This window comes from Haemophilus sp. SZY H53 (assembly GCF_054332375.1).
The window spans coordinates 1-115,343 of the sequence record NZ_JBTGNV010000003.1 but is presented as its reverse complement, the minus strand read 5'-3'; the positions used below and the strand labels follow the sequence as shown (position 1 = coordinate 115,343).

The following is a 115,343-nucleotide window of genomic DNA, read 5'->3' as shown; positions in this document are numbered from 1 at the left end:
TTCATTTAGAAACGCAGCCAAGTGGGCTCTTAATTCGTTTACGTATTGATGGCGTACTACAACCACAGCCGATTATCAGTAAAGCACTCGCCAATCGTGTGATTTCTCGTTTAAAACTCTTAGCCAAATTGGATATCAGTGAAACTCGATTGCCACAAGATGGCCGCTTTCAATTCAAAACCACGTTCTCCGATATTTTAGATTTCCGCCTTTCTACCTTGCCCACTCATTGGGGAGAAAAAGCGGTATTACGATTACAACAAAATAAACCTGTTCAGTTAAGTTTTGCTGAACTTGGCATGACAAAAAACCAACAACGTCAATTTCAACATGCACTCAGCCAACCACAAGGTTTAATCCTCGTGACTGGACCAACGGGAAGCGGAAAAAGTATCTCGCTTTATACCGCACTTCAATGGCTCAATACGCCAGATAAACATATTATGACGGCAGAGGATCCCGTTGAAATTGAATTAGAAGGCATTATTCAAACTCAAGTGAATCCGCAAATTGGTTTAGATTTTAGCCGATTACTTCGTACATTTTTACGACAAGACCCTGACATTATTATGCTTGGTGAAATTCGAGATGAAGAAAGTGCATTAATGGCATTAAGAGCAGCTCAAACCGGCCATTTAGTGCTTTCGACCTTACATACCAACGATGCCCTCTCAGCCATTTCACGCTTGCAACAATTAGGCATTCAATCTCACGAAATTGAAAATAGCCTCTTATTAGTTATCGCACAGAGATTGGTGCGTAAACGTTGTTTAAAGTGCGGTCAACATTTTAATGATTCTTGCGATTGCCATCAAGGGTATCAAGGGCGTATTGGGGTGTATCAATTTTTACAATGTGAAAATAACTGTTACCAAACTGATTTCGATTCACTTTATCAAAGCGCATTAGAAAAAGTAAAAGATAACATCACCGATCTCGATGAAATTCAACGCGTGTTAGGTAAAAAATAGGAGTCTCTATGGCAAAGCAAAAACTCTTTTATTTCCAAGCCTATGATCAGCGACAACAATGGCAAAAAGGTAGACTTGTTGCTCAATCTAAACAAGCCGCACAATTTCTGTTAATTGCAAAAGGTTTTAGTCACATTCGCTTGCAACAAGATTGGCAACTTAATCAGAAACCGAAAAATGCAGAAATCAGTGCTTTATTGAATCAACTGGCTACATTGCTCAGTTCTGCCATTCCATTAAAAAATGCATTACATATTTTGCAAGACAACTGCACGCAATTGGGATTGCATCAGTGGCTTAGCGCCTTAATTGAGTTAATTGAAAGTGGTCTTCCGTTTTCACAAAGCTTGGAAATACAAGGAAAGTATTTAAACTTTCAAGAGATTCAACTTATTCAAGTGGGAGAAATGACCGGAAAACTGGCAGAGGTATGCACTAAAATTGCAGAACGTCGAACGCAATCATTAACGCTTCAACGCAAATTGCAAAAAATTATGCTTTATCCTGCCATGGTATTAGGTATTTCGCTTTCACTTACGTTGATTTTATTACTCTTCGTTGTACCGCAATTTGCTGAAATGTATGGTGAAAATTCCGCTGAATTGCCTACATTAACTGCCGTATTATTAGCGATGTCTCAATTCCTACAACATCATTTTGTTGCGTTAATGATTGCCTGCTCTTTCGCTATTTTTATGTTGAAGATGGCATTAAAACATTTCCTTTGGCTAAATCAAAAAAAGAATGCACTAATTAGTCGCATGCCAATTTGGGGCAATATCATTTGCCTTTCTCGCCTAATCAGTTTTAGCCATAACCTGCAATTAATGCTTCAATCCGGAGTGGCATTAACGCCAGCCTTAAATAGTTTCCTCCCCAAACAACAAACCTGGCAAACACAACGTACCTTAAAAGGTGATATTCTGCTACAACAAGAAGTGCGGTCAATTTTACAGTGGGTTTCGCAAGGTTATCCATTTTCAGAAAGTGTCAGTAGTCATCTTTTCCCAATGGAAGCACAACAAATGCTACAGATTGGAGAAAAAAGTGGAAAACTTGCGTTGATGTTGCGTCATATTGCTGATAACTATCAAGAAAAGCTCAATCATCAAATTGATTTACTTTCCCAACTTTTAGAGCCTTTAATGATGCTCATCATTGGTAGTTTAATCGGTATTATTATGATGGGCATGTATCTGCCGATTTTTAATATGGGATCCGTAATCCAATGATGATATTAGCCTTTTTCTTATTGGGTGGTTTAGCGGGTATCTTTGTTTGGCTTTATATTGATCGTTTTATCCCCAATCTCCAACAAGAGATTTATCAGAACTATATCGAACTTTATCCTGAAAACAGTCCTATTTGCCATAGCGAAAAAGCAGCGATTCAATCTCAAAAGTGCGGCCATATTTTTCTTTATTTTTTAGGGTTTGGACTCAGTTTTGCTGTACTCTATTATTTTCTTCAGGATGAATTATTTACTTTATGGCTCGCGATTACGCTTAGTCTATTTTTTATTATCAGTTGGCTAGACTGGCATTATCAACTGATTTCACCGACACCTTGCCTGTTTTTATTTTTCCTGGGTTTATTCGGCGCACATCAAGAGTTTTCAATCCTGACACTTTCTCAAAGTTTAGAAAGTGCGGTTAGTTTTTTCAGTGTTTTTTATATTATCTATCATTTGTCTAAATGGTTTTATAAGAAGGAAGCATTAGGCCGTGGTGATTATTGGCTTGCTTTAGGAATAGGTGCTTATCTCACCATCGCACACTTACCACTTTTCTTATTCATCGCCTGTCTATTAGGTATCATAGTCTATTGGATTTCTCGCAAACCTGTTTTACCTTTTGCGCCCTTTCTTTGCTTATCTTTAATCATCACCAGTGCAATAACCCTATAAATGTAATATATTGGCAACATTGAAAAATATTGTGTTTAGGAGATAGATGTAAAACATTCTCCTAAATCAAGTAGCAAGGAATATTATGACTTATATTGTAGGCCTCACTGGCGGCATCGGTAGTGGAAAAAGCACAATTGCAAATCTCTTTGTTGAACTTGATGTACCCATTGTTGATGCCGATATGGTGGCAAGAGAAGTGGTTGAAAAAGGCTCGCCGCTACTTGCTCAAATTGCTGAACACTTTGGTAAATCGATTCTGAATGAAGAAGGAGAATTAAATCGAGCCGAGCTACGAAAAAAAGTATTTGCAGACGAAAATGAGAAAAACTGGCTCAATCATTTATTACATCCAGCTATTCGCGAAAGAATGTTGTCACAGTTAAACAGTCAGACCGCTCCTTATACCTTGTTTGTCGTTCCACTGCTTATTGAAAATAAGCTCACCACGCTTTGCGACCGCATACTTGTTGTCGATGTTAAACCTGAAACTCAGCTGGCTCGTGCGTCATCGAGAGATCATAATAATATTCAGCAAATTCAAGATATTATGAATGCACAAGTCAGCCGTGAAGAACGATTAAAATGGGCGGATGATATTATTTCAAATGATGCAAAATTACCTGAAAACTTACCGCACTTAAAACAAAAAGTGCTAGAATTACACCAATTTTATTTAAGTGAATCGAGAAAGAAAAATGTCTGATGAAATTTTTGAAGTCCCTTGCCCTACGTGCCAAAAGCCTGTACCTTGGACACAGGAAAGCCAATTTCGCCCTTTTTGTAGCAAACGTTGCCAACTCATTGATTTAGGGGAATGGGCTGCAGAAGAAAAAGCTATTCCAAGTGACACAGCAGATTTTGCCATGGACCCCAATCTCAGTGATGAATGGAGTATCAAATGAGTCTTCAGCATCATGATAATGGTGAGCAGGGAGAGTTTTTCTTACTCGATGAGCAAGGGAAGAAAATCGCGAAACTCACCTATTTTTATGAAAAACCCGATACCATTAATGCTAATCATACATTTGTTGATGATTCTCTTCGAGGGCAAGGTATGGCAGACAAACTCTATCAAGCCTTAATTCATTTTATCCAGGCTAAAAAGCTGACATTGCACCCAACTTGTAGCTATATTGCAAGAAAATGGGAACGAACCCAATCTGCTCAATCCCAAGCTTAAACCTATTAATAAGCGTTTTATTTTTAAGGATATTTTTCCAGCTTCGTGCTATCCTTAGCCCCATTTATTTCTGAGAACCTGTTATTTATTATGCAAGAAAATTATTTAAGTCAGCAGCGGTTTGCTGATCTTCCATTACATCCTATCGTACAAAAAGCCCTACAAGACAAGGGATTTGAATATTGCACCCCAATTCAAGCATTATCATTACCTATTACCTTACAAGGAAAAGATGTTGCAGGCCAAGCGCAAACCGGCACAGGTAAAACGATGGCATTTTTAACGGCAACATTTCATCACTTATTGACGCATCAACCTGATTTTGCTACCAATCAACCTCGCGCATTAATTCTTGCACCAACACGTGAACTGGCTGTGCAAATTAATAATGATGCAGAGTTGTTAGCTAAAACAAGTGGATTACGAACCGCACTTGCTTATGGTGGTGATGGCTATGATAAACAGCTCAAAGCTATCGAAGCCGGTGTGGATATTTTAATTGGTACCACTGGTCGTGTGATTGACTATGTGAAACAAGGCATTATTCGTTTAGATGACATTCAAGTTGTGGTACTAGATGAAGCGGATCGCATGTTTGATTTAGGTTTCATTCGTGATATTCGTTATTTATTACGCAAGTGTCCTTCTCCGCAAGAACGCCTCACCATGCTCTTTTCTGCTACGCTCTCTTACAAAGTGCGCGAACTTGCCTTTGAAGATATGAATTCCCCAGAATATATTGAAATTGAACCGGAACAAAAAACGGGCCATCGAATTAAAGAGGAACTTTTCTATCCGTCAAATGAAGACAAAATTCCTCTCTTACTGACATTAATGGAAGAGGAATGGCCGGAGCGTTGTATTGTCTTTGCAAATACTAAACATAAATGTGAAGAAATTTGGGGTTATTTAGCAGCAGATGGTCATCGAGTGGGATTACTCACCGGGGATGTGGCACAGAAAAAACGTCTTTCATTGCTCAAACAATTTACCGATGGTGAGCTCGATATTCTCGTGGCAACTGATGTTGCTGCGCGTGGGTTACATATTTCAGACGTGACTCATGTTTTTAACTTTGATCTACCTGATGACCGAGAAGATTACGTTCACCGTATTGGTCGTACTGGTCGAGCAGGTGAAAGTGGTGTGTCTATCAGCTTTGCTTGTGAAGAATATGCGATGAATTTACCGGCAATTGAAGAATACATTGGTCATTCTATTCCCGTCAGTCAATATGATCCGAATTCATTGATTAGTGATATTCCCAAACCTTATCGTTTAAAACGCAATCTATCCCCTCAAATGCGAAATACTACAGCAAGAAAAACAAACTATCGTCGTAAAAACTAAAAAGAAAAGCTGATGAACTCCCTCATCAGCTTTTTTATGATTAATGCAATCCGACTCGTCGACGTGCAGTACGCATCAATAAGAAAACCCATGGCCATAACACACCTGATGCGATGGCACCAAAGATTTCCTGCCAATTAAAAAATGCCCCATGCAAAGAGAATTCAACCAAGAAAATAGCCACTCGAATCGCAAAAACAAAAAAGAGTACCAATAAACTTTGGAACCAAAGAGAAAGGTTGCGCAACATTAAGTAATATTTGGAAACAAAATAGAAGGCGACAGAAAGTACCAATGCATGAACTCCAAGAATAGAGCCTAGCACGATATCCCATAAAAGCCCGAGTAAAAATGCCCAACCAATACTTACTCTATTGGGCAAAGCAAGCGTCCAATAAAGCAAAACTAAAATTAACCAAGAAGGTTTAAAGGCTTGAAAGCCTGCTGGCCATGGGGCTAATTCCATTACTAATGCGACAATAAAGAAGCACAAAATTGTCGCCCATTGAAAAATAAAACGCCCTTGCATTAATCTTCATCCCTATGTTCTTGCTGCTCCGGAGAAATGGGTTCCTCTTGTTGAGGCATTGTGGTCGGAATGTCAGGATCCACAATTTCTTTTCCTGTATGCGGCTGTACTCCATCCTCTTGATCATCTGTAATTTTGGTTTTACTCACTGAATGAGTTGCTTCATTAGCTTGACTTTCCAAACGTTGCTGCACAAGACGACGCACCTCTTCCGGTGACATGGATTTCACTTTCGACATATCAAGGTTGCTTGGCCAAAGTAAAAGCAAATAACGTAAACGATCTAATTCAGCCAAAGGTTTCGCTTTCACCGTCGCAAAGTAATTTGATCCATCACGAGACACACTTTGTACGACTGCCACCGGATAGCCTTCCACAAAACGCCCCCCCAAACCTGAAGTGACCAATAAATCGCCTTTTTCAATATCCACAGAACGAGGCACGTTATCTAAGGTAAGCTCATCAGAGTGTCCTGTACCACTTGCGATCACGCGCACATCATTACGTAAAACTTGCACTGGAATAGAATGGGTTACATCGGTTAAAAGCAATACTCGACTCGTATTTTCTCCCACTGATATAATCTGCCCAATCATTCCTTTTTCATCAATCACAGGCTGACCAACATAAGCACCATCACGTTCCCCTTGATTGATCACCACTTGCTGACGATAAACGTCAGTTTCAGCTGTAAGCACTTCTGCAATCTTTTTATATTCATCGGTGCGTAAAGGCGAATTAAGCAGTAAACGAAGACGTTGGTTTTCTACCTTGAGTTGATCCAATAATAAAAGATCGGCATTTTTCTCACGCAGCTGCTCACGTAATACCTTATTTTCAATAAGCAGTTTATTGGTGTCCACCAAGTTGCTTGATACACCATCTAGAACCGTTCTTGGCCCATTCGCAAGGTAATACAAGCCCCCTACGGCAGTTTCCATGACACTACGCGCCTTCGTCATTGATGAAGTTTTTCCATCAACTAAAATCAATGTTATCGAAGCAATCACCGCTAATATAAGTCGAATACCTAATGGTGGTGCTTTACCAAAAATGGGTTTCATTCACTATCCTAGGGTTGAAAGGAAAAGTGCGGTCAAAAAATCAGACAAATTAAAAACACCGATTTTTCGAACCGCACTCTTAGAGATTAAATTTCGTCGCTAAAAATATCACCACCATGCATATTAATCATTTCAATTGCTTCACCACCACCTCGGGCCACACAAGTCAATGGTTCTTCAGCGATAATTACTGGTACGCCACATTCTTGTGAAAGCAATACATCAATATTACTTAATAAGGCTCCACCACCTGTTAACACCATACCGCGTTCAAAAATATCTGCTGCGTGTTCTGGTTGGCATTCTTCAAGTGCAGTACGTACTGCCGCAACAATCCCATTTAATGGTTGTTGAAGCGCTTCTTGCACATCACGAGAGGTTAATTTGAATGAGCGAGGTGCACCTTCAGCAAGATTATGTCCGTGCACTTCCATTTCTAAAATTTCATCACCTTCTTGAATATATGCTGTACCAATTTCATGTTTAATACGTTCAGCTGTTGGTTCGCCGATAACAGAACCAAAAGTGCGACGGACATAAGAAATGATCGCTTCATCAAAACGATCTCCACCGATACGGACTGAAGATGAATAAACAATACCATTTAAGGAAATCACGGCCACTTCAGTAGTCCCACCACCAATATCAATCACCATTGAACCAATCGCTGTTGATACGGGTAAGTTTGCACCAATCGCTGCAGCCATAGGTTCTTCAATTAAATAGACTTCTCGAGCACCAGCACCCAATGCGGATTCTTTGATTGCACGACGTTCAACTTGAGTTGCACCAGCCGGTACACAAACGAGCACACGTGGACTAGGACGCATAAAATTGCCTGTATGAACTTGTTTAATAAAGTATTGCAACATTTTTTCAGTAACAGAGAAATCAGCAATCACACCATCTTTCATCGGACGAATAGCCACGATACTTTTTGGTGTACGACCCAGCATTTGTTTTGCTTCTTTACCTACTGCAGCAATACTTTTGTATGCCCCCATACGATCTTGACGGATCGCCACTACTGAAGGTTCATCAAGCACAATACCTTGGCCTTTTACATAAATTAATGTATTTGCTGTACCTAAATCGATAGAAAGATCGTTTGAAAATAAACCACGAATTTTTTTAAATAACATAAGAATTCCGTCATTAGTTTAGTAAAAAATCGCTCATTTCTGAGCATAGAAAAAATTGTGCTAAATGTACCAAAAAATCGAGCTTGATAACAGGATTTTTTAGCTTGCTCATTAAAGCTTATATCGCTATTTTCGAGTAAGATAAATATGGCCGATTTAAAATATACCCTATTTAAGATCTTGGCTAGTGAATTGCCACTTACTATTATCTAAAATAACTAACTGTTGCTGATGGAAAGCTTGTAAGGTTGAACGATGTCCCACACTGATAATCGTTGTATTAGGTAAACGTTCTTTTAATAGACGATACATCGTATCTTCTAGGCCCTCATCCATACTTGCAGTCGCTTCATCTAGGAACGCCACTGTCGGTTTATGCAATAACAAACGAGCAAACGCTAAACGTTGTTGCTCTCCAAGCGAAAGAATACGTGTCCAATCTTGCTCGCGATCTAAACGATCTTGTAAATGCCCTAAAGACACTTGTTTTAATATCTCAATCATCTCATCACGATTAAAGGCCTTTTCTTCATTCGGATAAGCCAATGCAGTCAATAAACTGCCTTGTGGTAAATAAGGTTTTTGCGATAAGAAAAGCTGATGGATTGGACAATATACATCCCCTTCAGAATATGCCCAAAGCCCTGCCACCGTTCTCAACAACGTGGTTTTACCCACGCCCGAATTACCTTGAATTAATACCGTTGAACCTTGTGGCAGTGTCAAATTTAAATTTTCAATTAAGGTTTTTCCAAATGGATTACTAATGGTTAAATTCTTAAAGATCACATCAGTTTCATGTTGGTGTAAATTCGACGTAGATTGACGATTCGCCATATCAATCGCATAATTAAAGCCCGTTAAACGATCTAATGTGGCTTTGTATCCGGCAAAACCATCATAAGAATTACGGAAGAACGAAAGATTTGAATGCAACTTGCCAAATACTTGTAGCGTTTGCATAAGATCGCCAAGTTTAATTTGCTTCCCGAAATAACGTCCCACTTGGATGAGCAAAGGGAACACAACCGAAACTTGGCTAACCACTAGGTTAAAACCAGAGAATTTTAAGGTTCGATAAACAATATCCCACATGTTATTGATCACCGAACCGAATTGTTTATAAAGTTGGCTACTCTCGACTTTCTCACCCGCATAAAATGCCACACTTTCTGCATATTCTTTGATACGAATTAAAGAATAACGATAGTTAGCGTTTAAGCGTTCATTGATGAAATTCAACATAATTAACGGTCGACCTAAACGGAATGCAATCGCAGTAGTGATAATCACATAAGCAAACACCAAAAACACCATCATGCGTGGAATTTCAGTACCAAATACCATCATTGGTCCCGCTAATCCCCACAATAAGATCGTGTAAGAAATCATCGAGGTAACAGCATCAATCACACCAGTGCTTAAGGAAAGCGAGGTTCTCACATAAGATTGCACATCTTGTTGAATACGTTGATCAGGGTTATCTAAGTTAGCGGAAACATACTGGGTTTTATAGTACGCTCGCTTATCCATCCATTTATCCACCAACTGACTATTCAACCATTCAATCCAATTAATAGAAAAACGTTGTTCTAAATAATAACTAAGCAATGCCGTCATGACAGAGCTTGTCGCAATCACACAGAACAGCACCATTTGATCCCAAAATACCGATTCATTAAATTCCTGTAAGGAGGTGTACATATTGTTATACCACTCGGAATGGACCAAGCTAATACGCACACTGACCAATGTCATCGCCACAATTAACAAGAAAAATAGCAAAGGTTTAATACTTCGACGAGGTGAAAGATACCCACCCGCAAATTGCCAAAATTGTTTACCCCAGTGGGTAAAACGGACTAATAAGAAAATACCAAAGCTAAACACAACAGCCGTCATCGCTAGTGTTTTTACTATCCATAAAAGCGAATTAATGGCCTCTTGAGCGTAATCCATAATCAACCTATAAAATCAAAAAAGTGCGGTCATTTTAGGCGGTGTTTATTTTTACGCAAGAAAAAATGTGATGGAAATAACATTTTTTGACTTTGTTACAAGCGGGTAGGAAATCAAATTGTTATAATCCAAAATAGTTAAATCTTAATAAATTTAGAGGTAAATATGAGTGAAACGGCAATAACCATCGGTTTACTCGCCCTCGTAGCCATAATAGGTCTATGGATTGGGCACTTCAAAGTTAAGGGGGTCGGCCTAGGTATTGGCGGCGTATTATTTGGCGGTATTTTAGTGGCGCATTTTACAACACAATATGATATTAAGTTAGATAGCCACACATTACATTTTGTACAAGAATTCGGCTTAATTCTATTTGTTTATACGATTGGCATTCAAGTAGGCCCTGGCTTTTTTGCTTCTTTAAGGAAATCAGGATTAGCCTTAAATGGTCTAGGGATCTTAATCGTTGTACTCGGTGCATTAGTCACCATTCTAATTTACAAACTTGCCGAAATTCCACTTGACGTGGTACTGGGTATTTACTCTGGTGCAGTCACCAATACGCCATCTCTCGGTGCAGGTCAACAAATCCTTTCTGAATTAGGTATGACGCAAACCACATCTACCATGGGGATGGCCTATGCAATGGCCTATCCTTTTGGAATTTGTGGTATTTTGCTTTCTATGTGGCTGATTCGTCTTTTCTTTAAAATTAAATTGGATGACGAAGCTGAAAACTTCGAAAAAGAAAGTGGTCACGATAAAGAAGCGCTCAAAAGCATGTCTCTGAAAGTCACCAATACTAATCTCAATGGTATCCATTTGATTGAGATCCCTGGTTTTGACGATGAAGATGTCGTTTGTTCTCGCTTAAAACGAGGTGAATTAGTCATTGTGCCAAAAGCGGATACCGATGTTCAACTTGGTGACATTTTGCATTTAGTTGGCAATCCTGAAGGCTTAAAAAAAATGCATCTTATTATTGGGGAGGAAGTCGATGTGCCAGTCGCAAGCTTGAGTGGTGAAATTCGTTCTGAACGCGTTGTGGTTACCAATGAAAAAGTATTAGGTAAACAAATTCGCCATCTCGGTATCCATCAAAAATATGGTGTGGTGATTTCACGTTTAAATCGTGCGGGTGTAGAGTTGGTTCCGACTGCCCATACAGCCCTTCAATTCGGCGACGTATTACACATGGTGGGTAAAACCGACATTCTCAACCAAGCCATTTCAGTGATTGGGAACGCGAAACAGAAACTGTTACAAGTACAAATGTTACCCGTATTTATTGGGATTGGCTTAGGGGTGTTACTCGGCTCTATTCCTTTCTATATTCCAGGCTTTCCTGTGGCATTAAAATTAGGGCTAGCGGGAGGACCATTAGTTGTCGCATTAATTCTTGCTCGAATTGGCTCTATCGGTAAACTCTATTGGTTTATGCCACCAAGTGCAAACTTGGCATTGCGCGAAATTGGTATAGTGCTCTTTCTCGCTGTAGTCGGCTTAAAATCTGGCGGTAGTTTTGTGGATACACTCACCAATGGTTCAGGCCTTGAATGGATGGGATATGGTATTTTCATCACACTTATTCCATTAATGATTGTAGGTGTTATTGCTCGTTTATATGCCAAATTAAATTACCTTTCACTTTGTGGTTTATTGGCGGGTTCGATGACAGATCCTCCAGCGCTCGCTTTCGCCAACGAACTTAAAGAGGGAAATGGTGCAGCAGCACTCTCCTATGCGACAGTTTATCCTCTCACTATGTTCTTAAGGATCGTTTCACCACAATTGTTAGCGATTCTTTTATGGGTTTGATATTCTTCTGACTTGGGGCAGAATAACTGCTCCAATATTTATACTAAGTGCTATTTCAAACATAAAACAATTCAAATAAATCGCCCCTAAGTCTACCCCTTTCTCTCATTCAATGATAGAATTCCTCGCTTTACTTCAATAGGAAAAGAAATGTCATTAGTTGAATTTGTAATTGATAAACTCGATGATTTGAAAGGCATGGAAATTGTACATTTTGATGTAAAAGCTAAATCATCGATTACTGAAAATATGATTATTTGTACTGGCGCATCTAGCCGTCAAGTCTCTGCTATGGCCGATAACCTTATTGCGGAATGTAAAAAAGCCGGTTACGAAACCTTTGGTGAAGAAGGGCGCAATACGGCTGATTGGATCGTGGTCGATCTCGGTCAAACTATCGTACATATTATGCAACGTGATGCGCGTGAGATGTATCAGTTAGAAAAACTTTGGGCATAAAGTGCGGTCAATTTTGATTGTGTTTTGAAAGGGAAAAGGATGAAAATCACATTAATCGCTGTGGGCACAAAAATGCCAGCTTGGGTGACAACTGGATTTGAAGAATACCAACGTCGTTTTCCTAAAGATATGCCTTTTGAACTGATTGAAATTCCTGCTGGAAAGCGTAGCAAAAATGCAGATATTAAACGCATCTTAGAACAAGAAGGCAAAGCAATGCTAGCGGCTTGTGGAAAAAGCAAAGTGGTGACATTAGATATTCCAGGCAAACCTTGGACAACGCCACAACTTGCTGAACAATTAGAGAGTTGGAAAAACGATGGTCGTGATGTGTGCTTGCTTATTGGCGGACCTGAAGGCTTATCTTCTGAATGCAAAGCTGCGGCAGAACAAAGCTGGTCACTTTCTCCGCTCACCATGCCCCATCCATTAGTGCGTGTTGTGGTGGCTGAAAGCTTATACCGCGCTTGGTCGCTAACCACAAATCATCCTTATCACAGAGAATAACGTGTTACATTACCGATGAATTTAAAGAAATTCTTTGCTGCCCCAAGCCATGATGCCATCCGTGATAAAAAAGCTGAACGGAATTTATTTGCACGTCGCACATTGGTCGCATTCGTTGGTATTTTAGCGCTAAGCAGTGTGTTATTTGCCAACATTTACCATCTTCAGGTGATAAGTTACGAAACATATCAAACTCGCTCTAACGGCAATCGCATTAAATTACTTCCATTGCCGCCTACTCGCGGATTAATTTATGACCGTTATGGTGAACTACTGGCGGAAAATCTCACCTTTTTCGGCTTATATATCGTGCCAGAAAAAACGGAGAATTTAGACCGCACTTTTGAAGAGTTGCGCTATGTTGTAGGGCTCACAGACAAAGACATTGAGCATTTCAAAAAAGAGCGCCGCCGCGGTACTCGCTATACACCTATTTTACTCAAACAAAACTTAACGGAAGAACAAATTGCTCGTTTTGCTGTGAATCAATATAAATATCCAAGCCTTGATATTCGTCCTTATTTCAAACGAAATTACCTGTACGGCGAAGCGATGACTCATATTTTAGGCTATGTTGGACGCATCAATGACCGAGATGTTGAACGCCTGAAAAAAGAAGAAAAATTCGCCAATTACTCAGGCTCGACAGATATAGGAAAACTGGGTATTGAACGTTATTACGAAGAGCAACTCCATGGCTCGACGGGTTTTGAAGAGGTTGAAATTAATAACCGTGGCAAAGTTATTCGTAAATTGCGAGAACAACCAGCTACTGCGGGTAAAAGTATTCATCTGACTATCGATTTAGCTCTACAACGCTATATTATGGCATTACTGTCAGGGCAAAAAGGCGCGGTTGTCGTACTGGATCCTAAAGATAACAGTGTACTAGCGATGGTTTCTACACCAAGTTACGACAATAATTTATTCGTCGATGGCATTTCTTCTAGTGATTACAAACGTTTACTAGAAGATCCAACTCGACCACTTTACAGTCGTGCAACGCAAGGCGTTTACCCCCCTGCCTCCACAGTAAAACCATTTGTTGCTGTTGCTGCGCTAACAGAAGGCGTAATTACGACCAATACCACTATCTTTGATCCAGGTTATTGGACATTACCCAATTCAACAAAACGTTTCCGAGATTGGAAAAAATCAGGACACGGTTATACGGACTTAAATAAAGCGATTACTGAATCATCAGATACTTTCTTCTATCAAACCGCCTTTAACTTAGGTATTGATCGTTTTTCTATGTGGATGAAACGTTTTGGTTTTGGTATGCCGACAGGTATTGAAATCCAAGAAGAAGCCTCAGCCAACATGCCGAGTAAAGAATGGAAACAAAAACGCTATAAAAAACCTTGGGTACAAGGTGATACAATCTCGGTGGGGATTGGTCAGGGTTATTGGACGGCTACACCATTACAAGTGGCAAAAGCAACCTCTATTGTGGTCAATAACGGCAAAATTCATACACCACATTTAATGAAATCCGTTGAAGGCGCCACCATTGAGCCCTATCAAGATCCACTTTTATATGAAGATATTACCGATCCGAAACAAGCTTATTGGGATGCGGCTAAGCGTGGTATGTTCAATGTGGTGAATTCAGGTGCAGGGACAGGGCGAAAAGCCTTTATCGGCACCAACTACCATGTAGCCGGAAAATCTGGTACGGCACAGGTTTTCAGTTTAAAAGAAAACCAAAAATATGATGCTGCAGGGTTAAAAAAGGAATTGCATGACCATGCTTGGTTCACCGCTTATGCACCCTACGAAGATCCAAAATTGGTTGTTACGATTATTTTAGAAAATGCCGGTGGCGGCTCAAGTAATGCAGCGCCAATTGTGCGTCAAATTATGGATTTCTACTTGAATAAACGCTTGCCACAAATTGAACGTCAAGAAAATGCTGAAAAAGAGAAAAAGACAGCCCAAACTAATTTAGATGCGCTAGCACTAGACCCCTAACCAAGTGAGAATGAATAATGGAAGAAAAAGTACCTTTATGCTTGCGATTATGGCAACGTTTACATATTGATTTCTTATTATTTATTGGGCTCGTTGCTATTACGGCTTACGGTATGCTTGTGCTTTATAGTGCATCAGGTGCCAGCGAAGTGATGTTTCAAAATCGCATTATTCAAGTCATATTAGGCTTTACTGTCATGATCATTATGGCACAGCTGCCCCCAGAATTTTATCAACGTCTGGCACCTTATTTATATTTGATGGGTTTTATTATGCTAATTTTGGTTGATGCTATCGGGACCACAAGTAAAGGCGCTCAACGTTGGTTAGATCTCGGATTTATTCGCTTTCAGCCTTCTGAAATTGTAAAGCTCGCAGTACCATTAATGGTTGCCGTCTATTTGGGTAACCGTCCATTACCCCCTAAAATGAGCGAGACTTTCATCGCTATCGCAATAATTATCATACCTACCTTACTTGTAGCCATTCAACCGGACCTAGGTACATCAATTCTCGTTAGTGCATCAGGCTTATTCGTGGTGTTTTTAGCCGGGATGAGTTGGTGGCTTATTATTTCTGCTATACTTGGTTTAGCAGCCTTTATTCCTATCATGTGGATGTATTTAATGCATGACTACCAACGCATGCGTGTATTAACTTTGCTTGACCCCGAAAAAGATCCTTTGGGGGCAGGTTATCACATTTTGCAATCTAAAATTGCCATCGGTTCAGGCGGTATATCTGGAAAGGGATGGATGCAAGGAACACAATCCCAATTAGAATTTTTGCCTGAACCGCACACTGATTTTATTTTTGCCGTAATGAGTGAAGAGCATGGAATGATTGGTTTCCTTATTTTGATGGCAATTTATTTATTTATTATTATCCGTGGATTAATGATTGCAGTTAATGCAGAAACTTCTTTCGGGCGTATTCTTGCTGGAGCAACCACACTGATTTTCTTTGTTTATATCTTTGTAAATATTGGCATGGTAAGCGGCATTTTACCTGTTGTAGGAGTACCTTTACCACTCTTTAGCTACGGCGGAACTTCATATGTCGCTATCATGGCAAGCTTCGGTTTGGTGATGTCTATCCATACGCACAAGCCTCGTTTTATGAAAGGGAACTAATTTCTCTTTTAGCTTTCTTATAAAGAATACGGATAATATTGAAAGTAATAAGTATGATATTTAAAAACTTCTTAAAAACGACCGCTCTTTTCACTATGATCATTAGCTCAAGCCTCTCAGCTTTTGCCGATACTAAAAAAATGTATGGTATCCAAGGCGATTCATTATCAATTGCCACAACCATTCAAACACCCCAAAGCTACCAAGTGAATGGTAAAACCTACACCACACAAGGTGATGAAGCAAAATCTTACTCCAAAGAAGGAATGGCAAGTTACTACCATCATAAATTTAATGGGCAGAAAACAGCGAATGGTGAACACTATGATTCGACACGTTATACTGCTGCCCATAAAACCTTACCATTAAATTCATATGCAGTTGTCACAAACTTGCATAACAATCGTAAAGTGATTGTACGAATTAATGATCGTGGTCCGTTTAGTGAGAAACGTATCATTGACTTATCTCATTCGGCTGCGAAAGAATTAGGTCTTATTGCTCGTGGTACAGGGCAAGTAAGAATTGAAGCATTACATGTGAATCATAAAGGTCAAATTTCAGGTGTTGGGGCAAAAACACTTGCTAAACATGCGAAAACAAAAGAAGCAATTCGTCGCTTGGTATCAAATAAACATAAAAAGGAAAAAAAATCACAACTCAAACATCACAAAGAATGTAAAAATTGCCTCAAAACTAAAACGACTTATTCTATCGCACAAAAAACAAGCAAAAAACACGAACATAAAGCTCGTATTAAACGATAAGGTTTATTTTATTGTATTCACGGAGCAAGCTATAACGCTTAGCAATTAAGCACAAAATGATAAAAACACCTAATAAATTATCATTCATCATTTATACTTATAAACCGAATAGACTATTAAAGGAAAAACTATGTTAAAACAATCTACTAAATTGAAAAAACTCTCCCTACTTACTGCATTCATGGCAACTTCAACATTTGTCACAGCTGAAGATATTCAATACGGTATTGCTATACCCGAAATAAATGCCCAAACCTATATTTTAATGGATTATAATTCTGGAGCCGTATTATCATCACTGAATCCAGATCAACGTCAATATCCAGCCTCATTAACCAAAATGATGACTAGCTATGTGATTGGCGAAGCTTTAAAGCAAGGTAAAATTCATAATGAAGATATGGTCACTATTGGCGAAAGTGCTTGGGGTAGAAACTTCCCTGATTCTTCAAAAATGTTCTTAAATTTAAATCAACAAGTATCCGTCGGTGATTTAAACAAAGGAATTATCATTGTTTCAGGTAATGATGCTTGTGTAGCGGTGGCAGAACATATTTCTGGTACCGTTGCGAACTTCGTTGATACCATGAATAAATATGTGCAACAATTTGGCTTAAAAAATACCCATTTCACTACACCACACGGTTTAGATGATCCAAACCAATATTCAACTGCTCGTGATATGGCGATTATTGGTGCACATATTATCCGCGATTTACCTGAAGAATATAAAATCTATTCAGAAAAAGAATTTACTTTTAATAAAATTAAACAGCCTAACCGTAATGGTCTATTATGGGATAAAAGCCTTAATGTAGATGGCATGAAAACGGGTCACACAAGCCAAGCTGGCTATAATCTCGTTGCTTCTGCAACAAACGCAAGCAATATGCGTTTGATTTCTGTTGTCATGGGCGTACCAACCTATAAAGGTCGTGAAGTAGAAAGTAAAAAACTCTTACAATGGGGTTTTGCTAACTTTGAAACCTTAAAAACCTACAAAGCCAATGAAGAAATTTCAACACAATCGGTTTACTACGGTGATAAAGGAGAGGTAAAAGTTGGTGTATTACAAGATGGATTTATTACCGTACCCAAAGGCAAACAAGCTGACTTAAAAGCACGTTACGAATTAGATAACAAATACTTACAAGCACCTTTAGCAAAAGGCCAAGTGGTGGGTAAAATCATTTATCAATTAGATGGTAAAGATGTCGCAACCGTGAGTCTTCAAGCATTAGAAGATGTGCAAGAAGGCGGCTTCTTAGGTAAAGGTTGGGACTGGTTAGTGTTAACGGTTAAAGGACTATTTGATTAAACACCTTGAAAACTAACCGCACTTCCCCATTTATATTTCATCAACAAATTCATAAGGTGTGAATTTAACCGATTATCACACCTTATCTTTAAATTAAGGAAACAAAATGGCAAACGAAAATGATTATGAAAAACTGAAAGAATTAATGGAATTTCCTGCTGCAATGACTTTTAAAGTAGCAGGCATTAATCGCGAAAATTTAGCACAAGATCTTATTGCAGTGGTACAAAAATACTTACCGGGTGATTATATTCCAAAAGAAAAACGCAGCAGTAAGGGCACTTATAATTCTGTTTCAATTGATATTGTGGTACAAAACTTTGAGCAAGTAGAAACACTTTATAAAGAGCTTGCTAAAGTTGAAGGCGTCAAAATGGTTATCTAAAATGAATAAAACTGATTTAATTGTCCGTCAATTAGGTTTGCAAGATTATCAGGAAATTTGGCATAAAATGCAGGAATTCACCGATAATCGAAATACAGAAACGACTGATGAAATTTGGTTAGTTGAGCATCATCCTGTTTTCACTCAAGGCCAAGCTGGCAAACCAGAACACTTATTACAACGTAGTAATATTCCTGTTGTTCAATCCGATCGCGGCGGTCAAATTACTTATCACGGTCCAGGCCAGCAGGTGATGTATGTGCTCATTGATATTAAACGTCATGAACATTTAAATGTCCGTCAATTAGTGACCGCACTTGAACAATCTGTCGTGAAAACCCTCGCAGACTATGGTATTAAAGGTTATCCAAAATCCGACGCACCAGGCGTATATATTGACGGCAAAAAAATCTGTTCATTAGGTTTACGCATTCGCAAAGGCTGTTCTTTTCACGGTTTAGCATTTAATATCAATATGGATCTCAATCCTTTCCATTATATTAATCCTTGTGGCTATGCAGGGCTTGAAATGTGTCAGCTTGCTGACTTTATTGGTAAAGAAGAAGCGACACTTGACAAGGTTTCCCCCAAATTAATTAAACACTTTGCCGAACTTTTGGGCTATAATGTTACAAATTTATAACATTCACTTTTATAACATATAAAAAATGCCTAAATCAGGCATTTTTCTTTAGGAAAGAACAATGTCAACGCCTTTTAAAATGGAACGCGGTGTGAAATACCGCGATGCTGCCAAAACATCAATTATCCCTGTTAAAAATATCGATCCTAATCAAGAATTATTGAAAAAGCCGGAATGGATGAAGATCAAATTACCGTCTAGCTCATTAAAGATCGAAACGATTAAAAACGGGATGCGTCGTCATGGCCTACATTCGGTATGCGAAGAAGCGTCTTGTCCAAATTTACACGAATGCTTTAACCATGGCACAGCAACCTTTATGATTCTAGGCGCAATTTGTACTCGTCGCTGCCCTTTCTGTGACGTTGCACATGGTAAACCCTTACCGCCAGATCCTGATGAACCACGTAAATTAGCTGAAACCATCCAAGATATGAAGTTGAAATATGTGGTGATTACCTCTGTTGACCGCGATGATTTACCTGATCGTGGTGCGGGTCATTTTGCTGAATGCGTAAAAGAAGTACGCGCATTAAACCCTGGTATTAAAATTGAGATTTTAGTGCCTGATTTCCGTGGTCGGATTACGCAAGCCTTAGAAAAATTAAAAGATAATCCACCAGATGTATTCAACCACAACTTGGAAAATGTACCACGCTTGTATAAAGAAATTCGTCCTGGTGCTGATTATCAATGGTCTTTAAAATTACTTCATGATTTCAAAGAAATGTTCCCAAATATCCCAACGAAATCGGGCTTAATGGTTGGGTTGGGCGAAACCAATGAAGAAATCCTTGAAGTGATGGAAGACTTACGCGCAAATGGCGTAACCATGCTTACGCTTGGTCAATATCTCCAACCAAGTCGCCATCACTTACCGGTTGCACGCTATGTGCCACCAGCAGAGTTTGATGAATTCCGTGATAAAGCCAACGCTATGGGCTTTGAACACGCTGCCTGTGGTCCATTTGTTCGCTCTTCCTACCATGCTGATTTACAAGCAAGTGGTGGATTAGTGAAGTAATCAAAACAGCTAAAAAAATGACCGCACATTGAATTTCAAGTCCGGTCATTTTTTATGTCATCCTTTCAACTAGTCAGTTACGGCGGGCTTCCCTTCTTCCCCCTCATCAGTTTCCATCATGCTTTCTTGACGAAGGTCTTCAAGGGTACGACCATTAATTAAGTAGCCATTTTCTGTTTTTTCCACTCTAGAAACGTAATTATCACCTTCTTCTACAAATTCTCGGTGAAGTTTTCCATCATGTTTCACAAAGCTACTTAAATATTGCCAAAAGTATGAATTTTCCTTAATGGCTAAGGCTTTTTCATTTTGATCATCAAACAACATTTTACTTAATGTCAGATTAAATGTGCCTTCAATATTATCTGGAATCATGTCTGATGAATCATCTTCGGGCACTTGAGGCACAATACCACTCACTTCCAATTTAACTGGATAAGCATTGGTCTCTGGATAAGTATTTAGATTTAAATTCAACGTTGCATTATCAACGATTAAATCAAGCTCTTTCCAGGAGTTTTTGATGTATTTATCAAATGTGGCTGACGTTAAATGCGTGCTGCATAAAGCCCCATAAAATGGTGCTGAGCAAAATCTTGCTGATAAATGCGCTTTGCTGTGATTAATTTTAAATGGTGCATCAACTGCTAATTTTTCAAATTGGAACCCTGCACTTGGATAACTGGCTTTATTCGCAGACAATGTGATATGTTCATTATATTGATCATTGTCTAGTGTTTCCGTCTTATCACTGGCTGATACCTCATCAAGCACTAGATCGGCCATATTAAATGATTTTAATGCGGCCTCAATATTGGTTTTGCCACTAAATTCTTTCACCCATTTATCTTTGGCATTCAAGAAGTCTTTATTGTCTTTTGATGGTGCCTCTTTCTCAGCAAAAGTATCTAATAAAAACGGTACAAACGCCAATTCGTTTGCCACGTTGTAATCATCTAACTGAATATTAACTTTACCGCCTTTAGCTTCCCATTTACGCTCTTCATCGGCAGGAGTTTGCTTCACACTATCAACATTCAGTTTAAAATCTACATTAGCCTTGGTTAAATCCGTATTCGCCAACTTAAGTTCAAGACCGGCATTTTGTAAGTTAAAGTAAGGTTGATTATTTTTAGGCACATTGACAGAAAGCACGGATAACGAACCATCAAAACGATCATTTTGTGTAAAAATTTTCGTTAACAAATTGACGCCGTCTTTAATATCTAATGAGCCATCACTTAATTTTTTAAATTCATGATGAAAATTGACCGCACTTGGCACGCCATTTTGTTTAATCAATAAATTCAAACCACCTGCTGTTGCTTGGCTTTCTTCTGTCGTACGGCTTTTATTGGCAATGCGTAAAATATCACTACTGAATTTCGTACTCAGATCACGCTTATCTGCCTCACCTGATTTCACGTCAAAATGATAAGTCGCATTTTTCATATAAACATGGGTGTTTTCCCCATTTAACAACGCCACTTCGGCATTTTTCGCGATTAAGTCAATACTTGATAAGTCGTATTGATTTGCACCAACAGGCACAAGGCGAGCTTCACCCTCAATTTGTTCCAGTTTAGTGTCTTTATCGTAATTAAAGCCACTTAAGGTTGTTTTCAGCTCAACGTCTTTATTTTTTAAGAAATGAAAACCGATAGAAAGGTTTTGGGACTTATTCGCAAAATCTCGGAATTCCGTCGAAATATCAGACTGTAAATAATCCCCTACCGGCGAAAATTTACTATTAATTGTATTTTTATCAATCGTGATATTTAATGTTTTATTTAATTGACGAACTAATTGATCGGATAACTGTGACTCAGCCGTAATAAAGAAAGGCAACGCGGTGAGCTTAGTTGTAATGACATTTGTACTTTTCGCATCACTATTTTTTACACTAAAGATTAACTCTCGAATAAAAAAGTTTTTCGCAGTTTGTGTCACATTTAATGTTGCTTGGTTATCCAAAGAATAAGGGAAATTTTTTAATACCTGATCGATTTTGTGATTAGTATAAAATTGTGCGCCGATCCCAAGTGCCACTGCGATAGCCGAAATCGTCAATGTTATTGTTTTTTTCTTGCTCATAACGTCCCCAAATACGATCTCTATTTACAATCTTGAAATTCTTTTAAAAAATTAACCGCACTTTTCTCTTCAAAGTGCGGTCAGTTTCCTGTCTATTTTAGCCTAAGATTTTATCTAATTCTTGGCTTACAGCTTCCACTTTTTGAGTACCATCTAAACGGAAATATTGCGTATTACCTGCTTTTGCTTCAGCTTGGTAATAATCAATTAATGGGCTGGTTTGTTTGTGGTAAACCGCTAAACGATCTAATACAGTTTCTGGTTTATCATCTGCACGGATAATTAAATCTTCACCCGTTACATCATCTTTACCTTCCACTTTTGGTGGGTTGTAAACGATGTGGTAAGAACGACCCGATGCTTGGTGTACACGACGACCACTCATACGTTCAACGATCACTTCATCCGGTACATCAAACTCTAAAACGTAATCAATTTTCACGCCAGAATCTTTTAATGCATCCGCTTGTGGAATCGTACGTGGGAAACCATCTAATAAGAAACCATTTGCACAATCTGGTTGAGAAATACGATCTTTTACTAACGCCACGGTTAATTCATCCGGTACTAATTTCCCTTCATCCATTAATGCTTTTGCTTGTTTGCCTAATTCAGTCCCTGCTTTAATCGCTGCACGGAACATATCCCCTGTTGAAATTTGTGGGATACCAAACTTGTTCATAATAAATTGCGCTTGTGTGCCTTTTCCTGCACCAGGTGCACCTAAAAGAATAATTTTCATACGAATCTCCAATAAATAATAGACCTGTTTAAAATACCGTTAAAGCCTTGTTTGGTCAAATGATTTTGCTGTTAATTTTGACCGCACTTTATTTTATTTTAAGCTTTTTCATTTCCTTTTTCATTCCATGGCGCCACCCAGAATAAACAAATCATTCCTGGGATAGCGAGAAATAAACAAATCCAGAAAAAATGATAGTAGCCCACTGCTTTAACCAAGTAACCAGATAACATACCAAGTCCTTTACTTGGTAAAGCGGAAAGGCTGGTAAATAAGGCTAATTGAGTGGCTGTATAAAGCGGATTCGTTTCGCGAGCCATAAAGGCGACAAAGGCAGCAGTACCGAGACCAACACCAATATATTCACCGGCAATCACGAAACCTAATTTCCAAAGTTCTGCAGCGCCGATATGGTCAAAATGCCCAAATGCAGCTAACCAAATAAATCCACCAATAGTGATTAATTGAATAAAACCAAATACCCATAATGCGCGATTAATCCCTAAACGCAACATGATCACGCCACCCACGAGACCGGCTGAGATACTTGCCCAAAGTGAAGTGCTTTTTACCACCAACGCAATATGTTCTTTCTCAAAGCCCATATCATAAATAAATTTGGTTTGTAACGTGGTAGCAAACGAATCGCCAAATTTATACAAGAACAAAAAGAGTAAAAAACCGATGGCTTGGGCGACGCCTTTACGTTGGAAGAACTCTTTCAAGGGTATCCAAAACACCCTATAGAAAGGTTGATCACGATCGACCTGTGCAATATTTGGTTCTTTCGCTAAAAAGAGTGTCATAAATATGCCTGCTAGCATACAAAGTGCGGTCAATAAAAAGACGATTTCCCACGGATAAATCGTCGCTAAATAAAGCGACAGCCCCCCAGGAATTAAACCTGCAACACGATAAGCATTAATATGGATGGTGTTCCCCAATCCTAATTCATTATCGGTCAAAATTTCACGACGGTAAGCATCGAGTACAATATCTTGTGTTGCTGAGAAAAAGGCAATAAATGTGGCAATTTTAGCCACTGCACTTAACTCTGTCAGGGGATCAAACTGACTAATCGCATAAAGGGAAATCAGCAAAACAACTTGAGAAATCAATAACCAACTACGACGACGCCCTAAAAAATGCGGGAAATAGCGGTCTAATAATGGTGCCCATAAAAATTTCAAACCATATGGCACCATCACTCCTGTCAAGGCACCGATTAATTCAACAGAAAGCCCTTTATCTGTCAGCCACACTGGCAACATTTGCAATAACACGAAAAGTGGTAAGCCCGAACTAAATCCAGTGAAGACACAGATCAGCATTTTGCGGGTAAATATTTGACTAGAAAGGGATTGTTCTGACATAAAGTGCGGTTATTTTTGAGCGTGTTTTATCTGATTAAAATAGTAAGGGCGGAATGTACTCCACCCAACAAGAGTGAGATTAATCTCTGTATCCTTTCGGATTATTTTTTTGCCAATTCCAAGTGTCTTTCATCATTTGCTCAAGACCACGTTCAGCTGTCCAATTTAACTCTTTTGCTGCAAGACTTGGATCAGAATAACATGTTGCAATATCACCAGGACGACGTGCGACAAGACGATACGGGATTTCAATATTGTTCGCTTGTTCAAACGCTTTCACCATATCAAGCACAGAATAACCCGTACCTGTACCTAAGTTATAAATGTGTAAACCTGCGTCATTTTCATGGCGATTTAATGCTTTTAAGTGACCGATGGCTAAATCCACCACATGGATATAATCACGTACACCTGTGCCGTCATGAGTATCATAATCGCTACCAAACACCGAAAGTTGCGGTAATTTACCAATGGCAACTTGGCTAATGTAAGGTAATAGATTATTTGGAATGCCGTTTGGATCTTCACCAATCAAGCCACTTGCGTGAGCACCCACTGGGTTGAAATAACGTAAGATCGTCATACTAAATTGCGGTTCAGCTTTCGCAACATCGGTCAAAATTTGTTCCACCATGTATTTAGATGTACCGTAAGGGTTGGTTGTACCGCCTACTTTGCAGTCTTCTGTAATTGGAATAATTTCTGGATCACCATAAACCGTTGCAGATGAACTAAATACAAAGTTCCACACGCCTGCTTTTTTCATTTCTTGAATCAAAACAATCGTGCCTGATACGTTATTCATATAGTATTCAGCTGGTTTTTGAACACTTTCACCCACAGCTTTTAAACCCGCAAAATGGATGACCGATTGAATACTGTTTTCAGCAAAGATTTTTTGTAATAAAGCACGATCTAAAATATCGCCTTCATAAAATTTCACGTCTTTACCGGTAATTTCTTTAACTCGTTCTAAAGATTTTGGGGAGGAATTGCATAAATTATCCAATACCACCACTTCTTTATTTGCATTTAATAATTCCACTACGGTATGTGAGCCGATATAACCCGCTCCACCCGTTACTAAAATCGCCATGGGTTGCTCCTTAATCATTTTGTTCGTGAATTATAACATTGATTTCTACGATACATAAATTTATCCCCTTTTTTGACCGCACTTTGGTGTGATCGTTGTCACAGAATAAACATTTTTCTATAAGAATTTGATTTGGGTCATTGAAGCACCTCTCGATGAGACGAATAATAGCCTGCGAAAATCGAAAAGATAAAGGAAGACAACATGAAACCTCAAACACTTCAAAAAACCGCACTCGCACTACTTGTTGGTTGGTATGCCGCCAATGCAGCCGCTTATTCTGAACAGGGGCAAGCTGGTAATACCAAAAGCTGGGAAAGCACCGAATACCTTAAAGACTGGGGCTTGACCTCAATGAATGCTTCCACGGCTTACGCCCTTGGCTTTAATGGTTCAGGCATAAAAATCGGCGTGATGGATTCAGGCGTGCTATTAAACCACCCAGAATTTCAAGATGGTCGAATCCACGTTGTAAAAACGGAAGGGACTTATAGTAAAGATGGCATGCGTTATCCCGATGCATCGGTGGGAAATGGTCCAATTAATAAAAATGAACCAGTAAAAAACGGCAAACGCAATTTCGATAAAACAGATAATAGCATCTTCACTAAAGGTGAAGCCTTCAATATTGACGGGGCATGGCATAAATATACCAATGATGCGCACGGTACGCACGTTGGCGGGACAATGGCGGCAAGCCGCGACGGCAATGAAATGCATGGTGTAGCATTCGGTGCTAACCTCTATTCTGCTAATACTGGTGGTAACGACAACATGACCTATGGCCCAAACCAAGACTATAGTTTCTTCTTACAGGGCTACTCTGCCCTAGCAGATGCCGGTGCCAAAGTAATTAATAACAGTTGGGGTTCAAACCGTCGTGTTAATTCATCCTTTGCTGGTGCACAAGGCTACAAACCAAAATATGATTGGCGTGATGTGCCTGAATATGGCGTGCAATATTATGATGTACCAAAAGCACCTGAGCCAATTTCCAGTCCTGCGGCACATATTTATTTAAGTAACTTAGTCGAGGCTGAAAAAGCTTATTATCAATTTGTCACGAGTGGTGAGAAAAACTTTGTTGATGCGGCTTATGAAGTGGCAAAAAATAAACAAGTAATTCAAGTCTTTACCGCGGGTAACCGCAGTATGATGGCGGAGTCCTTTACGCGTGCGATGTTGCCTTATTTCAGACCTGATGCAGAAAAATACTGGGTAAACGTCACCGGTCAAGTCGGTGGTGAAGGCTATCCAAATGACTCAAATGACGATGTAAGTGATGAAAAAGCAGGCGCAGATATTCAAGAATTTAACCTCGCCGGCCATTCAAAATGGTGGACGATTGCGGCGCCATCTGCCAACATCTATTCCTCCTACATTCAATTACAAGACAACAATACTTATGGTAAGCCTATCTACAAATCGGCTGGTGGTACTTCAATGGCTGCACCTCATGTAAGTGGCGCGTTAGGTGTCATTCTTTCTCGCTATCCATACATGACAACCGATCAAGCGCGTGATGTCATGCTAACCACAGCAAGACAAACCACGCTTCGTAAAGGGTTTGAAGGTAAACCGTTAGAACGTTGGGAAACTGAACAAGGTGTACCGAGTAACGTTTGGGGTTGGGGGATTTTAGATCTTGGCAAAGCCATGTTTGGCCCAGGTCAATTCTTAGGAAACGTGAAAATTAACCTCAATCAAAATGATGTTTGGTCAAATGATATTAGCGATAAAGCCATCAAAGCACGTCAAGTCGAAGATCAAGCTGAAGTGGCAACTTGGACAACGCGCAAAGCTGAATTACAAGCATTAATGCAAAATCGTGCAGGCGCGACAGCTGAAGAAAAAGCAGAATATCAAGTAGGCTTAGCGCGTGAAGCCGCTCGTAATGAACGTGCCGCACAAGGTTATATCGGTGCTTTAACTAAAAATGGTTCTGGCACCTTAACCCTCACGGGTGATAACAGTTTCACAGGTGCAATTACTGTAAATGAAGGTCAGCTTTCAGGGTTAAATCAATCCCTTGGTTCGGCACAACAAGTTATCGTAAAACAAGGTGCAACATTGGAAGTATTACCGAAAGCAGAAATCACTAAACCAAGTGAGAATGGATTTGCCACCGAAACCTTAACCAGCACGGCGAGAACGGTCACTGCAACGGTAGAAAAAGGTGGTCGTCTCTTACTGAATAATGGTATTGCTAACGTCAATGCCACCTTTGCAGACGGTTCTGTTTTAGTGCCAAATAAATTTGATGAAGAAATTCTGCCTCAATTACAACAAGACCCACAAAAAGCGGTATCAGTTCAAGGTACCGGGTCATTTGTGGGAGCTGAAAATACGATAGTTGAAACACCTCACACTTATGATTTCTTTGCGGTTAAAAATGAAAGTAATGCATATACGCTGAAAGTGACCGTTCAGAAAAAAGCCCTTTCATCGGCAGCAACCACTGAAAATGAAGTGGCTATCGCCAATGCCTTAGATGCAGCAACAAACAGTGCAGCGTATCAAAGTCTCATTTGGGGAACAAAAGAGAACGCTCGCCAAGCCTTTGCTCGTTTAAGCTATGATGAAGATCTCGCTGCCGAACAACACAATGTGTTAAATGGCTTATTGCTTCGTCAGCAACTTGCCCAACTGGGCGCAGTAAGAGCTCAACTTAATTCAGGTACACAAATTTGGACAAGTGGCACCTTCACCCACTTTAGCACGGATAGTTTAAGCAGCCATGCGTACAATCAACTTGTGGGTATTGATGCAACCATTGATACAGACAAACATTTAGGTGTATTTGTCGGCTCAACACAAAATAGCCACAAAATTGACCGCACTTCGAAAGATCGTGCCGTACATTTAGGCTTAACAGCTGAACATCGTTTCAACGTATTAACACCGAAAATTGGCTTTATTCAAAGTTGGGGTAAACACGAACAACGTGCAGAATTTGCGCAAGGTGTGAAAACTCATAGCCAAACACAAAATGTCTTTGCTGAGCTTGCCTACACTGGCTTAAAAGGCAAACATTTTGCGATTGAACCTTATGCTAGCGTAAGTTATATGCACATCAAAAATAAAGGTGTGACAAAAGGCGAAGTGCAGTTAAAAGACAACAATCGTGATTTAATCGTCACCTCTGTAGGTTTACGTCCATCCATTCCATTTGCAGTTGGTAGCGTTCAATTAAATCTATTAGGTGATGTGACTTATCATCGTTTCCATAAAGATAAAGCCGCTGAAGGCAGCTTGGTGATCAATAATCAAGGTGTCGCAAATCTTTATGGTAAAGAATTGAAAAATATCGTCACGACAGGTGTCGCATTGCAAGCGCAATTCACGCCGGCATTTAGCGTAAAAGTTGGTTATCAAGGTGCTTACCACCACGATACCAAAGTGAATAATGTGAATGCGGAATTACGTTTCTCGTTTTAACGATATTCAATAAGACAAAAGTGCGGTCAATTTTGACCGCATTTTTTTGGTTACTTCAAAAATGCCGCATGATAGGCAATATGCTCACCAATAAAACTGGCGATGAAGTAATAGCTATGATCGTAGCCTTTGTGGAAACGCACATCGAGCGGTTGATTTGCCGCACGACAGGTTTCGATAAAATCTTCGGTGCGTAATTGTGTTGGCAAAAATTCATCTTCTAAGCCCTGATCAATACGCATACCTTGCACTTTATAGCCTTGTTGAATGAGCGAGCTGGCATCATATTGCTGCCATTTCTCACGATCTTCCCCTAAATAAGCAGTAAAGGCTTTTTCTCCCCAAGGCACTAGGCTTGGCGATAAAATAGGCGAAAAAGCAGAAACACTTTGATAACGTTCTTGGTTTCGTAGTGCCAATACCAATGCACCGTGCCCGCCCATTGAATGTCCCATAATGGAACGTTTGCCGTTGGTAGGGAAATTTGCTTCAATTAAAGTAGGCAATTCATTCAAGATATAATCATACATCTGATAATTCGTCGCCCAAGGCTGCTCGGTCGCATTAAGATAAAAGCCCGCACCTTGCCCTAAATCGTAAGCCGCATCGTTCGGCACTTGCTCTCCACGAGGACTAGTATCAGGGGCAACCACAATCACTTGATGTTCTGCTGCATAACGCTGAAAGCCTGATTTGGTAATGAAATTTTGTTCAGTACAAGTTAAGCCAGAAAGCCAATAAATCACACCAAGCGGTCGATTTTCCGGATTATTTGGCAAATAGACAGCAAATTTCATTTCGCATTGAAGCGTTTGGGCATCATGTGCCCAAACTTGTTGCAAACCGCCAAAAATTTGATGTTGTTCAATCAGTTTCATTGCGTACCTTAGTAATGAATAACCGTGCGGATCGATTTACCTTCGTGCATTAACTCAAAGGCTTCATTGATTTGATCGAGTGTCATTGTGTGAGTCACAAACGGTTCTAACTGGATGTCACCTTTCATTGAATCTTCCACCATTTTCGGCAGTTCAGAGCGACCTTTCACGCCACCAAATGCTGAACCTTTCCAAACACGGCCTGTGACCAACTGGAACGGGCGCGTTGAAATTTCTTGGCCTGCACCTGCTACGCCGATGATAATGGATTGTCCCCAACCACGGTGTGCACTTTCTAATGCTTGACGCATTACGTTTACGTTGCCGATACATTCAAAGGTATGGTCAATGCCCCATTTGTTGATGTCTAACAACACATCTTTGATAGGTTTATCGTAATCATTCGGATTTAAACAATCCGTTGCACCAAACTGTTTTGCCAACTCGAATTTTGCAGGATTGGTATCAATAGCAATAATACGACCCGCTTTAGCTTGACGTGCACCTTGTACCACCGCTAAACCAATCGCTCCCAAGCCAAACACCGCAACAGAGTCGCCTTCTTGCACTTTTGCTGTGTTATGCACCGCACCAATACCTGTGGTAACGCCGCAACCAAGTAAACATACTTGTTCATGATTTGCTTCTGGGTTAATTTTCGCCAGTGACACTTCTGCAACAACAGAATATTCACTAAAGGTCGAACAGCCCATATAGTGATAGATCGGCTGACCTTGATAAGAAAAACGCGTTGTTCCATCTGGCATTAAGCCTTTACCTTGCGTATCACGCACTGAGACGCATAAGTTGGTTTTACCAGAACGACAAAACTCACATTCACCACATTCTGCGGTATAAAGCGGAATGACGTGATCACCTGGTTTTACGCTTAATACACCTTCGCCCACTGCAACGACCACACCTGCACCTTCATGTCCAAGCACTACAGGGAATACGCCTTCAGGATCGCTCCCTGATAACGTAAATGCATCAGTATGGCAAACGCCTGTGTGAGTATTACGGATTAACACTTCGCCTTTGCGTGGCATTTCTACGTCGATTTCTACAATTTGTAAGGGTTGATTTGGGGCGAATGCTACCGCCGCACGAGATTTGATCGTTGAGTTGATTTGTTTAATTTCCATTGTTTTTCCTCTTAATTCATTGACAAAGTTGCCTTGCCTAAGCAAGATAGCAACAGTTTACACTTTAGAGTTCACTCTAAGGCAAGCGTTTTTTGCAACTTTTTATTTGGAAGGAAGGGAAATGACTTACACCACCGCTAAAGCTGCCGAAAAAATCGGTATCTCCGCCCACACTTTACGTTTTTATGACAAAGAAGGCTTATTGCCTAACGTTGGGCGCGATGAACACGGCAATCGCCGTTTTACTGATAACGATTTGCAATGGTTGAGTTTATTACAATGCTTGAAAAATACAGGAATGAGCTTAAAAGACATCAAACGCTTCGCTGAATGTACCACCATTGGCGACGATACCATTGACGAACGCCTTGCATTATTTGAAAGCCAAACGGAAAATGTGAAATGCCAAATTGCTGAATTAAAACGCTATTTAAACCTACTGGAATATAAGTTAGCATTTTATCAAAAAGCCAAAGCGTTAGGCTCAGTGGAAGCCGTGAATTTGCCACAGATTCCTGAAACGACCTAAGTTAAGAGCTTGGTCCAACTTTTTGGGTTAAGTCAAAATTGACCGCACTTTTGCCCATAGATAAATAAAAAGGCATCAATCTGATGCCTTTTCAATTCATTAACATGAAAAATTAACGCTCATTCCAACGTTTGATTGATTCACGAATCACTTCTTTCGCTTCTTCTACATCGCCCCAGTGAGTCACTTTTGTTAAACCTGTTTTTTTCAATGCTTTGTAGTTATTGAAGTGGAATTCAATTTGTTTGATTAATTGCGCTGGCACATCTGCAAGGCTGTTGTATGCATTGCCGGTATCGCGATCATCTGCTGGCACACAAACGATTTTATCGTCCACTTCGCCATCATCAACGAATTTCATCACACCGATAACTTTTGCTTCAAGGAATACACCTGTTGCAAGTGGTTGGCGCGTTAATAATAAAACGTCTAACTCATCGCCATCTTCGTCTAAAGTTTGTGGAATGAAACCATAGTTAGTTGGTTTTGCGAAGATCGCTGGCTCAACACGGTCTAATTGGAACGCTGCAACTTTACGGTTCCATTCGATTTTGTGGCAGCTACCTTCTGGAATTTCATTTACCACATTGATAATGCCGGCATCTACATCGCCTGGCGTTAAAATTTGATTAAAATCAGCCATTGTTTTTCCTTTTTTGATTACGTTAAAAACTCTCAGAGTATAGCAGTTTTTAGCCGATAAAAAAATATGTGAAAAACATCCTCAAAACTGACCGCACTTTCCCGCCAGCCTAGCAAAAAAACGATTGCGCAAACGTTTACTTTTGAGTGATTTACTATAAAATAGCACGTCCTTTTTTTTGATTATTAACCTAGGGTAGGGGACTTTATGTCAAGTTTAGAAAAAACCTTTGAACTCAACAAACGCGGTTCAACGGTTCGTCAAGAAATCATTGCGGGTTTAACCACCTTCTTAGCCATGGTGTATTCCGTAATTGTTGTGCCTAAAATGCTTGGTGATGCAGGCTTTCCCGCTGAATCCGTGTTTATCGCAACCTGTTTAGTGGCGGGTCTTGGTTCGATTTTAATTGGCTTTTGGGCAAATGCGCCAATGGCGATCGGCTGTGCTATTTCATTAACCGCTTTCACCGCATTTAGCTTAGTGATTGGTCAACATGTTTCTATTCCTGTGGCATTAGGTGCCGTATTCCTCATGGGTTTGGTGTTCACCTTAATTTCGGCAACAGGTATTCGTTCATGGATTTTACGTAACCTGCCATCAAGTATCGCGCACGGTGCAGGGATCGGGATCGGCTTATTCTTACTTTTAATCGCCGCAAACGGCGTAGGCTTAGTGGTCAGCAACCAAGCGGGTTTACCGGTTAAATTAGGTGATTTCACCTCGTTCCCTGTGATGATGTCCTTAATCGGCCTTGCATTCATTATCGGCTTAGAAAAAATGAAAGTGAAAGGCGGGATTTTATGGGTCATCATTGCCATTACTATCGTAGGTTTAATCTTCGATTCAAACGTAACATTCAATGGACAGATCTTCAAAATGCCAACCTTTGGTGAAAACTCACTTTTCTTACAATTAGATTTGCAAGGTGCATTACAACCAGCCATTTTACCAATTGTTTTTGCTTTAGTGATGACTGCCGTATTTGATGCAACTGGTACTATTCGTGCCGTTGCAGGTCAAGCTGACTTATTAGATAAAGACGGACAAATCATCAACGGTGGCAAAGCCTTAACCTCTGACTCTGTAAGTAGCTTATTCTCAGGTTTATTCGGTACTGCGCCAGCAGCCGTTTATATCGAATCAACAGCAGGTACAGCCGCAGGCGGTAAAACGGGTATCACCGCTATCGTCGTCGGTGTATTGTTCTTATTAATGTTATTCTTCCAACCACTTGCATTCTTAGTGCCTGGTTATGCAACTGCACCGGCGTTAATGTATGTGGGCTTATTAATGCTAAGCAATGTGAGCAAATTAGACTTTGATGATTTCGTCGGCGCAATGAGCGGCTTAGTTTGTGCGGTATTCATCGTACTCACCGCAAACATCGTAACCGGTATCATGCTTGGCTTTGCGGCATTAGTGATTGGTCGTATCGTGAGTGGTGATGTGAAAAAACTCAACATCGGCACGATTATCATCGCCATTGTACTTGTCGCATTCTATGCTGGCGGCTGGGCGATTTAATTAAATGTATCTTGATAAGGCGAACGAATGGTTCGCCTTTTTTATTTCTAGCCTTAAAAAACAATCGAAAAACCAACCGCACTTTTACTTTACAAATCCCTAAATCCGCCTAAAATACAGGCCTTTAATACGGCTTGCCAAAAGCAAGCTACTGACCTGAAATCAGACAAGAGAACATTATGACAACCCCATTTAAACCTGAATTACTCTCCCCTGCGGGATCCCTCAAAAATATGCGCTACGCCTTTGCTTATGGCGCAGATGCCGTTTATGCAGGCCAACCACGTTACAGTTTACGTGTACGCAACAATGAATTTAATCACGCCAATTTAAAAATCGGGATCGATGAAGCCCATGCGCTTGGCAAAAAATTCTATGTGGTCGTAAACATTGCACCGCATAACTCCAAACTTAAAACCTTTATCAAAGATTTACAACCTGTCATCGACATGGGCCCTGATGCCTTAATTATGTCTGACCCAGGCTTAATTATGTTGGTGCGTGAAAACTTCCCGGATATTGATATTCACCTTTCTGTACAAGCGAATGCGGTAAACTGGGCAACGGTAAAATTCTGGAAACAAATGGGGTTAACTCGTGTGATTTTATCGCGCGAATTATCCATTGAAGAGATCGCAGAAATTCGCCAACACGTGCCAGATATCGAACTCGAAATTTTCGTACACGGTGCATTATGCATGGCGTATTCTGGCCGTTGCTTGCTTTCTGGCTATATCAACAAACGCGACCCAAACCAAGGTACTTGCACCAATGCTTGCCGTTGGGAATACAAAATGGAAGAAGGCACTACGGATGAAGTGGGCAACATTGTGCCAAAAATCGACCCTGCTCAACAAATCGAAGTGAAAAATGTGGCGCCAACCTTGGGCGAAGGTGCAGTAACGGATAAAGTCTTCCTTTACACCGAATCACAAAAGCCTGATGAGCAAATGACGGCGTTTGAAGATGAGCACGGCACTTACTTTATGAACTCAAAAGACCTGCGTGCAGTACAACATGTAGAAAAATTGACCGCTCTTGGTGTGCATTCTTTAAAAATCGAAGGCCGTACTAAATCATTCTATTACTGCGCAAGAACCGCACAAGTTTATCGCAAAGCCATTGATGACGCGGCTGCGGGCAAACCATTTGATGAAAGCTTAATGGATACGTTGGAATCCCTTGCTCATCGTGGTTATACCGAAGGTTTCTTACGTCGCCATACGCACGATGAATACCAAAATTACGAATATGGCTACTCTATTTCTGAACGCCAACAATTTGTCGGTGAATTTACCGGTAAACGCAATGAGCAAGGCATGGCTGAAGTGGCGGTGAAAAATAAATTCTTGCTTGGTGATGAAGTGGAAATGATGACCCCACAAGGCAACATCGTTTTTAAAATTGAAAAAATGCTCAATCGCAAAAACGAACATGTGGAAGCCGCACTTGGCGATGGCCATTTTGTCTTTTTAGATGTGCCACAAGACGTCCAACTTGATTATGCATTGTTGATGCGTAACTTGGTCAACACCAACACGCGTAATCCACATAATTAATTTGTTAAAAAATTGTTGCACTTGTTAAAGAATGTACTATAATACATCCCATACCTGATTTGTTAATTCAACAACTCATAGTATGACTCCAAATATTTTGCCCTTTCACCTTTTTGAAAGGGCTTTTTTTCTTGTTCTTTCCTCCGAATAGCTCTAGACTATGCCCCATTTTTAGCTTTCATTATTTACAATTATGCGTGTTTCTGACTTTCATTTTGACTTACCTGATGAGCTGATTGCTCGTTACCCTAAAGAAGATCGCTCTTCTTGCCGTTTGCTACAACTCAATGGCGAAAACGGGGAAATTTCTCACCGCACTTTTACCGATGTATTAGATTTAATCGATGAAGGTGATCTGTTGATTTTTAACAATACGCGTGTAATCCCAGCTCGTATGTTTGGTCGTAAAGCCAGTGGCGGAAAAATTGAAGTGTTGGTGGAACGTGTTTTAAGTGTACATCATTTCTTAGCGCATATTCGCTCATCAAAAGCCCCGAAAGAAGGTGCAGAATTATTTTTAGGCGAAGATAAGCTCGGTGAAAATAATGGCGTAAAAGCGATTATGGTCGGTCGTCAAGATGCCCTTTTTGAAGTGGAATTAGCGGATAAAAGTCGCAATGTACTTGATGTGTTGCAAGAAATCGGTCATATGCCGTTACCGCCTTATATTGATCGCCCAGATGAAGAAGCGGATCAAGAATGCTATCAAACCGTATATAACAAAGTGCCTGGTGCAGTGGCGGCACCAACAGCAGGCTTGCATTTTGATGATGAGCTTTTACAAAAATTACACGAAAAAGGCGTCAATTTTGAATTTGTGACTTTGCACGTGGGCGCAGGTACATTCCAACCCGTACGTGTTGAAAATATTGAAGATCACATCATGCACGCAGAATATGTGGAACTTTCTCAAGAAGTCTGCAATGCCATTATTGAAACGAAAAAAGCGGGTAAACGTGTCATTGCAGTGGGTACAACATCAGTGCGTTCTGTTGAAACCGCTGCCCTATCGGCAGAAGAAAATGGCAATCCAGATTTAATTGAACCTTATTTTTCTGATACGTCTATTTTTATTTACCCGGGCAAATCATTCCGTGTGGTGGATGCGTTGATTACCAACTTTCACTTACCGGAAAGCACATTGATTATGTTGGTATCGGCCTTTGCAGGCTTTAGCCACACCATGAATGCCTATAAAAGTGCGGTCGAAAATCGCTATCATTTTTTCAGTTATGGCGATGCGATGTTCATCACTAAAAACCCCAATGTGAAAGGCTTAGAATAAGTGGTTTGACTTATTTTCAGCCAACTCATAAAATACTCGTCCAGAAGCCTGTACTAACAGGCTTTTTTATTGAATAACAACCTTCGAACTGTTTATTCGTTGAGGAAAGAAAATGAAATATGAATTAGATAAAACCAGCGGCAGTGCACGTCGTGGTCGCTTGGTGTTTGAACGTCCACAAGGTACGTTCAGCGTAGAAACCCCTGCATTTATGCCAGTGGGCACCTATGGCACGGTAAAAGGCATGACACCGGAAGAAGTGCGTGCGACGGGTGCAGAAATTTTGCTTGGTAATACCTTCCATTTATGGCTTCGTCCTGGACAGGAAGTGATGCGTAAACACGGTGATTTGCACGATTTTATGCAATGGCATCGCCCGATTTTGACGGATAGTGGCGGCTTCCAAGTATTTAGTTTAGGTAAATTACGTAAAATCACCGAAGAAGGAGTGAAATTCCAAAACCCAATTAACGGTGAGCGCATTTCCCTTTCACCTGAAAAATCCATGGAAATTCAATATGATTTAGGTTCTGACATCGTGATGATTTTCGATGAATGTACGCCTTATCCAGCGACTTTCGATTATGCGAAAAAATCCATGGAAATGTCTCTTCGTTGGGCAAAACGTAGCCGTGATCGCTTTGATGAATTAGGCAATAAGAATGCCCTATTCGGTATTATTCAAGGTGGCGTGTTTGAAGAATTACGCAAAGTCTCATTAGAAGGCTTAGTGAATATTGGCTTTGACGGTTATGCAGTGGGCGGTTTAGCGGTAGGCGAACCAAAAGAAGACATGCACCGTATTTTAGAATACATCTGCCCACAAATCCCGGCTGATAAACCGCGTTATTTAATGGGTGTGGGTAAACCGGAAGATTTAGTGGAAGGCGTACGTCGTGGTATTGATATGTTTGACTGCGTAATGCCAACCCGTAACGCTCGTAACGGCCATTTATTCGTGACAGACGGCATTGTCAAAATCCGTAATGCAAAATATCGTGATGATACCAGCCCATTGGATCCTGAATGTGATTGCTACACCTGTAAAAACTACACCAAAGCCTATTTATACCATTTAGATAAATGCGGTGAAATTTTAGGTGCTCGCTTAAATACCATTCATAATTTACGCTATTATCAACGCTTAATGGCGGAAATTCGTCAGGCTATTGAAGACGAGCGTTTTGATGATTTTGTGGTGGAATTCTATGCTCGCATGGGCAAACCAGTTCCCCCATTACAATTAGCGGATAACTCATAATTGCTGAAAGTGTGGTAGAAAAATGAAGCGTTTTTTGACCGCACTTTTTAACAAAGGAAACCTTATGCAAATCCTTGAACCTCAACAATTTGCCACTTGGAATGAGCCGATTGATATGCTTTATGCTTGTCATAGCAAAGTGAAACGCTTTTGTAAACAGCTCACCATTCTTCCTGGCTACTTAGAAAAAAATGGCGTGAATCAAGCCGTATTAAATGATGTGAAAACCATTTTGCAGTATTTTAATCACGCGGCACCTCTTCATCATGATGATGAAGAAAAAGACTTTTTCCCCGCTTTAATTGAAAAAGCACCTCAAGCGAAAGAGTCGGTGGATGAATTAGAACGCCAGCATGTTACTTTGCATGAAAATTGGGCAAAGCTTTCGGAGCAGCTAGAAGAATTGATTGCAGAGAAACGTACCGATGTAGATGAAAGACTGATTACGCAGTTTGTGGCGAGCTATGATAGACACATATCCCTTGAAGAGCCGCTATTTGAGCTTGGTAAGCAATATTTATCCGCAGAACAACTCACGGCTATGGGCAAAATTATGTTTGCTCGTCGCCAAGCTTAAACCATGAAATATCAATTAAATTTGACCGCACTTTCCTGCCCGATTCCGCTTTTAACTGCAAAGAAGGCTTTGGCAAATTTAGCGTCAAATGATGAATTAGTTTTGCAATTAAATCGTCAAAGTGCGGTCGAAAATTTTGTTGTTTTTTGTGAAGAAAATCAATGTGAATTAGTGGATCAACATTGGCTTTCCGAGCAAATCTTCGAAGTTTGCTTGAAAAAAATCAATTAATTCCAAAATTCTCGTTGTTATTGCCTTCATCGGCTTTTACTGAATGCCGTTTTATGGTATTTTACGACCACTTTTAACTTTTCATTTTATAAGGAAAACACAATGGAAGCACAAAGCCCAATGTCCACGCTATTTATTTTCGTGATCTTCGGTTTAATTTTTTATTTTATGATTTACCGCCCACAAGCAAAACGTAATAAAGAACACAAAAAATTAATGTCTGAATTGGCGAAAGGCACTGAAGTATTAACCGCTGGTGGCGTCATTGGTAAAATTACCAAAGTAACCGAAGGTGCTGAAATTGTTATCGCATTAAACGATACCACTGAAATCACGATTAACCGTAACTACATTGTTTCAGTATTACCGAAAGGTTCTGTAAAATCTCTCTAATTTAAATTCCTAAAGGGAAAACTATGTTAAATCGTTACCCATTATGGAAGAATCTAATGGTGATCCTTGTGGTCGCCATTGGTGCTTTATACTCTCTTCCAAATATCTATGGTGAAGATCCTGCGGTGCAAATTTCCGGTACTCGCGGACAACAAGCAGACACCACCGCATTAACTGAAGTACAAAATGTACTGAAAGAAAATAACCTTCCAACCAAATCTATCGTTCTTGAAAATGGCTCTATTCTTGCCCGTTTCACCAACACAGATGATCAACTTCTTGCCAAAGATAAAATTGCAGAAAAACTAGGCAACAGCTATACCACGGCATTAAACCTTGCACCGGCAACACCGACTTGGTTAAGCAGCATTGGGGCCAACCCGATGAAATGGGGTTTGGACTTACGTGGTGGTGTACGCTTCTTAATGGAAGTGGACATGAATTCTGCTTTGGCTAAACGTCAAGAACAGTTACAAGACACATTACGTGGCGAGTTACGTAAAGAAAAAATTCAGTTTACCGCGATTAAAAATGGTGACAAATTTGGTACAACGGTCACGTTAGAAAACGCTGACCAGATATCAAAAGCAGCACGTATTATTCGTCAGCTACACCCAACATTAGATGTGTCTGATATTGGTGACAACACCTTAAACCTTGCCCTTTCTGAAACGGCATTAACAGAATCACGTAACTTAGCGATCGAGCAAAACTTAACGATTTTACGTAAACGTGTCGCTGAATTAGGCGTAGCTGAAGCGGTTATCCAACGTCAAGGTGCAGAACGTATCGTAATCGAATTACCGGGTGTTCAAGATACTGCCCGTGCAAAAGAGATCTTAGGTGCAACTGCGACACTTGAATTCCGCATTGTGAATTCGTTGGTGAACCCTGAATCAGCAGCGCGAGGTATGTTACCTTCTGACACAGAAATCAAATATGACCGTCAAGGTAGACCTGTTGCACTTTACAAACGTGCAGTATTGGGTGGTGAACACATCATCAACTCAAGCTCAGGTTTAGACCAAAACACCAGTACGCCACAAGTCAGTGTCACCTTGGATAGTGAAGGCGGCGAAATCATGTCGCAAACCACCAAGAAATACTACAAAAAACCAATGGCAACCTTGTATGTAGAATACAAAGACAACGGTAAAAAAGACGAAAATGGCAAAACTATTTTAGAGAAAAATGAAGAAGTGATTAACGTTGCTACTATTCAAGGTCGCTTTAGTTCTAACTTCCAAATTACGGGTGTAAGTAGCTCTGCAGAAGCACAAAACCTTTCTATGTTATTAAAATCAGGTGCATTAATTGCACCAGTGCAAATCGTTGAAGAACGTACAATTGGTCCTTCACTGGGTGCACAAAACGTAGAACAAGGTATCAATGCAAGTTTCTGGGGATTAATTATAGTCATCTTCTTCATGTTGATTTACTACAAAATCTTCGGCATTATCGCAAGCTTTGCATTAGTGATTAACATCGTTTTATTAGTCGGTTTAATGTCTATCCTACCTGGAGCAACACTTTCCATGCCGGGGATTGCGGGTATCGTATTAACCTTGGGGATGTCGGTGGATGCCAACGTACTTATTTTTGAGCGTATCAAAGAAGAAATTCGTAATGGTCGTCCAATCCAGCAAGCTATTAACGAAGGTTATAACGGTGCATTCTCCTCTATCTTCGATGCGAACTTAACCACAATTTTAACGGCAATTATCCTTTATGCAGTCGGTACCGGTCCAATTCAAGGCTTTGCGGTAACCCTTGCATTAGGTGTGGCAATTTCAATGTTTACAGCGATTACCGGAACACGTGCTATCGTGAACTTCCTATACGGCGGTAAACGTCTTGAAAAATTATCAATTTAGGTAGGATAAGATGAGATTATTTGCAAAAGATAAAAACGGACATTTTATCCGTGAAGTGAATGGGATTAAATTGCCATTCTCTCTCACTGAGTTTATGAAAGTGAGATTTGTAGGGTATGCATTTTCCGCTATTTTGATGACGATTTCCCTCTTCTTCATTATTACAAAAGGCTTCAACTGGGGCTTAGATTTTACGGGCGGTGTGGTATTTGATACTCACTTCTCACAACCCGCTGATTTAGAGAAAATCCGTGGCACATTAAACCAAAACGGGATTTCAAGCCCAATTGTACAAACAACGGGTTCTGTACAAGATGTCATGATCCGTTTACCAGCCGACAATAACGATTCTGGTATCGGTGAACACGTTAAAGGCATGCTCCAAACAATCGACCCGAATATTCATATTAACAGTATTGAATTTGTGGGGCCTAACGTTGGTGAAGAGTTAGCTCAAGGTGCAGTTTATGCGACGCTTGCTACTCTTGCGATGATGTTGATTTATATCGGCTCACGCTTTGAATGGCGTTTAGCTGTGGGCGGTATTGCCTCACTTGCTCACGACGTAGTCATTACCCTCGGTTTGTTCTCTGCATTACAAGTTGAAATGGATTTAACCTTTGTGGCGGCAATTCTTTCCGTTGTGGGTTACTCTATCAACGATAGTATCGTGGTATTCGACCGTGTACGTGAAAACTTCCGTAAAATTCGTCGTGTAGATACTATCGATATTATTGATATTTCCTTAACGCAAACCTTGTCGAGAACCATCATGACCTCTCTCACAACACTTCTTGTTGTGATTGCCTTGTTCTTCTTTGGTGGGCCATCCATTCATAACTTCTCGTTAGCGTTATTAATCGGTATCGGTTTTGGTACCTACTCATCAATCTTTATCGCGATTGCGATTGCTTATGATGTTGGTCTACGTCGCGAACACATGATTCCACCAAAAGTGGATAAAGAAATCGATGATTTACCTTAATCTATCGAACATGAGATAAAAAGAAAGCCGCCATAATGGTGGCTTTTTTATTGCTAAAATTAAGTGCTTTTTGACCGCACTTTATTCGTTTACATCACCTAATAAAGCTGCATATTTCTTCGTTGATTCGGAACTTTCCAGGGTAATTTTAAACGCCATTGTCAGCGGCACAGAAAGCAACATGCCTACCGTACCAAGTAACCATCCCCAGAAAAGTAATGAAAAGAATACGACCAAGGTAGAAAGCCCTAAGGTTTTTCCCATCATTTTCGGTTCAATAATATTACCGATCACAATATTTGATGCAATAATACCAACAGTTACGCCCATTCCTACACCAAATCCATTCAGTAATAAAGCTTGAACCACAATCGGCACTGCGGCAATAATTGAACCGATATTCGGAATATAATTTAATAGGAAGCTTAAGGTTGCCCATAAAATCGCATATTGCACCCCCGTTACATCCAACAAAATCCAAGTCGCAACACCTGTCAACAAACTTGTCACCGTTTTCACACCAAGATAACTAATCACACCGTCTAAAATACGATCAATGTGATGCTCTTCCGCAACAACATCATGTTCATTGGCACTTAAAACTAACGCAAGTTTATGCTTCATGGTTGGTGCTTCAAGCAGCATAAAAATCACGGCTAAAATCAACACAAAAACATTCGTCACAACGCCAGAAAAGTTTAATAACAAACGGCTCACAAAGTTCATGATCACGCTCGGATCAAAATGCTCCATAATGGCTTCGCGAGAAATCACAATCGGCAATTTCAGTTTTTGAGCTAATGCTATAACGTCATTTATACGCTCTGAAAGTAGCACTTTATATTGCGGAATAGAACGTGTAAATTCCTGCACACTGCTGTTAATTAATCCCGCCAGGAAAAAGAATACAATTAAAATCAAAACAAATAACAAGGCAATCGCAATACCATGTGGTACTTTGCGTTGTGTCATTGCTTTAATCACGGGTGAACAAATAATGGCGATAAATAATGCCAATAAAAAAGGCACAACAATCTCTGCCGCCAGTTTAATTCCCGCAAACACAATCACTAAAGCCGCCATAGCAACGACAGTGCGGTTAAAATTTAAGTTTTTTTCCACTAAATGGCTTCCTCATTTTCTTCGCCTGTACGAATACGAATCACACGTTCTATATCATAAACAAAGATCTTTCCATCACCGATTTTGCCTGTTTGGCAGGTTTCAACAATGGTTTCAAGGCATTGTTCAAGCAAATCATCTGGCACTACTATTTCAATTTTCACTTTAGGCAGAAAATCCACCATATATTCTGCACCACGATAAAGCTCTGTATGTCCTTTTTGACGACCAAAACCACGGACTTCAGTCACGGTCATTCCGCTGATGCCAATATCAGATAAATTTTCACGCACATCATCTAATTTAAATGGCTTAATAATGGCTTCGATTTTTTTCATCTTATTTCTCCAAATTTTCGCGTCGTGCGGCTTTCGGTCGAAAGCTTGTAATCACTTCAGGCTTGGTATCAATATAAATACCATCAATTAATTGCAAGCAATAAGGCACTGCACTAAAAATCCCTTTCACTAAAACTTTACCTTGCTCATCTTTCACGCCTTCTAAAGTTTCTTTGATGGCTTTTGGCTGACCAGGTAAATTCAAAATCAAACTATTTTTACGAATCACACCAACTTGACGAGATAAAATCGCTGTCGGCACAAAATGCAAACTCACTTGACGCATTTGCTCGCCAAATCCAGGCATTTCACGATCGGCTACCGCTAACGTGGCATCAGGTGTCACATCACGTTTTGCCGGCCCTGTCCCGCCCGTGGTGAGCACTAAATGACAATGGTGCTCATCCACTAATTCTTTCAACGTTTGTTCAATTAATGGCTGCTCATCTGGAATTAATCGAGTTTCTACTTCAAAAGGATCTACCAATGCTTGTTCTAACCATTGTTGTAATTCGGGAATCCCTTGATCTTGATACACACCACTTGATGCACGATCTGATACTGAAACCAAACCTATTTTTAAAAGTGCGGTCATTTTTTTCCTCATTTTTATACGCAATAAACAGCGTCATTCTACCCTATTTTATCTTTTACCAAAGCATAAAAAAGCCATTTAGCTTTCACTAAATGGCTTTTCATTTTAAAGCTTATTGTCTCGCCTGAACTTTACCGTCAGTATAATCAACAGTCACTACTTTACCTGGTAATAATTGACCAGATAAGATTTGTTGTGCCAAGCTATTTTCGATCTCTTGTTGAATTGCACGTTTTAATGGACGCGCGCCATAAATTGGGTCGTAACCCACTTCAGCAATGAAATCTAATAAAGCGTCGGTAAACACCAATTCGTAGCCACGAGTTTCCATACGTTTTGCTAAGCGTTCTAATTGGATACTTGCAATCGCACGGATATTTTCTTTACCAAGCGGATGGAATACCACGGTCTCGTCAATACGGTTGATAAATTCTGGACGGAAATGTTGGCTAACAACCGACATCACTAAGGCCTTCATTTCGCTATAGCTTTCGTCTTTGTTACCTTGGATTAAATCAGAACCTAAGTTAGAGGTCATTATCACCACCGTATTACGGAAGTCCACGGTACGACCTTGCCCGTCAGTTAAACGACCATCATCCAATACTTGTAACAAGATATTGAATACATCCGCATGAGCTTTTTCCACTTCATCGAGCAAAATCACCGAATATGGACGACGACGAACAGCTTCAGTTAAATAACCACCTTCTTCATAGCCGACATAGCCTGGAGGCGCCCCCACTAAACGAGAGACACTGTGTTTTTCCATAAACTCTGACATATCAATGCGTACCATCGCATCTTCACTATCAAACAAGAATTTAGCCAAAGTTTTGCAAAGCTCAGTTTTACCTACACCTGTTGGCCCTAGGAACAAGAAAGAACCAATTGGGCGATTAGGATCGGAAAGACCTGCACGGCTACGACGAATTGCATTTGCTACCGCATCTACTGCTTCTTCTTGACCGATCACACGTTTATGCAATTCTTCTTCCATGCGTAAGAGTTTTTCTTTCTCGCCTTCCATCATTTTAGAAACAGGAATACCTGTTGCTTTAGAAAGCACTTCGGCAATTTCTTCATCAGTTACACGATAACGCAATAAGGTCATTTCTTTGCCTTCGCTGGTTTCAGCGGCAGCAAGTTGTTTTTCCAATTCAGGAATACGACCGTATTGAAGCTCAGACATTTTGCTTAAATCACCAGCTCGACGCGCTTGTTCCATTTCAGTTTTCGCCGCATCTAACGCTTGTTTGATGTGTTGTGAACCTGAAAGGGTCGCTTTTTCTGATTTCCAAACTTCTTCAAGTTCAGCGTATTCACGTTCTTTATCAGCAAGCTCTTTTTCTAACATGTCTAAACGCTTACGGCTTGCTTCGTCTTCTTCTTTTTGTAATGCCTGTTGTTCCAATTTTAATTGGATAATACGGCGTTCAAGACGATCAAGCGGTTCAGGTTTAGAATCTATTTCCATACGGATGCTCGAAGCGGCTTCATCGATTAAGTCGATGGCTTTATCCGGCAATTGACGATCGGAAATATAACGGTGTGAAAGTGTTGCTGCTGCTACGATTGCTGGGTCAGTAATATCTACATGGTGATGGATCTCATAACGCTCTTTCAAACCACGTAAGATCGCAATGGTATCTTCGACACTTGGCTCATCCACAAAAACTTTTTGGAAACGACGCTCAAGTGCGGCATCTTTCTCGATATATTGACGATATTCGTCTAATGTAGTTGCCCCCACACAGTGTAATTCACCACGTGCTAAACTTGGTTTTAATAAGTTACCTGCATCCATCGCACCGTCAGTTTTACCTGCACCAACCATGGTATGGATTTCATCAATAAAGAGGATCACGCAACCTTCTTCTTTTGATAACTCATTTAAAACAGCTTTTAAGCGCTCTTCAAATTCACCGCGGTATTTCGCACCAGCAATCAGTGCGCCCATATCTAAAGAAAGTACACGTTTGTTTTTTAAGCCTTCAGGCACTTCACCATTAACAATACGTTGTGCTAAACCTTCCACGATAGCGGTTTTACCTACACCAGGCTCACCGATTAATACAGGGTTATTTTTGGTACGACGTTGCAATACTTGAATCGCTCGACGAATTTCTTCATCACGACCAATAACTGGGTCAAGTTTGCCACTTTCAGCACGAGCTGTTAAATCAATGGTATATTTTTCAAGAGCTTGTCTGCTTTCTTCTGCATTTTGATCGTTCACGCTTTGTCCTCCGCGAATATGTTGAATCGCTTGTAAAATTTGTTCTTTTTTCGCACCACATTTTTTCAAAATGTCATTTAATGCGCCACGCTCTTCAAGCGCTGCTAATAAGAACAATTCACTGGAAATAAATTTATCTTGTTTTTGTTGAGCTAATTTGTCACATAAATTCAATAAGTTAAGTAATTGACGTGAAATTTGCACATCACCGCCATTACCCGACACTTGTGGCAACTTATTCAATTCGGCGTTTAATTCATTACGTAATAACGCCACATTCACGCCACTTGCTGTCAAAATCGGTGCAATTGAACCGTCTTGTTGATTTAAAAGTGCGGTCAATAAATGCACTGGTTCGATAAACTGATTATCTTTACCTAGCGCTAATGACTGTGCTTCACTGAGTGCTTGTTGAAATTTTGTGGTAAATTTTTCAATATTCATACCTTATCTTCTCCTGCATTAAATACTCGGGGTCATCCCCTTTATGAGTAACTAGATAAGACCCTTTTTTGGTATTTCAAGAGAAAAAATCAACAATTTTTAATTTTTTCTATCGAATTTTATTTCTTGATAGGTTTAAGCAACTAAAATTCGGTGAAGAGGCACGTCCCACGCTTCAGTTGGAAGCTGTTCGACTTGCTGACATTGATGGGCTAATCCCACAGGAATAAAAGAAGCATTTTGCCAATTTTGTAAGGTGCGGTCATAAAAACCACCGCCCATACCAAGGCGATTCCTTTGTTTATCAAACGCGACAAGTGGTGTAAAAAGAATATCTAATTCATTCAAAGGCAATACGTTTTGCACATTGAGTTTTGGCTCCCAAATGCCAAATTTATTTTTCAACATTGGTGTATCTGGCAAATAACGTAAGAACAAAAGATGATTAGGATTGAAAGGGTGTAATACTGGTAAATAAACGCACTTATCTTGTGCCCAAAGGGTTTTGATAAGTTTATCCGTGGAGATTTCACCATCAAAGGAAACATACAAGGCAATATGCTGCGCATTTCGTGCTTCAATTAATGCAAGCGCTTGCTGAGTGATGGAATCTTCTGCCTGTTGCTGCTGAAGTGCGGTCAAATTTGCTCGTGTTTTACGAATTTGTTGACGGAGTTGATGGCGAAGCGTTTGCTGTGTTGATTTCATTTAATCAGAAAGAATGGATTTTAAAGGAAGGTCCCAGAGTGCCGCTACGAGTAGTAGTCCTTGAACCCGATGGTTCAAGGAAACCGGTAAGGTCATTTTTAGGTTTCTTTAGCCCAATGACAAAGTCAAAGGTCAAGCCTACACACCAATGACGGGAAACCGATTTATAAGATTTTAAGTATCGGCTCAGGGACATAACCCATCCACGAACACCCCAGGAAATCTTTTAAATTTATACTAGCTCAATTTGATCAATTTGACTAGCCTTTATTTTAAATAATTTGCTTTTACCTCTAGATTATAAACAACATATAAATTATTTTTTAATTGGTTGAATTAAATCTGAATCGTCAAGTTTCTTTATTTCAGTAAATTTTTTATCTTTGTTCGCTTCAATTACCTTCTGCGTTTGATCCGCTAATTGCTGTAAACCCATTCGATCATATGCTTCTTTCATTAAGAATAAACCTTCATAGGTCGCTTGTGCATCAGGATATTGTTGCAACATACCCACTACGCGATTTGATACTGCGACCCATGCATCACGTTTTGCATAGAATTTCGCAATCTCTAACTCATGACGCGCTAATGAGTCTTTGATATACGCCATACGTGCTACCGCATCTTGTGAATATGGACTATTCGGGAACGCACTAACTAAACTTTGAAAGTTAGAAAATGCCGTTTTCATAGATGTTGTTTCACGCGTTGCACGATCGATGCCAAAGAAATCTTGGACCATATTATCAGCAGTTGCTAAATTTGTTAACCCTGCCATATACACGGCATAGTCACGGTTTGGACTTTGTGGAAATTGGTGTAGATAATTATCTACTGTCACTAATGTTGCCGTATAATCTTGTGCTTTATAGTTTGCATAAATTAAATCAAGCATAGCTTGTTCTTGATAAGTACTGCCTGGAAAACGTTCTGTTGTTGCATTTAAATAACGAATTGATTCTTTATAGCTACCTTCTTGCAAAGCAGATGAGCCTTTTGCATAAAGCTCATCAACTGAAGATTGTTCCACTTCTTTCTTACCACTACAAGCCATAATAGCCAATGAAGTCATAGCAATAAGTGCGAAAGATTTTATTTTATGCATTCTTTTTCCTTAATTTTTACGAAAATCAATAAATAAGTTACAATTAGCGAATATTGTATAGAACATTACACAATAAGCCAACTTTTTAAATTTTTAGATGGATTGTTTATGCCACAAATTACCTTAACGGCTGAAATTCAGCCCGAACAAATGGGACAACGTTTAGACCAAACCCTCGCAGAGTTGTTCCCTGAATATTCTCGTTCACGTTTAAAAACCTGGATTGAAGCAAAACAGGTAAAAATGAACGATGAAATTGCCGATATTCCTCGTACTAAAGTTTATGGCGGAGAGCAAATTGAAATTTCAGTAGAAGTAGAAGATGAAAACCGTTTTGAACCACAAAATATTCCGCTCAATATTGTTTATGAAGATGACGATATTATCGTGATTAATAAACCTAAAGATCTTGTGGTTCACCCAGGTGCTGGAAATCCAAATGGCACGGTACTTAACGCGCTACTCTATCACTATCCACCTATTGCCGAAGTACCGCGTGCAGGGATTGTGCATCGTTTAGATAAAGACACAACGGGTCTCATGGTTGTTGCCAAAACCATTCCTGCACAAACCAAACTCGTACGTGACTTACAAAAACGTAAGATCACTCGTGAATACGAGGCTGTTGCAAGTGGCATTATGACCAAAGGTGGAACCGTAGACCAACCCATGGCTCGCCACGCGACAAAACGTACACTGATGGCTGTTCACCCAATGGGTAAACCGGCTGTGACGCACTATCGCATTATGGATAATTTCCGTAATTACACCCGCTTACGCTTACGTTTAGAAACGGGTCGTACTCACCAAATTCGTGTGCACATGGCGCATATCGCACATCCATTATTAGGTGATCAAACTTACGGAGGCCGTCCTCGCCCACCTAAAAATGCAAGCGAAGTCTTCACTGAGGTGCTACGCAATTTTAAACGCCAAGCCCTACATGCGGTTATGTTGCGTTTAGCTCATCCTATCACAGGTGAAATGATGGAATGGTATGCCCCATTGCCAGATGACTTTGTCGAATTACTGCATGCCTTAAAAGCGGATTACCTCGAACACAAAGACGAATTGGATTATTAAGATGAAAACCATTGTTCCAAACTGGAATGTTCCACCACATATCCAAGCTTTTACAACCACAAGAGAAGGAGGCGTAAGCCTGCCGCCTTTCGATAGTTTCAATTTAGGCGATCATGTCGAAGATGATAAAAGTGCGGTCAAAACTAACCGCACTTTACTGGTCGAAAAATTTAATCTGCCACATTTCCCGTTGTTTTTAACTCAAACGCACAGCACTCGTGTAATCACGGTGCCTTATGAGGGTAATAATTTAGAGGCTGATGCGATTTATACCAATCAACCTAACCAAGTATGTTTGGTCATGACGGCTGATTGCTTGCCAGTTTTATTCACTAATAAGCAAGGGACTGAAGTAGCTGCGGCACATGCGGGTTGGCGTGGACTCTGTGATGGTGTATTAGAAGAAACCGTGAAATGTTTTCAATCTGCCCCTGAAGAGATTATTGCGTGGTTTGGCCCTGCTATCGGCCCTAATGCATTTCAAGTTGGCAAAGAAGTGATTGAACAATTTATGGCGTTTGACCCGATTGCAGAAACGGCTTTTCGACCCGATCCGAATGAAGTAGGAAAATACCTCGGCAATCTTTATCAAATCGCCACACAACGCCTCAATAAATTAGGTATTTCCCAAATTTACGGTGGGGAGCATTGCACATTCAATGAAAAAGAGAGCTTCTTTTCCTATCGTCGAGATGACAAAACAGGAAGAATGGCGAGTCTAATTTGGATAAAAAAATAAACCTATCAATACAACAAACCGCACATTAAAGCGCGGTTTATTTTTGGCTTATTCTGAATAGTTTTCGAACCAACTTTCTAAAATCAGGCAAGCAGAAATCCCATCTACTTTGCCTTTATTGAGAGCTCGATAACCGCCACGCTGGAAAATTTCATCACGAGCAGAAACCGTCGTTAAGCGCTCATCTTGTAGTTCGACTTTGATACCGAAACGACCATTTAAGCGATTGGCAAATTTTTTCGCACGAAGTGTTAAATCTTGCTCGGTGCCATCCATATTTAAAGGCAATCCCACCACAATAACATCAGGTTTCCAGTCTTTTAAACATTTTTCAATGGCATCCCAATTGGGAATCCCATCTTGCGCTTTAAATGCAGGTAAGGCTTGCGCCGTCCCCGTGATACTTTGCCCGACGGCACAACCAATACTTTTTGTGCCAAAATCAAATGCGATTGCCGTGATGCCCATTAACTATGCCCTACTTGTGAAAAGACAAAATTATGAGGATGAATCCCCAATAATTGATTCGCGGCGGGATAACGATCTTCATAAATGGTTTCAAATAAAATAGTGTCTGACGCTGGCGCGACTAGCCATGCATTATCTGCAATCTCTTGTTCTAGCTGTCCCGCTGTCCAACTGGCACAACCGAGTGCAACAAGATATTTTTCGGGCGCATCCTCTGAACCAAAGGTTTCCACAATATCTGCCGAAGTGGTCAGAAACATCTCATCAGTAATTTTATAACTATGCTCAAATTCTTTCGCAGTTTTCTTATGCAGAATAAAACCACGCTCAGAATGCACTGGACCACCCGCAAGCACAAGTTCACTGCTAAAAGTGCGGTCATTTTTCATCATAAAATTCATTTTTGAATACAACTCAGCAATGCTTAAATCGGTGGGTTGATTAATCACTAAGCCCATCGAACCTTGCTCATTATGCTCACACATATACACCACAGTATTTTGGAAATAATCCTCCAACTGTGGCATCGCGATTAAAAATTGCCCTTGTAAATCCATCATTATCCCAAATCTCCAAAACAAATTTGCAACGCACTAATCGCCGCTAAAGAGGCTGTTTCTGTACGTAACACACGCTTTCCTAATAAAATCTCAGTAAATCCTTGTTGTTCAGTTTGAGCGATTTCTTGAGGTGATAAACCTCCTTCTGAACCAATAAGCAAACGAACCCCTTCTTTTGGAATAGAAGGCAAGGTTTTAATAGAATATTGGGCTCTTGGATGTAAATTCAATTTCAACGCGCCATCATTTTCTGCACACCAATCTTGTAATTTCATTAACGGACGAATTTCTGGCACAACGTTACGGCCACATTGTTCACAAGCTGCAATGGCAATTTTTTGCCATTGTTGGATTTTCTTATCCATACGCTCACCATCTAACTTCACACCACAGCGTTCTGACCATAATGGTGTAATCACATTCACGCCCAACTCTACGGATTTTTGAATGGTAAATTCCATTCGATCGCCGCGTGAAATAACCTGCCCTAAATGAATCGATAAATTCGACTCTTTATCACTTAATTCACAACCAAGAATGTCCACTTTAACGGCTTTTTTGCTCGCTTCAATAATTTTTGCTGGATAAATATGATTACTTCCATCAAATAATTCAATTTGCTCACCTTCAGTCATGCGAAGTACACGTCCTACGTGATTAGCCGCATCATCTGAAAGTTGGCAAGTAGATTGATTTTTAAGGGATTCGGGATGATAAATTCTTGGAATACGCATAATATTGAGTCTTTGATATAAGGAAAAAGTGCGGTCATTTTCAACCGCACTTTTAATATTATTCTGTTGCTAAATCTTTTGGTAAACTTTCTAAAATGGATCGCCAGTAGGCGGAAGTCACTTGCTTGTGTTTACGAATACATTCCACCACTAAATCGGGTTGACCTTTTTCACAAATATCACGCAACTCGACATAAAAATCATGTGTCACTTGGCGATGTTTTTCGTCACTAAAGAATAGCAAACCAATTTTATGATAAACCCCACGTAAGCTATTGAAAATCAAACGATAGAAAGGTTTATTCGCCATTACTGTAAACTGACGAAATAAGGCATAGTCAAATTCCATGTAGCTTTCAGCCGTATTTTCTAAAACATCCATTCCTTTGAACAAAGCTGCTGAGGCTTTAGGCGAATTTTTTACTGCCTCATAAATATAAAATTCCGACATGCGACTACGCAATGACAGCATATTTTCAATGATTAACGGTGCGCTTTGGCGATCTAAGGTAATTAAGGTTTCAATGATGCTTGGACCCGCTGTATCCCAAATATCATTGACTTTCGTGGGCTTGCCGTGTTGAATGGTAAGCCAGCCATCACGAGCCAAACGCTGCAATACTTCGCGTAATGTCGTGCGTGTTACACCAATTTTATCAGCTAAATCACGCTCAGAAGGAAGATTGGTGCCTGCAGGAAATACATCATCCCAAATACTTTTTACTATGTATTCTTCAGCTAAAGCAGCAGGACTTTGAGCACGTAAAAGAGAGCTATCTGTTTGCATAAATATTAAAAAGTTTAAAAAGATCAAAAAAAATGTGATTTATTCAATAAATCTTTCACTGAACTATTATCCTTTAAAGCCGTATATATTACAATGTAAAGACTATAAAAAATGGAGTTAGCTATGACTTATACACAAGCATTTATGAAAAATTTTCTGGGTTCTAGTCCAGATTGGTATAAATTAACGATTATTTCTTTCCTAATCATTAACCCTATTTTGTTCTTTTGGATCAGTCCGTTTATCGCTGGTTGGGTTCTAGTTGCTGAATTTATTTTTACACTTGCAATGGCATTAAAATGCTACCCTCTTCAACCTGGTGGTTTGTTAGCTATTGAAGCAATTGCTATCGGTATGACAAATGTAGAACACGTTAAAGCAGAAATTATGGCTAACTTTGAAGTGATCTTACTTTTAATCTTTATGGTGGCCGGTATTTATTTTATGAAGCAGCTTTTACTTTATGTGTTCACCAAATTATTAGTTCGTATCCGTTCTAAAATTGTACTTTCTGTCGCCTTCTGCTTTAGTGCGGCATTTCTTTCAGCTTTCTTAGATGCCCTAACTGTTGTCGCTGTAATCATCAGCGTCGCCATGGGTTTCTATGGGGTTTATCACAAAGTTGCATCAGGCAAAACACTGCAAGATGCAGTTGATATTTCCGATGATAATAAAATCAAAAATCATGAAACCTTAGAAAAATTTCGTGCTTTCTTACGTAGTTTAATGATGCATGCGGGCGTGGGAACTGCACTCGGTGGTGTCATGACCATGGTAGGTGAACCTCAAAACCTAATCATTGCAGAACAAGCAAAATGGAATTTTATTGAGTTCTTCTTCCGTATGGCGCCAGTGACTATCCCTGTATTTATCTGTGGACTACTCACATGTATTTTGATTGAAAAATTTAAAGTATTCGGCTATGGCGAAAAATTACCAGAAGAAGTATGGAAAATCTTGGCCGATTTAGATCGTGAAAATACACAAAAAATGTCTAAACAAGATAAAATTCGCCTTTCTGTTCAAGCTCTTATTGCGATTTGGTTAATTTTAGGCTTAGCCTTCCACTTAGCGGCTGTAGGTTTAATCGGTTTAAGTGTAATTATTCTTGCAACGACTTTTACTGGTGTAACCGATGAACATGCTATTGGTAAATCATTCCAAGAAAGTTTACCTTTCACTGCATTATTAGTCGTATTCTTCTCTATTGTTGCCGTGATTATCGATCAAAAACTCTTCGCTCCAATTATTCACTTTGTATTAAGTGCAGAAGAGAAGACACAGTTAGCCTTGTTTTATGGTTTCAATGGATTACTTTCTGCGATTTCTGATAACGTATTTGTTGCAACAGTTTATATTAATGAAGCGAAAAATGCGCTTGCTGCAGGGGCAATTGCACCACATCAATTTGAATTACTTGCGGTCGCAATCAATACCGGTACAAACTTACCTTCTGTTGCAACACCAAATGGTCAAGCGGCATTCTTGTTCTTACTGACATCATCTCTTGCGCCATTAATTAAACTTTCTTATGGCAGAATGGTCTATATGGCATTACCTTATACTATCATATTAACAATCGTGGGGTTCCTTGCTATCGAATTTATCTTACCAGACATGACAATTTGGCTTGCGAACCTTGGCTTAATTCTTCCTATTTAGTGAAGCATAAGGAGAAAGAATGCTCGACTTTTTTAAGCAATTATCCCTTAAACGTTCAGCGTGGATCTTTTTGGCATTTACCGCATTTGCCTTAGAATCGACCGCACTTTATTTTCAATACGGCATGGGGTTACAACCTTGCGTACTTTGTGTTTATGAACGTTTAGCTGTTGTAGGTTTATTCGTCGCTGGTCTTATCGGCGCCTTAGCCCCAAGCTCGCTTATTATCCGCATTCTTGCTCTTATTGTGGGTTTATTTAGTGTAATTAAAGGATTAATGATATCTATCCGTCACCTTGATTTACAAATGAACCCTACACCGTGGAAACAATGTGAATTTATACCTAACTTTCCGGAAACATTACCATTCCATAAATGGCTACCTGCGGTGTTCAATCCAACTGGTAGCTGTAATGAAAGCCAATGGTCACTTTTCGGCATCACGATGGTGCAATGGTTGGTATTTATTTTCGCTGTCTATGTCATTGTGTTAGGATTAATTACACTTTCGCAAGTGAAGAAAAGTCGAAATCAACGCCTCATTTTTAAGTAGTCTAATCGCATACTAAAAAGCCTAGAGAGATCCTCTAGGCTTTTTTATTACTGAAAGTTATTCTGTACTCAACATTATTCAAGAAAGAAATACCAATAAGGCATTAAGATCAACCAAATAAAGCCACTAAGAATAACAACAAATTTAAAACTGAAATGTTTTGTTTTATGTCGAAAGCGCTTCATCCCGCAATAAACACCAATAAAACCACCAAGAAGGCTTAATAGAAAAAAGGTATTTTCAGAAATTCGCCAGCCGTGACGAACCGCGCGGATTTTGTCTTTCCACATTAAAAAATAAGCGGCGATATTTACCGCCGCTAACATCACAAATAAAAGCTGAATCAGCATTATGCGTAAACAGGAAGACGTTTGCAGATTGCCAATACTTTTTCTTTGGTCGCTGCAATCACTTGTTCTTCGTTTTCTTTGCCTAATGCATCTAATACATCACACATCCAGCCGGCTAATTCACGACAGTCTTGTTCAGTAAAGCCACGACGAGTCACAGCCGGTGTACCAACACGAATACCAGAAGTCACAAATGGTTTTTGTGGATCATTTGGTACCGAGTTTTTATTCACTGTGATATTCGCTTTACCTAGTGCTGCATCTGCTGCTTTCCCAGTTAAGCCTTGTTTGATGAAGCTCACTAAGAATAAATGGTTTTCTGTACCGTTTGAAACCACGTCATAACCACGTTGTTTAAACACTTCTACCATCGCTTTCGCATTTTTAATCACGTTGGCTTGATATTCTTTATAAGCTGGCTCTAATGCTTCTTTGAAACATACTGCTTTCGCCGCAATAATGTGAACTAATGGACCACCTTGGTTTGCAGGGAAAACAGAAGATTGCAAGCGTTTATAAAGCTCTTCATCACCGCAAGAAGAAAGGATTAAACCACCACGTGGACCACCTAAGGTTTTATGAGTAGTGGTTGTGACAACATGTGCGTATGGTAATGGGTTTGGATATAAACCTGCTGCGATTAAGCCCGCAACGTGAGCCATATCCACAAATAAATACGCCCCCACTTCATCGGCGATTTCGCGCATTTTTTTCCAATCTACCACTTGGGAATAAGCAGAGAAGCCCGCCACAATCATTTTTGGTTTATGTTCTAATGCTTTTTGACGCACATCTTCATAGTCAATTAAACCGTCAGCGGTAATACCATAAAGTACAGAGTTATAGATTTTACCAGAGAAGCTCACTTTCGCCCCGTGGGTTAAGTGACCACCGTGTGCTAAATCCATACCTAAAATAGTATCGCCCGCATTAATTAATGCACCATACACCGCAGCATTTGCTTGTGAACCAGAGTGCGGTTGAACATTCACGTAATCTGCACCAAATAATTCTTTCGCACGGTCAATTGCTAACTGTTCCACAATGTCAGCATACTCACAACCGCCGTAATAACGTTTACCTGGATAGCCTTCCGCATATTTGTTAGTAAACTGTGAACCTTGCGCTTCCATTACGCGTGGACTCGCATAGTTTTCAGATGCGATAAGCTCGATATGCTCTTCTTGACGACGATTTTCATCTTGAATCGCTTGCCACAATACGGGATCGTAATCAGCGATAGTCATATTTCTTGTAAACATTGTGTTCTCCTGTTATGTAATTTATGGCAGATAGTTTAACTGTTTATGGATAAAAACTTAATTAAAATTTCATTCCTAAATTTTCATCACTTAAATGAAATTAATTCATCATCATAATATGCATTATTTTTGCAACTCTCGTTCCACAGCTCTATAACCAATGTCTCGACGATAAAAACGTCCAGACCATTGAATTTGCTCAGCGAGTTTTAAGGCTTTTTGTTGTGCTTCAAATACGCTTTCGCCTAACGCAGTCACACAAAGCACGCGACCGCCGTTCGTGACTAACTTGCCTTCTTGTTCTGCTACGCCCGCTAAGAAAACTTTCTCATTTTCGACCGCACTTTGTGGCAAACCGGTGATTTCATCGCCCTTGCGATAATCGCCAGGATAGCCTTCAGCCGCCAAAACAATCCCTAAGGAAGATTTTGGATTCCATTGGGATTTCACTTCGTCTAATTTGCCATCACAGGCTTTAAGACAAAGCTCCACCAAATCCGATTCCAAACGTAACATAATCGGTTGGGTTTCCGGATCACCGAAACGGCAATTAAATTCGATCACTTTCGGTTGGCCATTCGGCATAATCATTAATCCAGCATACAAGAAACCGGTGTAAACATTGCCTTCTGCCGCCATGCCATTGACTGTTGGATAAATCACTTCACGCATAATGCGATCATGAATTTCTGGTGTCACCACTGGGGCTGGTGAATATGCCCCCATACCGCCGGTATTCAGACCTGTATCATTTTCGCCCACACGTTTGTGATCTTGACTAGTTGCCATAGATTCAACATTTTTACCATCTACCATGACGATAAAACTGGCTTCTTCGCCATCTAGAAACTCTTCAATCACCACTCGGCTACCCGCTTTGCCAAAGGCATTGCCAGAAAGCATATCACGCACAGCCTCTTCCGCTTCCTGCAACGTCATTGCCACGATGACGCCTTTGCCCGCCGCCAAACCATCTGCTTTTACGACAATTGGTGCACCTTTTTCTCGCAAGTATGCCAATGCCGGCTCTACTTCGGTGAAGTTTTGGTATTCCGCTGTTGGGATTTTATGACGGGCTAAGAAATCTTTGGTAAAGGCTTTGGAACCTTCTAATTGCGCAGCTGCTTGCGTTGGTCCGAAAATTTTTAAACCAGCTACACGAAACGCATCCACCACGCCAATCACAAGTGGCGCTTCTGGCCCTACAATCGTTAATCCAATGTGGTTATCTTGGGCAAATTTAACCAACGCAGGAATATCCGTTGCAGCGATATTCACGTTTTCTACTTTGTGTTCCAATGCGGTACCCGCATTGCCTGGTGCGACAAAAACTTTATCTGCTAGTGGAGATTGTGCTGCTTTCCAAGCCAAGGCGTGTTCACGCCCGCCATTTCCGATGATGAGGATGTTCATAATGCTCCTTGTATCTTTTTGAATTTAATCCCCTCTTTAGCAAAGAGGGGGAGGGGAGATTTGGCAGAAGTTATTTCAACCTCATAGTATATTTAGCATCGTTTAAATCTCCCCCCAGCCCCCTCTTTACGAAAGAGGGGGGATAAGTAAAAAAGTAAGTCGCTCATTGAGCGAAGTGACGACATAAATTAATGTCTAAAATGACGCATTCCAGTTAATACCATCACCATATTATGTTCATCCGCCGCATCGATGACTTCTTGATCGCGCATTGAACCACCTGGGTGAATCACACATTGAATGCCCACTTTTGCCGCTGCATCAATGCCGTCACGGAATGGGAAGAACGCATCAGATGCCATTACACAACCAGCCACTTCCAAGCCCTCATCTTGCGCTTTAATACCGGCAATTTTGGCAGAATACACGCGGCTCATTTGGCCTGCACCGATACCAATAGTTTGGTTATCTTTGGCGTAAACAATGGCATTCGATTTCACAAATTTCGCCACTTTCCAGCAGAATAATAAGTCTTTTAATTCTTGTTCAGTTGGCTGACGTTTACTCACTACTTTTAAATCATCCAAGCCAACCATGCCTAAATCTGCATCTTGTACTAACAAACCTCCGTTTACACGTTTGAAATCTAAACGTTCAGAACGAGAAGTCCATTCACCACATTCAAGCAAACGAACATTTTTCTTACGTTTCACGACTTCTTGCGCTTCAGCAGAAACTTTCGGTGCAATAATCACTTCAACGAATTGGCGTTCCACAATTTCATTCGCGGTTTTTTCGTCTAATTCACGGTTGAAAGCAATAATGCCGCCAAATGCAGAAGTTGGATCGGTTTGGTAAGCACGATTATAGGCGTCTAAAATATCTTTTCCTAAAGCCACACCACATGGATTGGCATGTTTAACGATCACACAAGCCGGCTCATCAAATTCTTTCACGCATTCAAGTGCTGCATCAGTATCAGCAATATTATTGTAAGACAAGGCTTTACCTTGTAGTTGGTGAGCTGTAGCTACACTCGCCTCTTTCACATTTAAATCAACATAAAAGGCTGCATTTTGATGAGAATTTTCACCGTAACGCATGGTTTGTTTACGAACGAAGTTAAGATTTAAAGTCCGTGGGAATTGACCGCACTTCGCATTCGCATCTTCTTCCTCAGCTACATGATACGGTTTCACCATTTGTCCAAAGTAGTTGGCAATCATGGAATCATATTGAGCGGTATGTTCAAAGGCTTTAATCGCAAGGTCAAAACGGGTTTCAAGCGTTAAGCTGTTTTGATGTTGATCCATTTCTGCAAGAATGGCATCAAAGTCCTGATTGTTCACGACAATCGCCACATCTTTATGGTTTTTCGCTGCAGAACGCACCATGGTTGGGCCACCGATATCGATATTTTCTACCGCATCAGCCAAGGTACAATCTGGTTTAGCCACAGTGGCCGCAAATGGATATAAATTCACGACAACCATATCAATGCCTTCAATACCATGTTTCTGCATGATGTCATCATCTGTACCACGACGACCTAAAATCCCGCCATGTACTTTTGGATGTAAGGTTTTCACACGACCGTCCATCATTTCTGGGAATCCCGTATAATCAGACACTTCAGTCACTGGCAAACCATGCTGCTCCAACAATTTTGCGGTACCGCCTGTGGAAAGTAGTTTTACACCACGCTGTACTAAGCCTTGAGCAAATTCTACGATACCAGTTTTATCAGAAACACTGAGTAAAGCCTGACGAATTGGACGATCTGTCATTACATTTTCCTTCATTAAATGGTTAAAAATAAGCGGGGGGAATTATAACGCAAACGTTTGCGTTTATATAGAAAAAATTTTCCTGGTAAGCGCACTTCAAGGTTAGACTGCTTATTTAGGAGATTTAGAAAACAAAAAAGCCCGCAAAATGCGGGCAATCTAACAGTATGAATAATGTGATTAGCGTTTACGGTTATCTAAAGAAAATGCACCAGCACCAGCAAACACAAAATAGAAAAACACGAGAGAGTAAAGTAAAGCAAGTTCACCACCGTTCGCGATTGGGAAGAATAAATTCCCTTTACCTGCAACGTGCATAAAGAAATACGCATAAGCCATTTGACCCGAAAGGATAAATGCCGCTGGGCGAACAAATAAACCTAAAATTAATAGGATTGAACCGACAATCTCAATTACTCCGCCGACAATCATCATTGGATCGCCCACTGCGCCGTTACCGCCCGTCATTGAAACTGGGAATTCCCAGAATTTCGCTGTGCCGTGTAAGATAAACATATATGCAGCGACGATACGCAATAAAGCTAAAACATACGGAGAGTATTTTTCTAAATTTTTCATAAAGTTTTCCTAATAAAAAATAAAAAGTGATTTCAGAACAGGGCGTATATTAATGATTAACTTAAAGCTAAACAATACCTCTAATCGAAAAAGACTTTTTACTATTAGGAAATAATTTTACGCTTTGCGGATTTTCTCAATCCATTGTAAAAATTCAACAGGCGGCATGAATCCGTTAACACGACTGCCTTCAATTTCTTTTCCTTCTCGATTAAAGAATAAAATCGTCGGTAAACCTAGCACTTTATACTTTGTCATTAAAGCGCGGTTTTCTTCGGAGTTTTTCGTCATATCAACTTGAAGAAGCAGCATGTCACCAAAGGCTTTTTGTACACTTGGATCACTAAATGTTTCTTTTTCAAACTCTTTACACGCCACACACCAATCCGCATAAAGATCGAGCATCACAAGTGGTTTGTTATTTTCAGCAAGTGCTTGTTGTAATTCAGCTTCGCTTTTCACTTTCTTAAATTCAACATGAGAAACCGCCTTATTTTCGACCGCACTTGGTGCTTGGCTTTCACCCCACACCCAAGATTGAAGTGGTTTAACACTAATCATTGCCGCGACTAAAAAGAGAATTCGGAATACCCAGCCTGTACCATTTTTCGGCATTTGGAATGCAAACCAAATGAAAAATGCTGTACCGAGCATCGCCCATAATCTTGGTGTCCATTCATCTGGTAAAATACGAGAAATTAAGAATACCGGTAATGCGAGCATCACAAAGCCAAAGAGTTTTTTGACGGTTTCCATCCACATACCTGATTTAGGCAGGATTTTATTCCCAAATAAAGTGATTAAAATCAGCGGTACGCCCATACCCAACGCGAGCAAATAAAGCGTGATCGCACCTGTAAACAAATCCCCACTCTGCGCCACATAAAGCAACGCGCCAGAAAGTGGTGCTGATGTGCAAGGTGAAGCTACAAGTCCCGCAATCATGCCCATTAAGAACACGCCACCCAAAGCGCCAGCTTTTTGCTGTTGGCTAAGTAAAGACAGTTTTGTTTGTAAGGAGCTTGGAAGCTGTAAGGTAAATACACCGAACATCGACAAGGCTAACAAGACAAAGATGATTGATAAACCAATCATTACATAAGGATGTTGTAAAGCCACTTGGAACGGTAAACCAATTGCGGCGACAATCAAGCCTAGCAAGGTATAAGTCAGCGCCATCCCCTGCACATACACAAAGCTTAATGCAAAAGCACGCCACATATTAGGTCGCTGATTTTGGCCAATCACAATCGCTGAAAGCAGTGGTAGCATTGGCAATACACAAGGGGTAAAGGCCAACCCTAAGCCTAATAAGAAAAAACCAAATATGGCATATTTGCTATTAAATAAGCTTTCCGCTAAACGGTCTTGTTCTGCTTTGGGTTGTGCTGAAAGTGCGGTCGAATTTTCCGATATTTTTTCAGTATTAGCGACCTGTGCAATAGGCAAATCTGCCACTTTAATTTCTTTCACTTCAGGCGGATAACAAAAGCCCTCAGTACAGCCTTGGTAAGCAATCTCAACCACATCTTCTGCTTTTAATGGCGACTGACTCGCTTTAAAAATAGCTTGCACGGGTTTTTTGAAAATTTTCATCAAGCCAAAATAAGGATCGTTATAATCCTCGGGGGAAATAGAAAATATCGGTGCATCAAATGATGCATTTTCTTCTTGATTGAGCTTGACGGAAATTTTCTCTTGATAGAGATAATACCCTTCTGCAATCGACCAATTGACGATCACATTTTCTTGATTCTCACTTTTCGCAGCTGAAAATTGAAAAGCTTCATCAATAGGTAAAAAAGCCGTTTTCTTATCAAAAAGACTAGCTTGAGTGGAAAGTGTGGTAAAAATAAAAAATAAAAAAAGAAGAATTCGCTTCATCATAAAGTTCCATTTGTTGTTCCTATTAAAATTCTAGCATAGATAAAAAGAATGTTAATAATTTATGACTCAGATCATAAAATTAAATGTAATTTAAAAAAATCGTCACACTTTTCTGTTGTTGCAGCAATGTTACAATTATAAAATACACCCAGAACAAAGTATAACAAGGAGAGACGAATGGCTACCCCAAAAATTCTCATCGTGGAAGATGAAGCGGTAACCCGTAATACGTTAAAAGGAATTTTTGAAGCTGAAGGCTATGAAGTATTACAAGCACAAGATGGCGCGGAAATGTATCACCAGTTAAACTCAGAAATAGTCAATCTCATCGTATTAGATATTAATTTACCCGGTAAAAATGGTTTATTACTGGGTCGCGAATTACGTGAGAAAGCTGCAATTCCGTTGATTTTTCTCACAGGGCGAGATAATGAAGTCGATAAAATTTTAGGCCTAGAAATTGGAGCGGATGATTATCTCACTAAACCATTTAACCCAAGAGAGCTCACTATTCGTGCACGAAATTTATTGCATCGCTCCATGGTATTAAATGGTAAAGAACCCCATTTACAACGTGAAAATTATCGCTTTAATGGGTGGATTCTGGATTTAAATAGCCATAATTTAATTACACCTGAAGGCGTAGAGTTTAAGCTCCCCCGTAGTGAATTTCGTGCTATGTTACATTTCTGCGAAAACCCAGGTAAATTACAAACTCGTGAAGAATTATTATTAAAAATGACGGGACGAGAATTAAAACCACAAGATCGCACAGTGGATGTAACAATTCGTCGTATTCGAAAACACTTTCAAGATCACCCTAATACGCCTGAAATTATTGCAACGGTACATGGTGAAGGCTATCGTTTCTGTGGTGAATTAGAGGAATGATCTAGCCTTAAGTAATAAAAGGCTGGATCAAATCAGCCTTTTGTTTTTTGCTATCCACAGCGAGATTCGGTAAAATCAATGCCAATTTACGATTAATGAACAACGGATAACAATGACCAAGAAAAAAGCCAAAGTTGGCTCTAATACAATTGCATTAAATAAACGAGCCAGACACGAATACTTTATAGAAAACGAAATTGAAGCTGGCCTTGAATTACAAGGTTGGGAAGTAAAATCAATGCGTGCAGGTAAAGCCAATATCAGCGACAGCTATATCATTTTTAAAAATGGTGAAGCTTATTTATTTGGTGCGACCATTCAACCATTGAGCTTAGCCTCTACCCACGTGGTTTGCGATCCGACGCGTACACGTAAGCTTTTATTGAATAAACGTGAATTGGATAATCTTTTCGGCAAATCAAGCCGTGATGGTTTTACCATTGTTGCCCTTTCTCTTTATTGGAAAGGCCCTTGGGCAAAGATCAAAATCGGCGTTGCGAAAGGTAAAAAGCAACATGATAAACGTGATGATATTAAAGAACGCGAATGGAAAGTGACAAAAGAGCGTATTATGAAAAACGCGCATCGTGGGTAACAATTCCTACAAATAGACAAAATGCCTTTCAACCAAAAGGCATTTTTCTTTTTCTTAATATGAAAAAAATTCTCATCTCCATGAATAAAAGTACATTGATAATTATTCTCCTTTAAATTAATATCTTCGCCCAATTATTTCCGTCATATAAGGAGTTCTAATGAAAAAAGGCATTCATCCTGAAAATTATCGTACCGTTTTATTTTACGATTCCAATGCAAAACAAGGCTTTCTCATCCGTTCTTGCGCTAAAACCAACAACACAATGAAATGGGAAGATGGTAATGAATACCCTGTATTTATGTGTGATACCTCATCTGCCTCTCACCCATTTTATACCGGTAAAACTCGTCAAATTGGTAACGAAGGTCGTGCAAGTGAATTTGCAAGCCGCTACGGTAAATTTGGCGCATTTAAATCAAAATAGGAATATTCAATGAAAGTATTATCTTCACTCAAAAGCGCAAAGAACCGTCCTGGCTGCAAAATTGTTCGTCGCCACGGTGTCGTCTATGTCATTTCGAAAACTAACCCTCGCTTTAAAGCGCGTCAAGGTGGGAAAAAGAAAGGTTAAAGGCAATAAAAAAGAGCGGTCAAATTTTCCGCTCTTTTTCCATTTAGGCATTAAGGTTTATAAATAAATTCAACGCCTTCTTCATCTTCTTCGTCCCAATCATCCCAGTCGTCATCTTCATCATCAAATTGATGTTCAGCGAGCTGTTCTTGATGGTAATCTTCCCATTTGAATTTCACTTCTTCAGGTTTATTTTCTTCTACTTCTGCATCACGTGGATTCGCTTCAATGAAATCCATAATATCACGACAAAGTGGCGGCACATTTTTACCAGTTGCAGCAGAAATGAGGTGATAGCCTTCTTCCCAACCAAGACGTTCGGTAATCTCTTGAGCTCGTTTATGCGCCTCTTCTTCAGTCATCGTATCAATTTTATTGAAGACTAACCAACGCGGTTTATCTGCCAATTTTTCGCTATATTGGAATAATTCTGACTCAATGATCGCAATATTATCAGCAGGATCGGATTCATCAATTGGATTAATATCCACTAAATGAATTAACACACGACAACGTTCTAAGTGTTTTAAGAAACGAATCCCTAAACCCGCCCCATCCGATGCACCTTCAATCAATCCAGGAATATCGGCCACCACAAAGCTATGGCTCTCATCCACTTTCACTACGCCTAAACTTGGCACTAAAGTGGTAAATGGATAATCAGCGACTTTTGGTTTTGCGGCTGAAACGGCACGAATAAAGGTCGATTTACCTGCATTTGGTAAACCAAGCATCCCGACATCCGCAAGAAGCATTAGTTCTAATAATAAATCGCGTTTTTCCCCTGGTGTACCCATGGTTTTTTGGCGAGGTGCACGGTTCACTGAAGATTTGAAACGTGTGTTCCCTAAGCCATGATAACCCCCTTTCGCCACTAACATTTTGGCGCCATGCTTTGTTAAATCGCCAAGCACTTCTTTGGTATCATTATCAATTGCACGCGTTCCCACTGGCACACGTAACGTAATATCTTTACCGCGGCGACCGGTACAATCTGAACTATGGCCATTCTCACCGCGCTCAGCTGCAAAACGTTTCGTAAAACGATAATCGATCAAGGTATTTAAGTTTTCGTCTGCAACCAAATAAACATCACCGCCATCACCGCCATCGCCACCATCTGGGCCGCCTTTAGGGATAAATTTTTCACGGCGGAAACTTACACAACCGTTTCCACCATCCCCTGCTTCCACACGAATCAGGGCTTCATCAATAAATTTCATAAAAACTCTCCAATATTTAACCGCACTTTACTTTGATTGCGGTAATAACTTATGTCCGATTGCCGACAAAATTGCTCCGCATACTACAACAAACGCCCCGATATAGCTAATCATATTTAATTCTGGCGCGGCAAAATTATCAGGGCTCGCATAATGCGCAAGATGAGCAAATAAAATGGTAAATAGTGGTACTAAGGTAATCACAACACTGACTTTAGAAACCTCCCAGCGATTAAGGGCTTCGGCATACGCGCCATAACCAAATAAGGTATTTAAGCAACAATAAGCCAAACAACCAAATGCTAACGGACTGAGCTCTCTCACTTGGGAAAATTCAGCAACAGGCGTAAATACCAAAAGACAACCGAAATAAATCATTAATAAAATCTGTGGCGAACTAAAACGGCGAAGCATTAATTTTTGTGCCATACCATAAGCGACCCAAATTAACGAGCCCGCTAGACTTAATAATACCCCCGTTAAATAGCGGCTTTCCCCTTGAAACCCACCTAGCTTATCATTGAAGAAAAGTACTAATCCTACAAGTAATAAGGCTAAACCGATTTTTTGGTGTAATCCGAGCTTTTCTTTAAAGACAAAAAGACCGCAAATCAACATGCCAAAAGAGGAAAAGTGAATAAAAATTTGAGCTGAAGAAGGATCGATAAACTTAAGTGAGCTATTAAATAAGAAGAAGTTGCCAGACAACCCTATGACACCAATTACTACCAACCAAATAAATTGACCGCCTTTCAAAAATTGTGGCAATTTTTTCTTATAAGCAAGCAAAATAAAGAGTGCTAGAAATGCCACAATAAAGCGATACCACACGATCGTTTGTGGCGTCATCACTGATAGAACCTGTTTTAACGCAATAGGTAAAGATCCCCATGCCATCGCTGTAATTAAAGCAAATAGAAATCCTAAAAGAGGTTGTTGTTTCATGATGTCTTCCTTTATTTGGCTAAAGCACAGTTAGGAATTCAGGTAAATTTCATTCTAAAAAATATTGAAGAGAATGAATGACAGTGCCAAGATAACAGATTTGATTAATGATTGTAAATCACAGGTAAGAAAACAAAGAAAACGCCCCACAGATAATGCGGGGCGTTTATCAAATCAGATGTAAAATTATTCAGTTACAATACTTACGTATTTACGGCTTTTCTCGCCTTTCACTTCAAATTTTACTTTACCGTCAGCGGTAGCAAATAAGGTGTGGTCACGACCCATACCTACGTTGTTACCTGCGTGGAACTTAGTACCACGTTGACGTACAATGATGCTACCTGCTAATACAGATTCGCCACCGAAACGTTTAACACCAAGGCGTTTAGCTTCAGAATCACGACCGTTACGAGTTGAACCACCAGCTTTTTTAGTTGCCATCTACTTGATCTCCTCTGAAATTATGCTTGAATCCCAGTGATTTTCACTTCCGTGAACCACTGACGATGACCTTGTTGTTTACGGCTGTGTTTACGACGACGGAACTTAACGATTTTAACTTTATCGCCACGACCTTGTGCCACAACTTCAGCCACTACTTTCGTACCAGCTACTACTGGTGCACCAATTTTAACATCTTCACCATTAACGACCATCAACACTGAGTCGAACTCAACTGTTGCGCCAGTTGCAAGTTCAAGTTTTTCTAAACGAACCACTTGACCTTCGCTCACACGGTGTTGTTTACCGCCACTTTGGAAAACTGCGTACATAAATACTCCGCTATAATTATGCTTCTCCGTTACTATTTTTCGGTCCGCACTTCAAAATTCATATAAATAGGTCGCAAATTCTACGGAAAAAACAGCTCGATCGCAAGCACTTATTTGCAATAAAATAAAAAAAAGTGCTTTCCCTCGAGTTTAATTTCAGAAACCCTGAAAAATCAGGTAAAATCCACCAAACTTTCCTTTTTCATATACAACCATCGAACCAAATGAAGATGAACAAACAAGATTTAATGGATATGCATGCCATTCAAGCATTAACTGATGCGGATATGCAGAAAGTAGACCGAGCTATTCTAGCACAAATTAACTCCGATGTGCCGATGGTTAATCAGCTTGGTTTTTATATTGTACAAGGTGGCGGAAAACGCATCCGACCACTTATTGCGGTTTTAGCCGCTCGTGCATTAGGCTACGAAAGCGATAAAGTGGCCACTTGCGCCACCTTTGTGGAATTTATTCACACTGCTTCTTTATTACACGATGATGTGGTGGATGAGTCTGATATGCGTCGCGGCCGCGCAACAGCAAATGCGGCCTTTGGTAATGCGGCTAGCGTATTAGTAGGCGACTTCATTTATACTCGTGCATTCCAGTTAGTGGCACAGCTACAATCGCTAGATATTCTTCGAATTATGGCTGACGCTACCAACGTGTTGGCAGAAGGTGAAGTTCAACAATTGATGAATGTGAATGATCCCGATACCACGGAAGAAAGCTATATGCGTGTGATTTATAGTAAAACAGCACGTTTATTTGAAGTGGCGGCACAATCTGTGGCGATTGTTGCGGGAGCTGAAAAATCAATTGAAAGCGCATTTCAAGAATATGGTCGCTATCTTGGCACCGCATTCCAATTAGTAGATGATGTGTTAGATTACAGCGCAAACGCTGCCGCATTAGGCAAAAATGTGGGTGACGACCTCGCCGAAGGTAAACCGACGCTTCCTTTATTACACGCAATGCGTCATGGTAATCCACAACAAGCCGCACTTATTCGTGAAGCCATTGAACAAGGCGGAAAACGTGATGCTATCGATGACGTGCTTGCAATTATGGCTGAACATAAATCCCTTGATTATGCGATGGTTCGTGCAAAACAAGAAGCCCAAAAAGCAGTTAATGCCATTGCCTTATTACCTGAAAGCGAATACAAAAAAGCCTTAATTTCACTGGCTTATTTATCGGTAGACCGAACTTATTAATATGACTGAAGAACAAATTCAACCGCAAAGTGCGGCCGATTCTCAACCTAAATTTCAAAAACCGCGTAAGCAAAAAGTGCGCAAGGATCCCAATGCGCCTTTTATTCGTGAAAAACTCGAATTACCTGAAGGACATAATAGGTTACTTCTTCACTCTTGCTGTGCACCTTGCTCAGGTGAAGTAATGGAAGCCATTTTGGCCTCGGGTATTGAATTTACAATTTACTTTTACAACCCGAATATTCATCCATTAAAAGAATATTTAATTCGTAAAGAAGAAAATATCCGCTTTGCCCAAAAATTCGGGATTCCGTTTATTGATGCTGACTACGATCGCCAACAATGGTTTGATCGCGCAAAAGGTATGGAATGGGAACCGGAACGTGGCATTCGCTGTACCATGTGTTTTGATATGCGTTTTGAAAAAGCGGCTGAATATGCTCATGAACATGGTTTCCCTGTATTTACCAGCTGTCTTGGTATTTCCCGTTGGAAAGACATGGAGCAAATTAATGGATGTGGTCACCGTGCGGCTGAAAAATATGATGATGTGATTTATTGGGATTACAACTGGCGTAAAGCTGGCGGATCGCAACGCATGATCGAAATCAGTAAGCGTGAACGTTTTTATCAGCAAGAATATTGTGGTTGCGTTTATTCTTTACGAGACAGCAATAAATGGCGTGAAGAAACAGGGCGACAAAAAATTGAAATTGGTAAACTCTATTACACGCCCGATTAAAAATACATAAAAAAGAACCGCACTTTCAACATGCGGTTCTTTTTTATTTAATCGACGATAAGGCGTCCACCTAATGCATTTTCTAAAGAATGATCTAACTGCTGAATTCGCGTACATAACACGTTTTCAATCTGGGCATTTTTATTCTTTTCTTGGGTTAATTCAAAACTTAAATTCAAGGCAACGATAGAAAGCACACGGTCTAATTGCAATAAACCTGTACGCTCTTTCATTTCAGATACTTGGAGATCTAAACTACGTGCAGCCTGACGCAAAATCTCCTCTTGTTCTGCAGGGACATTCAAGCGCAACACTTGCCCTAATACAACAACTTCAACCAGTTTTAATGACATGCTATTCCCTTATGTTGAATATTTAAGTATACCTATTATGCCATAGCCAAATGCCTTCGTCATACTTTTTACATTTAATTAACCGTACTTTATATGTTCGCCCCATTTCCCAATTTAGGCTATAATGCGACACTTTTCATTATTTTTGAACGGAATATTTATGTCAACTATTGCTCCTAATCCATTAGTCCTAGTGGACGGTTCATCTTATTTATATCGTGCTTTTCATGCTTTTCCGCCACTCACCAATTCTGCTGGCGAGCCGACTGGTGCCATGTACGGTGTATTAAATATGCTCAAAAGCCTGATTTCGCAAGTGCAACCGAGCCATATTGCGGTGGTCTTTGATGCGAAAGGCAAAACTTTCCGTGATGAAATGTTTGAACAATATAAATCTCATCGTCCACCAATGCCCGACGATCTGCGCAAACAAATTCAGCCGTTACACGATATTATCCGCGCCCTTGGCATTCCTCTTTTAGTCATTGAAGGCGTGGAGGCTGACGATGTCATTGGTACCTTAGCGGTAGCCGCCTCCAAAGCTAATCAAAAAGTCTTAATCAGCACCGGCGATAAAGACATGGCACAGCTAGTGGATGACAACATTATGTTGATCAACACCATGAATAATACCTTATTGGATCGCGATGCCGTGATTGAAAAATACGGTATTCCACCAGAACTCATCATCGATTACTTAGCGCTAATGGGCGATAGCGCCGATAATATTCCAGGCGTGGCGGGTGTGGGTGAAAAAACGGCTCTCGGCCTCTTACAGGGTATCGGCAGTATGGCAGAAATTTATGCCAACTTAGACAAAGTGGCTGAATTACCAATTCGTGGGGCAAAAAAATTAGGTGATAAGTTATTGGCGGAAAAAGAAATGGCCGATTTATCCTATCGCCTTGCCACCATAAAAACCGATGTCGCCCTCGATATTACGCCAGAGCAACTCACTCTTGGCGCAAGCAATAACGATCAACTCACTGAATATTTCGGCCGTTATGAATTTAAACGTTGGCTCAATGAAGTGATGAATGGCGCTGATTCCATCACCAATAATAACGAACAACCGACCAAGATTAATCACTATCAAGCTACGCCTGCGCTTGCTCAAAATAATGACGATGAAGCATTGCCGGCAATTCAAATTGATCGTAGCCGTTATGAAACCTTGCTCACCGAAGCCGATTTAAATCGTTGGGTGGAAAAACTCAATCAAGCCAAACTTTTTGCGCTAGATACTGAAACCGATAATTTAGATTATATGGCCGCCAACTTGGTCGGTATTTCCTTTGCATTAGAAAACGGTGAAGCCGCTTATTTAGCGCTACAATTAGATTATTTAGGTGCACCAAAAACTCTCGAAAAAACAACCGCACTTACGTTGTTAAAACCAGTTTTAGAAAATCCTGCTATTCAAAAAGTTGGGCAAAACTTCAAATACGATCTCACCATCTTTGCCCGTAATGGCATTGATGTGCAAGGTTTGGCTTTCGATACCATGTTGGAGTCCTATGTGCTCAACAGCACCGGTCGTCATAATATGGACGATCTGGCAAAACGTTATTTAGGACATCAAACCATCAGTTTTGAAGAGATTGCAGGCAAAGGTAAAAATCAGCTGACCTTTAACCAAATTCCGTTGGAACAAGCCGCTGAGTACGCTGCGGAAGATGCTGATGTGACAATGAAACTGCAACAAGTGCTATGGAAAAAACTCTCTAAAGAACCAAGTCTTGAAAAACTCTTTAAAGAAATGGAATTGCCATTGTTAGGCGTACTATCCCGTATGGAACGTCGAGGTGTTTTAATTGATAGCGATGCACTATTCCTACAATCTAATGAAATCGCTAACCGTTTAAATGAGTTAGAAGAACAGGCCTATGTCTTGGCTGGTCAGCCATTTAATTTGGCCTCCACCAAACAATTACAAGAAATTTTGTTCGATAAACTTGGACTACCTGTTTTACAAAAAACGCCAAAAGGTGCTCCATCAACCAACGAGGAAGTGTTGGAGGAACTGGCATTTAGTCATGAATTACCGAAAGTATTGGTAGAACATCGAGGGCTAAGCAAACTAAAATCCACCTACACTGACAAATTACCGCAAATGGTGAATTCACAAACGGGTCGAGTGCATACTTCCTACCATCAAGCGGTGACCGCCACCGGTCGTCTTTCATCAAGTGATCCGAATCTGCAAAACATTCCGATTCGTAATGAAGAAGGCCGTCGTATTCGTCAGGCATTTATTGCGCGCGAAGGCTTTACTGTTGTGGCGGCTGACTATTCACAAATCGAGCTGCGCATTATGGCGCACCTATCACAGGATCAGGGCTTAATTAACGCCTTTACCCAAGGCAAAGATATTCACCGCTCTACCGCAGCAGAAATCTTTGGTATCGCACTCGATGAAGTAACATCCGAACAACGCCGCAATGCTAAAGCAATTAACTTCGGTTTAATTTATGGTATGTCAGCCTTTGGTTTATCGCGCCAACTTGGTATTGGCCGTGCTGACGCTCAAAGCTATATGGATTTGTATTTCAAACGCTATCCTGGCGTACAAACCTTTATGCACGATATTCGTGAAAAAGCCAAAGCCCAAGGCTATGTGGAAACCTTATTCGGCCGTCGTTTATATCTGCCGGATATTAACTCCTCTAACGGTATGCGCCGTAAAGCCGCCGAACGTGTCGCAATCAATGCGCCAATGCAAGGTACCGCCGCAGACATTATTAAACGAGCCATGATTCAATTAGATCAAAAACTACAAAATGATCCCGATATTGCAATGATCATGCAAGTGCACGATGAATTGGTGTTTGAAGTGCGGTCAGAAAAAGTTGAGTTTTATAGCGAGCTCATCAAAACACACATGGAAAGCGCAGCTGATTTAGTCGTACCACTGATTGTAGAAGTAGGTCAAGGCACTAACTGGGATGAGGCGCACTAAGGAATATAGTCATGAATAAAGTTATTCAAAGTCAGCACTTTAAGGCAGAACGTGCTTGGGGAGCACTTGATATTACCAATATGAATGGTATTTCCATACGTCTTCACTGGACAGATAAGCCTTACAAATGGCATATCAATGACGGTGAAGAAGTCTTTGCTGTCATGGATGGTTCAGTGGAAATGCGCTACAAAGAAGATGGTCAAGAGAAAACCGTATTGCTCCATACGGGTGATATTTTTTATGCGGGTATCGGTACCGAACATGTTGCTCATCCACAAGGTGAAGCGCGCATATTAGTCATAGAGAAAGAAGACAGTATTTAACAAATTAAAAAGAATTTTATGAATCAAAAAAGACGCAACGAAATCGAAAAACCATTAATTCAAATTGTAGAACGCGATGTGGTTCCGGCACTTGGCTGTACTGAACCTATCTCTTTGGCGCTTGCTGCAGCAACTGCGGCTAAATATTTAAGCAAAACACCTGAACGTATTGAAGCTAAGGTATCGCCAAACTTAATGAAAAATGGTTTAGGCGTTGCAGTACCGGGAACGGGCATGGTGGGCTTGCCTATTGCTGCAGCAATTGGTGCTTTAGGCGGTGATCCTGAGGGTGAGTTGGAAGTGTTAAAACACATCACGCCAGAACAAGTTTCACAAGCCAAAGCGATGCTTGATAAAAAGCTCGTGAATGTCGATATTCATCAAACCGATCATATTTTATATTCGGAAGCCGTGTTGTTTGCCGATAATGACCGAGTGAAAGTAGCGATTCAAGATCAACACACAAACATCATTTTAATTGAAAAAAATGGCGAAGTTGTTTTTGAGAAAGAACACGATGAATGTGCTGATTGCGATCCTTATGATATTTTCAAACAGGTGAGCGCACGTGAAATCTTTGAATTTTCTTGTGAAGTTGAGCTCGATAAAATCCGCTTTATCGGACAAGCTGCTGAGCTCAATCGAGCACTATCTAACGAAGGATTACGCGAAAATTACGGTTTACACATTGGCAGAACGTTACGCAAACAAGTCGGTAGCGGTTTAATGTCTGACGATTTGCTCAGCAAAATCATGATCGAAACCACTGCAGCCTCCGATGCGCGTATGGGTGGGGCTACATTGCCAGCAATGAGCAATTCTGGATCAGGCAATCAAGGGATTGCCGCCACTATGCCCGTGGTTGTGGTCGCCGATTATTTAAACGTGAGTGAAGAAAAACGTCTCCGCGCCCTTTTCTTATCACACTTAATGGCCATTTATATTCACAGTAAATTACCCAAACTGTCTGCCCTTTGCGCAGTAACAACCGCCTCTATGGGAAGCTGTGCAGGCATTGCCTATTTGCTTACGGGCAAATTTGAAACCGTGAGCATGGGGATTTGCAGCATGATTGGTGACATCAGCGGAATCATCTGCGATGGCGCATCCAATAGCTGTGCGATGAAAGTATCCACTAGCGTGGCTTCTGGCTACAAATCAGTTATCATGGCAATGGATGAAACCCATGTTACGGGTAATGAAGGTATTGTTGAACATGATCTCGATCGCACTATCGACAATCTATGCTCAATTGCCTCTAAGAGTATGCACCACATCGATCGCCAAGTGATTGAAATTATGGTGAGTAAGCCCTGCCCTTAATGAAAATAAAGTGCGGTGAAAAATCTATATAATTTTTACCGCTCTCATTGTGTATAATTTTGATTAAAGTTTATTTTGAAAAGAACTAATAAAAGCAATTAATGCTGATTTTTGCTGTTCCGATAGTCCAATAATCATCTTCAACAAAACTTCATCTAGCATTGTCATTTTTTCATTATCACCCACACCGTAACGCAACCATTCTGGTTTAACTAATAACCACTTAGATAATGTTTCAATTTTATCCATTGATGGAATAGCCAAACCATTAAGCCATTTATGTACGGCTTGTTGAGTAACAGACTCATTTGGGTGTTGCAAATTAAATTTAGTTGCTATTTCACTTGTCTTCAAATTCTGCATAGCCATTGCTGAAAGAGCTAGTTTTAAACGTGCACTAAATTTTTCTTTTTCAGTTAATATTTTCATAATGAAAATAATTATGACTAAATCCAAAAAGATCTTGTAAACTATTTAGGTTTTTATGTAAACTATATTGGTTTACATGTTTTCATTTTAGGTTTCATCTATGCATCATTTTGGATTTCCTTTAGAGGTTTTGGTTGTTTTCTTCTGTGCAATTTTATTCTCAATTTATATTGACTTAGTTGCTCACCGACATAGTAAAGAAATTACCGTAAAAAATGCCGCACTTTGGTCAATCTTTTGGATTTCATTGGCATTGGCGTTCTACGTTTATCTTTATTTCCGTTTTGAACCGGAATGGGCAGATCTCTATCTTGCCGGTTATGTACTTGAAAAGAGTTTATCCATTGATAACTTGATGGTTTTTGTCGCAATTTTTGCTTCTTTCGGAATTAAAGATCATCTTCAGCACCGTATTCTCTATTGGGGCATTTTAGGCGCATTAATTTTCCGAGCAATTTTTGTTGTAATTGGGACTGGATTGTTTTCTGCAAGTCCTTGGGTTGGATTTATTTTTGCTGCTTTTGTACTTTGGAGTGGTTGGAAAATGTTACAAGGCGGAGATGATAATGAAGAAGAAATCGAAGACTATACTCATCACTGGAGTGTTCGTTTGGTAGGGAAAATAATGCCTGTTTTCCCAAAACTAGTGCAAGAAAAATTCTTTGTAAAAAATAACGAATTAAATGCAGATCAAATAGTTTCCGTTACTCGTCAAGGTTTTCGTTACGCAACGCCTGCATTTTTATGTTTAATGGCTATTGAAACATCCGATGTAGCATTTGCCTTTGACTCAGTACCTGCTGTTATTGCTGTTACTCAAGAACCATTACTCGTTTATGCTGCAATGATTTTCGCGATTCTAGGATTACGTAGTCTCTATTTTATTCTTGCTGCACTCACAAAATATCTTGTTCACCTTGAAAAAGCTGTCATTGCCTTATTGTTCTTTATTGGTATCAAAATGGGGATTCAATCTTGGAATCACGCGGTATTTGATACAGGCATTCATATTTCTGCCAATGTTAGCCTTTATATTGTATTAGGTGTTTTATTTATTGGTGTTGTTGCTTCGTTTATTTTCCCTGAAAAACAAGAAGGATAATGCAATGAACGTAAAGAAATTTATTTTTCTGACCGCTTATTTTACCACTACAAATGTTTTGGCAAACCAACACTATATAACGCCACCAACATCATCTACACGTGGATATGTTCCAGTAATTAGTGATGGAATGGAACAACAATGTGTTGAAATCTACAACCAAGCGAAATGGTTAGGTGATTCGCTTCAAAATACTTATGTTGATCAATATTCGAGTGCATCAGTAAATGCTTATAACCAAAAAATATTTCAACATTCACAAATGATAAATTGGTTTAATCAAAATTGCGCAGGAAAACAATCACGTTCTGCTTGTGAAGCTGCAATGGAACTAAATCGTAAAAATGGGATACCAACACAAAATTGCTATTAGGAGAAATTTATGCGTCGTTTACCTGTTTATTTATTAGTCGATACTTCTGGCTCAATGATGGGCGAGGCTATTGAATCTGTGCGTAATGGTTTACAAATGCTAGTTTCTGCATTACGTCAAGATCCTTACGCATTAGAAACGGCTTATCTATCTGTGATTACTTTTGATAGCAAAGCCAAACAAGTTACACCACTAACGGAGCTAATGAGCTTTCAGCTTCCAACTATTGAAGCATCAGGCTTAACATCAATGGGCGAAGCGTTAAGTTTACTTACAGATTGTATCAATCGCGAGGTACAAAAAGGATCTGCGGAAATAAAAGGTGACTGGAAACCAGTTGTATTTTTACTTTCAGATGGTGTACCAACTGACGATTTGCAGAAAGGAATTAATGCATTAAAAACGGTGAAAACAGGAACTTTTGTCGCTTGTGCAGCCGGTGCCGGAGCTGATACCAACGTATTAAAACAAATTACAGAAAGCGTGGTGTCATTAGATACTGCTGATGCAAATTCAATTAAAGCCTTCTTTAAATGGGTTTCTGCATCGATTTCTGTTTCAAGCCAAAAAGTCGATCTTAACAAAAAAGATGTGGGCGGATTAGGTGAATTACCGCCACCACCAGCAGAATTGAACATTGTTTTATAAATGGTTCGGCGAGAATTATGGCAAGAAGATTACTCACGTATATTTGTATTGACACTTCTGGCTCAATGAAAGGAGAGCCGATTGAAGCAGTGAATGTCGGATTACAATCACTGCTTTCTGCATTAAGGCAAAATCCCTATGCACTTGAAAGTGTTTATCTTTCTATTTCCACTTTTGATACGGTGATCAAAAATGTCTTCCCCTTGACCGCACTTGAAGATGTGGTATTGCCAACGATTTCTTGCCCTGATAGTGGCGCAACCTTTCTTGGAAAAATGCTGGAAAATATCGTGCAAGCGGTTAAAAAAGATCGCCTTCTAGCAACAGCGGAACAAAAAGGCGATTGGCGTCCTATCTTGATTTTACTAACTGATGGCAAGCCTTCTGACACTTTGGCTTATGAGCAAGCCATTCCACAAATTAAATCCTTAAATTTTGGCAATATCGTGGCTTGTGCAGCAGGACCAAAGGCAGATCCTAATATTCTAAAAAAACTTACAGACACAGTTGTGTCATTAGACACTATGGATGCAAATAGTTTTTCTCAGTTCTTCCAATGGGTATCTGCTTCCGTAGCTCAAACCAGTGTTAGCGTGGGTGCAATCGATAATAACAGCCTGCCACCGCCACCTGATGAAATTAATATTGTATTCTAGGAAAAATTATGCGTCGTTTACCAGTTTATATTGTTGTTGATATCTCTGAAAGCATGGCTGGCGAAAATCTTCGTCAAATGCAAGAAGGCATTAGCCGCTTGGTTAATCAACTTCGCCGTGATCCTTACGCGTTGGAATCTGTTTATCTTTCTGTGATCGCATTTGCTGGGGCGGCTGGTACGCTTGCACCATTAACGGAATTAATGAGTTTTTACCCACCTCGTTTGCCGATTGGTTCTGGAACATCTATTGGTGCAGCACTAAATCATTTAATGGATTCTTTAGAAAAAGATATTGTGCGTAGTACGGCAGAGAAAAAAGGCGATTGGAAACCATTGATTTACATTATGTCAGACGGTTCGCCAACAGATGATCCTGCACAAGCTATTTCTCGCTGGAAACACCATTTTCAAAATAAAGCGAAGCTAATCAATATTGGCATTGGTAAATTTGCCAACCTTGATACATTAAGTGAAATTAGTGATTTAACCTATCGACTAGATGATGAAGATATAGAAAAAGTTTACCGTGCTTTATGTGAATCTGTTGCGGATTCCATTCTAAGTCAAAGTCGCTCGCTGGGTGTGGAATTACCTATATCACTGAATAAAGAAATTTTAGAAAGCGGTGCGATTTCTTTGATAAAAGAAAAAGAGCAAATGGTCGCTTTAGATGAAAATTATGCAATCATCGTGGGTAAATGTAGCAAGGTGAAATTGCCTTATTTAATGAAATATGAACGGCTTGAAAACAGTCCGCTTGATAATGCGATTTTTCAATATGTTGGTGTTTACCCAGCTGAAAAAGATTACGTAGATTGGTCTGATAATCGCCCAAATCATAGCAAAATCTCAACATCCCAACTTTGGGGTGGTGGCGGTTGCCCCCATTGTGGTGCTGCTTTTGGTTTGTGTATGTGCAACTGTGGGCAAATTTTCTGTGCTAACGGCGAAAAAGAAGTCGTCTGCCCTGGTTGTAATGAAACCTTGTATTTTAATGATGAAGCAGACGGTGCTGATTTTGATATTACGCGTGCAAGGGGCTAGGGATGAATGCAACCGAACAATTAGAAAAAATAAAATCTTGGTTAAATCAGGCTGATGAAAAATATCTTGATGCCTTTGCCAGTCAAAATCAGACATTAATATCCCATATTTGTGAAATATGGCAACGTTTTCAGGAAGCTAAAAATATAACATCATTGGAAAATAATATGTTGACCATTCAACCAACAGAAACAACACCAGTATATAAAAAAGAGCTCATCATTACATTGCCAAATGCAAAACAAGATGAACCTTATTTTTACCAAAAAACCAATGATTTCCCTACAATTCAATCTCTAAAAGTTGAAGAGGACCTTGGATTAGCTTGGAATGTAGAAGCGCAAGCATTAGATGGTGTACCGATAAAGAGCGGTGAATTTTTACTGACTTTTCAACTTACTGACGGTAATACAGCACACTCAACCCTTTTTATCAATCCTAATCCGAAATATTTATGGAAGAACATTCCTTCCGATAAAAATAGCCGTTTTTGGAAACCAGATAGTGCAAGTAGCCAGATTTCCACAGACTTAGGACAATTAATCGCAGCTCGTATGCGCGGACGTACTCACGCAATGAAAGGAACGTGCTGCGATGATGATTTTACTATCGGCTATCACGAGAAATCAAAATTTCATTTCATTGCTGTTGCCGACGGTGCTGGAAGTGCAGAATTTTCTCGCCAAGGCTCAAAACTAGCAGTAGAGGCCGCAAAAGATAAATTTTTTGAGTTACTGAATATTGAAGGTAAGGACTACCAAAAACTGTCCCAAAAAAACGAACAAGAACTCGCTTATATTACCAAAGTGATGTTTAAAGAAGCGGTTCAAGCCGCTTATCTTGCACAAGAAACAGCGGCAAAAGATTATGTTATTGAACAGAAATCTCTTTCTTGCACATTACTGCTTGCGTTTACATTACCTTTAATCGATGGAAAATGGTTCACTGCTTGTTATTGGGTGGGAGATGGTGCAGCTGCAATCTTTGATCCCGCTATACAAAAAATTAAATTATTGGGTGAAGTGGACTCAGGACAATATTCAGGTGAAACCCAATTTTTAACCTTAGCGGAAGCCAATGCGGAAAAAATTACCTCACGCATTTATACAGATATTCGTGATTATCCCCCAATCCTGATATTAATGACAGATGGCGTTTCCGATCCTAAATTTCATAGTGATGTACAGCTTAACACCTTTGAGACTTGGCAAATATTTTGGCAAGAATTACGTGAACCATTACAAAAAGAGCAACCAGAAAAAGCCTTAGAGGAATGGCTAGATTTCTTCTCAAAAGGAGAGCACGATGATCGCACTTTAGCGATATTTATTCCGCAGTCAGAATAGCAGGGAATGACTTATACATCAATGAGCAATAAAATCTTGCAGGAAGAGTCAAGAATAGTGAATGAGATAGTGCTACAAGCGACTGAAAATAATCAAGAATTTGCTAATGAAAAAGTCAGAACTATCAACATTACTCAGAACAATGAAACAAAAACAATCACGCTCCAGAAAGCAAGTGACATACCACTTCAAAAAGGAACTGAATAATGGGTAAAGTTATCACGCTCACTGCAACAAATGGTAAAACTATTCAATTTGTTGATGAAATCAAAGCCCAAGGCGGAATGAAAGATGTGATGTTCTCACCTAATAAAGATTATGTTGTTGCATTCTTCCGTGAACCTGCTGATCTTGCCACGAAAGAGCGGTTAGAAATGATAACAGGAACTTACCGCGAAAAGATCTTTAATCAAGAAGGTGGCGAATATCTTAAAAAATTATTCTGTTGGCCTACCGCTGTAGTGGAATATCAAGGCAAGCTCGGTGTGGTTAGCCCTTTTTATCGTGATTGCTTTTTCTTCCAATATGGCAGTCGTAATAACGATATGTTAGGCATTAAAGGCAAAGATAAAGACGGTAAATGGTTCGCCAGTGCTTCTAATCGCAATAAGTTTCTTGACTCTCGAGAGTTAGGCGATTGGATGTTGCATTTGAAAGTCTGCTTGATGTTGGCTCGTGCCGTTCGCCGTATGCATATGGCTGGATTAAGTCATAGCGACTTAGGTTACAAAAACTGCTTAATCGATCCAACAACTGGTCAAGCGAGTTTAATTGATATTGACGGCTTAGTTGTGCCGGGGAAACATCCACCAACAGTGGTGGGAACTCCTGATTTTATTGCACCTGAAGTAGTGGCAACTCAACATTTAGATAAAAACGATCCTAAGCGTAAGTTACCTAGCCGAACTACGGATTTACATGCATTAGCAGTGTTAATTTATATGTATTTACTTTATCGCCATCCACTTCGAGGAGATAAAGTCTTTGATATGAATGATAGCCAGCGTGATGAAGAATTAGGAATGGGAGAGAAGGCGTTATTCATTGAACACCCAACTGATCATTCTAATCGTATAAAAGTAGGGAATGTTAAACCTAGCGAACTGCCTTGGAAAGACACACAAAAAATGCCTTATACCATTACTGGTCCTTATTTAAGCGAATTATTTAAACGAGCTTTTATTGACGGCTTGCATAATCCTATTGCTCGCCCGACAGCAGATGAATGGGAACAGGCATTAGTAAAAACAGTAGATTTACTTCAGCCTTGTCAAGGCGCTAATTGTGAACAGAAATGGTATGCTTTTGATAATTCTAAATCGCCCAAATGTCCGTTTTGTGGCACAGCACATCAAGGTAAATTGCCCGTGTTAAATTTATATTCTGCTGCACCAAATGGCAGTTATCGCCCTGATAATCACAGAATTATGGTCTACAGCGGGCAATCACTTTTTAAATGGCACGCTGACAACCGCATATTTCCTAATGAAAAATTGAAAGCTGAAGATGCTAAACGCATTGGCTATTTCATGTTACATCAAGGAAATTGGTGGCTTGTGAACGAAAATCTGACTGATATGGTAGATGTCAATACGAAACAATCTATTCCTATTGGTGGAAAAATGAAACTCGAGGAAGGCGCCAAAATTCTTTTGAAAAAAGGCGAAGGCGGACGACTTATCGTTGTTCAAATGACTGGTTCATAAGATTTATTAACCTAATAACAACTGGAGAATTATAATATGGCAATTTCATTAACCAAAGGTCAAAACGTTTCATTAAGTAAAACCGATCCGAGCTTAAAAAATGTGTTGGTTGGTTTAGGGTGGGATGCTCGTTCAACTGATGGGCAAAACTTTGACTTAGACGCAAGTGTATTTATGGCAACAGAAAATGGTAAAGTGCCTTCTGATAGACATTTTATTTTCTATAATCAATTAGTTTCACCTTGTGGTGGTATAGAGCATACTGGCGATAACCTCACCGGTGATGGAGATGGTGATGATGAAAGCGTGATAGTTCGCTTAGACAAAGTAGAAAGTAATATCAAATCACTTTTTATTACTGTAACTATTCACGATGCAGAAGCTCGTCGTCAAAATTTTGGTCAAGTCAGCAATGCATTCGTACGTATTGTTAATAATGATACTAGTGATGAAATTGTTCGTTTTGATCTTTCTGAAGATTACAGCACCGAAACAGCAATGGTGTTTGGTGAAATTTATCGTCATAACGGTGAATGGAAATTTCGTGCAATTGGTCAAGGATATACAGGGGGATTATATTCACTTTGTCAACAATATGGTGTAAATGTTGGTTAATTGGAGTGAAAAATGGTTTCATTAAATAAAATTACTTTAGAAAAAAAAGGTGATTCGCATAAAATTGATTTATCGAAATCAACTGATCAGCAAATTACTATTAACTTAAATTGGACTCAACAAAAACCCTCTGGTTTCTTCAGTAGCTTATTTGGTTCAAATAAAGAGATTGACTTAGATCTTGGGTGTTACTGGGAGTTACAAGACGGAACAGCTTCACTTATTGACGGTTTGCAATTTTCCAAAGGTCGTTGCGGGTCAAGAGAACGTCTAACACGCCAAGGATGTTATAGCCAAGCGCCTTGGGTATGGCATTGTGGAGATGATCGGAATGGCAGCTCAGCCGAAGGTGAAAATATTTTAGTCAACCCAAAAGGTATCAGAGATCTACGTCGTTTGGTTATCTATTGTTTCATTTATGAGGGAGCTGCTAAATGGGCCGAGTCTGATGCCGTGGTAACCGTTAAAGTGCCTAACCAGCCTGAAATCGTTGTTGAAATGGGGAAACAAACTGATCCTCGCACATTCTGTGCGATTGCAAGCATTGACTTTGATGATTCTCAGATGTCAGTTCGTAAAGACATTAACTTCTTTAATGGGCATGCAGATTGTAGCCAATATTACGGCTGGGGTTTTAACTTCGCTGCAGGCTCAAAATAAATCAAAAATCCTCTCCCCTAGTGCGGTCAGAAAAACACTCAAATTTCTGACCGCACTTTTTTTATATCAAAAAAACATATTTTCTAGCCAAAAGTTATTGGCGTCACCTTCTTATTTTTTTAGAAAATACCAACCTACTTAGTTCTCAAAGAGAAGGAATATTTATGCTTTTAACTGGATTACTTTGCGGAATTTTACTCGGATTTGTGATGCAGCGTGGGCGCTTTTGTATTACTGGCGCATTTCGCGATATGTATGTCACCAAAAATAACAAAATGTTTGTAGCCCTTCTATTGGCGATTACCGTGCAATCCATCGGTTTCTTTCTCTTAAAAGAAATCGGTGTATTAAATGTCGATCCGGCTGAAAATTTTGCCTTTTTAGCGGTAATTATCGGTGCCTTTGTGTTTGGTATCGGCATTGTTCTTGCTGGCGGTTGTGCAACAGGTACGTGGTACCGTGCTGCGGAAGGCTTAGTTGGTAGTTGGGTCGCATTATTCACTTATATGCTATTAAGTGCCATCATGCGTACTGGCCCATTAGGTGAATTCAATAAAGCTTTACGCAGTATTAATATTGAGCAACGCAATATTTACGATACATTCGGTATTTCACCTTGGTGGTTAGTCGCATTATTAACTTTAGTGACAGCTTTCTATGTATACAAACATCTCAGCAAACCAAGCGCAAAAGTCGCGGCATTAAAACCAAAGAAAACGGGACTTGCTCACTTATTATTTGAGAAGCGCTGGCACCCATTTTTCTCTGCCGTATTAATCGGATTAATCGCACTTGCCGCTTGGCCATTAAGTGTTGCTACTGGTCGTGAGTTCGGACTTGGGATCACTGGCCCATCAGCCAATATCATGCAATTCCTTGTTACTGGCGACGGTAAATTTATTAACTGGGGCGTATTCTTAGTCTTAGGGATTTTTATTGGGTCATTCATCGGCGCTAAAGCAAGCAATGAATTTCGTGTTCGCGTACCGGATGCTACCACGATTCTACGCAGCGGACTCGGCGGTATTCTCATGGGCATCGGTGCAACCCTTGCGGGTGGCTGCTCTATCGGTAATGGCTTAGTCGAAACCGCCTTTTTCTCTTGGCAAGGTTGGGTCTCATTGCCATTGATGATTCTCGGCACTTGGGTGGCCGCCTACTTCACCATTATCCATCCACAACGTTTAAAATTAGCAAAAGCATCATAAGGAGTTTATATGATCGTTAAATTACCAACACTCGGCCTTGTTTGCCCATTTCCTCTCGTTGAAGCCAAGGAAGCTATGGCTAAGTTAAATAAAGGCGATGGCCTAGAAATTGAATTCGACTGCACACAAGCCACTGAAGCCATTCCCGCTTGGGCGGCTGAAGAAGGTTATGAAGTGACAAACTTCGAACAAATTGATGATGCGAAATGGTCAATTACGGTGATTAAATAATCAACAAATCTTTGTTCAAGAAAGAACTGTCTTTTTACCTTTTGGCTTGGTTACTTCCATAATCAAGCCATATAAAACAATGGGTTAAAAATTTGTATAAATTTAGTACAAAAAAAACTATAAATAGTCTTCCTTTATTATAAATTTCAGCTAGAATCTCCCGTCGGGCACAGGCAACATCTGTGCAACTTTTAGTCTCTACAGACTGTAATTATCATCATTTATATTAGAAGGAACCTACCTATGAAACTTTCTAAATTATTAACTGCAGTCTTTACTGTCTCTATGCTAGCTGCTTGTACATTAAGCAATGAAAGATGGTCAAATTTTGATAATCAATCAGCTAATATTAACCCACAAAAAAGTCATGCAGGTTTAGTATTTTTCCGTACTGATGCAGGTTCAAACTCCATTGCTGTAAATATTAAAGTAAACAATGAATACCTCGCATCTCTTCAAGTAGGTGGCTTTGCTAAAACTGAAATTTGTGCAAAACCCACCACAATTGAAGCATACTATGTTGAAATGAAGCCAGGAACAAACTTAAACGTAAATCTAGCGGAACAATCTATACGTTATTTCGCAATCGATACTTCAAATGCATCTAACCCTCAAATCGTAGAGGTTGATACAACATCTGCACAAAAAATATTAAAACAACTTAAACATCAGGCTCATACTATTTCTCGCATAAACAATGCAACTTGTCTTGGGAATTAAAGGATATAAAACTTATCTAAAACATATTAGCTTAAAATAAATAAACACTAAAAATCATTGATACCAAAAGAATCAGTAATTTTTTAGCTACGAGCCATATAAAAATCACCAGCAAGCAAGAAGATGGATGTCATCCTAAGTAACTTTAAATACTCATCATGTTTAAAGGCCTTAACTTATCCAATTGTACTATAGGTGAAAATTGTGGCTCGCCTCTCTCCTATTTATTATTGATATAAATACTAGTAAGAAATCAGCTATTTTCCTGCCACTAAAAATAAATATATTGATTGCTAAATAGTCAGAAAATTTACATATAATTTACATTAAAAGTATCCACACTGAACTAATTTGAGCTATAATCCCAAAACTGTCTTTTAAACTTACCGCGAAGAGTCCATTCTATGAAACTAACACGTAATAAAATTTTCTCATTACTCATGTTTGGCGCGCTGCAATCACAATTTGTATTTGCCGAAGACTTAGCCTCGATCCTACAACTCTCGCTTCAACAGGATCCTGTGTTAACTGAAGCGAATGCAAATACTGAGGGTGCTTACAATGATATGAAAGCATCAGAAGCAGGTCATTACCCAACCCTATCCTTAACGGGACAAAACGTATTAGCCCAACAACATACATCAAATAATTCTAAAATGCGTGATGATGTCGGCGTAAGATCCCGTTTAAATCTATATGCTTGGGGGGGAATTCAAGCAGCAGTTGAGCGAGATAAATCGAAAATGGAATATTTTCAATATAAATATTATGAAACACGGGAAGAACTCGCAAATACAATAAGTACGCTTTATTTAACCGCACTTCGCGCAAAAGAATCAATTGCAATTGCGAAAAAGAATATCCGTCGCCATGAAAAATTCTTAGCTGATTTAAAAGTAATCAATCAATATGATGAAGGTCGTCGTTCTGAAATTGCACAAGCCGAATCTCGCTATTTGCAAGCGCAATCAACAGAAGCAAACTTAGAAAAAACATTATCAATAAACTTAAGTAAATTGAGTAAATATACCTCTAAGAAACTCACAGAAAAAGATATTGTTGATCCATTTAATAAACAAAACTCAACTCAATTAATTGCTTTATTCGATAATGTGGAAGCTAATAATCACCCTAGTTTTAAAGCTCAAGAAGCTGAATATAATAGTGCCTTAGCAGATTCAGAAGCAACTAAAGCATCAAAATATCCTTCTATTAATTTGGAAGGTAGCGCCACTCGCCGAGATAGAAGTATTGCGTTAACGATGTCTTGGGATTTATATAATAAACCTGTAGACTATGCCACAGAAAAAAGCCGAGCCGTTGTACTGTCAGCTAAAGCTCGTTCACATGAGATGCTCAGAGATATTAAAGAACGTGCCGAAACCGCCAAAGTTGATATGAAACAAAGCGAACGTCGAGCTAAAATTGCGAAATCATTGATTGCAACCCAAACTCAAGTTGCCCAAGACTATGAGCAACAATTTTATATTTCAAATAGAACTTTATTAGAAGTATTAGACTCTTATGCAGAGTTAGCCTCAACTGAAACGAATTATGTAGAGGCTCAAAATGATTATCGTGATGCCGCAATCGCCTACTTACTTGCTAAAGCTAGTTTAGCAAAATGGGCAAAAGTGCCAGACTTCAATACAACTAATCATTTTTAAAGTTCCATCATTATTTTAAATAAATTTTATGAATTCAATTATCAAACATTTAGCCATAGCAACAAAACTACTTAATCAACCGGTTGCTGAAGAAGCGCTAGCCTCAAATGTTGCTAGAGATCGAAATTTAAATGCCAATATTCAATCTTTAAGTGAGGTTTTACGTAGTTACGGGTTCGAAAATCATATTTCTCGTCGAAAACTCTTAGAGATACCTTCGCTTGCAATGCCTGCTATCATTATTCTCAATAATGAGGAAGCTGCAGTTATTACAGACGTAAAAGGTCACGGAGAAGAACGCACTTACGTTATTCGCCAGGGTGATGCTCCAGCACATGAAATATCTCACAAAGATCTCGAGTCAAAGTATTTAGGCTTCTGTTGGTTTATAAAGCCTAAATTAACTGCAGATCATCGTTCAGAATTACCTGAATATCATTTACCCAAAGCCTGGTTTTGGAAGGTAATTGCTCGTTTTAAAAAATATTATTATCAAGTTATTCTCGCTTCCTTTTTAATTAATATTTTAGCGTTAATTAGCTCCTTATATGTAATGAATGTGTATGACCGCGTCATTCCTAATGAAGCCTATTCAACATTATGGGTATTGAGTATCGGTGTATTTCTCGCCATTCTCTTCGAGTTTATCGCTAAAATGATACGGTCCCATTTAACCGATATTGCAGGCAAAAAAGCAGATTTGATAATCAGTTCTGCACTATTCAGACGAGTAATGGCATTACGTCTGATTGAACGCCCGATTTCATCCGGTTCTTATGCTAATAATCTTAGAGATTTCGAAGCTGTACGTGAATTTATGACAAGTGCCAGCTTACTAGTATTGGTAGACGCGCCATTTTTATTATTATTCCTTTTTGTAATGTTTATTATTGGGGGAAAATTGGCAATCGTACCTGCGGTGATTTGTACTTTAGTATTAATTGTTTCTTTTGCTGTTCAGCCCGTTTTAGCAAAACGTATCAATGAGAGTATGAGAGAAAGTTCACAGCGGCAAGGTTTAGCTGTCGAAGCAGTGGAAGGCATTGAAACATTAAAAGTAAATAATGCAACGAACTGGGCCCAGCAACGTTGGGATCGATTAAATGCGTTAACCGCAACTAGTTCAATGAAAGTAAAGGAAATTAATGAGTTTGTGTCTAACCTTACAGTTGGATTACAGCAACTGAATACAGTGGGGTTAGTGCTCTTAGGGACCTACTTAATTCATGATGATGTCGTTGAAGCTCGAATTACAATGGGGGCCGTGATTGCCTCAGTTATTCTTTCTGGTCGAGCACTCTCATCATTGGGTCGAGTAGCTGGATTGGCTATTCGTTTCCAACAGGCAAAAAATGCGCTAAAAGGTGTCAATGCAATTGTTGAAAGACCTATTGAACGTAGCCCTGAACGTTCTTACGTTACACTGACCCAAGTACAAGGTCAGCTTACATTTAAAAATGTTGTATTTCAATACAATGAAGATACGCAACCGGCTATTGCCAATTTAAATTTAACGATTCGACCAGGCGAAAAAGTAGCTATTCTTGGACGAATTGGTAGCGGAAAAAGTACGTTATTAAAATTAGCTGGCGGCCTATATGAACCAACAGGCGGAAATATTTTGTTAGACGATGTTGATACTCGCCAAATTGATCCAAATTTCTTGCGAGATAAAGTGACATTACTCAATCAATCACCTCGTTTATTCCTTGGTACATTGCGTGAAAATTTAGATTTGGCTCGAATGGATGGATATTCTACTGATCAAGAATTACTTGCTGCATTACGAAATTTCCATCTCGATCAATTAGTCAGAAATCATCCAAAAGGATTAGATATGCCATTAGGAGAGGATGGGTTAGGTCTTTCTGGGGGACAAAAACAGATCGTTTCATTAGCTCGTTTAACTTTAAGACATCCTAGAGTGGTATTACTTGATGAGCCTACAACGGGATTAGATGAACAAACAGAACGCCAAGCCCTAAATGTTTTAGCTCAATGGGCAAGAGATAAAACCGTTGTTGTTGTGACACATCGACTACAAGTATTACCTATGGTAAACAGAGTAGTTGTTGTAGACAATGGTCGCGTAGTGATGGATGGACCACGTGATGCTGTGATTGCTAGATTACAAGAAAATGAGGCTCGTCATAATCAAGCCACACCAGCTCAGACTTCACCTAATGAAAATAATACGCCGAAAAATGCAGTTAAAAAACAAGAAGAGAAGAGTAAATAATATGTCAAATCAGCCACAAGAAAAAATTAATAAAGAAGATTTAAAGCTGATTAATGATTTAAGTGCAGCTTTACAATCCGAGAAACACACCGGTTATTTTGCAATTATTAGCCTGTTTTTGTCTTTCATGGTTGTTTTTATCATTTGGGCTTATTTCAGCCCGCTTGAAGAAGTGGCGCAAGGACAAGGACGCATAATCCCAAGTAGTCGTGAACAAATCGTACAAAGTCTAGATCCTGGTACTATTCAACAGATGTTAGTAAAAGAAGGTGATACTGTAGAGAAAGGACAAATTTTACTGAAACTAGATGATACTCGAAGTTCTGCAATTTTACGTGAAAGCAAAGCCAAAGTAGAACATTTAGAAGCAATGGTCGCACGTTTACAAGCTGAAGCATATAACACAAAACTGACCTTTCCTGAGGATATTTCTGATGAACTAAAAAAACGTGAAGAAGCTGCCTATGTCTCTCGCCGCCGAGCAATGGAGGAGCAAGTTTCAGGGCTACAGAAAAGTAAAGCAGCATTAGAGCAACAAATTGCAATTACAACGCCTATGGTAAAACGTGGAGTAATGTCACAAGTTGAACTATTAAGAATGCAACGAGATTCACATGATTTAGCCGTGCAAATTACTGAACGCCAAAATCGTTATACTACTGATGCAAGTAACGAATTGGTAAAAACGGAATCCGAGCTAGCGCAAGCCAAAGAGAATATGGCTATGCGAGCAGATCCTGTCGAACGTTCACAAATTCGAGCTCCAATGAAAGGGATTGTAAAGAATATCCGAATTAATACTATTGGCGGTGTTGTAAGTGCTGGACAAGATATTCTTGAAATTGTCCCTATTGAGGATAATTTATTAGTTGAAGCTTATATTAGACCTAACGATGTGGCATTTATTCGACCTGGATTACCTGCTGTAGTCAAGTTAACGGCTTACGATTATGCTATTTACGGTGGATTAGAGGGTAAAGTCACATTGATTAGTCCAGATACACTAAGCGATGAAAAACGTAATGCAAGTGAATTAAAACTAAATATGAATAACGTATATTATCGAATTTTAGTACAAACTTCAGGTAGCAATCTCATCGACAAAAATGGTAACGAAATGCCAATTATTCCTGGAATGGTTGCGACAGTGGATGTCAAAACTGGTGAGAAAACTGTGTTTCAATATCTAACTAAACCGATTACACGAATGAAACAGGCATTAAGAGAGTGATAAATTTAAAAGTGATCTGCACCCCAAAAGTTGGACTCAACAAACCAACAATTGAGGTGCAGATTTTTTATGGGTAAACACTACACAATCGAATTCAAATTACAGGTTCTTCAACCTATTCTGAATCGAAAAATGAGTATCAGAGAAGCCGCGCGTTTTTTACAATATTTCTTCCAACGCCCTAATCGGGATATGGTTGAAACAGTTTGAAAAAAGTGGCATAAAGGGACTTATTCCCCGTAAACCATCAGGACGACCGCCTATGAAACCTAAATATGCCAGAATGCCACCGCCACCCAAAACTGAAGAAGACCGTTTACGCCTGAGAATTTTACAGCTTGAAGCGGAGGTAGCCTACCTAAAGGAGTTGAGAAGGCTCAGACTTCAGGACGAAGCCGAGCAACGGAAATTATCCAAAGGTTAAGAACACGCTATCCGTTAAAATGGCTTTTAGGCTTTGCACAGTTAGCGCGTAGTACGTTTTTTGCGAAACTTCAGATTAAACCAGATAGGGATGAGGAGCTGAAAAAGGCCATTAAACGCATCAAAGCCAATCATCCTGATTATGGCTACCGACGTGTTCATGCCAGCTTGCCAGGCGTGAATCATAAAAAAGTTCAACGTTTAATGCAGACACTTGGGCTTCAAGTGCGGTCAAGAAAAAGCAAGAAATTTACCACCTATCGAGGCACGATAGGGGTAATTGCACCGAATCATCTTGAACGCGATTTTAGTGCAACGGCCCCGAAACAAAAATGGGTGACCGATATCACCGAGTTTAAGGCGAAAGATGGGAGTAAAGTCTATTTATCTCCAATTTTAGACTTATTTAACAATGAGATAGTCTCCTATAATCTCAGCTATTCCCCAAATTGGGCGCAAGTAGAGGACATGTTAATGCAAGCCGTCAAAGGATTAAATAAAGCTTGTGGTGTCATTTTACATTCAGACCAGGGATGGCAATATCAAATGGTAGCTTATCGTCGAATTTTAGCTGAACATGGCATCATTCAAAGTATGTCGAGAAAAGGGAATTGCTTAGATAATGCCGCAATGGAAAGTTTCTTTGGACGATTAAAAACAGAATGTTTTTATGGTCGGGAATTTAAAACAAAAGAAGAGATAGTTGATGCCGTCAGGGATTATTTGGATTACTATAATCATCGACGGATTCAACTAAAATTAAAAGGACTGAGTCCGATACAATATCGAAAACAATCCTTTGAATAACAGTCTAACTTTTTGGGGTCAGATCAAAAATCAGCAGTCTTTAACCGCACTTTTGCTTTAATGAATCGAAATAATTAAATCAATTCTACCGGTACTTTCACCACCAGTTTTTTCACAAAACTTGATTTGCCGTTTACAGTGCAACCTGGTTTATGGGGTTCATAAGGGAAAAAGACGGCGAACATTTTTGGTAAAAGTGTTACCGTGCTTTTATCTTCAATTTGCGGGGTAAGTTGGTAATCATCTGCATCACGATATTCATCGTATAAGCTGAGGTTTGGATAAGTCGCGCTTACTTCAACATTTTCTTTACCACGAATAAGTAATTGAATATCTAGATATTTGTGGTGAAGTTCAGCTTGTTTGCTATCCGCTTCAACCGTATCAAATTCCATGACATTCATATAGACTTGCTCGCTTAAATCATGACGGCCATTTTCTAATGCTTCAAGATCTAACGTGTTGAGATGATCGCAAATGTCTGCGATAACTTTTGGTAAACCCACTTTGAAATTTGGGTTATTTAATGCACTGATAATCATAGTGTCTCCTTACGTATGTATTTGTATGAGAATATGATAACAAGTTGCTTATATTAAATAAAGTTACCAATAAATTTAAAACTCTGTATAATAAGCGAGCTTTATTTTCTGCATTAGCGTGCGGCTATCAAAAGAAATTTTTAAACGACCAAAGTGCGGTCATTTTTTCGAGAGATTTCTTTTGCTAGTCGCAATCTGGAAAATAAAGCTTTGTTTTAAATATTATTTTGAAGGAAAACATTGTGAATCCAATTGTTAAACAATTTAAATACGGTCAACATACAGTTACTCTAGAAACCGGCGCGATTGCACGTCAAGCAACGGCTGCGGTCATGGCAAGCATGGACGATACCACGGTATTCGTGACTGTTGTTGCTAAAAAAGATGTGAAAGAAGGTCAAGACTTCTTCCCATTAACCGTAAACTACCAAGAGCGTACTTATGCAGCGGGTAAAATCCCTGGTGGTTTCTTCAAACGTGAAGGTCGTCCATCTGAAGGCGAAACTTTAATTGCACGTTTAATCGACCGTCCAATTCGTCCATTATTCCCAGAAGGTTTCTTCAACGAAATTCAAGTTGTAGCAACCGTGGTTTCTGTAAACCCACAAATCAGCCCTGACTTAGTGGCAATGATCGGTACTTCTGCAGCATTAACCTTATCAGGCGTGCCTTTCAATGGCCCTATCGGTGCAGCACGTGTTGGTTTCATCGACAACCAATTCGTATTAAACCCAACGATGGCTGAACAAAAACAGAGCCGTTTGGACTTAGTGGTTGCAGGTACTGACAAAGCCGTATTAATGGTTGAATCTGAAGCTGATATCTTAACTGAAGAACAAATGTTAGCAGCGGTCGTATTCGGTCATCAACAACAACAAGTTGTGGTTGAAGCGATCAAAGAATTTGCAAAAGAAGCTGGCAAACCACGTTGGGATTGGGTTGCTCCAGAGCCAAACACAGATTTAATCAATAAAGTAAAAGCGATTGCAGAAGCGCGTTTAGGCGATGCATACCGTATTACTGAAAAACAAGCACGTTACGAACAAATCGATGCGATTAAAGCGGATGTGATTGCACAAATCACAGCAGAAAATGAAGAGATCAGCGAAGGTAAAATCGTGGATATTTTCACCGCACTTGAAAGCCAAATCGTTCGTGGCCGTATCATTGCAGGTGAACCACGTATTGATGGTCGTACCGTTGATACTGTTCGTGCATTAGATATTTGTACTGGTGTATTACCACGTACTCACGGTTCTGCAATTTTCACCCGTGGTGAAACACAAGCATTAGCCGTTGCAACGTTAGGTACTGAACGTGATGCACAAATCATTGATGAATTAACAGGTGAACGTCAAGATCACTTCTTATTCCACTACAACTTCCCTCCATATTCTGTAGGTGAAACTGGTATGATCGGCTCACCAAAACGTCGTGAAATCGGTCACGGTCGTTTAGCAAAACGTGGTGTAGCAGCTGTTATGCCAAGTCTTGCGGAATTCCCGTATGTCGTGCGTGTTGTATCTGAAATCACTGAATCTAACGGTTCTTCTTCTATGGCATCTGTATGTGGTGCATCTTTAGCATTAATGGATGCGGGTGTTCCAATCAAAGCAGCGGTTGCGGGTATCGCAATGGGCTTAGTGAAAGAAGAAGAGAAATTCGTGGTGCTTTCAGATATTTTAGGTGATGAAGACCACTTAGGTGATATGGACTTTAAAGTGGCGGGTACACGTGAAGGAGTCACTGCACTTCAAATGGATATCAAAATTGAAGGTATTACCCCTGAAATTATGCAAATTGCATTAAACCAAGCAAAAGGTGCTCGTATGCACATTCTTGGCGTAATGGAACAAGCAATCCCTGCACCACGTGCAGATATTTCTGACTATGCGCCGCGTATTCACACCATGAAAATTGATCCGAAGAAAATCAAAGATGTTATCGGTAAAGGTGGTGCGACTATCCGTGCATTAACTGAAGAAACTGGTACGTCTATTGATATCGATGATGATGGTACAGTGAAAATCGCTGCAGTAGATAGCAATGCAGCGAAAAATGTAATGGCACGTATCGAAGAAATCGTTGCTGAAGTTGAAGCGGGCGCAATTTACAAAGGTAAAGTGACTCGTCTTGCTGACTTCGGTGCATTCGTTGCTATCGTAGGAAATAAAGAAGGTTTAGTTCATATTTCTCAAATCGCAGAAGAACGCGTAGAGAAAGTGAGTGATTATCTTCAAGTTGGTCAAGAAGTAACCGTAAAAGTGGTTGAAATCGATCGCCAAGGTCGTATCCGCTTAACCATGAAAGATCTTGCACCAAAACAAGAAACAGAAGCAGAATCTGCACCAGCAGAAGAGACTTCTGTAGAACAAGAATAATCTCATAGGGTGTGTGAATTCAGTTTACACGCCCGTTTTGATTATCAAACTAACTTATAAAACAATGCAGTATTTTCGGTTATTCCGTTTTCTAGTTTCGTTGTCTAGCCTAAGTATGATTTTATTTATTTCCGGTTGTGTACAATCGGGAAGCGTGTTTGTCGCACCAAATAAAGTCATGCTAGCGGATCAGAATCCGAATGCTCACTTCGAACAAGAAGTGATGATTACTCGAATTGGGCAGGTTTTATTAGTTGGAAAAATGAGTAATGAAGAACGGGCGACGCTTCACTTTGAGCGTGGCGTATTGTACGATTCTCTCGGCTTATGGGGGCTCGCACGTTATGACTTTACACAAGCCCTCGCCTTACAGCCTAAAATGGCTTCTGTTTATAATTATTTAGGGCTTTACTTACTGCTTGAAGAAGATTATGACAGTGCATTAGAAACCTTTAATGCGGTGTTTGAATTGGACCCAAGTTATAATTACGCCCACCTTAATCGTGGTTTAAATTTTTATTACGTTGAACGCTATAATCTTGCTGAAGACGATTTTATGAAGTTTTATGAAGCCGATACCAAAGATCCTTATCGCGTACTCTGGCTCTATTTGAACGAACAAAAATTAAAACCACAAGAAGCCTATGCCAACCTTGTTGAACGAGCTAAAGGGCTATCTAAGGACTTCTGGGGAACAAATATCGTTCAATACTATTTAGGTAATATTTCCGTAAATGATTTGCAGGAACAGGCAACTAAATTTGCAGAAGATCCACAACAATATGCAGAAATATTAACTGAAACCTATTTTTATCTAGCAAAACAAAAACTCAATATGGGGCTAGTAGATGAGGCCGCAGCCTTATTTAAACTAGCTATGGCAAATCAAGTTTATAACTTTGTTGAGTATCGTTTTGCCGCATTTGAACTAATGAAATTAAAACCTGTTCAAATAGAAGACGAAAAAGAAGAAAGAAGTGCGATCGCAAAAACGGTTGTTTTTTAAATCTTCCACTTTCTTTTTAACAAATGAACTTGAAAGCTAAATTGAGCTTTCCTTACTTACATTCGAGTATCTTAATGACTGACAAAATCACTTTTAATGATTTAGGTTTGCCTGAATTCATTCTAAAAGCCGTTTCTGACCTTGGTTTTGAAACACCTTCTCCCATCCAACAAGCTTGTATTCCTGCTCTTTTAGAAGGCAGAGACGTGCTAGGTATGGCACAAACCGGCAGTGGTAAAACTGCCGCATTCTCTTTACCTCTTTTGGCAAAAATTGATCCTACTGCAAAACATCCACAATTATTGGTGATGGCACCAACCCGTGAACTTGCCATTCAAGTTGCCGATGCTTGTGAACATTTCATGAAATATGCCAAAGGCATCAACATCGTGACCCTTTACGGGGGTCAACGTTACGACATCCAATTACGTGCATTAAAACAAGGTGTACAAGTTGTTGTGGGTACACCTGGTCGTATTTTGGATCACATCCGTCGTAACACATTAAATCTATCTGAATTAAAAGCGATTGTACTTGATGAAGCGGATGAAATGCTTCGTATGGGCTTTATTGATGATGTAGAAACCGTTATGGCTGAATTACCGGAAGAGCACCAAACTGCGCTTTTCTCTGCAACCATGCCTGAGCCAATTCGTCGCATCACAAAACGCTTCATGAACAATCCGCAAGAAGTGAAAATCAAAGTAAATAACGATAACGCGCCAGATATTGAACAAAATTGTTGGTATGTTCAAGGTTTCCGTAAAAATGATGCATTATTACGCTTCTTAGAAGTGGAAGAGTTTGATGCAGCCATCATTTTTACCCGTACTAAAACAGGCACGCTTGATGTGACTGAATTATTAGAAAAACACGGTTTCCGTGCTGCAGCATTAAACGGTGATATGACCCAACAATTACGTGAACAAACCTTAGATCGCTTACGTAATGGTAGCCTTGATATTGTGGTTGCAACCGATGTTGCTGCGCGCGGTATCGATATTGAACGAATCAGTCTTGTAGTAAACTATGACATCCCACTTGATGCAGAGTCGTACGTTCACCGTATCGGCCGTACTGGTCGTGCTGGTCGTTCTGGTCGAGCATTGTTATTCGTTGAACCACGTGAACGCCGTTTACTTCGTAACATCGAACACTTGATGAAAAAACCAATCAATGAAGTTGAATTGCCAAATCATGAAGTGTTGCAAGCCTGTCGTCGTAAGAAATTCCAAGACAAGATTACCAAACAATTGGAACATCACGATCTCGAAATGTATCGTAGCCTATTGGAAGATTTATTCACTGCAGATCAGGATCAAGAAGATATTGCAGCAGCCATGTTGATGTTGCTTCAAGGTAAACAAAAACTGATTCTTCCACCTGACCCACCAATGGATAAGCGTCGTCGTGACCGTAATGATCGCGCTGATCGTCGTGAAAACCCACGTTCAGCTGAACGTCGTGGTGAGCGTAAAGGCTATGGCACCCCACAACCGATGGATTTATATCGTATCGAAGTAGGTCGTACAGATGGTGTAGAAGTGCGTCATATCGTAGGCGCTATCGCAAATGAAGGTGATATTAACAGTCGTTATATTGGTCATATCAAACTTTATGATGATTACTCTACTGTTGAATTACCACAAGGCCTGCCGAAAGAATTACTTCAACAATTCGGTAAAACTCGCGTTTTAAACAAACAAATGCAAATGAGCTTTATGGGTGCGACACAATCAGACAGTGGACGTGGTGGTAACGATTTTGGTGGGAAAGGCCGTCGTGATGGTCGACGTAATGAGCGCGGAGAGCGTGGCCAAGATCGCTTCCGTAGTGAGCGTAATGGTGAACGTCGTCAGCGTAAATTTAACGATAAAAACGACCGCACTTTTAATGAACGAAGTCGCCGAGATCGCCAACGTTAATCCTTATTTAGCAGCCCCTTGAAGTAAAAGGGGCTTTTTTATTAGCTTAATTCTGGTTACAATCGTCTCTTATCTCAATTTATAAGGTTTATCTATTGAAAGGTTTATTTCTACGTATTATTGCTGCTTTTGCATTATTACTTTGGGCCATTGATATGGTGTTCCCTTGGCAAAAAATTATGCAGTCAGAGCAAAACCCTTATGCTGCGATCAAAAACCGCGGTAGCCTTATTATCGGTACCATTAACAATCCCATCTACTATTTTATTGGGAATGAGGGGGAATCGGGCTTAGAATACGAATTAGCTAAAAATTTTGCAGATTATTTAGGGGTTCGTTTACAAATTAAAACCTTAGAAAATAACGATCAACTTTTTAACGAATTAGAAAACAACAATATTGATATTGCTGCTGCGAATCTTTTGTTCCAGCCTCAACGTGCAGAAAAATTTCAGTTAGGGCCCTCTTATACTTCTACCTCTTGGCAGCTTGTGTATAAAAAAGGGGAAAATCGCCCGAAAGATTTGGCTCAAGTCCAGCAAGAAATTATTATTTCTGCGGGAGAAGACTTAGAAAAATTACTATCTCAAGCACAGAAAAAACACCCTGCACTCAAATGGCAGAATAACAAGCAATTGACTCAAGAGGAATTATTGATTCAAGTGGCGGAAGGGAAAATTCCTTACACCATCGCCAATAGTATTGATGTGGCTGCGGCACAACAAATTCGCCCTAACTTAGCCATTGCATTTGACCTAACAGATGAAATGACCGTGCATTGGTATCTCTCCAATAAATCCTATAATGAGCTACAAGCAGGCTTGTTAGATTTTATGAATAATGCCATTGAAACAGGATTAATTGATCGCATTGAGGAAAAATATTTCCGTCACATTACCACCTTTGATTATGTGGATACTCAGGCTTATTTAGAGGCCGTAGAAAAAATTCTACCCCAATATCAACCGCTCTTTGAAAAATACAAAGGGAATTTAGACTGGCGATTATTAGCGGCTATAGCCTACCAAGAATCGCATTGGGATCCTTATGCGACCTCGCCTACAGGTGTACGGGGCATGATGATGCTAACCAAAGATACGGCTGCACGTATGAATATTAATAACCGTACCGATGCCGAACAAAGTATAAAGGCAGGTTCGGAATATTTACATTGGCTACTCAATCAAATGCCTGATAGTATTTCAGAAGAAGATCGAATTTGGTATTCTTTAGCCGCATACAATATGGGCTTAGGACATATTCTAGATGCTCGACGCCTAACTAAAAAGTTAGGAGGAAACCCAGATAACTGGTTAGATGTAAAAAATAATCTTCAACTATTATCAGAAAAACGTCATTATTCTAACTTAAAATATGGCTATGCTCGCGGTTATGAAGCCTACCAATATGTCGAGAATATTCGCCGTTACATGAACAGTATTGTGAATTATCATCGTGTTCAAGAAAACCAAGCGACCGCAACAGAATAAGTGCGGTCAGAAAAAATAGCGTTTTTATTGAATAGAAAGAAAACAAGGAGAAAAAAATGTTAAAAAGAAAAACTTTCTTAAAGAAAAAAACATCAAGAGATATTTCAGCCTCACGCAACTTACGTTTAAGACGACTAAAACACCGCAAAGAGCAGCAATTTCAACGTCAGGCTTTACAATTTGTAATTCAAAACATTTAAAAAAAGGCGAACAATTATATTCGCCTTGTGCTAATTATTGGTTAAAAATCATATAACATCATTCTTTAATGCCACCGAATGCTCCACGAGATTGATCTGCTTCATTAATAAATAACCCTGTCATTTCCTTGGCATTTTCACCAAAGAAACCTCCTTGGGTTTTGATACCATTTACTTCACCTACAAAGCTATTACCTGTGATTTTACCACCAAAATTCATACCTGGTACGGCATTAGCTTTTTCCGTAATATTAATATCAATGACTTTATTAGCAAAATCAGCTGTAGCTTTCATTTCACTACGCTCACTATTACTTCCATCTTTTTGATAAGCTGCACCACCTTTATACTCCACCAATCCTGTTGTTGGGATTTGTGCTATAGCTGTCGGTAAGCCTTGTGCAAAGAAATATTGATTACCACTTAAGTTGTCAAAATATGTACCAAATGCACTAGCTTGAAAATTGCTATTACTTAAAATAGTTTGTCCTTCTTTACGAAGATTATATAAATCGTTATATTCTTCATAAGTCCATGGGTCAATATCCCCAGCTCTTCTCAAGATATCAATGTCAACTAATTTACCTGATTTATCAATTATTGTCAGATCTCGTATATCTCGAGTTAACGGACGATTTACATCGCTTCCTTCTGAGGCTAAAACGCCCCCAGAAATAGCATCCTTCATCTCACCATTAATGCCACCAAAGATCTTATCACTCAATGGAATTCTTGCCTTTTCATCAGCTTTTAGATTTTCTAGTTGCTTTAATCTTTCCTCTGCAGCTTTTTTAGCTTCCTCTGCAACTTTTTTGGCTTCCTCTGCTGATTTTTGGGCTTCCTCTGCAGCTTTTCTCTCGGCTTTCCCATGGCATGAAATCTGCTCGTAGAGAAGCTCGCATAAAACGGCTATTCATACTCGTGTCCTGGATTTCAATTAAATCTTTTCCTATGTATGCACTAAAATCAGAATTATAGCGATGTCCACCCTTATAATTTTTTGAGCCAATATTGGTTTTTTGAAAATCTAGTTCGGTCTTTAGGTAACTTAACCAGCGGCTATTTTCTGGAAAATATTCGTAAGCAACATTTGCATTATATCGTTTACTAATATCATCCGACTCCCGCCAAAGCCCTGCAAGTTGATAAGACTTTTCATCAACAAAATTATTTGCTTTTTGAGCGTTAAATGATGCACTTACACGTTGTGTCTGAGTAATAAAATAGCCAACTTTAGCTAAGTAGCTATGATTTTTATGATGGGATGGATCAGGAATACCTCGAGCATTACCTAAAATATCTTGTCCCTTGCCTCTACTTTTCATTTCATGCCCATTGCGATAGGAATAGAGCAAAGTTGCATCAAATTTGTCATCTTTATAAGCCATACCTAAAGTGTGTGTCCATTCGCTATTTTTACTCGCATAACCGTTTTTAAGCAATACACCCCATTTTTTATTTGGTAGAATAATATCATCAGCACCTAAAGTGCGGTAATTTACTGAACCGCCTAATGATCCACTTCCTGCATTGAAAGAATCTGAACCACGCATAATATCAATACCTTGTACTAATTCAGGGTCAATACTTAATCGTGAGCTATTAAAGTTACCATAACGTGCATAAAGTGAGTTTTCTTCTGATTCGGGCAAATTAACGCCATCAATACTGATTCCCACTCGATTCCCTTCAACACCACGCATTGCAAAACCTTTATTACGACGGCCATTATCGCTAATACCCACATCAGTGGCATAACGTACTAAGTCATAGTTATCAGAAATAAGTTCTTCTTGGATAGCTTTACGTGTCTTTTTTATTTGATTTGCTTTGACTTCAGAGGCATTAGCATTAACAGTAATTGTATCTAATGTTGTTTGTTCTTCTGCGTAAGCTTGTAAAGTGAAGGCTACACAGAATGCACCTAAAGAAAGGAGAAATTTATGAGTCATATTTTTACCTGAAATTTTATCTAATTTAGTAGAATCCGGAGCGAAGTTTACAAAAGTTAAAGAAACCTTTCAATGGTATTGAAAATTATTTTTATTTCATTTAAATTGTGTAAAGTCATCATTTAGTCTAAAAAACAAGATAATAAGGATCTTTTTATGAACAAAATTAAACTTTCCATCATTGCGCTTTCATGTGTTATGGCATTAGGCGCTTGTTCTTCTAGCTCAAAAGGTGGTACAGATAATTCAGAGCAGCTTCGACAAGCTGAGACTGAATTAAATCAAAGAATCACGGAAGCGAATAAGAAAGCTGAAGCAGCTACAAAAAAAGCTGAGGACTCTTTAAAAAAAGCAGAAGAGTCTGTGAAAAAAGCGGATGAGTCTGTGAAAAAAGCAGATGAGTCTATAAAAAAAGCAGAAGTAGCAATCAAGGTAGCTCAAAGCAATGGCAATCAAACTGAAGAAGAGAAAAAAGCAACTGAAGCTGCGATAAAAGCAGCTGAAGTCGATTCGGTAGTCATCAATTTACGCTAAGAACGGGTATTTCACAAAAAGATTTTGATAATCGCAATGATCATGAATATCCCAATGTAGGTGACAATGGTAGTAGTGCTAAAGATAGTGAATCTATTCAACATCCAGTCAGAACCCGTTCATTTTTCGCTCAATTACAAGATCATGTCATGTGGAATGATATTTTTTCTAGTCAATTAGGTATTCGTTATGACTGGGATGAATTAGTACCGCAAGATTTAAAAGCCTTTTGCCGAGCTTGTAGCCGTAAACCCGCATCAAATACCTTTCAAAGTTTAAGTGGCTCGTTTGGATTAGAGGCTCAGCTTAATGATATTTGGAAGATCGGCTATAACATTTCTACTGGCTTTCGCATTCCAACCGCTTCAGAAATGTACTTCTCTTTTGAACATCCCTCAGGTAACTGGAGACCAAACCCTGATTTAAAAGCTGAACAAGCATTAAATCAATCTATCTATATCCAAGCAGAGTATCAATTAGGTACATTTGGGCTGAATTTTTATCACACACATTATAAAAATTTCTTAACTGAGCAAGAGTCAACTTATAAAAAACGTAACCCGTATTACAATGCCTATAGTGCAAGTTATGGTCAACAAGCTTATTACACAACGATTGCCCAACAAGCTATAAACATTGATCAAGCGCGTATCTCTGGTATTGAATTCACGAGTAAAGTTAATTTAGATCAGATTATTTCTGTAATTCCACAAGGTTGGAAATTTACAGCAAATCTCGGTTATGCAAAAGGGAAACTAAGTGGTACTGAGGCTAGCCTACTTTCTATCCAACCAATCAAAGTAATTTTAGGAATTGGCTATGAAGATCCAAATGATCTCTGGGGAGTTAACGTCAAAGCGAGTTATCTTGGTGCTAAAAAAGCTAAAGATGCCCAAATAGTACAATATTCAACTAACTTTGTTAGAGAAGTAAAAACTTACCCTTATCTTAATAATTCGGCAGTATTATTTGATTTGTATGGTTTCTATAAAATCAATCAAAATATTACACTCCGAGCAGGACTTTATAACTTATTTAATCGCAAATATCACACTTGGGATACCCTACGTGGTATTAACAAAATAAGTACGACTGATTCAGTTGATAAAGAAGGGAAAGGTTTAGAGCGTTTTTATGCGCCAGGGCGTAATTTCGCAGCATCTGTTGAAATTCATTTTTAATTCATTATTTCCTTAATAAGAAAGGGCGAACATCATGTTCGCCCTTTTATTTACTTACTATTCTTTATTTTTCAAAAGAATCTTTCAAACGTTCTTCTGCTCGACGGGATTCACCTTTATGTTGAAGTTTATTCAATTGACGTTCCAATTTTTCTTCTACTTCATTGATCGCTTTATACATATCATCAGCGGTTGCAGTCGCAAGCAGATTACCTAATGGGGTTCCAATTGAAGCCTCTACAGAAAAGCCGTTTGGTACTTTACTTAAAACAAAGTGCGGGCTAATCAGTTGAGTGTGCCATTTCTCTAATTTTGCAAGTCTGCCCTCCACATGTTCACGAATTGCGGGGGTGATTTCCATTTGTTTACTTGTGATATTGAGTGTCATAGCATTTACCTCTTTTACTTAAATGAACCCTTAGGTTCCGTTCATCTTTAACTACAACATATCGACCTTACACTGCTTTTTCAAGTGCTTTTAGCCAAATAAAAAAACAAATGTTCAAAAATATGATCGGGATCTAATTTCTGTAAAAATATGATTTTCTTTCTGTTTAAACTTGTTATGATATAAAGCTGTAGATAACAAAGGGAAGCGTTCTGCTTCCCTTTTCTTTTTACAACATGAATTAGGCTAATTCATCTTGATCACGTTGTGCTGCTTTTAAACGTTCAAAGTAATCTTTGGTTTCTGAAATAATCTCTTTGCGTAAACCAATTAATGCGACTAAGTTTGGAAAAGCCATTAAACCATTCACGATATCCGCTAGAATCCAAATTAAATCTAAGGTGAGGAATGAACCCGCCCCGACTAAAACAATAAACACGAAACGATAAAATTTAATACCACGAATACCGACTAAGTAAAGAAAACAACGCTCACCATAGTAACACCAACCTAAAATTGTGGTGAAAGCAAAGAATAATAAACCAACGGTTACAATGGTTGCACCAATTGATGCGCCTAATCCCTGTGCAAAAGCATAGTTAGTCACACTGGCTCCAGAAAGTTCAGGGTTACTCCATGCCCCCGTAATAACAAGTACTAATCCCGTCATCGTACATACAATGATGGTATCTAAAAATGTCCCTGTCATCGAAATTAAACCTTGACGAACGGGCTCTTTTGTTTGCGCTGCCGCAGCAGCAATAGGCGCACTCCCTAAACCTGATTCATTTGAGAAAATACCGCGTGCAACCCCCGATTGAATCACCTTCATTACTGTAAAGCCAACTGCGCCACCTAAAGCTGCTTGAGGGTTAAATGCACTGTGAATAATTAATGTGATCGCAGCGGGCAGCTTATCGTAATTAACCACTAAGATAATAATTGAGGTCGCCACATAGCCGATTGCCATAAAAGGCACAATCACTGAAGAAGCTGTCGCAATACGTCTTACACCACCGAGAATAATCATCGCGACCAATACGGTCACCACTGTTGCAGTAATAATAACGGGTACATTGAATGTGTCTTGCATCGCATGCGTAATGGCATTTATTTGAGGGAAGGTACCAATACCGAAAAAGGCCACTAATACCCCAAAGAGCGCAAATAATTTGGCTAACCATTTAATACCAAGACCACGCTCGATGTAATACATTGGACCACCCGCCATAAAACCGTATTTATCTCGTACTCGATATTTCACCGCAAGCAAACATTCCGCATATTTGGTTGCCATTCCAAAGAAAGCAACCAGCCACATCCAAAAAATCGCACCTGGGCCTCCAGCTTGTACTGCAGTGGCTACACCCACGATATTCCCAGTTCCTATAGTCGCTGCTAATGCGGTACAAAGTGCCGCAAAAGAAGAAACATCTCCCTTGCCTTTATTCGCTCCACGAGCAAATAAATAGCCCAATGCACGAGGCAAATAACGAATTTGCAAGAAACCTAAACGAAGAGTGAGGTAAAGTCCAGTTCCGGACAATAGAATAAGTAGGGGCGGTCCCCATACAAAACTGCTAATAGCAGATAAGGTTGTCTGTAATGACATTGATGATTCCTCGTCGTTTAAAATACAAATAAACTCGACAAGGAGACAAGAAGAATCCCGATAGAAATATTTTTGATTATACCGATTGTCTTTTGCCCCTGTCCTTTTGCCTGAGCGTTTGGAAAACAATCGAAAAATCGACCGCTCTTTTGCGCCTTCGGCGTCCATTTACATCAATAAAATGCAATGGATCTCTCCAAGGGTTCGTCCAGTAACAGTCCCTGCAATCTTACGATTGCGCCTGAAAGATTTTACCTCGTCGGCGTAGGGTCAATTCCCTACTCTCCAGCTACCTTCTTCCGAACTCACTTTTTACGTTTTATTCTTATTGCAAAAAGTGCTGCAAATTTTAACAAACTTAAAAAACGAACTCAATGGATTGACGAAAAAAGGCTTAGATAACAAGGTGAAAGCTGATAAAAACAAAGTGCAGTCAAAAATTTTCTTATTTTTTGACCGCACTTTCTTAAAAAAGAAAGGCAGGTAATGACCTGCCTTTATCTATTTTCATAATTATAAAATTTCTTTTGCTTTTGCCACCACGTTATCCACGGTAAAACCAAAGAGTTTGAATAATTGATCTGCTGGTGCTGATTCGCCGAAGCTATTCATGCCCACTACGCGACCTTCAAAGCCAACGTATTTATACCAGAAATCTGCAATGCCCGCTTCAATCGCAACACGTTTGGTTACAGCTGCAGGTAATACGCTTTCACGGTAAGCTGCATCTTGTTTATCAAAACGGTTAGTGCTTGGCATAGAGACGACACGTACTTTTTTACCTTCTGCACTTAATGCTTCAGCTGCTTTCACCGCTAATTCCACTTCAGAACCTGTCGCAATGAAGATTAACTCAGGTGTACCATCACAGTCTTTTAGCACATAAGCACCACGTTTAACTGCATCTAATTGTGCAGAAGTGCGGTCCATTTGGGCTAAGTTTTGACGGGTAAAGATCAACGCACTTGGACCATCTTGACGTTCAACCGCTTGTTGCCATGCAATAGCTGATTCCACTTGATCACATGGACGCCATGTTTCAAGATTTGGAATTAAGCGTAATGAGGTGGTTTGCTCAACTGGTTGGTGAGTTGGACCATCTTCGCCTAAACCGATAGAGTCATGGGTGTAAACGAATAAAGCACGTTGTTTCATTAATGCTGCCATACGCACCGCATTGTGTGCATATTCGTAGAACATTAAGAAGGTTGCACCATAAGGAATGAAACCGCCATGTAAAGCAATACCATTCATAATCGCTGACATACCGAACTCACGCACACCATAGTTAAGGTAGTTACCGCCTACGTTTTCGTGTGCACGAATTGGTTTTGAACCACTCCATAACGTTAAGTTAGAGCTTGCTAAGTCTGCAGAGCCACCTAAGAATTCAGGTAACACGTGTGCATAAGCTTCAATAGCATTTTGTGATGCTTTACGGCTTGCAATACTTGCAGGATTTGCTTGTAATTTTTCAATGAACGCTTTAGATTCAGCCGCCCAATTCGCTGGTAATTCACCGTTTACACGACGTGTGAATTCTGCAGCCAGTTCTGGATATGCTTTTTCATAAGCGGCAAATTTTTCTTCCCAAGATTTTTCTGCTACTGCGCCTTTTTCTTTCGCAGACCATTCTGCATAGTACTCAGCTGGAATTTCAAATGGACCATACTCCCAGCCAAGTGCTTTACGGGTTAATGCGATTTCTTCATCACCTAATGGTGCGCCGTGGGAATCATGAGAACCTGATTTATTTGGTGAACCAAAGCCGATGATGGTTTTACAAATAATTAACGTTGGTTTTTCTTTTTCTGCTTGAGCAAGAATGGTTGCGGCACGAATTTGTTCTGCATCGTGACCATCTACATTACGAATTACTTGCCAGCCATAAGCTTCAAAACGAGCTGCGGTATCATCGCTGAACCAGCCATCAACATGACCATCAATCGAAATGTTGTTGTCATCGTAGAATGCGATTAATTTACCTAAGCCTAATGTGCCTGCTAAAGAGCAAGCTTCATGGGAAATCCCTTCCATTAAACAGCCATCGCCTAAGAACACATAAGTGTGGTGATCGACAATTTCATGGCCTTCACGGTTAAATTGGCCTGCTAAGGTTTTCTCAGCAATCGCCATACCCACTGCATTAGTGATACCTTGGCCTAACGGACCCGTTGTAGTTTCCACACCTGGTGCATAACCATATTCTGGATGGCCTGGGGTTTTAGAATGTAATTGACGGAATTGTTTTAAATCTTCGATAGAAAGATCGTAGCCTGTTAAATGTAATAAGCTATAAATCAACATTGAACCGTGGCCGTTAGAAAGCACAAAACGGTCGCGATCAGCCCATTTAGGATTGTTTGGGTTATGTTTTAAGAAATCACGCCATAATACTTCAGCGATATCCGCCATTCCCATTGGTGCACCTGGGTGGCCTGATTTTGCTTTTTGTACTGCATCCATTGATAGCGCACGAATTGCGTTGGCGAGTTGTCTACGAGTTGCCATTTTTTTCTCCTATCTAAATAATTCCGAGTATTCTACCCTATTTACTGATTGACTTGAGCAATATCTGCAATTTTATTTACCTTGATCAAATTCTACGACGACGTTGATGAAAACGCTGGCTACTCGATTTACCTTGTAAATTAACTACCGTTTTAGTTTCCACTGGTTTTCGATATGTTCGACGATAATGACTTAAAAAATAATGAATGGAACTGGCGAATAAAGCGCCTAATAAAAAGACCACCACAATTTCACCATATAAACGATGGAAGACTTGATTAATTTTGCTCTGCGTCGTTTGAGCATATTGCGCGTCAAATGTCACCCGCAAAAAGCCACGAACGGCATTATTGGAAGCAGAGTAAATGGGCTCAACAATTTGTTGTGTTGAAAATTCACCTTCATTTTTATGTTCTAGACCAAGTTGCTCACGAAGATTGCCGGTATTGGTACTTTGTGCTAATTCCTTGCCGTTATAATCATAAATGGTCGCATCGAGCACAAAGTTTTCTTTGACTAAATTATCTAGATTTTCGACAAGTTGATCGGATTTCGCATTATTAGTTAATAGAACCGAAAATAAATTTGCCTGCTGACGAACCAAAATATGCGACAAATTTGCCACTTGATTCACACTTGAAAGCTGAGAACCAATCTTAAATTGTTTCACACCAAACAAAATCACGGCCATGGCACCGATACAAAGCAGCACGATGAGCCCAAACATCAGTGATTTTTGAAGTTTTTCTTTAATTAATTGCACGTTGTTTTTCCATTTTTTCGCCAAGATCGGCTAGAATAGATAAGTATTCACAATTTACAGGATTTTCTATGCAAATTCAAAACCTTGCAAGCATTACCCAAAAATATCCCCAATTCCCCACCGCACTTTCGTCTGATTTGCCTCATTCCGATGAAACACATGCCTTTATTTTATACGGCACAACGCTGAATTTAGCCAAATTACTCGAATTCCAACAAAAGTGCGGTCAATCTTTCCTGTGTTTTGATGCATGGAACGTTGAAAAAAATACCATTGTCCTTTTAAAAGGCGAATGGCTAACTGATTTTATTGTCCACGCTCATGACCTGCAATTAGACATCGCTAAACTGGATTTTGATGCAAAATTATCAGAAAAAGGTTTATTGGTGATGGATATGGATTCTACTGCCATTCAAATTGAATGTATCGATGAAATTGCCAAACTGGCTGGCACAGGTGAATTAGTTTCTGCCATTACTGAAAGTGCCATGCGTGGTGAGCTAGACTTTGAACAAAGTTTGCGTCGTCGTGTGGGTACGCTTAAAGGCGCGCCAGAAAGTATTTTGCAACAAGTACGTAAAAAATTACCATTAATGCCTGGCTTAATTGAAACCATTAAGACATTACAACAACATGGTTGGAAAACCGCTATCGCTTCTGGTGGCTTTACCTATTTCGCCGATCACTTAAAAAGTTTATTAAACCTTGACTTTGCGGCGTCTAATCAATTTGAAATTATTGATGGCGCGCTGACTGGCAATGTAAAAGGTAGCGTGGTCGATGCACAATACAAAGCGAATACCTTGCAAAAACTCGCTGAAGAATACAGTATTCCACGCAAAAACACCCTTGCTATTGGTGATGGTGCCAATGATTTGGCGATGATGAATGTTGCCGGATTAGGCGTGGCATTCCATGCCAAACCGAAGGTGCAACAACAAGCACAAATTGTGGTAAACTTTGCTGACTTAACCGCACTTTTATGTCTTTTAAGTGCAAATGATCGAATTTAATTCATTTTGGGAGAAAATTTATGCCATCTTTTGACATCGTATCTGAAATTACTATGCACGAAGTGCGTAATGCGGTTGAAAATGCAAACCGCGTATTAAGTACACGTTATGATTTCCGTGGCGTGGAAGCTGTGATTGAATTAAATGAAAAAAGCGAAACCGTGAAAGTGACGACCGAATCTGATTTCCAATTAGAGCAATTAATTGAAATCTTAATTGGTGCGTTTGTAAAACGTGGCATTGAGCATAGCTCATTGGATATTCCAACAGAAAGTGAACACCACGGTAAACTTTACACCAAAGAAATTAAATTAAAACAAGGGATTGAAACGGAGATGGCGAAAAAAATCACTAAATTAGTGAAAGATTCAAAAATCAAAGTTCAAACTCAAATTCAAGGTGAACAAGTACGCGTAACTGGTAAATCTCGTGACGATTTACAAGCTGTTATTCAATTAGTGAAAGGCGCTGAATTAGGCCAACCATTCCAATTTAATAACTTCCGAGATTAATTTAATGAAAAAATATCTGTGGGTATTTTGGGCTGTAGTTCCAGCATATTCGCTCGCAAATGAGAATGCCATGAATCTCGGTGAGAGCGTCATTGATGTTGTAAAATGTGAAGGCACCAAAGGGGAAAAACTTTGGGTCGCGCTGAATAATCTTAAAACATTCACTTACATGAAAAATGATGTGAATGTGGCTCATCAAACGATAGATAATGCTTACTTACAAGCTTATGCCACAGAAAAGACTCTTTTTCTTCCACCAACAAAAAATAATCAGTTGTGGACGATAATAAAAGAGAGCGCAGCAGATAAGACGGGCATCAATCAAGTTACTATCGATTTGCGTAATGCGAAAGGTAAGCTAATTTCTCATGCTGCTTGCAAACGAAATGACGAGACTTTTTCATTATTAATGGAATCAAGTTTCGATATAAAAGAGCCTACCGATAAAATCCTTGAATTAATGGATCCACTTCCACAATAAAATCAAAGAGCGGTGCAAAATGATCTGCACCGCTCTTTCTAACTTATCTTTTTCATCTTGGATTCCAATCCCATTGAAATTGGCTCAACAATTTCTTCAGGTAATCCATGGGTATTTATTTCACTTACTTTTGGATATCGAACACTGATCTCATGCAAAATTTCCTCTACCACTTCCTTTGCCAAGCCTGCGAGTTTAGCGGTGTTGAAAATATGTCGGAGTTGTATTTTATCCCATAAATAATGTTTATTTTCGCCCTGCCACGCCATTGCCATTTTGATTTTTTGCTTTTGTAGTCCGTTGTGTTTGATTAGCGGATAGGCAGAGATCACATCATAAAAAGGCGTTAGACGATAGCGATTCTCTTGTTCTAAAAATAGACTGAAATTTTTGCCATGTCCGTCAATAGCGCAAAGCAGCCAGAAAATAATTTGTGCTTTAAAAAATTGCTTGCGATCTGCTTGAGCATTAGATGAGCCATTGAGGAGCGACATAATTTGAAGAATGCTTGGCCCACCGTCATTTTCATATTTTCGCGCAGGGGCAATGTTGAGTGCTTGGCACATATCTTCCTGTGGTAAACGAATTAGCCAACTCCTATTTTCAGACCAACGGCGATCAAAGCGCTCCACAATCAACACTTTCATTTCACCGAAATACTGAATTTGACTTCGAGGAACAGGCAAACCGAAGGCTTTCATAATATTCAAGCAAAGCCATTCATTTTCACAGCTGCCGGAAAGATCAAGTTGCCCTTGTGCAACCATACCAATCGGGAGCTTAAAAATATGACTGGTCGCGGTGGAATGTAAAGGGCGCTGCCATTGATTCTGATAATAAAGAAGCGCTGTTTTTTCCTGAGCGCCGGCTAAAGAAATTCGGAAATCCTCGCTTTCTTCCATGCCGAGAGGAAAAGTGCGGTAGTTTTTCAGCACGTTTTCCACCTCTTTGTCATTGAGTGGTTCTGCATAAATTTGACGTACCGAGCGGTTCTCGCCCTGATAAAGTTGAATTGCGCCGATACAATCCTGTCCAATCGCCGAAAGTAAATCAAATGGGGATTTCGTTGAGGTTTGGAAACGTTGTTGAATGCGTGAACGGATCTGCTCGTTGTCAGGGAGAAGATTATCGAAGAAATTATAAACAGAATCGCCTCGATAAGTTTTGTAAGATAAGGGCAATGACAATGAAATAGGGCGTGAACGCACAGATTCAAGCCATTTTTTAGCATACTGAAATTCAGTTGCACCGCTAGTGAGTTTTCGCCATTCGCCTACCAATAAGCCATTCATGGCAACATTTAGAATAGTATTGCTCATCACCACGCCTCATCATCATCGTATGTTGTAGTTGGTTCTTTGATTGAACGGATGATATCAGATGACTTTTTGCGTGGTTGCACAACAAGTTCTAGTTCTAATCCTGCCAGAATTTTAAATAACGTTTCTAATTTTGTACGCTCTGGTTCATTTTCAAACGCTGAAATTCTAGCTTGGGTAGTCCCAGCAAGTTTTGCTACATCAGTTTGTGACAGGTCTCTTTGATAACGAAATTCCCGAATTACATGAGAAAGCATTTTTGCGGTGGTAATAACCATTACTACTCCTTATACCCTACGGTATACAATTTCAATTTATACGCCATAGAGTATAAATATCATTTTATATCTTGTAAAGTATAATTTTTAATTTATATTCTATAAGATATAAAATGCAAAAAACGAAATATTAATCTGGATTAGATAAAATCCAGAGCAGTAATTAAAGTAATTGAAGTATTGTTGTTTTAAAACAAATAAAGTGAACTGCACCCCAAAGTCTGGACACCTATTTTGAGGTGCAGATTATGTCCTACTCTTATCAATTTCGTTTGAAAATTATCAAACTCGTCACCGAACAGGATTATGGTATCCGTGAGGTGGCTAAACTTCATAACATTCCCCATTCTGCCGTCATCTATTAGCTAATGGGTTTTCATTTGAATCATAAAACGGTGTTAAAGCTGATGAACGAGTTAGGTATTCATTCCATTTTACGCAAAAAAAGACATGGAAAACGTGGAAAAACATCGCATATTGCCAGAATTTGCTGAATCGTGATTTTACCGCAACGGCACTCAATCAAAAATGGGTAACGGATGTAACGGAATTTCATGTTGGTCAAGAAACGCTTTATTTTTCACCGTTGATGGACTTGGCTAACCGAGAAATTATTGCCTATAACTTTGCGACACGCCCGAAGTTTTCATTGGTAAAAAAGAGGTTAGAACAAGGGCTTAGTCGGCTTAAACCGACAGAATGCCCGATTATTCATAGCGACCAAGGTGTATTGTATGGCACGGCGGAATGGGAGAATATGTTGGAAGGTAAAGCGGTGCAAAGTATGAGTCGCCGAGGAAATTGTCACGATAATGCGGTGATTGAAAGTTTTTTTGTGATACTAAAATCAGCGTGTTTTTACTCTCGGATTTATCATTCAATCGCTGAATTACAGGCTGAAATTGAAGAATATTTAGTGTATTACAACCAAAAACGAATTAAACTTGGTTTCAAAGGATTGAGCCCAGTGCAATACCGAGCTCAATATTTAAGTTAACTAACCTGTCCAACTTTTGGGGGGCATATCACTTTTTATTTACGCTAATTAAGCTAATCTCGCTTTTGCTTCTGCAATGGCCTCCGCTACTCGAAGTGGTGAAACCCCACCTTTCGCACAACGTTTATCTAAACAAGATTGTAGCGAAAGAATGCCATAGACATCATTCCCTACCACATCACTGAATTGACGGAATTCAGGAATGGTTAAGTCTTCCAAGGCTTTTCCTTTTTCAATGGCATAAACCACGGTTTCACCGACAATATGATGAGAATCACGGAATGGCACACCTTTTGCCACAAGGTAATCCGCTAGCTCTGTTGCATTTGAGTAACCTTTTAAGGCAGCTTCGCGTGTACGGTCGGTATTCACTTTCAATTCATCTAATACAAAAGTCGCCATATCTACGCAATCTTGCCAGGTATCTAACGCATCAAAGATCCCTTCTTTGTCTTCTTGCATATCTTTGTTATACGCTAACGGTAAACCTTTTAAGGTCATCAACATACCGGTTAATGCACCCATTACACGGCCCGCTTTACCACGAATCAATTCACAAGCATCAGGATTTTTCTTTTGCGGCATTAAAGATGAGCCTGAAGTCACACGATCTGACAACTCCACAAAATTCGCTTCACCACTGTTGAAAATGATCATATCTTCTGCGAAACGAGAAAGGTGCGCCATACTTAAAGAAGCCGTTGAAAGCAATTCCACAATATGATCACGATCAGAGACGCTATCCAAACTATTACGCGTCGCAAAAGCAAAACCAAGATCGGTGGCTAATTGTTCACGATCGACTGCATAGGCTGTTCCTGCAAGTGCACCACTGCCTAATGGACAGCTATTCATTCGTTTATAAGCATCGGCGAGACGTGAATAATCACGCTCGAACATTTCCACATAAGCCATACACCAATGGGCAAAAGTGATTGGTTGTGCACGTTGTAAATGGGTATAACCCGGCATCACCGCATCTTGCGTATTTTCTGCCGTTTGTACCAAGTGACGTTGAAGATGACGAACAGACTCTTGCAACTCGACTACACGCTGTTTACACCACAGTTTAATATCAAGTGCAACTTGGTCATTACGGCTACGACCTGTGTGTAATTTTTTGCCTAAATTACCCACTTTATCGATGAGCTTACTTTCTACCCAGCTATGAATATCTTCTGCATCATCTTGTAAAATTGCTTGTGGGTTTGACCGCACTTCGATTAATAATTCATTTAAAGCAACCTCTAGCTGTTGTTGCTCTTCAGCACTTAATACACCAACATTCACTAAAGCTTTAGACCAACCAATTGAGCCTTCAATATCTTGCTCTGCCAAGCGATAATCAAAACGCAGGCTATCATTAAAATCTTTAAAACGTTTATCTGCCGCTTGTGTAAAACGACCACCCCAGAGAGCCATAAGTTATCCTTATCTCGATTATAAAAATGATTAATTATTCAATTATTACGCATAATTAATCAATATGCAATAATAATCTCTATATCGTCCGCTATTTTACCCTGTTTTTTCTAACAAAAACTAGACAGTACTGCATTTTAGTGGTAATTTACGCAGCATTCTTAAGGGCATTGCCCACCATTCAAATAATTCAGTATTATCAACTCTTATTAATTCCAACATTATTAATTATGCATCTTACAGAACTTAAAAACACGCCTGTTTCTGATCTTGTGAAACTTGGCGAAGAACAAATGGGTTTGGAAAATCTTGCCCGTTTACGTAAACAAGATATTGTTTTTGCTATTTTGAAACAGCACGCCAAGAGCGGTGAAGACATTTTTGGCGGCGGCGTATTGGAGATTTTACCCGATGGTTTCGGTTTCTTACGCTCCGCAGACAGTTCCTACCTTGCTGGTCCTGATGACATCTACGTTTCTCCAAGTCAAATTCGTCGCTTCAATCTTCAAACTGGTGATAAAATCGAAGGCAAAATCCGTCCACCAAAAGAGGGAGAACGCTATTTTGCACTTTTAAAAGTCGACCAAGTCAACGATGACAAACCTGAAGTCTCTCGTAGCAAAATTCTTTTCGAAAACTTAACCCCATTACACGCAAATTCTCGTTTAAGAATGGAACGTGGTAATGGCTCAACCGAAGATTTAACCGCACGTATTTTAGATTTAGCCTCTCCGATTGGTAAAGGTCAACGTGGTCTTATCGTGGCTCCGCCAAAAGCGGGGAAAACCATGTTGCTACAAAATATTGCACAAAGTATCACGCACAACTACCCAGAATGTGAACTTATTGTGCTTTTAATCGATGAGCGCCCAGAAGAAGTAACTGAAATGCAACGCTCGGTAAAAGGTGAAGTCATTGCCTCAACCTTTGATGAACCAGCGGCTCGTCACGTTCAAGTGGCAGAAATGGTTATCGAGAAAGCAAAACGTTCTGTTGAGCACAAAAAAGATGTGGTGATTCTACTCGACTCTATCACGCGTTTAGCGCGTGCTTACAACACTGTTACGCCAGCATCCGGTAAAATTCTTTCCGGTGGTGTGGACGCAAATGCTTTGCATCGTCCAAAACGTTTCTTTGGTGCGGCGCGTAACGTCGAAGAAGGCGGTAGTTTAACCATTATTGCAACTGCACTTGTGGATACCGGTTCAAAAATGGATGAGGTTATCTTTGAAGAATTTAAAGGTACTGGTAACATGGAATTACATCTTTCTCGCAAAATTGCAGAAAAACGTGTATTCCCTGCGATTGACTTCAACCGTTCTGGTACGCGTAAAGAAGATTTACTTACCACACCAGATGAATTACAAAAAATGTGGATTCTGCGCAAAATCCTTAACCCAATGGGTGAAGTGGAAGCGATGGAATTCCTTATCGACAAACTTATGGTGGCGAAAACCAACGATGAGTTTTTTGAAATCATGAAGCGGTCTTAATTCTGACCGCTCTTGAAAACAAAAAAGGCTTGGAAAACCAAGCCTTTTTTATTTTGCGAATTATTCGCCCAAACGCTCTTTAATACGAGCAGATTTACCTGAACGTTCACGTAAGTAGTAAAGTTTAGCTTTACG

113 protein-coding genes, 1 other RNA gene, 2 pseudogenes and 1 riboswitch (1 of these 117 running past the window's edge) are annotated in these 115,343 nt (G+C 39.7%); of the genes and pseudogenes, 71 read left to right on the top strand and 45 right to left on the bottom strand.

Features of this window, described 5'->3' with window-relative positions:
- From ACXVWB_RS04105 to rhlB, 7 genes are all read left to right on the top strand, one after another.
- Positions 1-971, top strand: the 3' portion of a protein-coding gene (locus tag ACXVWB_RS04105; RefSeq protein WP_289901434.1) for a GspE/PulE family protein. Its footprint begins 412 nt before the window's first position; only the last 971 of its 1,383 coding nucleotides appear in the window; its start codon lies off the left edge, out of view; the stop codon is at positions 969-971.
- An 8-nt stretch (positions 972-979) separates the two neighbouring features.
- The gene (locus tag ACXVWB_RS04100; RefSeq protein WP_289901435.1) at positions 980-2,203 is read left to right on the top strand and encodes a type II secretion system F family protein; all 1,224 of its coding nucleotides are present in this window, start codon (positions 980-982) and stop codon (positions 2,201-2,203) included.
- Positions 2,200-2,877 (top strand): prepilin peptidase, encoded by a 678-nt coding sequence (locus tag ACXVWB_RS04095; protein WP_289901436.1) that lies wholly within the window; start codon positions 2,200-2,202, stop codon positions 2,875-2,877. Before ACXVWB_RS04100 ends, ACXVWB_RS04095 begins: the two co-directional genes overlap by 4 nt.
- Before the next feature lie 85 nt (positions 2,878-2,962).
- Complete coding sequence (gene coaE, locus ACXVWB_RS04090; protein WP_289901437.1) at positions 2,963-3,583, top strand: dephospho-CoA kinase; 621 nt, start codon at positions 2,963-2,965, stop codon at positions 3,581-3,583.
- The gene (gene yacG, locus ACXVWB_RS04085) at positions 3,576-3,782 is read left to right on the top strand and encodes a DNA gyrase inhibitor YacG (RefSeq protein WP_005695505.1); all 207 of its coding nucleotides are present in this window, start codon (positions 3,576-3,578) and stop codon (positions 3,780-3,782) included. Before coaE ends, yacG begins: the two co-directional genes overlap by 8 nt.
- Entirely contained in the window at positions 3,779-4,060 is a 282-nt protein-coding gene (locus ACXVWB_RS04080) for a GNAT family N-acetyltransferase (protein ID WP_289901438.1), read from the top strand. Before yacG ends, ACXVWB_RS04080 begins: the two co-directional genes overlap by 4 nt.
- Before the next feature lie 90 nt (positions 4,061-4,150).
- Entirely contained in the window at positions 4,151-5,410 is a 1,260-nt protein-coding gene (gene rhlB, locus ACXVWB_RS04075; RefSeq protein WP_289901439.1) for an ATP-dependent RNA helicase RhlB, read from the top strand.
- 40 nt (positions 5,411-5,450) lie between these two features.
- Here rhlB and mreD read toward each other — a convergent pair whose 3' ends face one another.
- The 4 genes from mreD to ACXVWB_RS04055 form a co-directional block, all read right to left on the bottom strand.
- Positions 5,451-5,939, bottom strand: a complete 489-nt coding sequence (gene mreD / locus ACXVWB_RS04070; RefSeq protein WP_149785850.1) for a rod shape-determining protein MreD — start codon at positions 5,937-5,939, stop codon at positions 5,451-5,453.
- Positions 5,939-7,003, bottom strand: coding sequence for a rod shape-determining protein MreC (gene mreC / locus ACXVWB_RS04065; RefSeq protein WP_049357720.1), 1,065 nt, complete (start codon positions 7,001-7,003; stop codon positions 5,939-5,941). The genes mreD and mreC overlap by 1 nt, the downstream gene beginning before the upstream one ends.
- 86 nt (positions 7,004-7,089) lie before the next feature.
- A complete protein-coding gene (locus ACXVWB_RS04060; RefSeq protein WP_049357719.1) occupies positions 7,090-8,145 on the bottom strand; it encodes a rod shape-determining protein in 1,056 nt (351 codons plus the stop codon).
- A 168-nt stretch (positions 8,146-8,313) separates the two neighbouring features.
- The gene (locus tag ACXVWB_RS04055) at positions 8,314-10,104 is read right to left on the bottom strand and encodes an ABC transporter ATP-binding protein/permease (protein ID WP_128786976.1); all 1,791 of its coding nucleotides are present in this window, start codon (positions 10,102-10,104) and stop codon (positions 8,314-8,316) included.
- 165 nt (positions 10,105-10,269) lie between these two features.
- Here ACXVWB_RS04055 and ACXVWB_RS04050 point away from each other — a divergent pair, with 165 nt between their 5' ends.
- From ACXVWB_RS04050 to lipA, 10 genes are all read left to right on the top strand, one after another.
- Complete coding sequence (locus tag ACXVWB_RS04050) at positions 10,270-11,922, top strand: putative transporter (protein ID WP_128786975.1); 1,653 nt, start codon at positions 10,270-10,272, stop codon at positions 11,920-11,922.
- A 150-nt stretch (positions 11,923-12,072) separates the two neighbouring features.
- On the top strand, positions 12,073-12,381 hold the full coding sequence (gene rsfS / locus ACXVWB_RS04045) for a ribosome silencing factor (protein ID WP_289901440.1): 309 nt from the start codon (positions 12,073-12,075) through the stop codon (positions 12,379-12,381).
- Between the two features lie 39 nt (positions 12,382-12,420).
- Positions 12,421-12,888, top strand: a complete 468-nt coding sequence (gene rlmH, locus ACXVWB_RS04040; protein ID WP_289901441.1) for a 23S rRNA (pseudouridine(1915)-N(3))-methyltransferase RlmH — start codon at positions 12,421-12,423, stop codon at positions 12,886-12,888.
- A gap of 15 nt (positions 12,889-12,903) precedes the next feature.
- Positions 12,904-14,862, top strand: coding sequence for a penicillin-binding protein 2 (mrdA, locus tag ACXVWB_RS04035; protein WP_289901442.1), 1,959 nt, complete (start codon positions 12,904-12,906; stop codon positions 14,860-14,862).
- A 17-nt stretch (positions 14,863-14,879) separates the two neighbouring features.
- Positions 14,880-15,995, top strand: coding sequence for a rod shape-determining protein RodA (gene rodA / locus ACXVWB_RS04030; protein ID WP_289901443.1), 1,116 nt, complete (start codon positions 14,880-14,882; stop codon positions 15,993-15,995).
- Between the two features lie 53 nt (positions 15,996-16,048).
- The gene (locus ACXVWB_RS04025; protein WP_289901444.1) at positions 16,049-16,762 is read left to right on the top strand and encodes a septal ring lytic transglycosylase RlpA family protein; all 714 of its coding nucleotides are present in this window, start codon (positions 16,049-16,051) and stop codon (positions 16,760-16,762) included.
- Between the two features lie 130 nt (positions 16,763-16,892).
- Complete coding sequence (locus tag ACXVWB_RS04020) at positions 16,893-18,080, top strand: serine hydrolase (protein WP_289901445.1); 1,188 nt, start codon at positions 16,893-16,895, stop codon at positions 18,078-18,080.
- A 106-nt stretch (positions 18,081-18,186) separates the two neighbouring features.
- Positions 18,187-18,465 (top strand): DUF493 family protein YbeD, encoded by a 279-nt coding sequence (gene ybeD, locus ACXVWB_RS04015; protein WP_289901446.1) that lies wholly within the window; start codon positions 18,187-18,189, stop codon positions 18,463-18,465.
- 1 nt (position 18,466) lies between these two features.
- Positions 18,467-19,108 (top strand): lipoyl(octanoyl) transferase LipB, encoded by a 642-nt coding sequence (gene lipB, locus ACXVWB_RS04010; protein WP_289901447.1) that lies wholly within the window; start codon positions 18,467-18,469, stop codon positions 19,106-19,108.
- Between the two features lie 61 nt (positions 19,109-19,169).
- Entirely contained in the window at positions 19,170-20,132 is a 963-nt protein-coding gene (gene lipA, locus ACXVWB_RS04005) for a lipoyl synthase (RefSeq protein ID WP_005697928.1), read from the top strand.
- Between the two features lie 69 nt (positions 20,133-20,201).
- Here lipA and ACXVWB_RS04000 read toward each other — a convergent pair whose 3' ends face one another.
- The 4 genes from ACXVWB_RS04000 to galE all read right to left on the bottom strand — a co-directional run bounded on the left by ACXVWB_RS04000 (position 20,202) and on the right by galE (position 25,437).
- Positions 20,202-22,226: a hypothetical protein gene (locus ACXVWB_RS04000; RefSeq protein ID WP_289901448.1), complete on the bottom strand. Its 2,025-nt coding sequence runs from the start codon at positions 22,224-22,226 to the stop codon at positions 20,202-20,204.
- 97 nt (positions 22,227-22,323) lie between these two features.
- Entirely contained in the window at positions 22,324-22,968 is a 645-nt protein-coding gene (gene adk, locus ACXVWB_RS03995) for an adenylate kinase (RefSeq protein WP_005695482.1), read from the bottom strand.
- 98 nt (positions 22,969-23,066) lie between these two features.
- Entirely contained in the window at positions 23,067-24,341 is a 1,275-nt protein-coding gene (locus ACXVWB_RS03990; RefSeq protein ID WP_289901449.1) for an MFS transporter, read from the bottom strand.
- A 79-nt stretch (positions 24,342-24,420) separates the two neighbouring features.
- Positions 24,421-25,437, bottom strand: coding sequence for a UDP-glucose 4-epimerase GalE (galE, locus tag ACXVWB_RS03985; protein ID WP_005700019.1), 1,017 nt, complete (start codon positions 25,435-25,437; stop codon positions 24,421-24,423).
- Positions 25,438-25,641: 204 nt separating this feature from the next.
- On the opposite strand from galE, the gene ACXVWB_RS03980 reads away from it, so the two are divergent.
- The gene (locus ACXVWB_RS03980) at positions 25,642-28,875 is read left to right on the top strand and encodes a S8 family serine peptidase (protein WP_128786965.1); all 3,234 of its coding nucleotides are present in this window, start codon (positions 25,642-25,644) and stop codon (positions 28,873-28,875) included.
- A gap of 50 nt (positions 28,876-28,925) precedes the next feature.
- On the opposite strand, the gene fghA is transcribed toward ACXVWB_RS03980, so the two are convergent.
- A complete protein-coding gene (gene fghA, locus ACXVWB_RS03975) occupies positions 28,926-29,753 on the bottom strand; it encodes an S-formylglutathione hydrolase (protein ID WP_289901450.1) in 828 nt (275 codons plus the stop codon).
- Positions 29,754-29,761: 8 nt separating this feature from the next.
- Positions 29,762-30,898 (bottom strand): S-(hydroxymethyl)glutathione dehydrogenase/class III alcohol dehydrogenase, encoded by a 1,137-nt coding sequence (locus ACXVWB_RS03970; protein WP_458472617.1) that lies wholly within the window; start codon positions 30,896-30,898, stop codon positions 29,762-29,764.
- A 121-nt stretch (positions 30,899-31,019) separates the two neighbouring features.
- On the opposite strand from ACXVWB_RS03970, the gene ACXVWB_RS03965 reads away from it, so the two are divergent.
- Positions 31,020-31,427, top strand: coding sequence for a MerR family transcriptional regulator (locus ACXVWB_RS03965; RefSeq protein WP_007526955.1), 408 nt, complete (start codon positions 31,020-31,022; stop codon positions 31,425-31,427).
- Between the two features lie 112 nt (positions 31,428-31,539).
- Here the strand turns inward: ACXVWB_RS03965 and ACXVWB_RS03960 are convergent, their stop codons facing one another.
- Entirely contained in the window at positions 31,540-32,070 is a 531-nt protein-coding gene (locus ACXVWB_RS03960; protein ID WP_289901451.1) for an inorganic diphosphatase, read from the bottom strand.
- 207 nt (positions 32,071-32,277) lie between these two features.
- Here ACXVWB_RS03960 and ACXVWB_RS03955 point away from each other — a divergent pair, with 207 nt between their 5' ends.
- From ACXVWB_RS03955 to secF, 9 genes are all read left to right on the top strand, one after another.
- Positions 32,278-33,594 carry an NCS2 family permease gene (locus ACXVWB_RS03955; protein ID WP_289901452.1) on the top strand — a complete coding sequence of 439 codons (1,317 nt, stop codon included), beginning with the start codon at positions 32,278-32,280 and terminating at the stop codon, positions 33,592-33,594.
- Between the two features lie 179 nt (positions 33,595-33,773).
- Positions 33,774-35,153, top strand: coding sequence for a prephenate-dependent tRNA uridine(34) hydroxylase TrhP (gene trhP, locus ACXVWB_RS03950; protein WP_128786962.1), 1,380 nt, complete (start codon positions 33,774-33,776; stop codon positions 35,151-35,153).
- A 193-nt stretch (positions 35,154-35,346) separates the two neighbouring features.
- Positions 35,347-36,438, top strand: a complete 1,092-nt coding sequence (queA, locus tag ACXVWB_RS03945; protein WP_289901453.1) for a tRNA preQ1(34) S-adenosylmethionine ribosyltransferase-isomerase QueA — start codon at positions 35,347-35,349, stop codon at positions 36,436-36,438.
- 112 nt (positions 36,439-36,550) lie between these two features.
- Complete coding sequence (gene tgt, locus ACXVWB_RS03940; protein ID WP_289901454.1) at positions 36,551-37,699, top strand: tRNA guanosine(34) transglycosylase Tgt; 1,149 nt, start codon at positions 36,551-36,553, stop codon at positions 37,697-37,699.
- A gap of 64 nt (positions 37,700-37,763) precedes the next feature.
- Positions 37,764-38,276, top strand: coding sequence for a hemerythrin domain-containing protein (locus ACXVWB_RS03935; RefSeq protein WP_289901455.1), 513 nt, complete (start codon positions 37,764-37,766; stop codon positions 38,274-38,276).
- A gap of 3 nt (positions 38,277-38,279) precedes the next feature.
- Positions 38,280-38,507: a sulfurtransferase TusA family protein gene (locus tag ACXVWB_RS03930; RefSeq protein WP_289901456.1), complete on the top strand. Its 228-nt coding sequence runs from the start codon at positions 38,280-38,282 to the stop codon at positions 38,505-38,507.
- A 102-nt stretch (positions 38,508-38,609) separates the two neighbouring features.
- Complete coding sequence (gene yajC / locus ACXVWB_RS03925; RefSeq protein WP_049357671.1) at positions 38,610-38,900, top strand: preprotein translocase subunit YajC; 291 nt, start codon at positions 38,610-38,612, stop codon at positions 38,898-38,900.
- A 23-nt stretch (positions 38,901-38,923) separates the two neighbouring features.
- Entirely contained in the window at positions 38,924-40,774 is a 1,851-nt protein-coding gene (secD, locus tag ACXVWB_RS03920; protein WP_289901457.1) for a protein translocase subunit SecD, read from the top strand.
- A 10-nt stretch (positions 40,775-40,784) separates the two neighbouring features.
- On the top strand, positions 40,785-41,759 hold the full coding sequence (secF, locus tag ACXVWB_RS03915; RefSeq protein ID WP_289901458.1) for a protein translocase subunit SecF: 975 nt from the start codon (positions 40,785-40,787) through the stop codon (positions 41,757-41,759).
- Between the two features lie 81 nt (positions 41,760-41,840).
- Here secF and ACXVWB_RS03910 read toward each other — a convergent pair whose 3' ends face one another.
- From ACXVWB_RS03910 to ACXVWB_RS03880, 7 genes are all read right to left on the bottom strand, one after another.
- On the bottom strand, positions 41,841-42,881 hold the full coding sequence (locus ACXVWB_RS03910) for an AI-2E family transporter (RefSeq protein ID WP_289901459.1): 1,041 nt from the start codon (positions 42,879-42,881) through the stop codon (positions 41,841-41,843).
- Complete coding sequence (gene glnB, locus ACXVWB_RS03905; protein WP_289901460.1) at positions 42,881-43,219, bottom strand: nitrogen regulatory protein P-II; 339 nt, start codon at positions 43,217-43,219, stop codon at positions 42,881-42,883. The genes ACXVWB_RS03910 and glnB overlap by 1 nt, the downstream gene beginning before the upstream one ends.
- Before the next feature lies 1 nt (position 43,220).
- Entirely contained in the window at positions 43,221-43,814 is a 594-nt protein-coding gene (gene mog / locus ACXVWB_RS03900; RefSeq protein ID WP_049362318.1) for a molybdopterin adenylyltransferase, read from the bottom strand.
- A 112-nt stretch (positions 43,815-43,926) separates the two neighbouring features.
- Positions 43,927-46,497 (bottom strand): ATP-dependent chaperone ClpB, encoded by a 2,571-nt coding sequence (gene clpB / locus ACXVWB_RS03895; RefSeq protein ID WP_289901461.1) that lies wholly within the window; start codon positions 46,495-46,497, stop codon positions 43,927-43,929.
- Between the two features lie 135 nt (positions 46,498-46,632).
- Positions 46,633-47,205, bottom strand: coding sequence for a 5-formyltetrahydrofolate cyclo-ligase (locus ACXVWB_RS03890; protein WP_128786951.1), 573 nt, complete (start codon positions 47,203-47,205; stop codon positions 46,633-46,635).
- Between the two features lie 26 nt (positions 47,206-47,231).
- A non-coding RNA gene (gene ssrS / locus ACXVWB_RS03885) (6S RNA) lies at positions 47,232-47,429 on the bottom strand.
- A gap of 92 nt (positions 47,430-47,521) precedes the next feature.
- Entirely contained in the window at positions 47,522-48,310 is a 789-nt protein-coding gene (locus tag ACXVWB_RS03880; protein ID WP_297567330.1) for an outer membrane protein assembly factor BamD, read from the bottom strand.
- 108 nt (positions 48,311-48,418) lie between these two features.
- On the opposite strand from ACXVWB_RS03880, the gene rluD reads away from it, so the two are divergent.
- A complete protein-coding gene (gene rluD, locus ACXVWB_RS03875) occupies positions 48,419-49,393 on the top strand; it encodes a 23S rRNA pseudouridine(1911/1915/1917) synthase RluD (protein ID WP_289901463.1) in 975 nt (324 codons plus the stop codon).
- 1 nt (position 49,394) lies between these two features.
- Positions 49,395-50,132: a peptidoglycan editing factor PgeF gene (gene pgeF, locus ACXVWB_RS03870; protein ID WP_289901464.1), complete on the top strand. Its 738-nt coding sequence runs from the start codon at positions 49,395-49,397 to the stop codon at positions 50,130-50,132.
- A 48-nt stretch (positions 50,133-50,180) separates the two neighbouring features.
- Here pgeF and ruvX read toward each other — a convergent pair whose 3' ends face one another.
- From ruvX to fadR, 4 genes are read right to left on the bottom strand one after another with little or no spacing between them, the layout of a single operon-like run.
- A complete protein-coding gene (gene ruvX, locus ACXVWB_RS03865; protein ID WP_014064097.1) occupies positions 50,181-50,600 on the bottom strand; it encodes a Holliday junction resolvase RuvX in 420 nt (139 codons plus the stop codon).
- The gene (locus ACXVWB_RS03860; RefSeq protein ID WP_049357655.1) at positions 50,600-51,160 is read right to left on the bottom strand and encodes a YqgE/AlgH family protein; all 561 of its coding nucleotides are present in this window, start codon (positions 51,158-51,160) and stop codon (positions 50,600-50,602) included. The genes ruvX and ACXVWB_RS03860 overlap by 1 nt, the downstream gene beginning before the upstream one ends.
- Positions 51,160-51,894 carry a 16S rRNA (uracil(1498)-N(3))-methyltransferase gene (gene rsmE, locus ACXVWB_RS03855; protein ID WP_049357654.1) on the bottom strand — a complete coding sequence of 245 codons (735 nt, stop codon included), beginning with the start codon at positions 51,892-51,894 and terminating at the stop codon, positions 51,160-51,162. Before rsmE ends, ACXVWB_RS03860 begins: the two co-directional genes overlap by 1 nt.
- A 58-nt stretch (positions 51,895-51,952) precedes the next feature.
- Positions 51,953-52,681, bottom strand: coding sequence for a fatty acid metabolism transcriptional regulator FadR (gene fadR, locus ACXVWB_RS03850; RefSeq protein WP_289901465.1), 729 nt, complete (start codon positions 52,679-52,681; stop codon positions 51,953-51,955).
- A 123-nt stretch (positions 52,682-52,804) separates the two neighbouring features.
- Here fadR and nhaB point away from each other — a divergent pair, with 123 nt between their 5' ends.
- Both nhaB and dsbB read left to right on the top strand, forming a co-directional pair.
- Entirely contained in the window at positions 52,805-54,343 is a 1,539-nt protein-coding gene (nhaB, locus tag ACXVWB_RS03845) for a Na(+)/H(+) antiporter NhaB (protein WP_289901466.1), read from the top strand.
- A gap of 19 nt (positions 54,344-54,362) precedes the next feature.
- The gene (gene dsbB, locus ACXVWB_RS03840; RefSeq protein WP_289901467.1) at positions 54,363-54,896 is read left to right on the top strand and encodes a disulfide bond formation protein DsbB; all 534 of its coding nucleotides are present in this window, start codon (positions 54,363-54,365) and stop codon (positions 54,894-54,896) included.
- A 74-nt stretch (positions 54,897-54,970) separates the two neighbouring features.
- Here dsbB and ACXVWB_RS03835 read toward each other — a convergent pair whose 3' ends face one another.
- From ACXVWB_RS03835 to ACXVWB_RS03810, 6 genes are all read right to left on the bottom strand, one after another.
- A complete protein-coding gene (locus tag ACXVWB_RS03835) occupies positions 54,971-55,246 on the bottom strand; it encodes a DUF1294 domain-containing protein (protein WP_128786945.1) in 276 nt (91 codons plus the stop codon).
- The gene (gene glyA / locus ACXVWB_RS03830) at positions 55,246-56,508 is read right to left on the bottom strand and encodes a serine hydroxymethyltransferase (protein ID WP_128786944.1); all 1,263 of its coding nucleotides are present in this window, start codon (positions 56,506-56,508) and stop codon (positions 55,246-55,248) included. Before glyA ends, ACXVWB_RS03835 begins: the two co-directional genes overlap by 1 nt.
- Positions 56,509-56,631: 123 nt before the next feature.
- Positions 56,632-57,921, bottom strand: a complete 1,290-nt coding sequence (gene purD / locus ACXVWB_RS03825; protein WP_289901468.1) for a phosphoribosylamine--glycine ligase — start codon at positions 57,919-57,921, stop codon at positions 56,632-56,634.
- 188 nt (positions 57,922-58,109) lie between these two features.
- The gene (gene purH, locus ACXVWB_RS03820; protein WP_289901469.1) at positions 58,110-59,708 is read right to left on the bottom strand and encodes a bifunctional phosphoribosylaminoimidazolecarboxamide formyltransferase/IMP cyclohydrolase; all 1,599 of its coding nucleotides are present in this window, start codon (positions 59,706-59,708) and stop codon (positions 58,110-58,112) included.
- A 180-nt stretch (positions 59,709-59,888) separates the two neighbouring features.
- Positions 59,889-60,287, bottom strand: a complete 399-nt coding sequence (locus tag ACXVWB_RS03815) for a DoxX family protein (RefSeq protein WP_126469527.1) — start codon at positions 60,285-60,287, stop codon at positions 59,889-59,891.
- A gap of 117 nt (positions 60,288-60,404) precedes the next feature.
- A complete protein-coding gene (locus ACXVWB_RS03810; RefSeq protein ID WP_289901512.1) occupies positions 60,405-62,171 on the bottom strand; it encodes a protein-disulfide reductase DsbD in 1,767 nt (588 codons plus the stop codon).
- A 180-nt stretch (positions 62,172-62,351) separates the two neighbouring features.
- Here ACXVWB_RS03810 and arcA point away from each other — a divergent pair, with 180 nt between their 5' ends.
- The 4 genes from arcA (at position 62,352) to ykgO (ending at position 64,234) form a co-directional block, all read left to right on the top strand.
- Positions 62,352-63,065: a two-component system response regulator ArcA gene (arcA, locus tag ACXVWB_RS03805; protein ID WP_049357638.1), complete on the top strand. Its 714-nt coding sequence runs from the start codon at positions 62,352-62,354 to the stop codon at positions 63,063-63,065.
- Positions 63,066-63,177: 112 nt separating this feature from the next.
- Positions 63,178-63,660 carry an SsrA-binding protein SmpB gene (gene smpB, locus ACXVWB_RS03800; protein ID WP_289901470.1) on the top strand — a complete coding sequence of 161 codons (483 nt, stop codon included), beginning with the start codon at positions 63,178-63,180 and terminating at the stop codon, positions 63,658-63,660.
- Positions 63,661-63,820: 160 nt separating this feature from the next.
- Positions 63,821-64,087, top strand: a complete 267-nt coding sequence (locus ACXVWB_RS03795; RefSeq protein ID WP_014064115.1) for a type B 50S ribosomal protein L31 — start codon at positions 63,821-63,823, stop codon at positions 64,085-64,087.
- A 9-nt stretch (positions 64,088-64,096) separates the two neighbouring features.
- Positions 64,097-64,234 (top strand): type B 50S ribosomal protein L36, encoded by a 138-nt coding sequence (ykgO, locus tag ACXVWB_RS03790; RefSeq protein ID WP_005695435.1) that lies wholly within the window; start codon positions 64,097-64,099, stop codon positions 64,232-64,234.
- Between the two features lie 50 nt (positions 64,235-64,284).
- Here the strand turns inward: ykgO and cgtA are convergent, their stop codons facing one another.
- The 4 genes from cgtA to rplU all read right to left on the bottom strand — a co-directional run bounded on the left by cgtA (position 64,285) and on the right by rplU (position 67,178).
- A complete protein-coding gene (gene cgtA, locus ACXVWB_RS03785; protein ID WP_289901471.1) occupies positions 64,285-65,457 on the bottom strand; it encodes an Obg family GTPase CgtA in 1,173 nt (390 codons plus the stop codon).
- A gap of 27 nt (positions 65,458-65,484) precedes the next feature.
- On the bottom strand, positions 65,485-66,402 hold the full coding sequence (locus tag ACXVWB_RS03780) for a DMT family transporter (protein ID WP_289901472.1): 918 nt from the start codon (positions 66,400-66,402) through the stop codon (positions 65,485-65,487).
- A gap of 186 nt (positions 66,403-66,588) precedes the next feature.
- Positions 66,589-66,846 carry a 50S ribosomal protein L27 gene (gene rpmA / locus ACXVWB_RS03775; RefSeq protein WP_005539872.1) on the bottom strand — a complete coding sequence of 86 codons (258 nt, stop codon included), beginning with the start codon at positions 66,844-66,846 and terminating at the stop codon, positions 66,589-66,591.
- 20 nt (positions 66,847-66,866) lie between these two features.
- Positions 66,867-67,178 carry a 50S ribosomal protein L21 gene (gene rplU, locus ACXVWB_RS03770; protein WP_289901474.1) on the bottom strand — a complete coding sequence of 104 codons (312 nt, stop codon included), beginning with the start codon at positions 67,176-67,178 and terminating at the stop codon, positions 66,867-66,869.
- 230 nt (positions 67,179-67,408) lie between these two features.
- On the opposite strand from rplU, the gene ispB reads away from it, so the two are divergent.
- Together ispB and ACXVWB_RS03760 are read left to right on the top strand one after the other, a co-directional pair.
- The gene (gene ispB, locus ACXVWB_RS03765; protein ID WP_128787987.1) at positions 67,409-68,398 is read left to right on the top strand and encodes an octaprenyl diphosphate synthase; all 990 of its coding nucleotides are present in this window, start codon (positions 67,409-67,411) and stop codon (positions 68,396-68,398) included.
- 1 nt (position 68,399) lies between these two features.
- The gene (locus tag ACXVWB_RS03760; protein WP_289901475.1) at positions 68,400-69,140 is read left to right on the top strand and encodes an epoxyqueuosine reductase QueH; all 741 of its coding nucleotides are present in this window, start codon (positions 68,400-68,402) and stop codon (positions 69,138-69,140) included.
- 47 nt (positions 69,141-69,187) lie between these two features.
- Here ACXVWB_RS03760 and ACXVWB_RS03755 read toward each other — a convergent pair whose 3' ends face one another.
- Positions 69,188-69,493 carry a cell division protein ZapA gene (locus ACXVWB_RS03755; protein WP_289901476.1) on the bottom strand — a complete coding sequence of 102 codons (306 nt, stop codon included), beginning with the start codon at positions 69,491-69,493 and terminating at the stop codon, positions 69,188-69,190.
- Between the two features lie 160 nt (positions 69,494-69,653).
- Between ACXVWB_RS03755 and polA the strand changes: the two genes are divergently transcribed.
- The 3 genes from polA to ACXVWB_RS03740 are packed head-to-tail and all read left to right on the top strand — an operon-like array spanning position 69,654 to position 74,101.
- Positions 69,654-72,452, top strand: coding sequence for a DNA polymerase I (gene polA / locus ACXVWB_RS03750; protein ID WP_289901477.1), 2,799 nt, complete (start codon positions 69,654-69,656; stop codon positions 72,450-72,452).
- Positions 72,453-72,463: 11 nt separating this feature from the next.
- Complete coding sequence (locus ACXVWB_RS03745; protein ID WP_289901478.1) at positions 72,464-72,778, top strand: cupin domain-containing protein; 315 nt, start codon at positions 72,464-72,466, stop codon at positions 72,776-72,778.
- An 18-nt stretch (positions 72,779-72,796) separates the two neighbouring features.
- A complete protein-coding gene (locus ACXVWB_RS03740; RefSeq protein ID WP_289901479.1) occupies positions 72,797-74,101 on the top strand; it encodes an L-cysteine desulfidase family protein in 1,305 nt (434 codons plus the stop codon).
- Between the two features lie 63 nt (positions 74,102-74,164).
- Here ACXVWB_RS03740 and ACXVWB_RS03735 read toward each other — a convergent pair whose 3' ends face one another.
- A complete protein-coding gene (locus ACXVWB_RS03735) occupies positions 74,165-74,530 on the bottom strand; it encodes a transcriptional regulator (RefSeq protein WP_005655721.1) in 366 nt (121 codons plus the stop codon).
- A gap of 100 nt (positions 74,531-74,630) precedes the next feature.
- On the opposite strand from ACXVWB_RS03735, the gene ACXVWB_RS03730 reads away from it, so the two are divergent.
- From ACXVWB_RS03730 to ACXVWB_RS03650, 17 genes and pseudogenes are all read left to right on the top strand, one after another.
- A complete protein-coding gene (locus ACXVWB_RS03730; RefSeq protein WP_289901480.1) occupies positions 74,631-75,632 on the top strand; it encodes a TerC/Alx family metal homeostasis membrane protein in 1,002 nt (333 codons plus the stop codon).
- Between the two features lie 4 nt (positions 75,633-75,636).
- Positions 75,637-76,005, top strand: coding sequence for a hypothetical protein (locus ACXVWB_RS03725; RefSeq protein ID WP_289901481.1), 369 nt, complete (start codon positions 75,637-75,639; stop codon positions 76,003-76,005).
- Positions 76,006-76,014: 9 nt separating this feature from the next.
- Entirely contained in the window at positions 76,015-76,653 is a 639-nt protein-coding gene (locus ACXVWB_RS03720) for a vWA domain-containing protein (protein ID WP_075875815.1), read from the top strand.
- 17 nt (positions 76,654-76,670) lie between these two features.
- Entirely contained in the window at positions 76,671-77,309 is a 639-nt protein-coding gene (locus ACXVWB_RS03715; protein ID WP_289901482.1) for a vWA domain-containing protein, read from the top strand.
- An 8-nt stretch (positions 77,310-77,317) separates the two neighbouring features.
- Entirely contained in the window at positions 77,318-78,355 is a 1,038-nt protein-coding gene (locus ACXVWB_RS03710; RefSeq protein ID WP_289901483.1) for a TerY-C metal binding domain-containing protein, read from the top strand.
- Between the two features lie 2 nt (positions 78,356-78,357).
- The gene (locus ACXVWB_RS03705) at positions 78,358-79,701 is read left to right on the top strand and encodes a PP2C family serine/threonine-protein phosphatase (RefSeq protein ID WP_289901484.1); all 1,344 of its coding nucleotides are present in this window, start codon (positions 78,358-78,360) and stop codon (positions 79,699-79,701) included.
- 21 nt (positions 79,702-79,722) lie between these two features.
- Positions 79,723-79,908, top strand: a complete 186-nt coding sequence (locus ACXVWB_RS03700) for a hypothetical protein (protein ID WP_458485215.1) — start codon at positions 79,723-79,725, stop codon at positions 79,906-79,908.
- Complete coding sequence (locus ACXVWB_RS03695) at positions 79,908-81,407, top strand: helix-hairpin-helix domain-containing protein (protein ID WP_289901486.1); 1,500 nt, start codon at positions 79,908-79,910, stop codon at positions 81,405-81,407. The genes ACXVWB_RS03700 and ACXVWB_RS03695 overlap by 1 nt, the downstream gene beginning before the upstream one ends.
- Positions 81,408-81,443: 36 nt before the next feature.
- A complete protein-coding gene (locus ACXVWB_RS03690; protein WP_289901487.1) occupies positions 81,444-82,022 on the top strand; it encodes a TerD family protein in 579 nt (192 codons plus the stop codon).
- A gap of 12 nt (positions 82,023-82,034) precedes the next feature.
- On the top strand, positions 82,035-82,682 hold the full coding sequence (locus tag ACXVWB_RS03685; RefSeq protein ID WP_458485214.1) for a TerD family protein: 648 nt from the start codon (positions 82,035-82,037) through the stop codon (positions 82,680-82,682).
- A gap of 164 nt (positions 82,683-82,846) precedes the next feature.
- Positions 82,847-83,890: a YeeE/YedE family protein gene (locus ACXVWB_RS03680; protein WP_289901489.1), complete on the top strand. Its 1,044-nt coding sequence runs from the start codon at positions 82,847-82,849 to the stop codon at positions 83,888-83,890.
- Positions 83,891-83,899: 9 nt separating this feature from the next.
- Positions 83,900-84,121 (top strand): sulfurtransferase TusA family protein, encoded by a 222-nt coding sequence (locus ACXVWB_RS03675; RefSeq protein WP_005631077.1) that lies wholly within the window; start codon positions 83,900-83,902, stop codon positions 84,119-84,121.
- A gap of 243 nt (positions 84,122-84,364) precedes the next feature.
- Positions 84,365-84,841 carry a hypothetical protein gene (locus tag ACXVWB_RS03670; RefSeq protein WP_289901490.1) on the top strand — a complete coding sequence of 159 codons (477 nt, stop codon included), beginning with the start codon at positions 84,365-84,367 and terminating at the stop codon, positions 84,839-84,841.
- A gap of 404 nt (positions 84,842-85,245) precedes the next feature.
- The gene (locus tag ACXVWB_RS03665; RefSeq protein WP_289901491.1) at positions 85,246-86,508 is read left to right on the top strand and encodes a TolC family protein; all 1,263 of its coding nucleotides are present in this window, start codon (positions 85,246-85,248) and stop codon (positions 86,506-86,508) included.
- 28 nt (positions 86,509-86,536) lie between these two features.
- A complete protein-coding gene (locus tag ACXVWB_RS03660; protein WP_128786935.1) occupies positions 86,537-88,747 on the top strand; it encodes a type I secretion system permease/ATPase in 2,211 nt (736 codons plus the stop codon).
- Between the two features lies 1 nt (position 88,748).
- The gene (locus tag ACXVWB_RS03655) at positions 88,749-89,978 is read left to right on the top strand and encodes an HlyD family type I secretion periplasmic adaptor subunit (protein WP_458485213.1); all 1,230 of its coding nucleotides are present in this window, start codon (positions 88,749-88,751) and stop codon (positions 89,976-89,978) included.
- Between the two features lie 402 nt (positions 89,979-90,380).
- A pseudogene (locus tag ACXVWB_RS03650) lies at positions 90,381-91,208 on the top strand (IS3 family transposase); the annotation flags it as partial.
- Positions 91,209-91,282: 74 nt separating this feature from the next.
- On the opposite strand, the gene nanQ reads toward ACXVWB_RS03650, so the two are convergent.
- Positions 91,283-91,750: an N-acetylneuraminate anomerase gene (gene nanQ, locus ACXVWB_RS03645; protein ID WP_289901493.1), complete on the bottom strand. Its 468-nt coding sequence runs from the start codon at positions 91,748-91,750 to the stop codon at positions 91,283-91,285.
- A 242-nt stretch (positions 91,751-91,992) separates the two neighbouring features.
- Between nanQ and pnp the strand changes: the two genes are divergently transcribed.
- The 5 genes from pnp to ACXVWB_RS03620 all read left to right on the top strand — a co-directional run bounded on the left by pnp (position 91,993) and on the right by ACXVWB_RS03620 (position 98,752).
- Entirely contained in the window at positions 91,993-94,131 is a 2,139-nt protein-coding gene (gene pnp / locus ACXVWB_RS03640; RefSeq protein WP_128786929.1) for a polyribonucleotide nucleotidyltransferase, read from the top strand.
- 64 nt (positions 94,132-94,195) lie between these two features.
- Positions 94,196-95,137, top strand: a complete 942-nt coding sequence (gene nlpI / locus ACXVWB_RS03635; protein WP_289901513.1) for a lipoprotein NlpI — start codon at positions 94,196-94,198, stop codon at positions 95,135-95,137.
- Between the two features lie 74 nt (positions 95,138-95,211).
- Positions 95,212-97,062 (top strand): DEAD/DEAH box helicase, encoded by a 1,851-nt coding sequence (locus tag ACXVWB_RS03630; protein ID WP_289901494.1) that lies wholly within the window; start codon positions 95,212-95,214, stop codon positions 97,060-97,062.
- 95 nt (positions 97,063-97,157) lie between these two features.
- Positions 97,158-98,552, top strand: coding sequence for a membrane-bound lytic murein transglycosylase MltF (mltF, locus tag ACXVWB_RS03625; RefSeq protein ID WP_289901495.1), 1,395 nt, complete (start codon positions 97,158-97,160; stop codon positions 98,550-98,552).
- A 56-nt stretch (positions 98,553-98,608) separates the two neighbouring features.
- On the top strand, positions 98,609-98,752 hold the full coding sequence (locus ACXVWB_RS03620) for a hypothetical protein (protein WP_289901496.1): 144 nt from the start codon (positions 98,609-98,611) through the stop codon (positions 98,750-98,752).
- 58 nt (positions 98,753-98,810) lie between these two features.
- Here the strand turns inward: ACXVWB_RS03620 and ACXVWB_RS03615 are convergent, their stop codons facing one another.
- The gene (locus ACXVWB_RS03615; RefSeq protein WP_289901497.1) at positions 98,811-99,476 is read right to left on the bottom strand and encodes a transferrin-binding protein-like solute binding protein; all 666 of its coding nucleotides are present in this window, start codon (positions 99,474-99,476) and stop codon (positions 98,811-98,813) included.
- A 67-nt stretch (positions 99,477-99,543) separates the two neighbouring features.
- Entirely contained in the window at positions 99,544-100,704 is a 1,161-nt protein-coding gene (locus ACXVWB_RS03610; protein ID WP_458472770.1) for a TonB-dependent receptor plug domain-containing protein, read from the bottom strand.
- 156 nt (positions 100,705-100,860) lie between these two features.
- Between ACXVWB_RS03610 and ACXVWB_RS03605 the strand changes: the two genes are divergently transcribed.
- Positions 100,861-101,238 carry a hypothetical protein gene (locus tag ACXVWB_RS03605; protein ID WP_289901498.1) on the top strand — a complete coding sequence of 126 codons (378 nt, stop codon included), beginning with the start codon at positions 100,861-100,863 and terminating at the stop codon, positions 101,236-101,238.
- 8 nt (positions 101,239-101,246) lie between these two features.
- The gene (locus tag ACXVWB_RS03600) at positions 101,247-102,419 is read left to right on the top strand and encodes a TonB-dependent receptor domain-containing protein (protein WP_289901514.1); all 1,173 of its coding nucleotides are present in this window, start codon (positions 101,247-101,249) and stop codon (positions 102,417-102,419) included.
- A gap of 64 nt (positions 102,420-102,483) precedes the next feature.
- On the opposite strand, the gene hpf is transcribed toward ACXVWB_RS03600, so the two are convergent.
- The 4 genes from hpf to ACXVWB_RS03580 form a co-directional block, all read right to left on the bottom strand.
- Positions 102,484-102,807 carry a ribosome hibernation-promoting factor, HPF/YfiA family gene (gene hpf, locus ACXVWB_RS03595; protein WP_289901499.1) on the bottom strand — a complete coding sequence of 108 codons (324 nt, stop codon included), beginning with the start codon at positions 102,805-102,807 and terminating at the stop codon, positions 102,484-102,486.
- A gap of 241 nt (positions 102,808-103,048) precedes the next feature.
- Positions 103,049-104,419, bottom strand: a complete 1,371-nt coding sequence (locus ACXVWB_RS03590) for an alanine/glycine:cation symporter family protein (RefSeq protein WP_289901500.1) — start codon at positions 104,417-104,419, stop codon at positions 103,049-103,051.
- An 88-nt stretch (positions 104,420-104,507) separates the two neighbouring features.
- Positions 104,508-104,629: riboswitch (glycine riboswitch) on the bottom strand.
- Between the two features lie 303 nt (positions 104,630-104,932).
- Positions 104,933-106,930: a transketolase gene (gene tkt, locus ACXVWB_RS03585; protein WP_289901501.1), complete on the bottom strand. Its 1,998-nt coding sequence runs from the start codon at positions 106,928-106,930 to the stop codon at positions 104,933-104,935.
- Positions 106,931-107,015: 85 nt separating this feature from the next.
- Positions 107,016-107,693 carry a YtjB family periplasmic protein gene (locus ACXVWB_RS03580; protein ID WP_075875828.1) on the bottom strand — a complete coding sequence of 226 codons (678 nt, stop codon included), beginning with the start codon at positions 107,691-107,693 and terminating at the stop codon, positions 107,016-107,018.
- 68 nt (positions 107,694-107,761) lie between these two features.
- Between ACXVWB_RS03580 and serB the strand changes: the two genes are divergently transcribed.
- From serB to ACXVWB_RS03565, 3 genes are read left to right on the top strand one after another with little or no spacing between them, the layout of a single operon-like run.
- Positions 107,762-108,706, top strand: a complete 945-nt coding sequence (serB, locus tag ACXVWB_RS03575; RefSeq protein WP_289901502.1) for a phosphoserine phosphatase — start codon at positions 107,762-107,764, stop codon at positions 108,704-108,706.
- 20 nt (positions 108,707-108,726) lie between these two features.
- Complete coding sequence (locus ACXVWB_RS03570) at positions 108,727-109,218, top strand: YajQ family cyclic di-GMP-binding protein (RefSeq protein WP_005695407.1); 492 nt, start codon at positions 108,727-108,729, stop codon at positions 109,216-109,218.
- A gap of 4 nt (positions 109,219-109,222) precedes the next feature.
- Positions 109,223-109,699 (top strand): hypothetical protein, encoded by a 477-nt coding sequence (locus tag ACXVWB_RS03565; protein ID WP_297569698.1) that lies wholly within the window; start codon positions 109,223-109,225, stop codon positions 109,697-109,699.
- Positions 109,700-109,737: 38 nt separating this feature from the next.
- Here the strand turns inward: ACXVWB_RS03565 and ACXVWB_RS03560 are convergent, their stop codons facing one another.
- A complete protein-coding gene (locus ACXVWB_RS03560; protein ID WP_289901504.1) occupies positions 109,738-111,018 on the bottom strand; it encodes a type II toxin-antitoxin system HipA family toxin in 1,281 nt (426 codons plus the stop codon).
- Positions 111,018-111,296, bottom strand: a complete 279-nt coding sequence (locus ACXVWB_RS03555) for a helix-turn-helix domain-containing protein (protein WP_049355840.1) — start codon at positions 111,294-111,296, stop codon at positions 111,018-111,020. Before ACXVWB_RS03555 ends, ACXVWB_RS03560 begins: the two co-directional genes overlap by 1 nt.
- Positions 111,297-111,544: 248 nt before the next feature.
- Between ACXVWB_RS03555 and ACXVWB_RS03550 the strand changes: the two are divergent.
- Positions 111,545-111,658: pseudogene (locus ACXVWB_RS03550) on the top strand (transposase); the annotation flags it as partial.
- A gap of 107 nt (positions 111,659-111,765) precedes the next feature.
- Complete coding sequence (locus tag ACXVWB_RS03545; RefSeq protein WP_289901515.1) at positions 111,766-112,293, top strand: IS3 family transposase; 528 nt, start codon at positions 111,766-111,768, stop codon at positions 112,291-112,293.
- Positions 112,294-112,341: 48 nt separating this feature from the next.
- Here ACXVWB_RS03545 and argH read toward each other — a convergent pair whose 3' ends face one another.
- Positions 112,342-113,715, bottom strand: coding sequence for an argininosuccinate lyase (argH, locus tag ACXVWB_RS03540; protein WP_049355842.1), 1,374 nt, complete (start codon positions 113,713-113,715; stop codon positions 112,342-112,344).
- 230 nt (positions 113,716-113,945) lie between these two features.
- On the opposite strand from argH, the gene rho reads away from it, so the two are divergent.
- Entirely contained in the window at positions 113,946-115,208 is a 1,263-nt protein-coding gene (gene rho / locus ACXVWB_RS03535) for a transcription termination factor Rho (RefSeq protein WP_005695393.1), read from the top strand.
- 60 nt (positions 115,209-115,268) lie between these two features.
- Here rho and ACXVWB_RS03530 read toward each other — a convergent pair.
- The coding region (locus ACXVWB_RS03530) for a 50S ribosomal protein L19 (RefSeq protein WP_288293967.1) at positions 115,269-115,343 on the bottom strand (75 nt) is incomplete at its 5' end.

What these genes read in the sequence shown, in the direction of transcription:
- ACXVWB_RS04100 (WP_289901435.1), top strand. Translation starts at nt 980, where the DNA reads ATGGCAAAGCAAAAACTCTTTTATTTCCAAGCCTATGATCAGCGACAA.
- ACXVWB_RS04095 (WP_289901436.1), top strand. Translation starts at nt 2,200, where the DNA reads ATGATGATATTAGCCTTTTTCTTATTGGGTGGTTTAGCGGGTATCTTT.
- coaE (WP_289901437.1), top strand. Translation starts at nt 2,963, where the DNA reads ATGACTTATATTGTAGGCCTCACTGGCGGCATCGGTAGTGGAAAAAGC.
- yacG (WP_005695505.1), top strand. Translation starts at nt 3,576, where the DNA reads ATGTCTGATGAAATTTTTGAAGTCCCTTGCCCTACGTGCCAAAAGCCT.
- ACXVWB_RS04080 (WP_289901438.1), top strand. Translation starts at nt 3,779, where the DNA reads ATGAGTCTTCAGCATCATGATAATGGTGAGCAGGGAGAGTTTTTCTTA.
- rhlB (WP_289901439.1), top strand. Translation starts at nt 4,151, where the DNA reads ATGCAAGAAAATTATTTAAGTCAGCAGCGGTTTGCTGATCTTCCATTA.
- mreD (WP_149785850.1), bottom strand. Translation starts at nt 5,939, where the DNA reads ATGCAAGGGCGTTTTATTTTTCAATGGGCGACAATTTTGTGCTTCTTT.
- mreC (WP_049357720.1), bottom strand. Translation starts at nt 7,003, where the DNA reads ATGAAACCCATTTTTGGTAAAGCACCACCATTAGGTATTCGACTTATA.
- ACXVWB_RS04060 (WP_049357719.1), bottom strand. Translation starts at nt 8,145, where the DNA reads ATGTTATTTAAAAAAATTCGTGGTTTATTTTCAAACGATCTTTCTATC.
- ACXVWB_RS04055 (WP_128786976.1), bottom strand. Translation starts at nt 10,104, where the DNA reads ATGGATTACGCTCAAGAGGCCATTAATTCGCTTTTATGGATAGTAAAA.
- ACXVWB_RS04050 (WP_128786975.1), top strand. Translation starts at nt 10,270, where the DNA reads ATGAGTGAAACGGCAATAACCATCGGTTTACTCGCCCTCGTAGCCATA.
- rsfS (WP_289901440.1), top strand. Translation starts at nt 12,073, where the DNA reads ATGTCATTAGTTGAATTTGTAATTGATAAACTCGATGATTTGAAAGGC.
- rlmH (WP_289901441.1), top strand. Translation starts at nt 12,421, where the DNA reads ATGAAAATCACATTAATCGCTGTGGGCACAAAAATGCCAGCTTGGGTG.
- mrdA (WP_289901442.1), top strand. Translation starts at nt 12,904, where the DNA reads ATGAATTTAAAGAAATTCTTTGCTGCCCCAAGCCATGATGCCATCCGT.
- rodA (WP_289901443.1), top strand. Translation starts at nt 14,880, where the DNA reads ATGGAAGAAAAAGTACCTTTATGCTTGCGATTATGGCAACGTTTACAT.
- ACXVWB_RS04025 (WP_289901444.1), top strand. Translation starts at nt 16,049, where the DNA reads ATGATATTTAAAAACTTCTTAAAAACGACCGCTCTTTTCACTATGATC.
- ACXVWB_RS04020 (WP_289901445.1), top strand. Translation starts at nt 16,893, where the DNA reads ATGTTAAAACAATCTACTAAATTGAAAAAACTCTCCCTACTTACTGCA.
- ybeD (WP_289901446.1), top strand. Translation starts at nt 18,187, where the DNA reads ATGGCAAACGAAAATGATTATGAAAAACTGAAAGAATTAATGGAATTT.
- lipB (WP_289901447.1), top strand. Translation starts at nt 18,467, where the DNA reads ATGAATAAAACTGATTTAATTGTCCGTCAATTAGGTTTGCAAGATTAT.
- lipA (WP_005697928.1), top strand. Translation starts at nt 19,170, where the DNA reads ATGTCAACGCCTTTTAAAATGGAACGCGGTGTGAAATACCGCGATGCT.
- ACXVWB_RS04000 (WP_289901448.1), bottom strand. Translation starts at nt 22,226, where the DNA reads ATGAGCAAGAAAAAAACAATAACATTGACGATTTCGGCTATCGCAGTG.
- adk (WP_005695482.1), bottom strand. Translation starts at nt 22,968, where the DNA reads ATGAAAATTATTCTTTTAGGTGCACCTGGTGCAGGAAAAGGCACACAA.
- ACXVWB_RS03990 (WP_289901449.1), bottom strand. Translation starts at nt 24,341, where the DNA reads ATGTCAGAACAATCCCTTTCTAGTCAAATATTTACCCGCAAAATGCTG.
- galE (WP_005700019.1), bottom strand. Translation starts at nt 25,437, where the DNA reads ATGGCGATTTTAGTAACGGGTGGAGCGGGTTATATCGGCTCACATACC.
- ACXVWB_RS03980 (WP_128786965.1), top strand. Translation starts at nt 25,642, where the DNA reads ATGAAACCTCAAACACTTCAAAAAACCGCACTCGCACTACTTGTTGGT.
- fghA (WP_289901450.1), bottom strand. Translation starts at nt 29,753, where the DNA reads ATGAAACTGATTGAACAACATCAAATTTTTGGCGGTTTGCAACAAGTT.
- ACXVWB_RS03970 (WP_458472617.1), bottom strand. Translation starts at nt 30,898, where the DNA reads ATGGAAATTAAACAAATCAACTCAACGATCAAATCTCGTGCGGCGGTA.
- ACXVWB_RS03965 (WP_007526955.1), top strand. Translation starts at nt 31,020, where the DNA reads ATGACTTACACCACCGCTAAAGCTGCCGAAAAAATCGGTATCTCCGCC.
- ACXVWB_RS03960 (WP_289901451.1), bottom strand. Translation starts at nt 32,070, where the DNA reads ATGGCTGATTTTAATCAAATTTTAACGCCAGGCGATGTAGATGCCGGC.
- ACXVWB_RS03955 (WP_289901452.1), top strand. Translation starts at nt 32,278, where the DNA reads ATGTCAAGTTTAGAAAAAACCTTTGAACTCAACAAACGCGGTTCAACG.
- trhP (WP_128786962.1), top strand. Translation starts at nt 33,774, where the DNA reads ATGACAACCCCATTTAAACCTGAATTACTCTCCCCTGCGGGATCCCTC.
- queA (WP_289901453.1), top strand. Translation starts at nt 35,347, where the DNA reads ATGCGTGTTTCTGACTTTCATTTTGACTTACCTGATGAGCTGATTGCT.
- tgt (WP_289901454.1), top strand. Translation starts at nt 36,551, where the DNA reads ATGAAATATGAATTAGATAAAACCAGCGGCAGTGCACGTCGTGGTCGC.
- ACXVWB_RS03935 (WP_289901455.1), top strand. Translation starts at nt 37,764, where the DNA reads ATGCAAATCCTTGAACCTCAACAATTTGCCACTTGGAATGAGCCGATT.
- ACXVWB_RS03930 (WP_289901456.1), top strand. Translation starts at nt 38,280, where the DNA reads ATGAAATATCAATTAAATTTGACCGCACTTTCCTGCCCGATTCCGCTT.
- yajC (WP_049357671.1), top strand. Translation starts at nt 38,610, where the DNA reads ATGGAAGCACAAAGCCCAATGTCCACGCTATTTATTTTCGTGATCTTC.
- secD (WP_289901457.1), top strand. Translation starts at nt 38,924, where the DNA reads ATGTTAAATCGTTACCCATTATGGAAGAATCTAATGGTGATCCTTGTG.
- secF (WP_289901458.1), top strand. Translation starts at nt 40,785, where the DNA reads ATGAGATTATTTGCAAAAGATAAAAACGGACATTTTATCCGTGAAGTG.
- glnB (WP_289901460.1), bottom strand. Translation starts at nt 43,219, where the DNA reads ATGAAAAAAATCGAAGCCATTATTAAGCCATTTAAATTAGATGATGTG.
- mog (WP_049362318.1), bottom strand. Translation starts at nt 43,814, where the DNA reads ATGACCGCACTTTTAAAAATAGGTTTGGTTTCAGTATCAGATCGTGCA.
- clpB (WP_289901461.1), bottom strand. Translation starts at nt 46,497, where the DNA reads ATGAATATTGAAAAATTTACCACAAAATTTCAACAAGCACTCAGTGAA.
- ACXVWB_RS03890 (WP_128786951.1), bottom strand. Translation starts at nt 47,205, where the DNA reads ATGAAATCAACACAGCAAACGCTTCGCCATCAACTCCGTCAACAAATT.
- ACXVWB_RS03880 (WP_297567330.1), bottom strand. Translation starts at nt 48,310, where the DNA reads ATGCATAAAATAAAATCTTTCGCACTTATTGCTATGACTTCATTGGCT.
- rluD (WP_289901463.1), top strand. Translation starts at nt 48,419, where the DNA reads ATGCCACAAATTACCTTAACGGCTGAAATTCAGCCCGAACAAATGGGA.
- pgeF (WP_289901464.1), top strand. Translation starts at nt 49,395, where the DNA reads ATGAAAACCATTGTTCCAAACTGGAATGTTCCACCACATATCCAAGCT.
- ruvX (WP_014064097.1), bottom strand. Translation starts at nt 50,600, where the DNA reads ATGGGCATCACGGCAATCGCATTTGATTTTGGCACAAAAAGTATTGGT.
- ACXVWB_RS03860 (WP_049357655.1), bottom strand. Translation starts at nt 51,160, where the DNA reads ATGATGGATTTACAAGGGCAATTTTTAATCGCGATGCCACAGTTGGAG.
- rsmE (WP_049357654.1), bottom strand. Translation starts at nt 51,894, where the DNA reads ATGCGTATTCCAAGAATTTATCATCCCGAATCCCTTAAAAATCAATCT.
- fadR (WP_289901465.1), bottom strand. Translation starts at nt 52,681, where the DNA reads ATGCAAACAGATAGCTCTCTTTTACGTGCTCAAAGTCCTGCTGCTTTA.
- nhaB (WP_289901466.1), top strand. Translation starts at nt 52,805, where the DNA reads ATGACTTATACACAAGCATTTATGAAAAATTTTCTGGGTTCTAGTCCA.
- dsbB (WP_289901467.1), top strand. Translation starts at nt 54,363, where the DNA reads ATGCTCGACTTTTTTAAGCAATTATCCCTTAAACGTTCAGCGTGGATC.
- ACXVWB_RS03835 (WP_128786945.1), bottom strand. Translation starts at nt 55,246, where the DNA reads ATGCTGATTCAGCTTTTATTTGTGATGTTAGCGGCGGTAAATATCGCC.
- glyA (WP_128786944.1), bottom strand. Translation starts at nt 56,508, where the DNA reads ATGTTTACAAGAAATATGACTATCGCTGATTACGATCCCGTATTGTGG.
- purD (WP_289901468.1), bottom strand. Translation starts at nt 57,921, where the DNA reads ATGAACATCCTCATCATCGGAAATGGCGGGCGTGAACACGCCTTGGCT.
- purH (WP_289901469.1), bottom strand. Translation starts at nt 59,708, where the DNA reads ATGACAGATCGTCCAATTCGTCAGGCTTTACTCAGTGTTTCTGATAAA.
- ACXVWB_RS03815 (WP_126469527.1), bottom strand. Translation starts at nt 60,287, where the DNA reads ATGAAAAATTTAGAAAAATACTCTCCGTATGTTTTAGCTTTATTGCGT.
- ACXVWB_RS03810 (WP_289901512.1), bottom strand. Translation starts at nt 62,171, where the DNA reads ATGAAGCGAATTCTTCTTTTTTTATTTTTTATTTTTACCACACTTTCC.
- arcA (WP_049357638.1), top strand. Translation starts at nt 62,352, where the DNA reads ATGGCTACCCCAAAAATTCTCATCGTGGAAGATGAAGCGGTAACCCGT.
- smpB (WP_289901470.1), top strand. Translation starts at nt 63,178, where the DNA reads ATGACCAAGAAAAAAGCCAAAGTTGGCTCTAATACAATTGCATTAAAT.
- ACXVWB_RS03795 (WP_014064115.1), top strand. Translation starts at nt 63,821, where the DNA reads ATGAAAAAAGGCATTCATCCTGAAAATTATCGTACCGTTTTATTTTAC.
- ykgO (WP_005695435.1), top strand. Translation starts at nt 64,097, where the DNA reads ATGAAAGTATTATCTTCACTCAAAAGCGCAAAGAACCGTCCTGGCTGC.
- cgtA (WP_289901471.1), bottom strand. Translation starts at nt 65,457, where the DNA reads ATGAAATTTATTGATGAAGCCCTGATTCGTGTGGAAGCAGGGGATGGT.
- ACXVWB_RS03780 (WP_289901472.1), bottom strand. Translation starts at nt 66,402, where the DNA reads ATGAAACAACAACCTCTTTTAGGATTTCTATTTGCTTTAATTACAGCG.
- rpmA (WP_005539872.1), bottom strand. Translation starts at nt 66,846, where the DNA reads ATGGCAACTAAAAAAGCTGGTGGTTCAACTCGTAACGGTCGTGATTCT.
- rplU (WP_289901474.1), bottom strand. Translation starts at nt 67,178, where the DNA reads ATGTACGCAGTTTTCCAAAGTGGCGGTAAACAACACCGTGTGAGCGAA.
- ispB (WP_128787987.1), top strand. Translation starts at nt 67,409, where the DNA reads ATGAACAAACAAGATTTAATGGATATGCATGCCATTCAAGCATTAACT.
- ACXVWB_RS03760 (WP_289901475.1), top strand. Translation starts at nt 68,400, where the DNA reads ATGACTGAAGAACAAATTCAACCGCAAAGTGCGGCCGATTCTCAACCT.
- ACXVWB_RS03755 (WP_289901476.1), bottom strand. Translation starts at nt 69,493, where the DNA reads ATGTCATTAAAACTGGTTGAAGTTGTTGTATTAGGGCAAGTGTTGCGC.
- polA (WP_289901477.1), top strand. Translation starts at nt 69,654, where the DNA reads ATGTCAACTATTGCTCCTAATCCATTAGTCCTAGTGGACGGTTCATCT.
- ACXVWB_RS03745 (WP_289901478.1), top strand. Translation starts at nt 72,464, where the DNA reads ATGAATAAAGTTATTCAAAGTCAGCACTTTAAGGCAGAACGTGCTTGG.
- ACXVWB_RS03740 (WP_289901479.1), top strand. Translation starts at nt 72,797, where the DNA reads ATGAATCAAAAAAGACGCAACGAAATCGAAAAACCATTAATTCAAATT.
- ACXVWB_RS03735 (WP_005655721.1), bottom strand. Translation starts at nt 74,530, where the DNA reads ATGAAAATATTAACTGAAAAAGAAAAATTTAGTGCACGTTTAAAACTA.
- ACXVWB_RS03730 (WP_289901480.1), top strand. Translation starts at nt 74,631, where the DNA reads ATGCATCATTTTGGATTTCCTTTAGAGGTTTTGGTTGTTTTCTTCTGT.
- ACXVWB_RS03725 (WP_289901481.1), top strand. Translation starts at nt 75,637, where the DNA reads ATGAACGTAAAGAAATTTATTTTTCTGACCGCTTATTTTACCACTACA.
- ACXVWB_RS03720 (WP_075875815.1), top strand. Translation starts at nt 76,015, where the DNA reads ATGCGTCGTTTACCTGTTTATTTATTAGTCGATACTTCTGGCTCAATG.
- ACXVWB_RS03715 (WP_289901482.1), top strand. Translation starts at nt 76,671, where the DNA reads ATGGCAAGAAGATTACTCACGTATATTTGTATTGACACTTCTGGCTCA.
- ACXVWB_RS03710 (WP_289901483.1), top strand. Translation starts at nt 77,318, where the DNA reads ATGCGTCGTTTACCAGTTTATATTGTTGTTGATATCTCTGAAAGCATG.
- ACXVWB_RS03705 (WP_289901484.1), top strand. Translation starts at nt 78,358, where the DNA reads ATGAATGCAACCGAACAATTAGAAAAAATAAAATCTTGGTTAAATCAG.
- ACXVWB_RS03700 (WP_458485215.1), top strand. Translation starts at nt 79,723, where the DNA reads ATGAGCAATAAAATCTTGCAGGAAGAGTCAAGAATAGTGAATGAGATA.
- ACXVWB_RS03695 (WP_289901486.1), top strand. Translation starts at nt 79,908, where the DNA reads ATGGGTAAAGTTATCACGCTCACTGCAACAAATGGTAAAACTATTCAA.
- ACXVWB_RS03690 (WP_289901487.1), top strand. Translation starts at nt 81,444, where the DNA reads ATGGCAATTTCATTAACCAAAGGTCAAAACGTTTCATTAAGTAAAACC.
- ACXVWB_RS03685 (WP_458485214.1), top strand. Translation starts at nt 82,035, where the DNA reads ATGGTTTCATTAAATAAAATTACTTTAGAAAAAAAAGGTGATTCGCAT.
- ACXVWB_RS03680 (WP_289901489.1), top strand. Translation starts at nt 82,847, where the DNA reads ATGCTTTTAACTGGATTACTTTGCGGAATTTTACTCGGATTTGTGATG.
- ACXVWB_RS03675 (WP_005631077.1), top strand. Translation starts at nt 83,900, where the DNA reads ATGATCGTTAAATTACCAACACTCGGCCTTGTTTGCCCATTTCCTCTC.
- ACXVWB_RS03670 (WP_289901490.1), top strand. Translation starts at nt 84,365, where the DNA reads ATGAAACTTTCTAAATTATTAACTGCAGTCTTTACTGTCTCTATGCTA.
- ACXVWB_RS03665 (WP_289901491.1), top strand. Translation starts at nt 85,246, where the DNA reads ATGAAACTAACACGTAATAAAATTTTCTCATTACTCATGTTTGGCGCG.
- ACXVWB_RS03660 (WP_128786935.1), top strand. Translation starts at nt 86,537, where the DNA reads ATGAATTCAATTATCAAACATTTAGCCATAGCAACAAAACTACTTAAT.
- ACXVWB_RS03655 (WP_458485213.1), top strand. Translation starts at nt 88,749, where the DNA reads ATGTCAAATCAGCCACAAGAAAAAATTAATAAAGAAGATTTAAAGCTG.
- nanQ (WP_289901493.1), bottom strand. Translation starts at nt 91,750, where the DNA reads ATGATTATCAGTGCATTAAATAACCCAAATTTCAAAGTGGGTTTACCA.
- nlpI (WP_289901513.1), top strand. Translation starts at nt 94,196, where the DNA reads ATGCAGTATTTTCGGTTATTCCGTTTTCTAGTTTCGTTGTCTAGCCTA.
- ACXVWB_RS03630 (WP_289901494.1), top strand. Translation starts at nt 95,212, where the DNA reads ATGACTGACAAAATCACTTTTAATGATTTAGGTTTGCCTGAATTCATT.
- ACXVWB_RS03620 (WP_289901496.1), top strand. Translation starts at nt 98,609, where the DNA reads ATGTTAAAAAGAAAAACTTTCTTAAAGAAAAAAACATCAAGAGATATT.
- ACXVWB_RS03610 (WP_458472770.1), bottom strand. Translation starts at nt 100,704, where the DNA reads ATGACTCATAAATTTCTCCTTTCTTTAGGTGCATTCTGTGTAGCCTTC.
- ACXVWB_RS03605 (WP_289901498.1), top strand. Translation starts at nt 100,861, where the DNA reads ATGAACAAAATTAAACTTTCCATCATTGCGCTTTCATGTGTTATGGCA.
- hpf (WP_289901499.1), bottom strand. Translation starts at nt 102,807, where the DNA reads ATGACACTCAATATCACAAGTAAACAAATGGAAATCACCCCCGCAATT.
- ACXVWB_RS03590 (WP_289901500.1), bottom strand. Translation starts at nt 104,419, where the DNA reads ATGTCATTACAGACAACCTTATCTGCTATTAGCAGTTTTGTATGGGGA.
- tkt (WP_289901501.1), bottom strand. Translation starts at nt 106,930, where the DNA reads ATGGCAACTCGTAGACAACTCGCCAACGCAATTCGTGCGCTATCAATG.
- serB (WP_289901502.1), top strand. Translation starts at nt 107,762, where the DNA reads ATGCAAATTCAAAACCTTGCAAGCATTACCCAAAAATATCCCCAATTC.
- ACXVWB_RS03570 (WP_005695407.1), top strand. Translation starts at nt 108,727, where the DNA reads ATGCCATCTTTTGACATCGTATCTGAAATTACTATGCACGAAGTGCGT.
- ACXVWB_RS03565 (WP_297569698.1), top strand. Translation starts at nt 109,223, where the DNA reads ATGAAAAAATATCTGTGGGTATTTTGGGCTGTAGTTCCAGCATATTCG.
- ACXVWB_RS03560 (WP_289901504.1), bottom strand. Translation starts at nt 111,018, where the DNA reads ATGAGCAATACTATTCTAAATGTTGCCATGAATGGCTTATTGGTAGGC.
- ACXVWB_RS03555 (WP_049355840.1), bottom strand. Translation starts at nt 111,296, where the DNA reads ATGGTTATTACCACCGCAAAAATGCTTTCTCATGTAATTCGGGAATTT.
- argH (WP_049355842.1), bottom strand. Translation starts at nt 113,715, where the DNA reads ATGGCTCTCTGGGGTGGTCGTTTTACACAAGCGGCAGATAAACGTTTT.
- rho (WP_005695393.1), top strand. Translation starts at nt 113,946, where the DNA reads ATGCATCTTACAGAACTTAAAAACACGCCTGTTTCTGATCTTGTGAAA.